This window comes from Bombella sp. ESL0380 (assembly GCF_009725805.1).
Classification (GTDB): Bacteria; Pseudomonadota; Alphaproteobacteria; order Acetobacterales; family Acetobacteraceae; genus Bombella; species Bombella apis.
In genome coordinates this window covers 114,072-217,720 of sequence record NZ_WNIH01000008.1, presented here as the reverse complement: position 1 = coordinate 217,720, position 103,649 = coordinate 114,072, and the positions used below count along the sequence as shown (strand labels likewise).

General features: G+C 59.5%; 103 protein-coding genes and 4 tRNA genes (1 of these 107 only partly in view). 51 read left to right on the top strand and 56 right to left on the bottom strand.

Features of this window, described 5'->3' with window-relative positions; genetic code table 11:
- Positions 1-304 precede the first annotated feature (304 nt).
- From GM608_RS08860 to GM608_RS08850, 3 genes are read right to left on the bottom strand one after another with little or no spacing between them, the layout of a single operon-like run.
- The gene (locus tag GM608_RS08860) at positions 305-1,285 is read right to left on the bottom strand and encodes an NAD-dependent epimerase/dehydratase family protein (protein WP_333645394.1); all 981 of its coding nucleotides are present in this window, start codon (positions 1,283-1,285) and stop codon (positions 305-307) included.
- Between the two features lie 2 nt (positions 1,286-1,287).
- On the bottom strand, positions 1,288-1,797 hold the full coding sequence (locus GM608_RS08855; protein ID WP_052348988.1) for a DUF192 domain-containing protein: 510 nt from the start codon (positions 1,795-1,797) through the stop codon (positions 1,288-1,290).
- A gap of 29 nt (positions 1,798-1,826) precedes the next feature.
- Positions 1,827-2,474, bottom strand: coding sequence for an MBL fold metallo-hydrolase (locus tag GM608_RS08850; protein WP_154980863.1), 648 nt, complete (start codon positions 2,472-2,474; stop codon positions 1,827-1,829).
- 521 nt (positions 2,475-2,995) lie between these two features.
- Here GM608_RS08850 and GM608_RS08845 point away from each other — a divergent pair.
- The gene (locus tag GM608_RS08845; protein ID WP_227449743.1) at positions 2,996-3,556 is read left to right on the top strand and encodes a CHAP domain-containing protein; all 561 of its coding nucleotides are present in this window, start codon (positions 2,996-2,998) and stop codon (positions 3,554-3,556) included.
- A gap of 45 nt (positions 3,557-3,601) precedes the next feature.
- Here the strand turns inward: GM608_RS08845 and GM608_RS08840 are convergent, their stop codons facing one another.
- The 9 genes from GM608_RS08840 to rfaD form a co-directional block, all read right to left on the bottom strand.
- Complete coding sequence (locus GM608_RS08840; RefSeq protein ID WP_192848650.1) at positions 3,602-4,057, bottom strand: 23S rRNA (pseudouridine(1915)-N(3))-methyltransferase RlmH; 456 nt, start codon at positions 4,055-4,057, stop codon at positions 3,602-3,604.
- 27 nt (positions 4,058-4,084) lie between these two features.
- Entirely contained in the window at positions 4,085-4,489 is a 405-nt protein-coding gene (gene rsfS / locus GM608_RS08835; protein ID WP_373364561.1) for a ribosome silencing factor, read from the bottom strand.
- Positions 4,490-4,494: 5 nt separating this feature from the next.
- A complete protein-coding gene (locus tag GM608_RS08830; protein ID WP_043559278.1) occupies positions 4,495-5,085 on the bottom strand; it encodes a nicotinate-nucleotide adenylyltransferase in 591 nt (196 codons plus the stop codon).
- Positions 5,086-5,172: 87 nt separating this feature from the next.
- The gene (gene ychF / locus GM608_RS08825; RefSeq protein ID WP_043559276.1) at positions 5,173-6,267 is read right to left on the bottom strand and encodes a redox-regulated ATPase YchF; all 1,095 of its coding nucleotides are present in this window, start codon (positions 6,265-6,267) and stop codon (positions 5,173-5,175) included.
- Positions 6,268-6,342: 75 nt separating this feature from the next.
- On the bottom strand, positions 6,343-6,912 hold the full coding sequence (pth, locus tag GM608_RS08820) for an aminoacyl-tRNA hydrolase (RefSeq protein ID WP_043559272.1): 570 nt from the start codon (positions 6,910-6,912) through the stop codon (positions 6,343-6,345).
- A 14-nt stretch (positions 6,913-6,926) separates the two neighbouring features.
- Positions 6,927-7,541: a 50S ribosomal protein L25/general stress protein Ctc gene (locus tag GM608_RS08815; RefSeq protein ID WP_043559269.1), complete on the bottom strand. Its 615-nt coding sequence runs from the start codon at positions 7,539-7,541 to the stop codon at positions 6,927-6,929.
- A 105-nt stretch (positions 7,542-7,646) separates the two neighbouring features.
- Positions 7,647-8,429 carry a peptidoglycan editing factor PgeF gene (gene pgeF / locus GM608_RS08810; RefSeq protein WP_333645393.1) on the bottom strand — a complete coding sequence of 261 codons (783 nt, stop codon included), beginning with the start codon at positions 8,427-8,429 and terminating at the stop codon, positions 7,647-7,649.
- Positions 8,426-9,253: a prolipoprotein diacylglyceryl transferase gene (lgt, locus tag GM608_RS08805; RefSeq protein WP_192848653.1), complete on the bottom strand. Its 828-nt coding sequence runs from the start codon at positions 9,251-9,253 to the stop codon at positions 8,426-8,428. Before lgt ends, pgeF begins: the two co-directional genes overlap by 4 nt.
- Complete coding sequence (gene rfaD, locus GM608_RS08800; RefSeq protein ID WP_081563337.1) at positions 9,250-10,230, bottom strand: ADP-glyceromanno-heptose 6-epimerase; 981 nt, start codon at positions 10,228-10,230, stop codon at positions 9,250-9,252. The genes lgt and rfaD overlap by 4 nt, the downstream gene beginning before the upstream one ends.
- A gap of 147 nt (positions 10,231-10,377) precedes the next feature.
- Here rfaD and GM608_RS08795 point away from each other — a divergent pair, with 147 nt between their 5' ends.
- From GM608_RS08795 to GM608_RS08780, 4 genes are all read left to right on the top strand, one after another.
- On the top strand, positions 10,378-10,662 hold the full coding sequence (locus tag GM608_RS08795) for an accessory factor UbiK family protein (RefSeq protein WP_086431625.1): 285 nt from the start codon (positions 10,378-10,380) through the stop codon (positions 10,660-10,662).
- A 33-nt stretch (positions 10,663-10,695) separates the two neighbouring features.
- Positions 10,696-11,508, top strand: coding sequence for a pyrroline-5-carboxylate reductase (gene proC, locus GM608_RS08790; protein WP_043559257.1), 813 nt, complete (start codon positions 10,696-10,698; stop codon positions 11,506-11,508).
- A gap of 65 nt (positions 11,509-11,573) precedes the next feature.
- The gene (locus GM608_RS08785) at positions 11,574-12,239 is read left to right on the top strand and encodes a TetR family transcriptional regulator (RefSeq protein ID WP_086431623.1); all 666 of its coding nucleotides are present in this window, start codon (positions 11,574-11,576) and stop codon (positions 12,237-12,239) included.
- Positions 12,240-12,309: 70 nt separating this feature from the next.
- Positions 12,310-12,384, top strand: a tRNA-Gln gene (locus GM608_RS08780).
- Between the two features lie 121 nt (positions 12,385-12,505).
- On the opposite strand, the gene GM608_RS08775 is transcribed toward GM608_RS08780, so the two are convergent.
- From GM608_RS08775 to mlaD, 6 genes are all read right to left on the bottom strand, one after another.
- A complete protein-coding gene (locus GM608_RS08775) occupies positions 12,506-13,351 on the bottom strand; it encodes a hypothetical protein (protein ID WP_052348986.1) in 846 nt (281 codons plus the stop codon).
- A gap of 391 nt (positions 13,352-13,742) precedes the next feature.
- Positions 13,743-15,773 (bottom strand): NAD(+) synthase, encoded by a 2,031-nt coding sequence (locus GM608_RS08770; protein ID WP_333645392.1) that lies wholly within the window; start codon positions 15,771-15,773, stop codon positions 13,743-13,745.
- 47 nt (positions 15,774-15,820) lie between these two features.
- Positions 15,821-16,354: a disulfide bond formation protein B gene (locus tag GM608_RS08765; protein ID WP_043559250.1), complete on the bottom strand. Its 534-nt coding sequence runs from the start codon at positions 16,352-16,354 to the stop codon at positions 15,821-15,823.
- Positions 16,355-16,387: 33 nt separating this feature from the next.
- Positions 16,388-17,044, bottom strand: coding sequence for a DUF2155 domain-containing protein (locus GM608_RS08760; RefSeq protein WP_333645391.1), 657 nt, complete (start codon positions 17,042-17,044; stop codon positions 16,388-16,390).
- A complete protein-coding gene (locus GM608_RS08755; protein WP_333645390.1) occupies positions 17,041-17,289 on the bottom strand; it encodes a hypothetical protein in 249 nt (82 codons plus the stop codon). The genes GM608_RS08760 and GM608_RS08755 overlap by 4 nt, the downstream gene beginning before the upstream one ends.
- Complete coding sequence (mlaD, locus tag GM608_RS08750) at positions 17,286-17,861, bottom strand: outer membrane lipid asymmetry maintenance protein MlaD (RefSeq protein WP_052349002.1); 576 nt, start codon at positions 17,859-17,861, stop codon at positions 17,286-17,288. Before mlaD ends, GM608_RS08755 begins: the two co-directional genes overlap by 4 nt.
- Positions 17,862-18,089: 228 nt before the next feature.
- Between mlaD and GM608_RS08745 the strand changes: the two genes are divergently transcribed.
- The 12 genes from GM608_RS08745 (at position 18,090) to GM608_RS08690 (ending at position 28,417) form a co-directional block, all read left to right on the top strand.
- Complete coding sequence (locus GM608_RS08745) at positions 18,090-19,622, top strand: vitamin B12-dependent ribonucleotide reductase (RefSeq protein ID WP_043559247.1); 1,533 nt, start codon at positions 18,090-18,092, stop codon at positions 19,620-19,622.
- A gap of 162 nt (positions 19,623-19,784) precedes the next feature.
- On the top strand, positions 19,785-20,144 hold the full coding sequence (locus tag GM608_RS08740) for an AtpZ/AtpI family protein (RefSeq protein ID WP_043559245.1): 360 nt from the start codon (positions 19,785-19,787) through the stop codon (positions 20,142-20,144).
- The gene (locus GM608_RS08735) at positions 20,122-20,871 is read left to right on the top strand and encodes a F0F1 ATP synthase subunit A (protein WP_043559242.1); all 750 of its coding nucleotides are present in this window, start codon (positions 20,122-20,124) and stop codon (positions 20,869-20,871) included. Before GM608_RS08740 ends, GM608_RS08735 begins: the two co-directional genes overlap by 23 nt.
- Before the next feature lie 54 nt (positions 20,872-20,925).
- Complete coding sequence (locus GM608_RS08730; protein ID WP_018979931.1) at positions 20,926-21,153, top strand: ATP synthase subunit C family protein; 228 nt, start codon at positions 20,926-20,928, stop codon at positions 21,151-21,153.
- 11 nt (positions 21,154-21,164) lie between these two features.
- On the top strand, positions 21,165-21,737 hold the full coding sequence (locus tag GM608_RS08725) for a hypothetical protein (protein WP_081562459.1): 573 nt from the start codon (positions 21,165-21,167) through the stop codon (positions 21,735-21,737).
- A gap of 2 nt (positions 21,738-21,739) precedes the next feature.
- Positions 21,740-22,240, top strand: coding sequence for a F0F1 ATP synthase subunit B (locus tag GM608_RS08720; RefSeq protein WP_282799947.1), 501 nt, complete (start codon positions 21,740-21,742; stop codon positions 22,238-22,240).
- Positions 22,241-22,261: 21 nt separating this feature from the next.
- Positions 22,262-22,996: a glycosyltransferase family 2 protein gene (locus tag GM608_RS08715; protein WP_408863047.1), complete on the top strand. Its 735-nt coding sequence runs from the start codon at positions 22,262-22,264 to the stop codon at positions 22,994-22,996.
- Between the two features lie 90 nt (positions 22,997-23,086).
- Positions 23,087-24,760 carry a glycosyltransferase family 39 protein gene (locus GM608_RS08710; RefSeq protein ID WP_043559226.1) on the top strand — a complete coding sequence of 558 codons (1,674 nt, stop codon included), beginning with the start codon at positions 23,087-23,089 and terminating at the stop codon, positions 24,758-24,760.
- Positions 24,761-24,920: 160 nt separating this feature from the next.
- On the top strand, positions 24,921-26,084 hold the full coding sequence (locus GM608_RS08705) for an ABC transporter permease (protein WP_333645389.1): 1,164 nt from the start codon (positions 24,921-24,923) through the stop codon (positions 26,082-26,084).
- A 2-nt stretch (positions 26,085-26,086) separates the two neighbouring features.
- The gene (locus GM608_RS08700; RefSeq protein ID WP_373364560.1) at positions 26,087-26,881 is read left to right on the top strand and encodes an ABC transporter ATP-binding protein; all 795 of its coding nucleotides are present in this window, start codon (positions 26,087-26,089) and stop codon (positions 26,879-26,881) included.
- Positions 26,874-27,830 (top strand): MlaD family protein, encoded by a 957-nt coding sequence (locus tag GM608_RS08695; RefSeq protein WP_043559217.1) that lies wholly within the window; start codon positions 26,874-26,876, stop codon positions 27,828-27,830. The genes GM608_RS08700 and GM608_RS08695 overlap by 8 nt, the downstream gene beginning before the upstream one ends.
- The gene (locus GM608_RS08690) at positions 27,827-28,417 is read left to right on the top strand and encodes a PqiC family protein (RefSeq protein ID WP_333645388.1); all 591 of its coding nucleotides are present in this window, start codon (positions 27,827-27,829) and stop codon (positions 28,415-28,417) included. Before GM608_RS08695 ends, GM608_RS08690 begins: the two co-directional genes overlap by 4 nt.
- A gap of 86 nt (positions 28,418-28,503) precedes the next feature.
- Here GM608_RS08690 and GM608_RS08685 read toward each other — a convergent pair.
- Positions 28,504-28,579: transfer RNA gene (locus tag GM608_RS08685), tRNA-Ala, on the bottom strand.
- A 140-nt stretch (positions 28,580-28,719) separates the two neighbouring features.
- Between GM608_RS08685 and GM608_RS08680 the strand changes: the two genes are divergently transcribed.
- Positions 28,720-29,043, top strand: a complete 324-nt coding sequence (locus GM608_RS08680) for a YggT family protein (RefSeq protein WP_227431471.1) — start codon at positions 28,720-28,722, stop codon at positions 29,041-29,043.
- Positions 29,044-29,103: 60 nt separating this feature from the next.
- Here the strand turns inward: GM608_RS08680 and GM608_RS08675 are convergent, their stop codons facing one another.
- Positions 29,104-30,243 (bottom strand): hypothetical protein, encoded by a 1,140-nt coding sequence (locus GM608_RS08675; RefSeq protein ID WP_052348983.1) that lies wholly within the window; start codon positions 30,241-30,243, stop codon positions 29,104-29,106.
- Between the two features lie 171 nt (positions 30,244-30,414).
- On the bottom strand, positions 30,415-31,902 hold the full coding sequence (gene tldD, locus GM608_RS08670) for a metalloprotease TldD (RefSeq protein WP_333645387.1): 1,488 nt from the start codon (positions 31,900-31,902) through the stop codon (positions 30,415-30,417).
- Positions 31,903-32,063: 161 nt separating this feature from the next.
- Between tldD and glnA the strand changes: the two genes are divergently transcribed.
- Positions 32,064-33,524: a type I glutamate--ammonia ligase gene (gene glnA / locus GM608_RS08665; protein WP_043559209.1), complete on the top strand. Its 1,461-nt coding sequence runs from the start codon at positions 32,064-32,066 to the stop codon at positions 33,522-33,524.
- Between the two features lie 181 nt (positions 33,525-33,705).
- Here glnA and GM608_RS08660 read toward each other — a convergent pair whose 3' ends face one another.
- From GM608_RS08660 to miaA, 9 genes are all read right to left on the bottom strand, one after another.
- Positions 33,706-34,665 carry an ROK family protein gene (locus tag GM608_RS08660; RefSeq protein WP_052348982.1) on the bottom strand — a complete coding sequence of 320 codons (960 nt, stop codon included), beginning with the start codon at positions 34,663-34,665 and terminating at the stop codon, positions 33,706-33,708.
- Between the two features lie 24 nt (positions 34,666-34,689).
- Entirely contained in the window at positions 34,690-34,992 is a 303-nt protein-coding gene (locus GM608_RS08655; RefSeq protein WP_043559206.1) for a putative quinol monooxygenase, read from the bottom strand.
- Between the two features lie 212 nt (positions 34,993-35,204).
- On the bottom strand, positions 35,205-36,347 hold the full coding sequence (locus GM608_RS08650) for a glycine cleavage T C-terminal barrel domain-containing protein (protein ID WP_043559203.1): 1,143 nt from the start codon (positions 36,345-36,347) through the stop codon (positions 35,205-35,207).
- Between the two features lie 112 nt (positions 36,348-36,459).
- Entirely contained in the window at positions 36,460-37,293 is an 834-nt protein-coding gene (gene panB / locus GM608_RS08645; RefSeq protein WP_043559201.1) for a 3-methyl-2-oxobutanoate hydroxymethyltransferase, read from the bottom strand.
- Positions 37,294-37,316: 23 nt separating this feature from the next.
- A complete protein-coding gene (gene speE, locus GM608_RS08640; protein ID WP_086441839.1) occupies positions 37,317-38,192 on the bottom strand; it encodes a polyamine aminopropyltransferase in 876 nt (291 codons plus the stop codon).
- 177 nt (positions 38,193-38,369) lie between these two features.
- Positions 38,370-38,849 (bottom strand): adenosylmethionine decarboxylase, encoded by a 480-nt coding sequence (speD, locus tag GM608_RS08635; RefSeq protein WP_043559194.1) that lies wholly within the window; start codon positions 38,847-38,849, stop codon positions 38,370-38,372.
- A 188-nt stretch (positions 38,850-39,037) separates the two neighbouring features.
- Positions 39,038-40,057 carry a ketol-acid reductoisomerase gene (gene ilvC, locus GM608_RS08630; protein ID WP_043559191.1) on the bottom strand — a complete coding sequence of 340 codons (1,020 nt, stop codon included), beginning with the start codon at positions 40,055-40,057 and terminating at the stop codon, positions 39,038-39,040.
- A 137-nt stretch (positions 40,058-40,194) separates the two neighbouring features.
- Complete coding sequence (ilvB, locus tag GM608_RS08625; protein WP_333645386.1) at positions 40,195-41,973, bottom strand: biosynthetic-type acetolactate synthase large subunit; 1,779 nt, start codon at positions 41,971-41,973, stop codon at positions 40,195-40,197.
- A 39-nt stretch (positions 41,974-42,012) separates the two neighbouring features.
- Positions 42,013-42,996 (bottom strand): tRNA (adenosine(37)-N6)-dimethylallyltransferase MiaA, encoded by a 984-nt coding sequence (gene miaA / locus GM608_RS08620; protein WP_333645385.1) that lies wholly within the window; start codon positions 42,994-42,996, stop codon positions 42,013-42,015.
- Positions 42,997-43,040: 44 nt separating this feature from the next.
- Between miaA and serB the strand changes: the two genes are divergently transcribed.
- Positions 43,041-43,934, top strand: coding sequence for a phosphoserine phosphatase SerB (gene serB, locus GM608_RS08615; protein ID WP_043559182.1), 894 nt, complete (start codon positions 43,041-43,043; stop codon positions 43,932-43,934).
- A 65-nt stretch (positions 43,935-43,999) separates the two neighbouring features.
- Here serB and GM608_RS08610 read toward each other — a convergent pair whose 3' ends face one another.
- Positions 44,000-44,536 (bottom strand): DUF721 domain-containing protein, encoded by a 537-nt coding sequence (locus tag GM608_RS08610; RefSeq protein WP_193599754.1) that lies wholly within the window; start codon positions 44,534-44,536, stop codon positions 44,000-44,002.
- Positions 44,537-44,673: 137 nt separating this feature from the next.
- Here GM608_RS08610 and GM608_RS08605 point away from each other — a divergent pair, with 137 nt between their 5' ends.
- Positions 44,674-45,759, top strand: a complete 1,086-nt coding sequence (locus GM608_RS08605; RefSeq protein WP_333645384.1) for an A/G-specific adenine glycosylase — start codon at positions 44,674-44,676, stop codon at positions 45,757-45,759.
- 97 nt (positions 45,760-45,856) lie between these two features.
- Here the strand turns inward: GM608_RS08605 and wrbA are convergent, their stop codons facing one another.
- Positions 45,857-46,453, bottom strand: a complete 597-nt coding sequence (gene wrbA, locus GM608_RS08600; protein WP_081562449.1) for an NAD(P)H:quinone oxidoreductase — start codon at positions 46,451-46,453, stop codon at positions 45,857-45,859.
- A 134-nt stretch (positions 46,454-46,587) separates the two neighbouring features.
- The gene (locus tag GM608_RS08595) at positions 46,588-47,505 is read right to left on the bottom strand and encodes a LysR family transcriptional regulator (protein WP_081562448.1); all 918 of its coding nucleotides are present in this window, start codon (positions 47,503-47,505) and stop codon (positions 46,588-46,590) included.
- Between the two features lie 143 nt (positions 47,506-47,648).
- Between GM608_RS08595 and GM608_RS08590 the strand changes: the two genes are divergently transcribed.
- Together GM608_RS08590 and GM608_RS08585 are read left to right on the top strand one after the other, a co-directional pair.
- Positions 47,649-48,350, top strand: coding sequence for a pirin family protein (locus tag GM608_RS08590; protein WP_081562447.1), 702 nt, complete (start codon positions 47,649-47,651; stop codon positions 48,348-48,350).
- Between the two features lie 98 nt (positions 48,351-48,448).
- Positions 48,449-49,084 carry a hypothetical protein gene (locus GM608_RS08585; protein WP_043559167.1) on the top strand — a complete coding sequence of 212 codons (636 nt, stop codon included), beginning with the start codon at positions 48,449-48,451 and terminating at the stop codon, positions 49,082-49,084.
- Between the two features lie 94 nt (positions 49,085-49,178).
- Here the strand turns inward: GM608_RS08585 and GM608_RS08580 are convergent, their stop codons facing one another.
- Positions 49,179-50,618: a catalase gene (locus GM608_RS08580; protein ID WP_043559164.1), complete on the bottom strand. Its 1,440-nt coding sequence runs from the start codon at positions 50,616-50,618 to the stop codon at positions 49,179-49,181.
- A gap of 292 nt (positions 50,619-50,910) precedes the next feature.
- Positions 50,911-51,924, bottom strand: a complete 1,014-nt coding sequence (locus GM608_RS08575; protein WP_154981076.1) for a CorA family divalent cation transporter — start codon at positions 51,922-51,924, stop codon at positions 50,911-50,913.
- A 358-nt stretch (positions 51,925-52,282) separates the two neighbouring features.
- Between GM608_RS08575 and ahcY the strand changes: the two genes are divergently transcribed.
- Both ahcY and GM608_RS08565 read left to right on the top strand, forming a co-directional pair.
- Complete coding sequence (ahcY, locus tag GM608_RS08570) at positions 52,283-53,581, top strand: adenosylhomocysteinase (protein ID WP_043559515.1); 1,299 nt, start codon at positions 52,283-52,285, stop codon at positions 53,579-53,581.
- An 87-nt stretch (positions 53,582-53,668) separates the two neighbouring features.
- Positions 53,669-54,049 carry a DUF3597 domain-containing protein gene (locus tag GM608_RS08565; protein WP_086431613.1) on the top strand — a complete coding sequence of 127 codons (381 nt, stop codon included), beginning with the start codon at positions 53,669-53,671 and terminating at the stop codon, positions 54,047-54,049.
- 93 nt (positions 54,050-54,142) lie between these two features.
- Here the strand turns inward: GM608_RS08565 and sucB are convergent, their stop codons facing one another.
- Positions 54,143-55,261: a dihydrolipoyllysine-residue succinyltransferase gene (sucB, locus tag GM608_RS08560; protein WP_333645383.1), complete on the bottom strand. Its 1,119-nt coding sequence runs from the start codon at positions 55,259-55,261 to the stop codon at positions 54,143-54,145.
- Between the two features lie 151 nt (positions 55,262-55,412).
- On the opposite strand from sucB, the gene GM608_RS08555 reads away from it, so the two are divergent.
- From GM608_RS08555 to rho, 3 genes are all read left to right on the top strand, one after another.
- Positions 55,413-56,039, top strand: coding sequence for a gluconate 2-dehydrogenase subunit 3 family protein (locus tag GM608_RS08555; protein ID WP_333645382.1), 627 nt, complete (start codon positions 55,413-55,415; stop codon positions 56,037-56,039).
- Positions 56,040-56,476: 437 nt separating this feature from the next.
- Positions 56,477-58,021 carry a GMC family oxidoreductase gene (locus GM608_RS08550; RefSeq protein ID WP_227431473.1) on the top strand — a complete coding sequence of 515 codons (1,545 nt, stop codon included), beginning with the start codon at positions 56,477-56,479 and terminating at the stop codon, positions 58,019-58,021.
- Between the two features lie 289 nt (positions 58,022-58,310).
- Positions 58,311-59,621 carry a transcription termination factor Rho gene (gene rho, locus GM608_RS08545; RefSeq protein ID WP_043559152.1) on the top strand — a complete coding sequence of 437 codons (1,311 nt, stop codon included), beginning with the start codon at positions 58,311-58,313 and terminating at the stop codon, positions 59,619-59,621.
- Between the two features lie 228 nt (positions 59,622-59,849).
- Here rho and cydB read toward each other — a convergent pair whose 3' ends face one another.
- From cydB to GM608_RS08530, 3 genes are all read right to left on the bottom strand, one after another.
- Positions 59,850-60,869 carry a cytochrome d ubiquinol oxidase subunit II gene (cydB, locus tag GM608_RS08540; protein ID WP_043559149.1) on the bottom strand — a complete coding sequence of 340 codons (1,020 nt, stop codon included), beginning with the start codon at positions 60,867-60,869 and terminating at the stop codon, positions 59,850-59,852.
- A gap of 1 nt (position 60,870) precedes the next feature.
- On the bottom strand, positions 60,871-62,286 hold the full coding sequence (locus tag GM608_RS08535) for a cytochrome ubiquinol oxidase subunit I (RefSeq protein ID WP_043559146.1): 1,416 nt from the start codon (positions 62,284-62,286) through the stop codon (positions 60,871-60,873).
- 239 nt (positions 62,287-62,525) lie between these two features.
- On the bottom strand, positions 62,526-62,987 hold the full coding sequence (locus GM608_RS08530; protein WP_081562444.1) for a methylated-DNA--[protein]-cysteine S-methyltransferase: 462 nt from the start codon (positions 62,985-62,987) through the stop codon (positions 62,526-62,528).
- An 88-nt stretch (positions 62,988-63,075) separates the two neighbouring features.
- Here GM608_RS08530 and mnmE point away from each other — a divergent pair, with 88 nt between their 5' ends.
- The 9 genes from mnmE (at position 63,076) to GM608_RS08490 (ending at position 71,354) form a co-directional block, all read left to right on the top strand.
- Positions 63,076-64,368 (top strand): tRNA uridine-5-carboxymethylaminomethyl(34) synthesis GTPase MnmE, encoded by a 1,293-nt coding sequence (gene mnmE, locus GM608_RS08525; RefSeq protein WP_333645399.1) that lies wholly within the window; start codon positions 63,076-63,078, stop codon positions 64,366-64,368.
- A gap of 10 nt (positions 64,369-64,378) precedes the next feature.
- Positions 64,379-66,250: a tRNA uridine-5-carboxymethylaminomethyl(34) synthesis enzyme MnmG gene (mnmG, locus tag GM608_RS08520; RefSeq protein WP_282803011.1), complete on the top strand. Its 1,872-nt coding sequence runs from the start codon at positions 64,379-64,381 to the stop codon at positions 66,248-66,250.
- Positions 66,250-66,828 carry a 16S rRNA (guanine(527)-N(7))-methyltransferase RsmG gene (gene rsmG / locus GM608_RS08515; protein WP_043559506.1) on the top strand — a complete coding sequence of 193 codons (579 nt, stop codon included), beginning with the start codon at positions 66,250-66,252 and terminating at the stop codon, positions 66,826-66,828. The genes mnmG and rsmG overlap by 1 nt, the downstream gene beginning before the upstream one ends.
- Positions 66,812-67,612 (top strand): ParA family protein, encoded by an 801-nt coding sequence (locus GM608_RS08510; protein WP_408863048.1) that lies wholly within the window; start codon positions 66,812-66,814, stop codon positions 67,610-67,612. The genes rsmG and GM608_RS08510 overlap by 17 nt, the downstream gene beginning before the upstream one ends.
- A gap of 5 nt (positions 67,613-67,617) precedes the next feature.
- The gene (locus tag GM608_RS08505) at positions 67,618-68,517 is read left to right on the top strand and encodes a ParB/RepB/Spo0J family partition protein (protein ID WP_081562441.1); all 900 of its coding nucleotides are present in this window, start codon (positions 67,618-67,620) and stop codon (positions 68,515-68,517) included.
- A gap of 80 nt (positions 68,518-68,597) precedes the next feature.
- Positions 68,598-68,673: transfer RNA gene (locus GM608_RS08500), tRNA-Lys, on the top strand.
- An 88-nt stretch (positions 68,674-68,761) separates the two neighbouring features.
- On the top strand, positions 68,762-69,112 hold the full coding sequence (locus GM608_RS08495) for a DUF3147 family protein (protein WP_283163488.1): 351 nt from the start codon (positions 68,762-68,764) through the stop codon (positions 69,110-69,112).
- Between the two features lie 164 nt (positions 69,113-69,276).
- A complete protein-coding gene (locus tag GM608_RS08910; RefSeq protein WP_408863046.1) occupies positions 69,277-69,681 on the top strand; it encodes a DUF805 domain-containing protein in 405 nt (134 codons plus the stop codon).
- Between the two features lie 245 nt (positions 69,682-69,926).
- On the top strand, positions 69,927-71,354 hold the full coding sequence (locus GM608_RS08490; RefSeq protein WP_333645381.1) for a hypothetical protein: 1,428 nt from the start codon (positions 69,927-69,929) through the stop codon (positions 71,352-71,354).
- Positions 71,355-71,408: 54 nt separating this feature from the next.
- Here the strand turns inward: GM608_RS08490 and GM608_RS08485 are convergent, their stop codons facing one another.
- The 3 genes from GM608_RS08485 to GM608_RS08475 are packed head-to-tail and all read right to left on the bottom strand — an operon-like array spanning position 71,409 to position 74,360.
- On the bottom strand, positions 71,409-72,353 hold the full coding sequence (locus GM608_RS08485; protein ID WP_143539955.1) for a hypothetical protein: 945 nt from the start codon (positions 72,351-72,353) through the stop codon (positions 71,409-71,411).
- Positions 72,301-73,668, bottom strand: coding sequence for a lipopolysaccharide biosynthesis protein (locus GM608_RS08480; protein WP_052348979.1), 1,368 nt, complete (start codon positions 73,666-73,668; stop codon positions 72,301-72,303). Before GM608_RS08480 ends, GM608_RS08485 begins: the two co-directional genes overlap by 53 nt.
- A complete protein-coding gene (locus GM608_RS08475; RefSeq protein WP_333645380.1) occupies positions 73,665-74,360 on the bottom strand; it encodes a histidine phosphatase family protein in 696 nt (231 codons plus the stop codon). Before GM608_RS08475 ends, GM608_RS08480 begins: the two co-directional genes overlap by 4 nt.
- A 254-nt stretch (positions 74,361-74,614) precedes the next feature.
- Between GM608_RS08475 and GM608_RS08470 the strand changes: the two genes are divergently transcribed.
- Entirely contained in the window at positions 74,615-74,800 is a 186-nt protein-coding gene (locus GM608_RS08470; RefSeq protein ID WP_043559129.1) for a hypothetical protein, read from the top strand.
- Here the strand turns inward: GM608_RS08470 and GM608_RS08465 are convergent.
- The 8 genes from GM608_RS08465 to GM608_RS08430 all read right to left on the bottom strand — a co-directional run bounded on the left by GM608_RS08465 (position 74,787) and on the right by GM608_RS08430 (position 81,387).
- Positions 74,787-75,623, bottom strand: coding sequence for a metal ABC transporter permease (locus GM608_RS08465; RefSeq protein ID WP_081562437.1), 837 nt, complete (start codon positions 75,621-75,623; stop codon positions 74,787-74,789). The two genes, GM608_RS08470 and GM608_RS08465, sit on opposite strands and share 14 nt — an antisense overlap.
- Complete coding sequence (locus GM608_RS08460; protein ID WP_086431606.1) at positions 75,616-76,275, bottom strand: metal ABC transporter ATP-binding protein; 660 nt, start codon at positions 76,273-76,275, stop codon at positions 75,616-75,618. Before GM608_RS08460 ends, GM608_RS08465 begins: the two co-directional genes overlap by 8 nt.
- Entirely contained in the window at positions 76,272-77,198 is a 927-nt protein-coding gene (locus GM608_RS08455; RefSeq protein ID WP_249109760.1) for a metal ABC transporter solute-binding protein, Zn/Mn family, read from the bottom strand. The genes GM608_RS08460 and GM608_RS08455 overlap by 4 nt, the downstream gene beginning before the upstream one ends.
- A gap of 89 nt (positions 77,199-77,287) precedes the next feature.
- The gene (locus GM608_RS08450) at positions 77,288-78,238 is read right to left on the bottom strand and encodes an HlyD family secretion protein (RefSeq protein ID WP_043559122.1); all 951 of its coding nucleotides are present in this window, start codon (positions 78,236-78,238) and stop codon (positions 77,288-77,290) included.
- Between the two features lie 8 nt (positions 78,239-78,246).
- On the bottom strand, positions 78,247-78,450 hold the full coding sequence (locus tag GM608_RS08445; RefSeq protein ID WP_043559119.1) for a DUF1656 domain-containing protein: 204 nt from the start codon (positions 78,448-78,450) through the stop codon (positions 78,247-78,249).
- The gene (locus tag GM608_RS08440) at positions 78,444-80,465 is read right to left on the bottom strand and encodes an FUSC family protein (RefSeq protein WP_198027174.1); all 2,022 of its coding nucleotides are present in this window, start codon (positions 80,463-80,465) and stop codon (positions 78,444-78,446) included. The genes GM608_RS08445 and GM608_RS08440 overlap by 7 nt, the downstream gene beginning before the upstream one ends.
- A 135-nt stretch (positions 80,466-80,600) precedes the next feature.
- Positions 80,601-80,676 (bottom strand) — tRNA-Ala (locus GM608_RS08435).
- A gap of 120 nt (positions 80,677-80,796) precedes the next feature.
- Positions 80,797-81,387: a nucleoside triphosphate pyrophosphatase gene (locus tag GM608_RS08430; protein ID WP_043559116.1), complete on the bottom strand. Its 591-nt coding sequence runs from the start codon at positions 81,385-81,387 to the stop codon at positions 80,797-80,799.
- Between the two features lie 222 nt (positions 81,388-81,609).
- Here GM608_RS08430 and hemE point away from each other — a divergent pair, with 222 nt between their 5' ends.
- From hemE to hemJ, 3 genes are all read left to right on the top strand, one after another.
- Positions 81,610-82,647 carry a uroporphyrinogen decarboxylase gene (gene hemE / locus GM608_RS08425; RefSeq protein WP_043559114.1) on the top strand — a complete coding sequence of 346 codons (1,038 nt, stop codon included), beginning with the start codon at positions 81,610-81,612 and terminating at the stop codon, positions 82,645-82,647.
- Entirely contained in the window at positions 82,644-83,333 is a 690-nt protein-coding gene (locus GM608_RS08420; protein ID WP_081562433.1) for an HAD family phosphatase, read from the top strand. Before hemE ends, GM608_RS08420 begins: the two co-directional genes overlap by 4 nt.
- 80 nt (positions 83,334-83,413) lie before the next feature.
- Positions 83,414-83,860, top strand: a complete 447-nt coding sequence (gene hemJ, locus GM608_RS08415; RefSeq protein ID WP_043559109.1) for a protoporphyrinogen oxidase HemJ — start codon at positions 83,414-83,416, stop codon at positions 83,858-83,860.
- Between the two features lie 148 nt (positions 83,861-84,008).
- On the opposite strand, the gene GM608_RS08410 is transcribed toward hemJ, so the two are convergent.
- The gene (locus tag GM608_RS08410) at positions 84,009-84,713 is read right to left on the bottom strand and encodes a DedA family protein (protein ID WP_227449746.1); all 705 of its coding nucleotides are present in this window, start codon (positions 84,711-84,713) and stop codon (positions 84,009-84,011) included.
- A gap of 112 nt (positions 84,714-84,825) precedes the next feature.
- Between GM608_RS08410 and GM608_RS08405 the strand changes: the two genes are divergently transcribed.
- On the top strand, positions 84,826-86,772 hold the full coding sequence (locus GM608_RS08405) for a prolyl oligopeptidase family serine peptidase (protein ID WP_333645379.1): 1,947 nt from the start codon (positions 84,826-84,828) through the stop codon (positions 86,770-86,772).
- On the opposite strand, the gene GM608_RS08400 is transcribed toward GM608_RS08405, so the two are convergent.
- Positions 86,769-88,205 carry an MATE family efflux transporter gene (locus GM608_RS08400; RefSeq protein WP_333645378.1) on the bottom strand — a complete coding sequence of 479 codons (1,437 nt, stop codon included), beginning with the start codon at positions 88,203-88,205 and terminating at the stop codon, positions 86,769-86,771. The genes GM608_RS08405 and GM608_RS08400 overlap by 4 nt on opposite strands.
- 87 nt (positions 88,206-88,292) lie before the next feature.
- Entirely contained in the window at positions 88,293-89,636 is a 1,344-nt protein-coding gene (locus GM608_RS08395; protein ID WP_043559475.1) for a TolC family outer membrane protein, read from the bottom strand.
- A 214-nt stretch (positions 89,637-89,850) separates the two neighbouring features.
- Between GM608_RS08395 and GM608_RS08390 the strand changes: the two genes are divergently transcribed.
- Entirely contained in the window at positions 89,851-91,251 is a 1,401-nt protein-coding gene (locus GM608_RS08390; RefSeq protein WP_081562429.1) for an HlyD family efflux transporter periplasmic adaptor subunit, read from the top strand.
- Positions 91,248-93,437: a peptidase domain-containing ABC transporter gene (locus GM608_RS08385; protein WP_192848679.1), complete on the top strand. Its 2,190-nt coding sequence runs from the start codon at positions 91,248-91,250 to the stop codon at positions 93,435-93,437. The genes GM608_RS08390 and GM608_RS08385 overlap by 4 nt, the downstream gene beginning before the upstream one ends.
- 341 nt (positions 93,438-93,778) lie before the next feature.
- On the opposite strand, the gene GM608_RS08380 is transcribed toward GM608_RS08385, so the two are convergent.
- Complete coding sequence (locus GM608_RS08380; RefSeq protein WP_193699497.1) at positions 93,779-94,189, bottom strand: hypothetical protein; 411 nt, start codon at positions 94,187-94,189, stop codon at positions 93,779-93,781.
- Between the two features lie 347 nt (positions 94,190-94,536).
- Here GM608_RS08380 and GM608_RS08375 point away from each other — a divergent pair, with 347 nt between their 5' ends.
- The gene (locus GM608_RS08375; RefSeq protein WP_152332652.1) at positions 94,537-94,839 is read left to right on the top strand and encodes a hypothetical protein; all 303 of its coding nucleotides are present in this window, start codon (positions 94,537-94,539) and stop codon (positions 94,837-94,839) included.
- A gap of 86 nt (positions 94,840-94,925) precedes the next feature.
- Here the strand turns inward: GM608_RS08375 and GM608_RS08370 are convergent, their stop codons facing one another.
- Entirely contained in the window at positions 94,926-95,135 is a 210-nt protein-coding gene (locus GM608_RS08370) for a heavy-metal-associated domain-containing protein (RefSeq protein ID WP_248461175.1), read from the bottom strand.
- 128 nt (positions 95,136-95,263) lie between these two features.
- On the opposite strand from GM608_RS08370, the gene GM608_RS08365 reads away from it, so the two are divergent.
- The 6 genes from GM608_RS08365 (at position 95,264) to htpG (ending at position 103,353) form a co-directional block, all read left to right on the top strand.
- On the top strand, positions 95,264-95,650 hold the full coding sequence (locus tag GM608_RS08365; RefSeq protein ID WP_276825521.1) for a hypothetical protein: 387 nt from the start codon (positions 95,264-95,266) through the stop codon (positions 95,648-95,650).
- Positions 95,651-95,713: 63 nt separating this feature from the next.
- Entirely contained in the window at positions 95,714-97,426 is a 1,713-nt protein-coding gene (locus GM608_RS08360) for a copper resistance system multicopper oxidase (RefSeq protein WP_154981066.1), read from the top strand.
- A 161-nt stretch (positions 97,427-97,587) separates the two neighbouring features.
- Positions 97,588-98,367 (top strand): copper resistance protein B, encoded by a 780-nt coding sequence (locus GM608_RS08355; RefSeq protein ID WP_408734682.1) that lies wholly within the window; start codon positions 97,588-97,590, stop codon positions 98,365-98,367.
- A 282-nt stretch (positions 98,368-98,649) separates the two neighbouring features.
- Positions 98,650-100,395, top strand: coding sequence for a Hint domain-containing protein (locus tag GM608_RS08350; protein ID WP_333645376.1), 1,746 nt, complete (start codon positions 98,650-98,652; stop codon positions 100,393-100,395).
- Between the two features lie 112 nt (positions 100,396-100,507).
- A complete protein-coding gene (locus GM608_RS08345) occupies positions 100,508-101,305 on the top strand; it encodes an SDR family NAD(P)-dependent oxidoreductase (RefSeq protein ID WP_043559094.1) in 798 nt (265 codons plus the stop codon).
- Positions 101,306-101,478: 173 nt separating this feature from the next.
- Positions 101,479-103,353: a molecular chaperone HtpG gene (gene htpG / locus GM608_RS08340; RefSeq protein WP_086431594.1), complete on the top strand. Its 1,875-nt coding sequence runs from the start codon at positions 101,479-101,481 to the stop codon at positions 103,351-103,353.
- A gap of 71 nt (positions 103,354-103,424) precedes the next feature.
- Here the strand turns inward: htpG and GM608_RS08335 are convergent, their stop codons facing one another.
- Positions 103,425-103,649, bottom strand: the 3' portion of a protein-coding gene (locus GM608_RS08335; RefSeq protein WP_248461169.1) for a DUF892 family protein. 273 nt of this gene lie beyond the right edge of the window; the window shows 225 of its 498 coding nt (coding positions 274-498); the start codon falls outside the window, past its right edge — the gene reads right to left on this strand; the stop codon is at positions 103,425-103,427.

Sequence of the window (103,649 nt, the reverse complement as noted above, 5' to 3'; positions counted from 1 at the left end):
AGCGTTCGCTCTGAGCCAGGATCAAACTCTCAGGTTCAATCCAGACCAACAGAATAAAACATCCAGCTTAATTCAACGCATCAAACTTAAAGTCAGATACATCAGCTTCCGTCTTCCATCAGCCTTCGCCAACGAAAACGCCGCCAACATATCCCTTCCAGTCTCTACTTTATAACCCATATTCTCTTGTCAATGACCACCCCAGCCGCCCCGAAACTCCCGCTCCAGCGCCGCCGGTGAATGGGCTTATACGCAGATCCCCCTCACCGCACAACCCCATCACACCAAAAAAATCAAAAAAACTTCAAAAAAAGTTAAAATACCCTGAATTTCCGCAGAGCCACGCCACAAACCGGCTGATTCCTTCCTCCAGAGACACCTGCGGTTCCCATGGAATCACTGCCTTCAGAGCGGTCGTATCAGCCCATGTCTCCAGTATATCCTCCGCAGGTCTGGGAGCTTTCTGGATAATGGCCTGTCGTTCCAGAGATGTTTCAAGACACCGGATCAGATCCCTCACAAGACGGGGCTGCCCATATCCCACGTTGAAGAGTCGGCTTTCTCCTGCACGCGGCGGCGCATCCATCAGATGCAGAATCGCCTCTACGACATCATCAATATACGTGAAATCCCTTGCCAGCCCTTCGGCATCCCAGAGGGTCAAAGGATGCCCCGCCTGAATCGCTCTGGCAAAACCATAACAGGCCATGTCCGGGCGCCCCATCGGGCCATATACCGTAAAGAAACGCAGACCGGTCTGGGCAAACCCGTAAAGATGACTGTAGGTCTGCGCCGTAAGCTCGTTCATCCTTTTGGTCGTGGCATAAAAAGATGCCTGCGCCCCAACAGGAACGGATTCGGAGAAAGGAAGGGCCGCCGAAGGCCCATACACGGCGGAGGACGAGGCATAGAGAATCTGCCGCAACCGGGACAGGGTCCGACAGGCTTCCAACAGACTGACCTGACCAGCAATGTTGTCCTCTATATAGGCATGGGGCTTGAGCCGGGACTGCCTGACCCCCGCCCGGGCAGCGAGATGCAGAACCGTATCAATGTCAGGATACTGTGCGAACAGACCTGCCAGGGCAGCCTGATCACGCACATTGGCCCTGACATAATGAAAGCCAGACTGCCCATGCAGTGCAGCAAGCCGCAAAGGCGCCATGGCCGGAGTGGACTGCTCACTATCAAGCCCGATGACACGCCATCCACGAGCCAGCAGGACACGGGCCACATGAGACCCGATGAACCCAGCAACCCCTGTTATGAAAACCGTGCGGGACACATTCAGTGTGCCCCACCAGGCAGAGCATCGGACACGATGCGGTTCCCCACCACCAGCCCCAGCCTTTCCGCCGTTCCGGCAGGAAGCTCCAGAACAGCCCGGACAGGCCCATGACTGCTGATGATTCCCTCACTCAGGGGTGTTGTATGTTCCTCAATGGCGTGAATGCGGTTCTGATCATCAATGAAGATCATGTCCAGCGAGATGAAGGTGTTGCGCATCCACATGGCGGATTCCTGCGGGGCAGGCCAGACAAACAGCATGCCATGATCCGGCTTTATCTCCTTGCGGAACATCTCACCCACTTCCTGCTGGCGTGGCGTGCTGGCCACTTCCACCCTGAAGGCATGGCTGCGCCCGGTCTGATCGGTAATGGTCAAGGCAACTTCGGGTAATGGTGGCTGTGCCTCCGTAACCGTTTCTTCAGCCCGAACCATGCCACCAGCAGCAGCCAGACCCGCCAGGACGAGTCCACCTGCCAAAAGACCCCACTGATAAACTCTTTTCATCATCCCTCTCCTTATCTGCACCACCATGCCGATCAGTGCTGAAATGCCGGATTATGCTGCCGCTCTTCCCCTATCGTGGTCGGCAGGCCATGACCCGGCAGGACGATGGTATCGGCCGGAAGAGTGAACAGTCTGCTGCGGATCCCCTCCAGCAGCTGTCTTTCATTGCCATAGGGGAAGTCTGTCCGCCCCACCGTACCACGGAACAGCGTATCACCGGCAATCACCAGCCCTGCCTGCCGCAGGATGAACACGACATGACCGGGCGTATGACCGGGAACATGAGCAACCTCAATGTCATGCCCAAGAAAGGACAGTATATCCCCGTCGCTGGAAAAACGGTCCGGTGTGACGCTTTTCATGCCATCCAGCCCGAAAGCAGCCGCCTGCTGCTCGATTCTCGACAGCAGAAACAGGTCCTCCCGCAACGGCCCGATGACAGGCACGTCACCCCCCTGCCGGTCCGTCAGCAGTTTCTTGAGGTCGGCAGCACCTCCGGCATGATCAAGATGACCATGTGTCAGCAGGATGGCCTCGACATGCAGCCCCTCGGCTTCCCGGGCCAGCCGCACACTTTCTCCGCCAGGGTCGACAACAATCGCCCGCCCCATCTGGTCCGACAGAATCGTGCAGTTCTGACGAATCGGTGTCACGGTCACTTTCCGCAAGGTTAATTTCATGACGGGCTTCCATTTCCGGGCATCAAACAAGAAATGATCTACAACGTCATACCCCTACCCGACAAGAAACCACCACTTCCCCACACTCCACACCCATGAAATAAAATACTGCGGCAAGAAAAGCAGAGTAGACGAATAGAAGATTCGGATCTAAATACAGTTTCTGGAGCCATTTCTCCTTTACCTTTCCGGAGGGCCATGCCTCTTGCGGGCTTTGCCTTGCCAAATGAGTATGATCAGCCTGAAACATATTTCTAATTGGTATATATTTCCTAATGTTAAATCTTATTCAGGTTTCTCTGCCCATTTCATGCCATTATTTGTCTTGTCATTCACAGGCTTCTTCTGATAGTTTCCCGGAACTACTGAAAGAATGAGGTCCACTTCGGTCAAACAGAACGGGAAGATGTATCATGCGCCGTGCCGGGAAACGGTTATTTTTATCATGTCTGGTATTATCTGCGGCAGCATTCTGCGCTCCCAAGGCCGAAGCGAGGCACCATGTCCGCCATTCAAGCCGTTTGATCAGAAGCAGCCACTTCCTGCACAGGCATTACCGCCACTATGGTCATGCCCATGTCATCCAGTGCGTTGCCTATGTGCACCAGAGCACGGACTTCCACATCCGTGGCAATGCACGGGACTGGTGGCGCAATGCTGAAGGCATGTACGCCCGTGGCCAGCAGCCCGAGCCCGGTGCTGTCCTCAGCTTCCGTCCCACACGCCGTATGCCACTTGGGCATGTTGCCGTTGTCCGTCGGCAGATCGACAGCCGGACCATCATGATCGACCAGGCACACTGGGCCTCCAACGGCATCAGCCACAACACGAAAGTGGTGGACGTGTCTCCTGAGAATGACTGGACAGCTGTCCGTGTGGCTCTCCCGGGCAATGGGGAACGTCTCGGCAGCATCTATCCGACGCATGGCTTCATCTACAACCGTCAGGACGGTTCTGCCCCTGTTTCCACACGGTACCGCAATGTCATTGCCAAAGGAACGGCCAGTGACATGGAAACAGCCTCCGTTCCGGCTGATGCCAGCTTCTTCGGAGACGAGGCTCCCAGCCGGTCTCTCCAGTAAGAACTGGACCTCACGACCGTAATCCCACAAAGCCGGACCGTTCCCTCAGGGACGTCCGGCTTTGTGGTATGGATGACCTGTCTGGATGGACTGTGCCCGGAAGAGCTGCTCCGCCAGCATGACCCGCACCAGCATGTGTGGCCATGTCAGCTTCCCCAGCGAAAAAACAGCATCCGCCCGCTGAAGAATGGCGGCATCAAACCCTTCGGCTCCCCCAATCATGAAACAGACAGGGCGGCCACTCTCCTGCCACGTCTGCAATCGGGACGAAAAGGCCGGGCTATCCAGCAGACGACCCCCTTCATCCATCGCCACAAGAAACGCATTGTCAGGACAGGCAGCCAGAAGGGAATCGGCCTCCCGCCGTTTCAGTTCGGCAGGAGCACCCCGGCCCTGGGCCACTTCCACAATCTCCAGCTTCGGGCGCAACCGGGCGCAGTACCGGTCGAGCAGCTCCCGTTCCGGGCCGGCCTTCAGCTTTCCTACGGCGATGAGCTTCATCAGAAAACCCTCTCGCCAGCCACCACCTCATTCAACGGCAATTTCTTCCGCAGCCGCATCAAAGTCACCACCCCACATGCGTTCCAGCGCATAAAGCTCACGGCTTTCCGGCATGAAGAGATGGACAACCACATCTCCTGCATCCATCAGAACCCAGTCACTGCCCTGGTCCCCTTCAATCTGCGGGCGGGCAAGATTTTCTTCCTTCAGGCGACGTTCCAGATGCTGGGCCATGGCAGAAATCTGACGCTCGGAAAGACCGGAAGCAATGACCATGCGCTCAGCGAATCCGGCACGACCTGTCAGGTCCAGCACGACAATGTTCTCGGCTTTGTCTTCATCCAGACTGTCCGTAATGACAGACAGAAGACGGGCCAGCCCTTCCTCATCACTATGAGGGGCGGAAGCGGGGGTTTCAGTCGCGTTGATGATGGTTCTCACTCCTGATCGACAGACGGGCAGAACAGCCCCTTTTGACGCAAAGCGGTCGAAGATATGTCATTCTGAGGTGCCGAAAGGAATGTCCAGCCCGGCCCACTTCCTTTTTCTAGCAGAAGAGACGCCGCCCTTCCATCACGACGATGATGCCGCAGGACGGAACTGGCCCGCCCCTTGAGGGCCGGTATGATGCTTCCGGGACGAGGCAGGACAGCAATCGGCACCATCTGCGCCAGCCGCCGCCATGACCGCCAGCGGGAAAACTGGGCCAGCCCGTCTGACCCCATGAGCCAGACAAAACGGCACTGTGGGAAACGCTGCCGGAGCATGGCCACGGTCCGGACCGTGTAACGCTGCCCCAGCTTCTGCTCTATGTCCGTGGCGATGATGCGCCGTCCATCTGCCAGAGCCTGTGCCGTTGCCAGCCGCCGGGAGAACGGCGCCATTCCCTTGCGGGGCTTGAGGGGATTCCCCGGAGACACCATCAGCCAGACCTGATCCAGCTTCAGACTTGCCAGAGCCTTGCGGGCCAGCTGGATGTGCCCCTCATGCGCCGGATTGAACGACCCTCCCAGCAGGCCGATGCGCATCCGGCGGCCATCCCCGAAACGGGATGCAGCAGCCCCCAGCGGAGTCGCCGGGAGCCTTTCGGGACGAGGCCCCTTCATGAGGCTGTCTTACACGTTGAAGCGGAACAGCAGGACATCACCATCCTGCACGACGTAATTCTTGCCCTCGACACGCAGCTTGCCGGCCTCACGGGCACCCGCCTCGCCCTTGTAGGTGACGTAATCATCATAGGCGATGGTTTCGCAGGCGATGAAGCCACGCTCAAAGTCATTATGAATGACGGCTGCCGCCTGCGGGGCCTTCGTACCTGCCGTGATCGTCCAGGCCCGGGTCTCCTTCGGCCCTACCGTGAAGTAAGTCTGAAGGCCCAGAAGGCGATAACCAGCAGCAATTACACGGTCCAGACCGCTGTCCTTCAGGCCGAGGCCATCCAGAAACTCGGTCCGTTCCTCAGCCTCAAGCTGGCTGACCTCCGCCTCGATGGCCGCAGAGACAATGACAGCCCCGGCACCTTCCGCCTCGGCCCTCTTCCGCACCTGCTCGGAATAGGCATTGCCGGTCGAAGCCGCCGATTCTTCCACGTTGCAGACATAAAGGACGGGCTTGGTCGTCATCAGCTGGAGGCGGGCAGCCTCTACTTCTTTCCCCTCAGGAACGGCCGTACGGGCCGGTTTGCCCTCACGCAGGGCGGCCAGCAGCGGCTCCATGAGTTCCAGCTGTTCCTTGGCCTCACGGTCATTGCCACGGGCACGCTTTTCCAGCCCGACCTTGCGGCGCTCCAGACTGTCCAGATCGGCCAGCATCAGTTCCGTCTCGATGATGTCCGCATCCCGCACGGGATCCACACCGCCCTCGACATGGGTGATGTCATCATCATCAAAGCAGCGCAGGACGTGAATGATGGCATCCACCTCACGGATGTTGGCGAGAAACTGGTTGCCCAGCCCTTCCCCCTTGGAAGCCCCACGGACCAGCCCGGCAATATCCACAAACTCGAGGCTTGTCGGCACGATGCGCTGGGAATTGCCAGCCTTGGCCAGAACCTCCAGCCGTTCATCCGGCACGGCCACCCGCCCCGTGTTCGGCTCGATGGTGCAGAACGGATAATTGGCAGACTGTGCCGACGCTGTCTGTGTCAACGCATTGAACAGGGTGGATTTGCCGACATTGGGGAGGCCGACGATCCCGCAGTTGAACCCCATTCGCTCTCTCCCCTTTCTGTGCCCTGCCGGTCTGGCTCATCTCTCGCCACCGCAGGCCTGTTAGATTCTCTGTTTTCAGTTCCGCCGCAAGGCTGTTTTCGTCATGAAGGCCTCATGCTCACCCTGCGCCAGAAGTGGCGTGGCATCGGCCATGTCATCCAGCCACAGCTCCAGCTCAGACCGTTCCGTGCTAGAGAAATCCCCCAGTACATGGCCATGCACCTTTTCCCGGCTGCCCGGATGGCCGATCCCCAGCCGCACACGCCAGTAATCAGGGCCGGGCAGGGCCTTGTCCATGGAGCGCAGGCCATTATGCCCGGCCGCTCCCCCGCCCCGTTTGACCCGCATCTTTCCGAAGGCCAGGTCCAGCTCATCGTGAAAGACGGTAATCTCATCCTGTGGGATTTTATAGAAACGCGCTGCCTGCTGCACGCTGTCACCAGACAGGTTCATGTAGGTCAGCGGCTTGAGCAGAAGAACCTTCTGCCGCCCGACCATGCCTTCCGCCGTTTCCCCACGGAAGCGCTTGCGCCACGGGCCGAACCCATGGCGCGCAGCGATCGCATCGACCGCCATGAAGCCGATATTGTGCCGGTTGCGGCTCATTGATGCGCCCGGATTACCGAGTCCGACCCAGAGCTTCACAACCGCAATACCCCTTACTTGGCTTCAGCTGCTTCCTCAGAAGCCTCTTCCGGCTCCTCGTCAACCGTCGGCGGAGCGATGGAGGCAATCACGAAGTTGGGGATATGCAGGGTCGGTGTGGAGTGCTCCGTCCCCTGGAGGTCGTCCCAACGCACGTTGTCGTTGATGTCCAGCTTGCTGAGGTCAACCGTGAAGTGCTCAGGGATGTTCTCGACCGGAACTTCCACGTCAACGGAGTGACGGGCAATGTTCAGCACGCCGCCACGCTTGATGCCCGGAGCCTCATCTTCACCCGTGAAGGTGATGCCCACCTGAACATGCACGCTCTGGCCAGGAACCAGACGCAGGAAGTCGATATGGATCGGCGCATCGGACACCGGATGGAACTGGATGTCACGGATCAGGGCATGGACCTGCTCACCACCGATGCTGAACTGGTACAGGCGGGACTGCCAGGCACCACGGTGCAGCTCTTTCATGATGATGCGGGGGTCGATGGAGACCAGAGCCGGCTCCTTCTTGCCACCGTACACCACGCCCGGGACCATGCCCTCACGACGTGTTGCGCGCGCTGCCCCCTTACCTGCTTTGGCGCGCTGGGAGATCTCCAGTGTCGTTACTTTCGCCACGTTATACGCTCCTGCGTTCTGAAATTGTCATGCCCAACCGGCCTCCAGGGGTGCCGGATGGTTGCCCCGCCCTAGCGGAAAAAAGCAAAAAAGACAATTTTTTTATCAGTCCAGCCCCGCACGGATGACAGCAATCTGGCGGCCCGTCCGCCCGTCACCATGCACTGTTGCCCGGCGATGGCTGAAAAAACGCTCCTCCGCCAGCGTATCATGGCCTGTCCATTCTGCCTGCACGCCCTCTTCTGCCAGACGGAACAGGCAGAAAGCGGGCAGATCAAACTGATGATGCCCAGCTCTTGCTGCCTGGCTGAAAAACCGCTCGCCCTCCGGGTGCCGTTCCAGAACGGCCCGGCGCATGTCCTCACCCACTTCATAGGAGACAGGGCCGATGCAGGGCCCCACCACGGCACGGAGTCCCTCCGCCCCCAGCAGGCGCATCTGCCGGACTGTCTCTTCCAGCACACCTCCCACAGCTCCACGCCAACCTGCATGGGCTGCACCAACAATCCGCCCATCGTCCGACGACAGCAGCACAGGGGCACAATCCGCCGTGGCTACGCCCAGAGCAAGCTCCGGGCAGTCCGTCACCAGCGCATCACCCGCCGGAAGGGCCTCGTGGCCCTGCGTATGAGACCAGACCTCATCAACCTGGCGCAGCACATGCACATCCGCTCCGTGAACCTGCCGGAGCGCAGCAAACTGCTCCAGCTCCACACCCACGACAGCCGCCATCCGCCGCCTGTTCTCCTGCACGTTGTCCAGCCGGTCCTGCGTCCCCAACCCGCCATTGAGGGTATCATGGGGAGCCACAGACACGCCCCCCTCCCGGGTAAAGAAGCCATGCCGGACAGGCAGAAGCGGCGACCGTAAGAAGACAGGCTGTGTCATTCTGCAATCCAGTCCGTCTGCCGGGCGGGACGGCTGAAGGCATGAGCCATCAGGCCAATCCCGGCCAGTGCCATGGGCAGGCACAGGAGCTGCCCCATCGTGATTCCCCCAGCCAGAAAGCCGATATTGTCATCCGGCTGGCGGAACAGCTCACAGAAGGCCCGGGCACAGGCATAGCCAAACAGGAACAGCCCGGACAGGAACCCGGCCCGTGCCCGCAAGGCTGGGCGGCTGACAGCCAGCAGCATCACGACCAGCAGCAGGACACCCTCCGTCAGGGCTTCATAAAGTTCGGACGGATGCCGTGGCTCCGGCCCGACAGCGGGAAAGATCATGGCCCACGGCACGGCACTCGCCACTGGCCGTCCCCAGAGTTCCCCGTTGATGAAATTGGCACACCGCCCCAGAGCCAGCCCGATGGGCACCACCACGACGATCCGGTCTGCAAAGGCCAGAAAGTTCAGGCCCCGCCGCCATGTGAACAGGGCCAGTGCAATGATGACCCCTGCCGCTCCCCCATGAAAGGACATGCCGCCCTTCCATGTGGCGAAGATTTCCAGAGGATGGGACAGAAAGAAAAGCGGCCGGTAGAACAGGACATAACCCAGCCGCCCCCCCAGCAGCACACCCAGCACCGCATAGGCAAGGAAATCATCCACGGCTACCTTCGTTGCCACCTTCGGCCCAAGCTGGACCAGCCTGCGGGCCAGGGGCAGGGCAATGATGAAAGCCAGAATATAAGCCAGAGCATACCAGCGCACCACCAGCGGCCCGATCTGGAAAGCAACGGGGTCCAGCCCCGGGAAGATAAGCGGATGTGTCACAGATACGGCCTTCCTGATGCCAGATACCCCTTGATGTAATGGCTGATCCCGTCCTCCGGTGTTGTGAAAGGAGCCGTATATCCAGCCGCCCGCAGTGCCCTCATGTCAGCCTGCGTGAAGGACTGGTACTGCCCCCTCAGGCTCTCTGGCATCGGAACATAATCGATCTCTGCTGCCCGTCCCGCCGCAGCACAGACAGCCCGGGCCAGAGCCTCGTATGTACAGGCCTGTCCTGTCCCGCAATTGAACAGCCCGCTGACGGCAGGGTGTTCCAACAGCCAGAGCAGGACATTCACCACGTCCCCGATCCAGATGAAATCACGCTTCTGCTGCCCATCCGCAATATCCGTCCGGTCGGACTGGAACAGACGGATGGGATTACCGGCCATCAACTCATCATATTTTACCTTGATGACCGAAATCATCCGCCCCTTGTGATACTCATTAGGGCCATAAACATTGAAGAACTTCAGACCGGCCCATTGTGGTGGGGTCGGTTCCCCAGCCTCTACCGTCCGCTTCACCCAGAGGTCGAACGCCTGTTTGGACCAGCCATAAAGATTGAGCGGCTGCAATCCCTCGATGCTGTCCAACCCGTCTGCAAACAGCTCTGGCCGGTCTGCCGCCCCATAGGTTGCTGCCGAAGAAGCATAAAGGAACGGCACCTCATGCTCCACACACCACCGCCAGAGCTGCTGGGACAGGGTGACATTGCTCTGCCAGACCAGGTCTCCATCCCGGGCCGTCGTTTCACTGATGGCCCCCAGGTGGATGACGGCCTCCACCCCTCTCACCGTTGCCAGAAAAGCGGAAAGTTCATGGGGGGGAATGATCTGGTGGGGAGGATGGCTGGCAAGATTGTGCCACTTCCCCTGATCATGCAGATAATCCACAATGACAGTCCGCCGCCCCTGCCGGAACAGGGCCTGCTGCACGCATGAACCAATAAATCCGGCTCCGCCGGTGACGATAATCATTCTTCCTGTATAGTCTGGCCAGATGCGGCTTCCAACAGAAAGAACGCAGAAACAGGGATGACGGTTGACAGACCGGCTTCCTGTTCTGAAAGAGTCGTGGCGGAAAAGACGGTCCGTTTTCAATGCTGAATGTCCAGGAGTAGCACCATGGTCTCTCGCCCCCGTTTCCTCGATGATCTGACCGGCCTTGCCGGAACGGCGTTTTCTGCCGCATCCGGCCTGCGGGAGGAGGTCCATACGCTGATCCGCAGCCAGATCAACGAGATGCTGTTCTCCCTCAACCTTGTCCGCCGGGACGAATTCGAGGCCGTGCAGGAAATGGCCAGCCGCGCCCGGGCCGAGCAGGAACGGACCGAACAGCGCCTCAGGGAGCTCGAAGCACGACTGGACGAGCTGGAACAGGCCCTGACAGCCCCACCCTCACAGCACTGATTTTTCACAGGACATGAACGGAGACTTCCCATCATGACAGCTCCCACCCTTCTTCTCGTCGGTTGCGGCAAAATGGGCGGCGCCCTCATGCGGGGCTGGGTCAACAGCCCGAACCCGCCACGCCTCTTCATCCTGGACAGGAAGCTCCAGGACGCCCCGGCAGGCAGCACCGTCTTCCGTACACCGGAAGAAATCACTACGGACGTGACACCGGACATCATCGTCCTGGCTGTCAAACCAGCCGGTGCGGAAACCGTGCTCAAAGCCCTGCGACAGAGCCTCGGTGCCCGCATGGACAAGGCCGCCCTGCTGTCCGTCATGGCAGGCAAGAACTGTGAAAAACTGGCTGAATGGTGTGGCCGGGCGGACATGCCCATCATCCGCACCATGCCCAACACACCTTCCAGCGTTGGAGCAGGCAGCACGGGGCTATACGCCTCACCGCATGTCAGCAGGGAACAGAAAGAGCTGGCCATCCGCCTGATGGAGCAGGTTGGTACGGTCGTCCCCGTTCCACATGAGGAAGACCTGCGGTCTGTCATCGCCATTGCCGGCTCTGCTCCCGCCTATGTCTTCCTGCTGGCCGAACTGCTGGAAAAAGCAGGGCAGGACCTGGGGCTGGAACAACAGGCCGCCCGTACGCTGGTCCGCAGCATGATCTACGGTGTGGGCAAGATGCTGCATGAACTGCCGGACGATGCCGAAACCCTGCGCAGGAACGTCACCAGCCCCAACGGGACAACGGCCGCAGCCCTGAATGTCTTCATGGCTGAAGAAAACTGGCCCCGCCTGATCCCGCTGGCAGCCGAAGCCGCCATCAAACGGTCCCGTGAGCTGGATGACTGACATCGGATGCAGGCAGACACCACTCTGCCTGCATCACCATAGCCGCACGGACAGGGAAAACCATCATGACTCTTGACCATCACGACCCGCTTTTCGACAGGACCATGATTGAGGCCACCCTCCAGCTCGCCCAGAGCCATGGCTGGCAGCGTGTCTCTCTTGTTGATGCTTCACGTGAAGCGGGGCTGCCCCTCCAGCAGGTCCGGCAGCGTTTCCCGTTCAAGTCCATGATTCTGATCCGGCTGAACAGCCAGATTGATGATGCCGCACTCTGCGGGGAAAGTTACGGTGCGACTGTTCGTGAACGGCTGTTTGATCTGCTCATGCGGCGTTTTGATGCCATGCAGGATTACCGCTCCGGCATCTGCGCCATCATGCACACCCTCCCCCGAGACCCTGCCCTGGCAGCGCTTCTCGCCGGAACCACGATGGAAAGCCTGCGCTGGGTCGCTGATGCCGCAGCACTGGACCGTCACGGCTTTGGTGGCATGATCCGCCTCAACAGCCTGCTGGCCATATGGTCCAGAACGCTGGCACGCTGGGAGAAAGACTCAACCCCAGACCTTGCCGATACGATGCAGGTGTTGGACAGCACGCTCGCCCGTGCCGAACGGATGGGCCTGTTGAAGGAATCTTCCGCCTCTGGGCAGGCTGACATGGTTGCAGAAGAGGGTGGACTGCCCGACCATGTTGCCCCTGAGGAAAACCGTAACAACAACGTGTTGGACTGATCCCTCCTACAAAAAATGGCGGCCCTCTCTTTACCCTTCTGGCCGTTCGGGATAAGAGAAGGGTCTGCGTTGGGGCGTAGCCAAGCGGTAAGGCAGCGGATTTTGATTCCGCCATGCGGAGGTTCGAATCCTCCCGCCCCAGCCAGTATTTCATCCCTGAAAATCAGAGCATAAAAAAAACGCCGCTCCCTCTTCGGAAACGGCGTTTCATCCGTAGCTGCACTCAGATGCTGTCTGCCCTCCCTGACGAAAGGGCAGACACCCCATCAGAACTTCTGGAAGTCCTTCGGGTGAAGCTGGTTCTGATCAAGGAAGGTGATCTGGCCCTGATCATTCGGCAGCTCGATGGTCGTGTTGCCACCCTTGACGGTCTGATGCTCAAGCATCTGGCCGATCTGCTCGTCCGTCGCCTTGAGGCCAACCTTGTTGCCCGCAGCCTTGCCAAAGTCGGTAATCGTGTAATGACCGCCCTTGTTGTTCAGGAACTGGAAGAGATTGGCAGACCCGCTGCCACCACTCAACGTAGCACCGGCATCAGTGCCACCACTGACCGTATTGTGCACGGTGATCGTGTCGGACGCCGTACCACCCTTGATGGTATCACCAATTCCGGCAAAAGCCTGAAGAGACTGATGGGACTTGGATGCATCAAACAGGATGTTGTCCGGATGCAGGGCATCACTCTGATGATCCGTCTTGAAGACGCTCTGACCAGCACTTCCCTGGCGGGCATAGTGATAGACACTATTGGCCGTCCCGAAGATGGTCGCATTGTTACCAACAGAGTGGGTACCGGACCCCACACCACCAAGGAAGCTCAGCGTTCCACCAAGGGAAAGCCGCGTCCCATCCCCGGCAGCGGAGATAGTATCCTGACCACCCAGCACAGTTGCCTGCGGCAGACTGGTCGCATCATTCCCCATGCGGAAATCAATTGAACCATTACCCACGACATCAGACGGGGCCAGCGGCGTGCCATCACCAGAGCCTGAAGAAGACACCAGAGATGCAAAGGAGGTTGAAAACAGTCTGTTCAGGTCCTCTGCCCCCTGCGTGGGGATGCTTACAGGATACTGATGCTGCTGCCCTCCCGGGACGGTTACAATAGCCACGAAACTTCACCTCAATGCAGCGTTGTCACACTCAACTGGGCCAACAGGAAGAACTGCCGCCACAAACGGAACGACCGGCCCTTCTCACCTCCCCCTTGAGCTCTGAGGGTCAACATTTTTCATGGCCTCCTCGGGTCTAAATTGAGGAATATCTGTGACACCCCCCTCAAAACCCTACGCTTCAGCACGAATTCAGGAGCTGCCTGACAAGGACTCTCTTTTCACTCATAAGTAGTAAACATCTGGCTTCTGAATTACAACAGATTTATTTATTTTTGATTAAACAAATCGCCCATCAGGTGCAAACCGCACGACGCCTTCCATGAGAATCGCATGGAAGGCGTCCATCGACTGCCGAGACTACGAATCTGGATTTGCGGAACAGCCCGCCTTACTGCAACCGGGACTCGAGCCGCTCCAGAGCAGCCAGCCAGAGCGTGGCTGTCCCATCAGATGGCGCCCGCCAGTCCCCACGGGGGGAAAGACTTCCCCCAGCCACCACTTTCGGCCCATTGGGCATGGCCGACCTCTTGAACTGGCTGGTTGCAAAAAAACGCCGCATGAACAGGCGCATCCAGTGAATGATGGCCGGCAGGTCATAGGCGACCCGGTCCTGCTGCGGATAGTTCAGGGGCCAATCGCCCCTTCCCGCATCCCGCCATGCATGAAACTGGAGAAACGCTATCTTTTCAGGCGGGAAGCCATACCGCAGCACATGATAGAGAGTGAAATCCTGCAAGGGATACGGGCCTATCATCTGTTGGGTACTCTGCACCCCCTGCCCCTGATCGGGCACCAGCTCCGGTGAAATCTCTGCCGAGACAATCTTCTCCAGAACAGTACGGACCGATGCCGAAAAGCTCCCATCATGCCCCACGGCCCAGCGTATGACATGCTGGATGAGTGTCTTTGGCAACCCGGCATTGACATTGTAATGCGCCATCTGGTCTCCGACGCCATAGGTGCACCAGCCCAGCGCCAGCTCGGACATGTCTCCCGTACCGATCACCAGCCCCTGATGATGGTTGGCCAGACGGAAAAGGAAATCCGTCCGCAAACCTGCCTGCACATTCTCAAAGGTCACATCATGGACAGGCTCCCCACGCCCATAGGGATGGTCGATGGCCACCAGCATGGCTTTCGCCGTGGGGCGGATGTCCAGCTCCCCGGCGCTGACACCAAGGCTCTCCATCAACCCATGGGCCATGGCAAGGGATGCACTGCCCGTCGCAAAGCCCGGCATGGTTCTGGCCAGAATGCGGCTCCGCTCCCAGCCAAGGCAATCCGCCGCCTTGACCGCCACCAGAAGGGCCAAAGCACTGTCCAGTCCGCCCGACACGCCAATGACCATGGTCCGGGCATGAGCTGCCTTCAGCCGCTGGCACAGCGCCTGAACCTGAATGTTCCACGCTTCCCGGCAATCCTGCTCGCACTGCTCCGGGCGGGAGGGCACGAAAGGAAAACGGGGCACATCCCTCATCAGCCCACGGTCCTTCACCTCCGGTGCCAGAGTGAAACGGACATGACGGAGGCCATCATCATCGGCCGGGACGAAATAGCCCATCTGAAGCCGTTCCTGCCGCAACCTGTCGAGATCGATATCCGCCATGATCATGGCACCCTGCCGGAGGAAACGCTCCGACCGGGCCAGGCAGTCCCCGGCCTCATGGATGAGAAGCTGGCCATCCCAGGCCAGATCAGTCGTGGATTCGCCCTCGCTGGCTGCTGCATAAAGATAGGCGCTGACGGTCCGCATGGACTGTGCCCGGCAGAGCAGGGTTCTGTGCTCTGCCCGTCCAACCGTCACCGGCGAGGCTGAAAGATTGGCCAGCACCGTGGCCCCGGCCACAGCCAGGGCTCCGCTGGGAGGCTGGGGAGCCCAAAGGTCCTCACATATTTCCACCCCCAGCACCAGACCGGAAACATCCTCTGCTTCAAACAGGATGTCCGTCCCAAATGGCACGGCACGCCCTCCCAGCATGATGGTTCCGGAGCAGCCCTGACCACTGGTGAAATGCCGGGGTTCATAAAACTCCCGGTACCGGGGCAGCATCGTTTTGGGGACAATGCCGAGAATCCGTCCCCGGTGGAAAATGGCCGCACAGTTGTACAGGGCATCTCCCCGCCGAACGGGCAGACCAACGATGCCAACCGTCATGCATCCTGCCGTCGCCTCAACCAGAGCCAGCAGAGCTTCCAGCGCCCCATCCAGCACCACCTGCTGGAAGAAAAGGTCCTCCAGCGTATAGCCTGTCAGCCCCAGCTCCGGGAAAACCGCCACGGCAACACCCTGCTCATGGCAGCGCTCCAGCCACTCCTGCACGATCCTCCCATTCTGCCGGGGGTCGCCCAGAGTGATGGGCGTGGTACAGGCCGCAACACGGGCAAAGCCCTGCCGGTAAAGACACAGAAAATCAGCCATGGTCATGGCGGCTTCCTCCCGTTGGAGACTCCTCTCAGCCTGACGGCTCACACATCCAGCCGACCATTCCGCACAAAACGGAACAGACGGTGCGTCTCCATGACAGCCAGACCAAAGACCAGCACGGCATACAGGGCGGAAAGCGTTGTCATGGAAACAGGCAGACCGAAAGGATAATCTGGCAGGTCACAGGGTTTCGTGGGCCGTGCAGGAAGATGGGCCATCCAGTCCGCAAAATCATGCCCTTCCACAAGGCCAACGTGACATTCCGCCGCAGGGCTCGGCCACAACCCATGCTCCACCCCGACATGAAGAACCCCCAGACCGACGCTGACCGCCAGGCAGACCAGCCCGGCCACGGCCGCCCAGCGGGCATAACGGGGGGACAGGACCAGAGCCAGCACACCCAGCCCCAGCAGCACGCGCCAAGGTCCCCGCTCCCAAAGGCACAGCTCACACGGCACCATGTGCAGGAATGTTTCCGCCACGAAAACGATCAGGAACACGAGCAGGGCGGCCAGGACATACAGCCCACCAATATGCCAGACGGCCCTGATCTGCCGCTTGTCAGTAAACAGCATTCCCCTCATCCTCCCAGTCTCATCCATCCAGCCTCAATGCTGGGTGCCCACACCCTGCGCCGGTTGCGGCGGTAGCAATGGAGCCGCCGGTGGCAACAGTGATGTCGGCCCGGATGGGGCAGCTCCCTGCCCACCACTACCACCAGAAGAAGGCGGTGCCAGCACGGTCGGCCCCCGTCCTTCATCCGCCTCCACATGCGGGGCAATGGCCATGGGCAGCTGCGGCTGCACAGGCGCTGGCAACGGCCCAACCATGGGGTCTACCCTGTCCCCATCACAGGACACGACCTGCACATCATACAGGGCACCTGCATACGCTCCCAGGGCCGGATCGTCCGTGAACATCCATCCCTCGAAGGGCGGACTGCCGGATTCCTGTTTCTCTTCAATCTTCAGCAGGATGGCCGTCTGCGCCGGGAGACCATCCGGCCTCTGAAGGCACCGCTCCAGCCGGAGGGACAGAGGCCCATAAACAGCATCATCCCCCACATGCAGCGGCACGAGTTCCACATGGGAATCCAGGCGCCGCATGATCCGCAGCACGGCTCCATTGCGCCCCTGCCACGCCGTGGCCGGATAAACAGCCGGAGCGGCCACGCCCCGGACTCCTTCCGCCCGCAGGTTCTCCGGCACCGCGGCCAGCAGCCCCGCCAGACAGGACAGGGCCAGAACTGTCTTCCTGATCCTCACTCCGCACCTTCCTTTTCCACCACCTCGACGACACCACTTTCCACCATCACATCGGCCAGAAGCCGCTCCATGCGGTGCCGCAGAAAGACAGGCCCGACCTCCATGAGCAAAGCATCGGCGCAGGCATCGCTCAGCACCTGCCTCAGTTCCACTTCATTGTCCCGCAGGACACGCAGCTTTCCCGTGCAGCTTATGGGCTGCCCCTCCCTGTCCAGCCAGGTCTGCTCATCAGAGGCGTGGCTCACGGTGATGTCTGCCCTGCACCAGGCGCCGGCTCCGGAACGGCCGCAGAAGCGGCGGCCGGCTGCGCTGCCGGAGCAGCCTTCTTCTGAAGGGAGTCCGTGACCGAAAAAATGAACTTGCTCAGCAGCTGCTCAAGGCTGATGGCCCCCTGCGTTTCACCAATGGTCCCGTCAGGCGCCAGCATGGCCGTATCGCCACCCGGCGTCAGCGCCACATATTTCCCGCCAAGAAGGGAATCCGACGTGATGATGGCCCCGCTATCCACTGGCAGGTGTATGTCAGAAGCAACGGAAAAAACGACATTGGCCTGGAAGGTGTGTGGGTCCACCTGCATGCTCCGCACATGCCCGACAGTTACGCCTGCCAGCCGGACATCCGAGCCCACACTCAGCCCGTCAACATGGCCAAAGGCCGCATGAAGGGGATAGCCACTGTCCTGCGGATGCTGCCGCCCGACAAGAGCCAGCACGACAAGCACCACCAGTGCAGCAGCGGCCACCAGCCCGACCAGCAATTCCATCCGCTCCCGGCCAGCCCGCCTTGCTGCGATATATCCGGCATTGTCCGAAGCCATGAACACATCCTCATTCAAGCATTGTTGACCCATCATGCAGTCACGCCGTACCGCTCTAGCGGACTCAGCCCTTCACGTCCAACATCCTGCATGATGGACGCCATTTTTTCTTTTTCCTCCCAAGGCTGGCAGTTATCCCCCATATCCCCATTTTTCTGCCCGCTTATGCCCGTTTTCCCCCTGTGGTCATGGTTTCATCATTCCCCCTTCAGTACTAGACTCGTCAGCATGAAAGCGCATCTTCACTGGAATGGCGTTCACATGAGAACGCTTCAGACGAGCATCGACCCCGACAGCACAGCCCTGCGTGCGGTCACCCTTCCTTCTGTCTGGAGTGATGACGCCGCCCAGGCGCTTGTCCAGCTGGCCCCGGCAGAAGGTGGGCCTGTCCGCCTTGCCAGTGAATCCGCCCGCTGGGTGGAGATGATCGACACCACCCCCCACCTGCCACACAGCCCACAGGATGCTCCGCCGGTCGGCCGTGGCCTGTCCTGCCTGCTGCTGATGCAGCAGATGGCACCCAACGCGGCTCTCTGGCGCAATGAGCCGGACGGGCAGCCCGGCTTCATCATCCGGCTTTCCGGTTTCGTGCAGGATGGCATTTTCGCCACGGAACATTTCGCAGCCTGCCTGAAGCTGGCCTGCGACAGCCTGCGTCGGCTGGATGCCGCACGGCGCCCCTACCGCAGCGGCGACCTTCCGCTTTTTGATGACCCTGCCCCCCGTGGCGACAGTGACGGTCCCGCCGGCATTGTCCTGCTGACAGACCTGGACGCCTGCCTGGCGGGCCTCGGGCTGGATTATGACAGTGACGAAGGCCGGGCCATTGCCACAGCCATCACCCGTTTCACACGGCTTGTTGCCCACGCCGGTACTGCAACGCCGGAAAAAGCCTTCTCCTGCCCGCAGGCACCAGACCTGGAGCAGGCCAGCATTGCCATCAGCGCCGCCACACAGTCCCTGTCCGGCCTTGCCACGATCGAGACCGGGTTCTCCTCCCCCGGGCCGGTCGATGCCCTGCTGGATGTGGAATCCTGCGGGCTCGGCCCAATTTTCTCGCTGGTCAACAGTCAGGGTGGGCTGCGTCCTTCCACTCTGGAGCGTCTGGCCCACAAGGGCCTCTCACCGGAAGCCGCCCTCGCCCTGACACTGGACGGACAAACACCCCTCCAGCCAGCTGGTGCCAAGGCCCACGCCCTGATGCATGACGCTGTCCTGCCCTTCTGCGACCATCTGCCAGCCCTGCCCGAGCCGGAAACGGACGACCTCAAGGAGAAGCTGGGCCGTGGCGTCCGTCGTCCCCTGCCCATGCGTCAGGGGGGCTTCAGCCAGCGGACCTCCATTGGCGGGCACCGTCTCTTCATGCGGACCGGTGAATTTGAAGATGGCAGTCTGGCATCCCTGTCCCTCACCCCTCCTCGGGAAAGCCCCATGGCCCGTGGGCTGATGGAATGTTTCAGCCAGGCCGTCAGCATCGGCCTCCAGTTCGGCGTGCCGCTGGAGGTGTTTGTCGAGCAGTTCGCCTATTCCCGCTTCGGAGCCTGCGGCACGGTGGAAGGGGACGAAATGGCCAGCTATGCGACATCCATGCTGGATTATGCCTTCCGCGCCCTTTCGGAGGCCTATCTGGGCCAGCGCATGCCTGATGCCCCTGCCGAGTCCGGCGAAAAACAGCATGAAGCCCCCATGCTGCCCTTTGGGCCGGAGCAGGACGGTCCATCCTCCCGCCCCCGGAACAGGAAGCTGCGCCTCGTCGGCTGAGGCGCCATGCCAGAAATGCAGGGCGGGAAATCATTGACAGTGACGGAACAGCCTGTCTAGCTAGACCTGTCCAGCACGGGCTTCCTTTCCGATGGCGCTACGCCACGAAAGGAACGGAGCGCTGCCCCGCCAGATACGGCGGGGAGTTATGGGGGATCGCACATGATCGATCACGATACAGCCAGACGTGAGCCGTTCGATGACCGTCTCGCCCGGCTGGAGCAGAAGGTGGCTCCCCGGACCGGGAAAGCGAAGCCGTCAGCCCTCTCAGAACAGTCCTCCCTCGGCATGGCCTTCCGCATCGCCAGTGACATGATTGCCGGTATTGCTGTTGGTCTGGGCATTGGCTATGAGCTTGACCGATGGACAGGATACAGGCCTGTGTTTATAATTGTGTTCGCCATGCTTGGCATGGGAGCCGGCCTGCGGAATGTCTGGCGTGTTGTGAATGTGATGGATGTCCCCGAAAGTGGGACGCAGAAAAACGGGAGAAGCCAGCGTGGCCAGCGGATCGACGATTGACGCGCTCGGGCAGTTTGAGCTGCATCCGATTTTTGGTTCTTTTGGTGAGGCCCTGTGCCTCTCCCAGGCCCCGCTGTACATGGTCATCAGTGTGGCTGTCGTGCTGGCGTTCCTCTATCTCGGCATGAAGCCGAAGGCTGTTGTGCCCGGTCGTCTCCAGGCTGCGGCGGAGGTCAGTTACGAGTTCGTGCACGGCTTGGCTGTCGATACCATCGGTGAGAAGGGCACGGCCTTCTTTCCCTTCGTCTTTGCCCTGTTTTTCTTCATCCTGGCCGGCAACTATATCGGTCTGCTGCCATTCTCCTATACATTTACCAGCCACATCGCCGTGACCTTCGCCCTGGCGATCACGGTATTCATTCTCTGCATCCTGACCTCGCTGCGGTTCCAGGGCATTGCCTTCCTGAAACATTTCATGCCGGAGGGGGCTCCGGTGGCCCTGTGCCCCATCCTGATCCCCATCGAGATTCTTTCCTACATCTCCCGCCCCATCAGCCTGTCCATCCGTCTGTTTGCCAACATGGTGGCCGGGCATGTGCTGCTGGAAGTCTTCGCAAGTTTCACGATCATGCTTGCCGGTCTCGGAGTTGTCGGCGATGTGCTGGCTGTCACTCCGCTTGTGCTCAACATCGCACTGACGGCACTTGAGCTGCTGGTAGGGCTGCTACAGGCCTATGTCTTTGCCATCCTTACCTGCATTTACCTGCGTGAGGCTGTCGATCACTGAGTGACCGATACCTCCACGTGTTTTCCTTCGCCCTGTCTTAAAGGAACCTGAACCATGGATCTTCTTCATCCCGCCCGTGAGATTGGTGCTGGTCTTGCCGTGATTGCTCTCGCCGGTGTCGGTGCTGGTATCGGCAACATCTTTGCCGCCCTGGTGAACTCCATCGCCCGCAACCCGGCTTCCCGCCCGCATGTGTTCGGTCTGGGCATGCTTGGCTTCGCCCTGACGGAGGCCATTGCCCTCTTCGCCCTGCTGATTGCCTTCCTTATTCTCTTCGTCTGAGGGCAGGACCCATGCGCCTTACGCCTCGTTTCCTCCTGTCTGCCGCCGCCCCCCTTGCGGCCTTACCGGGCCGGGCCGTGGCGGAAGGCATGCCCCAGCTCCACTTCAAGGATCCCCTGTTGCAGGGGCAGGTGGTCTGGGGTGCCATCATTTTCATCGTCTTCTACCTGCTTCTGAGCCGTTCCGCCCTGCCTAAGGTGGCGGATGTGATCAAGGCCCGTGAAGTCCGCGTCCGGAACGATCTGGACGTTGCCCGCCGCGCCCGCAAGGATGCCGACCAGGCCCAGAAGGAACTCTGCGAGGCCCGCGAGAAAGCCATGGAAGAGGCCCGCGCCACCATCCAGGGCATCCGCGATACGGCCAAGGAGAAAATCCGGGTTCAGGCAGAAGAAACAGCAGCCCGCCTGGAAGCAGAGATCAAGAAGGCTGAAGCGCAGATTGCTCTATCCCGCAGCAATGCGCTGGGCAGCATCAATGAGATCGCATCCAGCACTGCTACGGTTCTGACAGAGCGCCTTGTTGGCACAGCCGACCAGCAGGCCATTGCCGCTGCTGTTGAACACGCCCATGCTGCGAGGAGCTAAGCATGTTTCATGAACCCCGCTTCTGGACAGCACTTGCTTTTGTCCTGTTCTTCGTCATCTTCGGTCGCAAGATATGGGCTATTGTCACATCCAAGCTGGATGACCGGGCTGATGAGGTCCGCAAAAATCTGGATGAGGCCACACGTCTCCGCCGTGAGGCCGAGCAGATGCTCGAAGATTCCAGACGTGACCACAAGCAGGCTCAGGAAGAGGCTCAGGCACTGATTGCCAAGTCCAATGCTGAGGCCCAGCAGCTGCGTGCCCAGGCCGAAAGTGATGCGGCAGAGATTGTTGCCCGCCACGAAAAAATGGCCCGTGAGCGTATTGAAGCTGCCGAAAAAATCGCCCTGCGCGACATCCGCCGTGAGGCGGCCGCCTTGGCCCTGGCAGCTACAAAGGACGTTCTTGGTAAAAAGCTGGCTGAAGACCCCGACCTTGCCAACAGGCTCATCAATGATGGCCTGAAAGCACTCCCGCAAGCCTTTGGTGACAAAGCTGCGTAAGACATCATGACAGCCAGTGAGATGACCAGTCCCTTGCTGGCTGTCGTGATTACCGTCCTCAATGAGGGCGAGAATATCCTTCCCGTCTGTGCAGAAATCCGCACGGCTCTTGAGAGCCTGCCACCGGCAGAGATCATCTTCGTGGATGATGGCAGTACGGACGACACCCTCCAGAAATTGCAGGAAGCCCGCAGCACTATCCTGCCCGGGTTGCGTATTCTGTCCCATCCCTCCTGTCTGGGTAAATCTACGGCCCTGCGCACGGCCATCAGGGCCGCCCGTGCCCCATGGATCGCCACAATGGATGGAGACGGACAGGACGACCCTGCATTCATCAAAACAATGGTCGAAGCCGCATGGGACCATGGTGAAGGGGCTGTCGGCCCTCTGGTTGTTGGCGTCCGCCGCAAGCGTCAGGACAGGCTCTCCCGCAGGTTTGCCACCCGTTTCGCCAATGGTCTGCGCCAGCATCTGCTCAAGGATGACTGCCCTGATACGGGTGGGCCGCTCAAGCTCTTCCCACGCGACCTGTTCCTCTCCCTGCCCCAGTTTGAAGGGCTGCACCGTTTCATCCCCGCCTTGATGAAAAGCTACGGCGCCCCCCTCATCTGCATCGAGACACGACACAGGGCCAGGCTTCATGGCCATTCCAAATATACCAATCTGCACCGGGCTCTCGTGGGGGTGCGTGACATGCTGGGGGTTCTCTGGCTACAGAACCGCACCCGTCGGCCACCACCACTGAACGAACTGTAAGACAGCAGCCTCTCTCCCCGCCCGGCACCGGACGACCCTTCTGACGATCCGGGCATCATGCCCGTTCATCCAGTGCGAACCGGAGTTTTCATGCCTCCAAAATTCCGTCATTACGCTCTGCTTGCCGTTCTGGCGTTTCTGGCTGCCTTGCCGGGGCGCATGAGCCTGCCCCCGCTGGACAGGGATGAACCACGCTACATGCAGGCCACAGCCCAGATGCTCTCTTCCGGCAATTTCCTGGACATACGCTTCCAGGACCAACCCCGCTATCTGCAACCAGCAGGCATCTACTGGCTGGAAGCCGGAGCGGTAAAGGCCTCCGAGATCATCACACAGGATGAAACACTACGCCATGAAAGCTGGCCCTACCGTATCCCCAGCCTTCTGGCATCAATCTGCAGCATCCTCCTGACAGCCTGGATCGGAACCCGTCTGTTCGGATTTTCTACAGGCCTGCTGGCGGCAGGCCTGCTCATGGTGGCACCGCTATTTGCCGCAGAGAGCCGGATGGCCACCATCGACAGCACCCTGCTGCTGGATATTCTGTGCCTTCAGGCCCTGCTGCTCTGCCATTTCACCGACATGCAGAAGGGCAGAACGACACCATGCCGTTCCAGCATCCTCTACTGGAGCGCTCTCGGGGTAGGGATGATGCTGAAAGGCCCCATTGTTCTCATCCCCGCCCTGGGCACCCTGATCTCACTCTCCATCTGTCTGCGCAGTACGGCACTCATCCGACAGTTGCGGGCCGGGTGGGGCTGGCTGCTCAGCGTACTCATCGTCCTTCCCTGGTGTCTTGGCATTGCTCTGGTCAGTCATGGTGAGTTCTTCCGCCGTGCCGTAGGCCACAATCTGCTTGGCAAAATTGCCCACCCGCAGGAAACACACGGCTTCCCCCCCGGCTATTATCTCCTCCTGTTCCTGCTCGCTTTCTGGCCAGGGGCTCTGGCAGCCATACGCTCTCTCCCAGCCCTCTGGCAGCGACGTGCCAAACCAGAGACCCTGTTTCTTCTCTGCTGGATCATCCCACACTGGCTCATCTTTGAGTGTCTGGCCACCAAGCTCCCTCATTATGTCCTGCCAACCTACCCGGCCATTGCCATTCTGGTGGCTGCCAGCCTGACGGTCTGGCCCCTCGTACCGCTACGTTCTCTCTGGACGAAACTGGGGGTGTCCCTCTACGCCCTCGCCTGGGGATTGGCCGGACTCCTCTTCTGCCTGGCCGGGCCAGTCCTGCTCTACAGGATGGAAGGCCACCTCTTTGCGGATGCGCTCATACCTGCCCTGGGCAGCCTGCCACTCCTTCTGGCAGGCCTCCGGCTCATCTGGAAACAGAACTGGTCCGGCGGGGCACTCTGCGCCATGGGTGCCGCCCTGCTGACCGAAACGGGCATCTTCCTCTGCGTCATTCCCCATCTGACCAGCATCCAGCTTGCTCCCCGCATTGCCGAGAGCTTCCGGGAGCTCCGCCCCTGTCCCGACAGCGCCCTGATTTCCCCCTCCTACAGGGAACCCAGCCTTGTCTTCCTTACCGGGGGCCGGGCCAGACTGCTGCCACCATCGCAAGCAGCCCATGAACTGCATGACCACGCACGCTGCGATCTGGCTCTCCTGGACAGGAAGGATGACCCAGCCTTCCAGCAGGAACTGGCCCGCCTTGGCACGGAGAGCATTCTGTATGACCAGTTTGACGGACTGAATTACTCCAACGGTCACAGGCTTCATCTGCGGCTCTATGCCAGCAGTGAAAAACCCACCCGCTGAAAAGGAAACTCATGCCTTGACCTGATGGCAGCCCTGAAGAGAAGCGGCTCGCTTTCATTAAAAAACTGACATAGAATGAACGGACAGAATATTTTGTGGGCAGGGCCATGTTGCAGAATTTCACTTCCCCCGTGCCTGTGGCAGGGCATACCGTCTCCTCATGACACAACAGGCTATTCCCTCCCCCACCAAAGACAGCACCCCGCCTTCATGGTCCATTGACGATACGGCCAACGGGCTGTCCCTGACCATCCGGGGGGACTGGAAGGCCCTGCAGGATGATGTGGTGCAGTTCCCGGCAACTGCTCTCACCTCCTCCCACCCAGGGAGCGGGAAGACATTGTCCATCAACCCGGACGGACTGGGCAGCTGGGATTCCTGCTTCATCATGTTCCTGTGGACCGTCAAGCAGGCCGCCTGCCAGGCCTCCCTGACATTTGATGATCACGCCCTGCCGTCTTCCGCCCAGCGCCTTCTGGCTCTTCTGCCAGAAAAAGTGGAACAACCCGCCCCCCACCAGCAGGACCGGGAAAGCTTCTTTGCCCGTGTTGGCGGAAAGACGCTGGACATCCTGCATGAGACAGCCACATCCAGCGCCCTGCTGCTGGAAGTCATGCGGGGAGCTGTCGGGACGTTGCGTGGCAAAAACTCCATGCGTCTCAAGGACCTGCTTGTGGATGTCTGGAATGCTGGCCCCTCGGCACTGCTCATCGTCAGCATTGTCAATTTTCTGATCGGGGCCATCCTGGCCTTCGTGGGGCTGCTGGAATTACGCAAATTCGCAGCTGAAATCTATGTGACCAATCTGGTGGGCATTGCCTCCGCCCGTGAAATCTCCGCCATCATGACAGCCATCATCATGGCCGGACGTACGGGCGGAGCCTATGCAGCCCGCATCTCCACCATGCAGGGCAATGAAGAGATTGACGCTCTTCAGGTGACTGGCATCTCCGTGGCGGGCTATATCCTGCTCCCCTCCATTCTCTCGCTGATCCTCATGATGCCGCTGCTGTATCTCTATGGCACGCTGGTCTCGATTTTCGGCGGTTTTGTCGTCTCCATGACCATGATGGACATTTCTCCCACCGGATACTGGCTCTCCACCTTCAACGGCGTGGAACTGAGCCAGTTTGCCTTCGGGTTCATCAAGGCACTCTTTTTTGCTGGCTTCATCGCTCTGGCTGCCTGCCGGATCGGCCTGAAAGCCGGCCGCAGTGCTGCGGATGTCGGCATTGCCGCCACACGGGCTGTCGTCATCGGGATTGTCGGGGTCATCGCTCTGGATGCCGTTTTTGCCGTCCTCGCCAACGCCGCTGGAATCTGATGATGTCTGATAGAGAAACTCTCATTTCCGTCCGTGATCTGCAACTCTCTTTCGGGCCCAAGATCATCCAGCAGAATGTGTCATTCGACCTGAAAAAAGGCTCCATCTTTGCTGTCATGGGGGGCTCCGGCTGCGGCAAAAGCACCCTGCTGAGGAGCATGATCGGTCTTCTGCGCCCCACGGCAGGGCACATCATGGTGGGTGGGGAGAATTACTGGGAGCAGGATGACGCCCACCGCACGGCCATCAACCGCCGTTATGGCGTTCTCTTCCAGAGTGGTGCGCTGTGGAGCTCCATGACCGTGGGCGAGAATGTCGCCCTGCCGCTGGAGATGTTCACGGACCTCAAGCCTGATGCCATAGACCATCTCGTCCGCCTGAAACTGGGGCTGGTGGGGATGGAGCATGCCATCGATCTCTTCCCCTACGAGATTTCCGGCGGCATGAAAAAACGGGCTGGACTGGCCCGGGCCATTGCGCTGGAGCCGGACATCCTCTTTTTTGACGAACCCTCCGCCGGGCTGGACCCGATCACCTCCGCCCGGCTGGATGACCTCATCCTCACCCTGCGTGACGGACTTGGGGCTACGATCGTCATTGTCAGCCACGAACTGCCCAGCCTTTTCACCATTGCTGATGATGGCATCTTTCTGGATGCTGTCACGCACAGGCCCATTGCCAGTGGCTCACCCCGTGCCCTGCATGACAGCTGTACCCTCCCGGAGGTGACGGCCTTCATGCACCGCTCTGCTTCCATCCCTTCCCAGACAGAACAGAAGGCCGAACAGCATGTCTGAAACCACCAACAGAAAAACCCAGATCGGCATCTTTGTCGTCCTTGGGGGCGTGCTGCTACTGTTCATCATCATGACATTCGGGCATCTCCGCCTCTTCTCCAAAACACGGGACGTTGCCGTGGTGTTCCAGAACTCCATTGCTGGCCTGTCTGTCGGGGCCCCAGTCAATTTCCGTGGTGTGAAGGTCGGATCCGTCCAGAGCATCACCCTGCATTTCGACCCACAGGACCACAAAGCCTATATCCCGGTCATCATTACTCTGGAGACCGGGCAGATGCATGTTGTCCAGGACGATGCGGGGGGCAAGCAGGTCAATTTCCAGACAATGATTGACAATGGCCTGCGCGCCGGGCTGAACCTGCAGAGCCTCGTGACGGGACAATCCAACATCGAACTGGACTTCGACAAATCCGTTCCCGCCACGCTGCATCCCCGCATCACAAAACTGCCGGAGATTCCTGTCCGGCTCTCCACCATGGAGAAGCTGAAAAACACACTGGAGCAGATTCCCATCAAGGATATCAGCCAGCATGCTGATTCCGCCCTGCTATCCGTCACGGAGCTGAGCGAGGGCCTGCGCCAGGACCTGCCCGGCCTCATTGCCAGCCTGAAGAGAACATCCGACCAGTCGCAGGAAACCATGCAGGTTGCTACTGCCACCATCAGGGACCTGCATACCCAGCTGGATGGGTCACTGGCAAAACTGGACCGACTGTTTGATACAGGTACCAACCAGCTTGAAATGCGTGGAAAGGATATCCACAGGACACTCCTCTCCGCCACAGCCACACTGGAGGCCCTGCAGGACATTCTCTCCGCCCGTTCCGTGGACCGAGCCAATCTGGATGCTGCGCTGCGGGATATTGCCGCAACGGCTTCCTCTCTCCGTGGGTTCGCCAACGATGTGGAACGCAATCCGCAACTTCTGCTTATGGGACGCCACCCATGATGTTTCCATCACGCCATACTGTTCTTGCCCTTCTGGGAAGCTGCACCCTGCTTGCAGGCTGTGCATCTCCCCAGCTGCACATCTATACGCTCGGCATTCCTGTCCATACCGATACGAAATCCCTCCAGGTGTCTCCGCAAACAACCATCGTGCAGATCAGTCGGATCATCATGCCGGACTATCTGGACAGCCAGGAGATCATCACCCGTCAAGGGGAGGAAATCCGCCGCAGCCCCAACTCCCGCTGGGCATCCCGCCTGTCCCTTGGCATTACGGACCTGATCACCAACGAAGTGGCTGCCTCCCAGCATGACATCCTGGTGACGGACCAGCCCTTGGCCCAGGCAGCCGACATGCAGATCATGGTTGCCATTTCCGAATTCGATGTGGATGTGAGTGGTCATGCCATACTGAACGCCCATTGGGCCATTGTTCCGCATGATCGCCACAAACCGATGGTCCGCAACATTGCGCATCTCGCTGCCAACGGGCCTGTCAGGACAGATGCCGATACGGCCGCACTGATGCGGAAACTCGTAATACAGCTGGCGGAGCATATCTCCAGATCCATCCCAGCAACACCGTAAAGCAAGACGGCCCCCGGGACTGAAACAGTGAACCAGTCCCAGCCCTCTTCCCCGATGCCATCCCAAACTGTTTTTCAGGAAAATCGTGGTGGAGCTAAGGGGAGTCGAACCCCTGGCCTCCTCATTGCGAACGAGGCGCTCTCCCAACTGAGCTATAGCCCCACAATCTGCCGTTCAAGACACCATGCACGCCATGAACTGTCAAGTCGTGACTGCCCAGCAATTGGTCTCGCCAGCCATGCAGAAGATTGTTACATGTGTGGGTCTGCATCTCCTCACGCCATCAGGAAGGATATCCGCCTGTGCATGCTGCCATCATCTATCTCCAGGTCATCAATCTCCTCATGGTGGTGTTGGATGTTTATACATGGATCATCCTTGCCTACTGCCTTGCCTCCATGGCTATCGGTTTTGGCGTCATAAACCCTCAGACCAACCGCTTCGTGAGTAGCCTTCTTGAGATACTGGCAAGGCTTGTGGAGCCCGTTCTGCAACCCATCCGCAATATTCTACCAGACACAGGCATGATGGACTTCTCCCCCCTCATCCTGCTCCTGGCCATTCAGTATGGCATTCCCTTCATCCTGAAGAGCATTTTCAGAATCTTCTTCCTCCCACAGGGCTGAAACAAAAAAACCCCCGCCTGAAAATCAGGTGGGGGTTTTTCCTGTCCGATGAAGAGCTGATCAGAACACGGCAAACACAGCGGCTTCCGGTGAGATGGACCGGGACGTATTGTGCCCGGCCACCGGCAGGATCACACCGACAATCCCACCAACACTCGACGTCCAGTTATATTCAATCCCCGGCCCGACATTGAAGGCACCAGACCAACCCGTCCGAGAGTTGATGTATTTCTTTGAATAAACATTGTACCCATTGACCGAACTGGATGTAGCCCAGGTATGGTACAGGTCCAGCGCAAACACCCACTTCTTGGTGATACCCAGCTCGACTGAACCACCCTCATTCCCATAGGGACCGGCATGACCACGCCCAGTGAAACCTTTCTCTGTCCCATAACTGGTGATGTTGCGCAGTTTCGTACTGGCCACCGGATGGCGGACCTGCGCCCAAAGACGCACACGCATTGCATGGTCAAAAAACGGCAGGGCAAACTGACTGTGCACACCATAGCGAAGTGCCCAGACACCCTGGCCAACCCCCTCTGACGCATTGGAAAGGTTCTTGTAATCACCTGTCGGGGTATTCACGCCAAAATAAAGCGTGATGGACGGCGTATAATGCGGTGTCAGACGGTACTGGAACTCCACCGGCAGATCATTAAACTTCAGGCCGGAATGTTTGGTATGATTCCCCCAGCTATAGCTGTATGTCGGCAGCAGATAGATGGACAGATGGTCCGTAATACCATATTTCGCCAGCGAAAACTGGGAAATGGAATGCTGCCCCCCGGCTCCCTTCCGGGTATTGAGATGCCCGTTGGAATCAAACGCACCGGCAGGCAGGCCAGCCGCTACATAAGGCTCCACAGCAATCATGCCCGGGACAGGCAGAGCTGGTGAGGGAGAATAGAGGGACCCCGTATACCACTGCTCTGGCAACGGCTTGGAGGCTGGTTTCTCCGCAATGGACACGACCGGCTTCTGGGCAGCAGCCTCATGGGAAGAAGCCGCAACAGCCGTCCCCGCAGCTGCGCTGGCCGGCTGGGTAGCTTTGCCCGTTTTCTGGGCCGAGCTGTCACCTGCTCCGTTACCGTTACTGGCCGCCACAGCCGTCTCCGCAGCATGCACATCTGCACAGGCACCGAAAGTACCTGCAAAGAGACTGGACAGAAGGGCTGCGTAACGCACGGACGTCTTCATCACGATAAACCATCATCCCATTGTTGTGATGAGAAAACATTACGACAGCAAAAAGATAGTTTGCAATAGAGAAATGAAAAATTATTTATATCTGAAACATATTCCATTTGTTTTATCTATCCGGGACAGCCCCGGGGAAAACCAGACCAATGGTCTGTTTCCAGATAGTCATCAGGACGCTGTCCCTCCAACTGTCAGGCCACTCACCTTCAGCATGGGCTGCCCCACACCAACAGGCACACCCTGCCCGGCCTTGCCACATGTCCCTATGCCCGGGTCCAGCTCCATGGCGGGGCCGATCATGCTGATCTGCTCCATCACCGCTGCTCCACTGCCAATCAGCGTCGCCCCACGCACTGGTGCCGTAACCCGGCCATCTTCAATCAGATAGGCTTCCGAAGCAGCAAACACGAATTTGCCAGAGGTGATATCAACCTGCCCGCCACCAAAATTGCGGGCATACAGGCCCTTCTTCGTGGAGCGGATCATCTCCTCCTCCGAGGCCTGTCCCCCCGCCATGATGGTATTGGTCATGCGCGGCATCGGCGCATGGGCATAGGACTGACGGCGGCCATTCCCTGTTGGCGTTACTGATGTCAGGCGGGCATTCAGCCGGTCCTGCATGTATCCCTGCAATATCCCGTCTTCAATCAGCACGGTCCGGCTGGTGGGAGTTCCCTCATCATCCATGTTCAGGGAGCCACGCCGCTCCGGCAAGGTGCCGTCATCCAGAACAGTCACCCCCGGGGCAGCAATACGCTGGCCCACGCACCCGGAAAAAACGGACGTACCCTTGCGGTTGAAATCACCCTCAAGCCCGTGCCCGACAGCCTCATGCAACAGAATCCCGGGCCAGCCGGCCCCCAGCACAACCGGCATGTCCCCTGCCGGAGCCGCCACGGCCTCCAGCGTCACCAGGGCCTGCCGCAGGGCCTCTTGTGTCATGGCCTGCCAGCAGGACGGCTCCATAAGGCGGGACAGAGCATACCGCCCTCCCTGTCCGGCACGGCCACTCTCCCGCCGTCCGCCCTGCTCCACCACCACGGAAACATCGAGCCGGACCAGCGGACGGACATCCACCAGCGGCCCTGCATGCCCCTCCTGAAGAAACGCAGGACGCATGATCCGCACGACCTGCCACTGCGTGTTGAGGGTCACATTCACCTGCACGACACGGTGGTCCAACCCTCGCCCATAGGCCTCAATCTCTCCCAGCAACGCCGCACGCTGTGAGAAATCCCCCCCCTCAAGCGGATGTGCTGTACCATAAAGAGAGGCCCGTCCATCTGCCGCCGCAGCCTCCTGCAGGCGGGAAGGGGCCTGCTGGTCCGGTCGGAGAGCCATGCGCTCTACACTGCCCAGCCCTTCGGCGGCACGCCGCAACGCCCCCATCCCCAGAAGATCCGAGTGGGCAAAGATGGTCTGGCTGCCCGTGACACCCCGCAGGCCAAACCCTGAAGAGCGGTTGAAACCAGCCGTCCGCAGCAGGCCATTTTCCAGCCCCAGCGTCTCTTCTTCCCGATATTCCAGAAACAGCTCCCCGTCATCCATGCCAGCAAGACTGCTGGCAAGCTGACGGTTCACGTCATCAGGCGTCCATGGCAGGGTCTCATGAAAAAAAAGGGCGTCGGATATTTTTACAGGGGAAGGCGCAGACATGACCACCAGATGGATTTTCCATACGGCACAGATGCCGGGGATTATAAAAAACTGAGGCAGCACTGTCTCATAAAATGAAGTTTATGAGCAAGCACTCGACAGATGGCCAATTGTCCCCTAATCGTTTTGGTATCAGTCCAAAAATTGCGAGGCACGCAGCCATGGCGAAAAAAGCAGTTTCCTCTCCTTCCGCACAACGCCCTTCCCCTCAGAAAGCCGCCATCCAGCGCGTTTTTGAGCTGATCGAAGAGCACGGCATCGAGTTCGTTGATCTCCGCTTCACCGACACGAAGGGCAAATGGCAGCACACCACGCAGACGGTCCGCACCATTGAAGAGGACACCTTCACGGAAGGCTTCATGTTTGACGGCTCCTCCATCCAGGGGTGGAAGGCCATCAACGAGTCCGACATGGTCCTGCTGCCGGACCCGGAAACAGCCGTGGTCGACCCCTTCTCCGCCCGCCCGCAGCTCATCCTGATCTGCGACATCATCGACCCCAGAACGGGCGGCTATTACAATCGTGACCCCCGTGCGACAGCCAAACAGGCCGAAGCCTACCTGAAGAAGAGTGGCCTGGGTGATACGGCGTTCTTCGGCCCGGAAGCCGAGTTCTTCATTTTCGACAGTGTCCGCTTCGGCACGGGTGAGAATTACGGCACCTACCACCTCGACAGCATCGAAGGGCCGGAAGCTGCCCTGAAGGACTACCCGGAAGGCAACATGGGCCATCGCCCGGCCCGCAAGGGCGGGTATTTCCCTGTTCCGCCGGTGGACAGCGAACATGACCTGCGCGCCGAGATGCTGGCTACCATGGGCGAGATGGGTCTGCCGATCGAGAAGCATCACCATGAAGTGGCCCGCAGCCAGCACGAGCTGGGCACGGCCTTCGCCACACTGGTGAAGTCAGCCGACTTCATGCAGATCTACAAATACTGCGTGCACAATGTCGCCCATTCCTACGGCAAGACGGCCACCTTCATGCCGAAGCCCATCTATGGCGACAACGGCACCGGCATGCATGTACATCAGTCCGTCTGGAAGGACGGCAAGCCGCTCTTTGCTGGCAAGCGCTATGCTGACCTTTCCGATGAGGCCCTGTACTACATTGGCGGGATCATCAAACACGCCAAGGCACTGAATGCCTTCACCAATCCCTCCACCAACTCCTACAAGCGGCTGATTCCGGGGTTTGAAGCCCCTGTGCTGCTGGCTTATTCCTCCGCCAACCGCTCTGCATCCTGTCGTATCCCCTACGCTACAAGCCCGAAGGCAAAGCGTGTCGAGGTCCGCTTCCCCGACCCGACAGCCAACCCCTACCTTGCCTTCAGTGCCATGCTGATGGCTGGTCTGGACGGCATCCGCAACAAGATCCACCCGGGCGAAGCCATGGACAAGGACCTGTACGAGCTGCCGCAGGAAGAGCTGAACATGATTCCGACCGTCTGCGGCTCCCTGCGTGAAGCTCTGGAGGCCCTGAAGACCGATCATGCCTTCCTTCTGGAAGGTGATGTCTTCACCAAGGACCAGATCGAAAGCTACATCACGCTGAAGATGCAGGACGTATACCGCTTTGAGCACACACCGCATCCGGTTGAGTTTGAGATGTACTACTCCGTCTGAGCCACCCCGTTCTTCCTGCTCCTAGCCGGGGCAGGAAGGGCTGGCCAGCGCACCATCGGAACAGACCGTCTGCCTTTCCATGAGGGGCAGGCGGTTTTTTTTTCATGATGGCCGCCCCATGAAAAAAGGGCCTGCCCCCTGAAGGAGCAGGCCCTTGCCTCATGCGGCTGGCAATGCCGGATCAGGCATTTTTCTTGGAAATGCCATTTTCGGCTACATCCCACAGCCAGGCAGCCCCACGCACACCAGAACTGTCACCATGACGATTCTGCACGATCGGTGTCGTGCAAGGCGATGTAATTACATAACGGGGCAGCAGCTTGGGCACACGCTCGTAGATGCTGGGAAGATTGGACACGCCACCACCCAGCACGATCACATCAGGATCGAGGAAATTGACAGCCTGCGCACAGGCCCGGGCGAAACGGTCCATGTAGAGGTCCAGCGCACGGATGGCAGCTTCATCCCCATTACGGGCCGCCTCTTCAATTCCGTTCGGGGAGCGGTTGCCTTCACCCTTCCATTCCGCAGCCAGTGCCGGGCCACAGAGATAGCGCTCCTGACAGCCCTCATTGCCACAGAAACACTTCCGCATGGGCATGTCTTCCGGCTTTGCCCACGGCAGAGGGATATGACCCCATTCACCGGCGATGTGATGATGACCGGAGAGCACCCGAGCATTGGCCACAATGCCACCGCCCATGCCTGTCCCGATGATCACGCCCAAAACGACGGAATAACCGGCACCAGCGCCATCAGCAGCTTCGGACAAAGCGAAGCAGTTGGCATCATTTTCAACACGCACGGGACGGCCAAGACTCTCCTCCACATCACGCTTGAAGGCATTGTTGTTCAGCCATGTAGCGTTGGAGTTGCGGACCAGGCCTGTCTCGGGGGACAGGGACCCGGGGATGCCGATGCCCAGAGTGGATGTCAGCTGAGTCCCCGTGATGCGATGGGCAGGCACACAGCCGATCTGGTCCTCAGCCTTCAGCACCAGGTCCCGGATGGCCTCGATGGCCTTGTCATAAACCCCGGGGTTGGGAATACGCTCGCGCAGCACTTCCTTGCCACTGCGGTCCAGAGCAAGAATTTCGATTTTCGTGCCGCCAAAATCAATTCCAAGACGATAATCAGCCATGTGATGATTCTCCCTTAATCCAGCTTACGATGCGGGATGCAGAGGCTGCTGTCGGATGACCTCCAGCTCGGCTCCATGCTCCTTGATGAAACCGGCCAGAGCGCCAAAATGCTTGCTGGCAAGGTGGGTTTCGAACCCGTCCTTGCTGGCCCAGATCTCGCTGACCATGAAACGCCCCTTCTTCTCAGCATCACGGGAAATTTCGTAACGCTGGCAGGCTTCTTCCTTCAGCGAATGACCAGCACAGACCTGCACGGCTTTCTCAAGCTGGGCGGCTTTCTCTTCAGCAATGGTGACCAGTGCCAGAATATGGATGCTCTCGCTCATTTCGACTCTCCCTGAGTTGCCCCGCCCAGCTGCCGATGGAACCACGCTGAGCAAAAAAAATGGCCGGAGGCAACACACATTCCTGTCAGTCCTCTCCCACTGTGGGAGAAGGCGGACAAGGCCTGCCTCAAGCCCTGCATGAATGCGAGCCTCACCAAAAAACAGGGCCGTGTAAAGCCCTGTTCACAAACTTTCACTCAGGTGTCTTCTGCTCAGCGGGCCGTCTGCGGGACGAAGGGCAAAGCCGTGACAGAAACCTTGTGGAGCTGCCCGTCCGCATCGGCGGCGTAAAGCACCGTACCCTCTGCTGCATGGGATGGTGTGACATACGCCATGGCAATCATGGCCCGCAGGGTCGGACTGAAACAGCCAGACGTAATGCGCCCGACCCGGTCTGTCCTTCCTTCATCCGAGAAGAGTTCCACACCGCCACCCAGCAGCACGTCCCCTTCCGGACGCAGACCAACGCGCTGGCGGTATACGCCATGTTCCATCTGCCCTTCGATCGTCCCGGCACCAGGGTACCCCCCCGCCCGTGCTCCGCCGGCCCGGCGACAGGCAGCTATGCTGCTGACCAGAGCGGCCTCCACCGGAGATGTGGTTTTGTCGATGTCCGCCCCATACAGACACAGCCCGGCTTCCATCCGCAGGCTGTTCCGTGTCTCCAGCCCGGCCGGAGCCACATCGGGATCGTCCAGCAGACGGCGGGCAAAGGCTTCAGCCTGACTGGCCTCCAGAGAAAGATCGAACCCTTCCATACCCGTATAACCGAAACGGGATACAATGAGGCTGCCACCCTCCCACTGCATGGCCAGACTGTCCCGATACCGCATCCCCATGATGGTCGTCTGGTCCAGCACACGGGCCAGAACCTCGGCCGACAGAGGGCCCTGAAGGGACAGCATGGCCCGGTCAAATTCCCGGATCAGCCTGCAATCATTGCCAATGGCATTTTCGAGATAATCAGCATTGTCTTCCCTGTTCTGGCCATTGAGTGTCAGGATGAACTCTTCTTCCTGACGGGAAATGGCCAGATCATCCCGGATGCCACCCTGATCGGTCGTCAACAGGCCATAACGGACCCGGTTCTTCTCAAGCCCCATGATGTCCAGAGGCATCAGGGCTTCGAGCGCCTCAGCAACAACAGCGGCATTATCCTCTTTTGCACGGATACGGACCTGCCCCAGAAAGGAGATGTCAAACAGCCCCGCCTGCTTGCGGGTATGAAGATGCTCCACCTCCATGCCGAGAGGGTAATGCTCGGGCAGGGCATAGCCTGCATAGCATCCCATCGTGGCCTTCAGCTCTTCATGCAGCGCCTGAAGGGGGCTGGACTTCAATGTTTCATCCGTCATTCTGTTTTATCCTGTAAATACAGGGGAAGTTCACCACTCTGCCAGCTTCATCCCCGTCTGACAATCCGGGCCCGGGCAAGGCTTCACCACGTTCCCCACCTGGGGGAGCTGGTCATTCCCCCGCCTTCAGGCTGGCCAGTACATCCGACTTCATGCTCACGCTCTGTGCCTGTGTCGGGAAAGAGCCTTCCTCAACCTGCCGGACATAATGGGACAAGGCTCCAACCATCTGCTCTCCGATTTCAGCAAACCGATGGGCATGACGAGGGGATTTGCCTTCGAAAAGACCCAGCACGTCATGCCAGACCTGGACCTGCCCATCACAACCCGGCCCGGCTCCGATCCCGATGGTCGGAATGGTCAGGGTTCTGGAAACCAGCTCGGCCAGCTCGGCGGGAATGACCTCCAGCACAATACCGAAAGCTCCGGCCTCCTCCAGCGCACGGGCATCATCCAGAAGTTTACGGGCGGCCTCGACCTGCTTTGCCTGCGCCCGCAGGCCGATCTGATGCTGGGACTGCGGTGTCAGACCCAGATGCCCCATGACGGGCACACCCATTTCCGTCAGCCGACGCACGACCGGGGCAATCTCCCGGCCGCCTTCCAGCTTCAGGGCCTGTCCACCACCCTCCTGCATCACACGGCGGGCCGCATCCACGGCATCCTGCTCGGTAGCATAGGAAAGGAAGGGCAGGTCGACCACAATAAGGGCTTTATGGCTGCCCTGGCGGACCATCCGTGCATGATAGATCATGTCCTCCACACGCACGGGCAGGGTCGTATCCCGCCCCTGCATGACCATGCCCAGAGAATCCCCCACCAGAATGACCGGCACGCCCGCCTGCTCGGCAATCAGGGCCGAAGCGTAATCATAGACCGTGAGCATGGCGATCCGCCGACCCTCATCCTTCATGGTCTGGAAGTCTGCGATTGTAGTCCGGCGCATGGTGGGGATCCTTCTCTATGGCCTCATGAACGAGGGAGGTTCTGGGCGATATAGGGGGGCAGGCTGAAAGAGGCAACATGCACCTCTGGCGTCCAGTACTGGCAGCCTTCCGCAATGCCCTGTGCACGACGGGCCAGCTCGACCACGTCCGGACGGTGCGGCGGAGCCCCCTTCTTGGCCATGCCCAGTGTCATGAACCCACCAACATAGGTTGGCACGGCAGCCAGATAGGCCGTGACATGCGGGAAGAATTTCGCACGACGGGCCGTTGTTTCCCGCAGCTCATCTGCCTGCTGGAACGGCACGCCACACTGATTGACGATGATCCCTTCATCCGAAAGGATGCGGGCGCAGTTCTCATAGAAATCATCCGTGAAAAGCACATCACCCACGCCGATCGGGTCCGTGCTGTCCACGATGATGACATCAAAGGCTGCATCACCAGATTTCTTGACGTAATCGATCCCGTCCCCAACGATGACCTCAGCCCTTGGGTCATTCCACGCATCCTTGCCAAACATCGGCAGGTGTTGCTTGGAGAGTTCGATCACGTCACCATCAATTTCCACCATGACGGCTTTCTCGACCGTCCTGTGCTGGAGAACACGACGCAGCACACCACCATCACCGGCCCCGATGATGAGAACACGTTTTGGGTTCGGATGCATGAAGAGCGGCACATGAGCCAGCATCTCCTGATAGATGAACTCATCCCGCTCAGTGATCTGCACGATACCGTCCAGCACCAGCACACGGCCATGGCTGCTGCTCTCGAAAATGCGGATGTCCTGAAACGGGGACTTCCTGTGGGCCAGTTCTTTCACAACCCTGAAACGCTGGCCCCAATCGGGATAGAGGGCCTCGTTGAACCAGGTCCCGGAAGACGTGCCAGATGTCATGGCGGCATCCTTTCTTCAATCAACGACGCCTGCCGCCCTCCATCACGGGGAGGCCGCACAGACGCCGCTCCTTACCCCTGCTCCCCCTCCAGCATGGACGCTGGCCAGCGAACAGGAACACTCCATGGAATCCATTGGAAATTGAGGGAAAAACCCCCTGGCCTTTCCCTATCCGGCTTACCGGCCCGTATGCCGTGTCGAGCTGACACGTCCACGCCTGAAAGCATCAATCTCCACACGTCCTGCCTGGAACAGCTCCTGCATGACAGGGACGGACATGTTGGGATCGCACACACCGCACATGAAAATGTCGACAGCGGCGAAATGACGCTCGGGCCATGTATGGATGGAAATGTGGCTTTCGGCCAGTACCAGCACACCAGATACACCGCCATTGGGTGTGAAATGGTGGAAATGACCATGCAGAATGGTCGCCCCGGCTGCCTCGGCAGCACGCCTCAGAGTGGCGTCAATCTGATCGGGGTCATCCAGATTTCTGGCATTCCAGAAATCGATGAGGAGATGGTTCCCTGCGTAGGTGATCCCATCACGCTTGATGAAAAAGTCCTTACAATCAGCGATTGTATCGATTGCCTCAGTATTCTGGATATCTCTCGGAAGGTCCGATTCCATCCCCAGTCGAGCAAGTGCGTCCATAACGTACCCCTGAACCAGCAGATTGCCGCATCCTCCCCCAATGAAGGAGCGGAAGGGTTGACCTCTAGGGGAATATAACCCTCAACGCAACTCTATTCTTTCTTTCTGAACAGAAAATGCCCAAATGAAGCCACAATAAAAAATGGGGAGGAAAATCCTCCCCATTCGTAAATACCGGTCATCGGACCTCAGTTGCGGGTCTTGTCAACCAGCTTGTTCTTGGCGATCCACGGCATCATCTCACGCAGTTTTGCGCCAACCTGCTCAATCTGATGCTGTTCATCACGGGCACGGGACGCCTTGAAGCCCACATTACCGGACTGGTTCTCCAGAATGAAGTTGCGCACGAAGGTTCCATTCTGGATGTCCTTCAGCACCTCACGCATGGCCTCCTTGGCGGCCGGGGTCACAACGCGCGGCCCGCTGACATACTCACCATACTCCGCCGTATTGGAGATGGAGTAGTTGACGTTGGAAATGCCGCCCTCATACAGCAGGTCCACGATCAGCTTCATCTCATGCAGACACTCGAAATAGGCCATCTCCGGTGCGTAGCCTGCTTCCACCAGTGTCTCAAACCCGGCCTTGATCAGCTCGATCGTACCACCACACAGCACAGCCTGCTCACCAAACAGGTCTGTTTCCACTTCCTCACGGAAGCTGGTCTCGATCACGCCAGCACGGCCGCCGCCAACAGCGGAAGCGTAAGCCAGAGCTACATCCTTGGCCTGGCCGGAAGCATCCTGATGCACGGCCACCAGGCAGGGCACACCACCGCCACGCTGGTATTCAGAACGCACAGTGTGGCCAGGGCCCTTCGGAGCGATCAGGAACACGTCCATCTCGGGGCTCGGCTCGATCAGACGGAAATGGATGGCCAGACCATGAGCAAACACCAGAGCCGTGCCGGGCTTCAGGTTCGGGGCCAGCTGTTCCTTGTACAGGGCGGCCTGACCTTCATCCGGTGTCAGGATCATCACGACATCAGCCCAGGCTGCGGCTTCGGCCGGGGTAACGACACGGAAACCCGCTGCCTCCGCCTTGGCCTTTGCCTTGGATTCCGGGCGCAGCGCCACAACGATATCCTTCACACCGCTGTCACGCAGGTTGTTGGCATGGGCATGACCCTGGCTGCCATACCCGATGATGGCGACCTTCTTTTCACAGATCAGATTGATGTCCGCATCACGATCATAATAAACACGCATGACTTTTTTCCTTCCTCACAACGGGTGCAGGCCCCTCAATCATCCTGCCCCAGATGGGGAGACACTCCCCGGACATGAAACACTCCATCCAGCCTTCCCGCCCCGGAACAGGAGCAGGATGACCGGCAAAACTTCATTCAGACGAGGCGTTTGCCTTCTTCTGTCAGCTCGGCCCCACCAAAAACACGCCCCGGCCCCAGAAGCATCTGGTCATGGCTGGCCCCGGACGGGATCATCGGGAAGCAGCATTCTTCCTGCTCCACATGCACATCCACCAGCACCGGTCCCTCATGGGTCAGCATGGTCTCGATGGCCTCATCCAGCCCGCCCAGCGTCTCGACCCGCAGACCACGGATGCCGAACGATTCCGCCAGCTTCACGAAATCCGGCAGGGCTGCACTGTAGGACTGGGAATAACGGGAATCATGCACCAGCTCCTGCCACTGCCGCACCATGCCCATATACTGGTTGTTCAGGATGAATATCTTCACCGGCAGGCGGTACTGGGCAATGGTTCCCAGCTCCTGAATATTCATCAGGGTGGATGCCTCGCCGGCAATATCAATCACCAGCCCGTCAGGGTGGGCGATCTGTGCCCCCACGGCAGCAGGCAGACCGTAACCCATCGTGCCCAGACCACCGGATGTCAACCAGTGATTGGGCTCATCAAACCCGAAATGCTGGGCGGCCCACATCTGATGCTGCCCCACCTCGGTGGAAACGAAGCAGTCCCGCCCGCTGGCCTTCACCTGCTCATACAGGCGGCTGATGGCATATTGCGGCTTGATGGTGGCCGTGGCGGCCCTGTCCTGCTCGAACCCGAAACCGTCAACAGCCCGCCACTGGTCGATCTCCTGCCACCAGCCGGACAGGTCCGGGGCTGCACTGTCTCCCCAGCCTTCCAGAAGAGCGTGCAGCGTGGCCTTCAGGTCCCCCTTCAGAGCCACATCAACCTTGATGATCTTGCCGAATTCCCGGGGATCAATGTCCGCCTGTATCTTGAAGGAATGGGGAGAGAACCCGTCAACACGGCCCGTCACCCGGTCATCAAACCGGGCACCCAAGGCGACCAGCACGTCGCAGTCATGGGCCGCCATGTTGGCTTCCACGGCACCATGCATGCCCAGCATCCCCAGAAAATGATCACTGGAAGACGGATAGGCACCCAACCCCATCAGGGTGGATGTCACGGGGAAACCGGTCTTCTCTGCCAGCTGGCGCAGCAGCTTTGCCGCCTCCGGCCCGGCATTGATGACACCACCACCAACATAAAGCAGAGGCTTGCGGGCCTTCTTCATGGCCTCGACGGCCTGGCTGACCGCCTGAGCATCCAGAGCCGGAGTCGCCTTTCCCTCTGCTGCTTCCGCCGGACGGGGCGGCAGGGGTGCTTCGGACACCGTGATGTTCTTGGGCAGGTCCACCAGAACCGGGCCGGGACGGCCGGAACGGGCCAGAGCAAAAGCCTCCCGGATTGTTGGGGCCAGAGCCTCGGCCTCCCGCACCTGAACACTCTTCTTGGTCGCAGGCCGGGTGATGCCCACCATGTCCGCTTCCTGAAACGCATCCTTGCCGATCAGCGGCACGGGCACCTGTCCGGCCAGACAGACCAGCGGGATGGAATCCATCTTCGCATCCATCAGGCCGGTCACGGCATTGGTCGCACCAGGGCCGGATGTCACCAGCACCACACCGACCTTGCCGGTGGAACGGGCATAGGCCTCGGCCGCATGGGTTGCCGCCTGCTCGTGCCGGACCAGAATGTGCCGGATCTTCTTCTGTTTGAAGAGAGCATCGTAAATGGGAAGGACCGCACCGCCGGGATAACCGAAAATGACATCCACGCCTTCTTCCTCAAGAACACGCAGAATGACTTCAGCACCTGTTGCCATCATGGGAGCTGTCTCGCTGGCAGGCATGGCGTCTGTCCTTTCGCCGTTTAACGCAACGCTTCTGCTCTATCGTTCCGGAGCGGGTCCGTCAATTCTGGATGATATAAAATATTCAATTTCGCGCATTTTTTTACTCGAAAAGAACTCTCTGCCACTGGTTCTTTGAAATATTATTTCGCCATCTCCCTCCCGGCTCAGCCTATGGTGCCGGAACCATGTAGCCTGCCGGCGGGTATAGCGGCCAATGGCACGGGTAGCAGCCAGCCGGGCGTCCTCCAGGCTGCACTGCCCCTCCAGCACCTGTCCCAGCTCCGGCACACCATGGGCACGCATGGCGGGCAGGCTGGCGGGCAGATTCTGCTCCCGCAAGGCCGCCACCTCCTCCAGTGCTCCCGCTTCCACCATGTCATCGAAACGCTGGACAATGGAAGACCTCAGCTCATCCCGGGGCGGGTCAAGCCGCAGGGATATGAAACGGTATGGAGCTGCCGGAAGCGCCCTGTCCTCCTGCCATGAGGCCAGCCCTCGCCCGGTTCCTGCCAGAACCTCCCAGGCCCGGCTGATACGCTGGGAATCCTGTGGATGAAGACGGGAGGCCGTCTGCGGATCAGCCTGCATCAACTTTTCGTGCAGGGCCTCCGGGCCAATCGCCTCCAGCAGGGTCCGGGCCTCCTGCCGGGCTGCTTCTCCGGGGTCGGGGACCTCCACGAGGCCATCCGTCAGGGCACGGAGATACATGCCCGTGCCACCACAGAGGATGGGCAGCCGCCCGGCGCTACGGCAGGCGGCGATTTCTGCCAGAGCCTGCTCCCGCCACCAGGCCACACTGCCGGGTGTGGCTGCGGGCAATACCCCATAAAGACGATGGGGAATGGCTGCTTCCTCTTCCTCCCCGGGGCGGGCAGTGAGGATGCGCAGCTCCCTGTAAACCTGCATGGAATCTGCATTGATGACCGTACCACAATACAGGTCTGCCAAATGAAAGGCCAAAGCCGACTTGCCCGAACAGGTCGGTCCCGCCACAATGAGGGCGTTTTCAGAAGAGTTCATACACCTATCCTGCCATATCTTCTGATCTTTTAGCGAGAGATGTCATGTCCCTTCCCTGTGTTCTGACTCTTGTTGCCAATCGCCGCCATGGGACCCTTCCCAAAGAGGCGATCGACATTGCCCGCAATCTTGTCAAAGGTGAGCCACCGGTCGTTCTGTCCGAAGGCGAGGCCGTTGACATTTTCTGCCCGACACCCGGGCCCGGCGATGCCACGCCTGCAACAATCCGTGCCGCCCTGGCTCCCTACAAGGTTGATGCCATTCTCACCAAGACCCGTGGCCGCCGCAAAGCCGTGCTGGTGTCCGACATGGACAGCACCATCTTCGATGGCGAAACGCTGGATGATCTGGCCAAGGCAACAGGCACGGGCGACTATGTAGCCGAAATCACCAAGCGTGCCATGAATGGCGAGATGGAGTTTGATGAATCCCTCCGCAAGCGCACCATCGGCCTGAAGGGCCATCCTGAATCCCTGCTGAAGGATGTTCTGGAACATCTGCCTTTCACTGATGGTATCAGGGAGCTGGTGCAGACCATGAAGGCCAATGGCGCACGCACGGCCCTCATCTCCGGTGGGTTCGACTGGTTCACCGAGCGGGCTGCCAGGAAGCTCGGCTTTGATGAACATTACGGCAACCAGCTTGAGATCAGGGACGGCATCATCACCGGCCAGCTGATCGGCAAAATCCTCGGCCCGGATGCCAAGAAAGAACATCTGGAGACCATCTGTGCCGAGCGGGGCGTCAAGCTCTCTGCCAGCCTGACAACAGGTGATGGTGCCAACGACATCCCCATGCTCAAGGCAGCAGGTCTTGGCATTGCCTATCACGCCAAGCCGAATGTCCGGCAGGTGATTGAACAGCAGGTCAACTTTACCGGGATGCGGACGCACCTCTTTGCGCAGGGCTACACGGCTGCCGATATCGTGACCGACTGACATATCCTCCCATTGTCCCCGTGTCTTCGGCCTCGGGCCAATGACACGGGCATGGCCTGCCGCCCTCAAAAGCGGCGGGCTTTTTTTGTCCCCTGTTTTTTGGCCCGGATATGCCCACCAAGACGCTCCAGCGTTTCTTTCAACCCGGCATCCTCGATACCATTTACGGGAACTGGCGCCGCATCCTTCCATTTCTTCTGGGGCCTGTGGGACGGCTTACGCTGGACAGGCCGATCCTGTAACAGCTTGATCTGTTTCAGCGCTTCATCTCCATAAAGACCACAGGCTGTATTGATGTTGGCCAGAAGACGGGGCGCTGCGTACTGCATCTCCACCGCTGCCGGACCACAGCAGCGTATGGTCAACACGCCGGGCCGCAGGCGGCAGGGTTCGCTCACCTCCGCCAGCGCTGGACCGACCAGCGTCTCCCACTCCATGAGCAGACGCACGAACAGCGGTGATTTCTTGCGGAAAATGGGTTTTGTCAGGGGGGGCAGCAGGGCCCCGATCATCCGGCCCTTGCCTCGACGGTAATCGCTCCAGCCCTTGCCATCCGCTTTCCGGTCCTGCCCCGATGCTGATGAACGGGCAGTTTTTTTCATTCCTGTTTCATCTGCCATCCGACCCATCCCAGTATGCTGCGTACGGACTCTCCATACCATCATCACGGGAGCAGACGGAAACGTTTCAGCAAGGCCAGCCCTTGCCCCGATGCTGTTTCTTCGTCATAGACACCGGCGTGACACCTGATGCTTCCCTCCTTCTCCATTGGTATGACCATCATCGCCGTACCCTGCCCTGGCGTGCCGCACCTGGCCAGCAGGCGGACCCGTACCATGTCTGGCTGAGCGAGATCATGCTCCAGCAGACAGTCGTGCAGACGGTCATTCCCTATTACCAGCGGTTTCTGGCCCGCTTTCCGACAGTTGATGCTCTGGCGGAAGCGCCGCAGGAAGAGGTGCTCCAGCTCTGGGCCGGGCTGGGCTATTACGCACGGGCACGAAATCTTCATGCCTGTGCTCAGGCCGTTCATAAGCTGGGAGCCTTTCCCCGTACGGTCGAAGGATTGCAGACACTCCCCGGAATCGGGGCCTATACATCCCGGGCCATTGCCGCCATTGCCTTCAATATTCCGACCGTTCCGGTTGATGGCAATGTGGAGCGCATCACGGCCCGCCTCAATGCCGTGGAAGACCCGCTACCCGCTGCCCGCCCCCTGCTGGCCCGTCTTGCCAGCCATCTGAATGACGATCCGACAGCACAGGCCCGCCCTTCCGATTTTGCTCAGGCCCTGTTCGACCTTGGGGCGAGCCTCTGCTCGCCCCGCTCACCCTCCTGTCTGACGTGCCCATGGCAGGACGGCTGCCTCGCCCGAGCCCGCAACATGGCTGAAGCTCTCCCTGCCCGACAGAAGAAGAAAGCCCGCCCGACCCGTCATGCCATTCTTTTCCGTGTCATCGATCCGGAAGGCCGTGTCCTGCTCCGCTCACGACCGCCGGAAGGTCTGCTGGGAGGAACGGACGACCTTCCCGGCACACCATGGTCCGAAAGCCAAAGCACGCCTTCGCCTGCACGGCTGGCCGAAACGGCCTTTACCCGCTACGCCCCCTTGCAGGCACAGTGGGAAGATTGTGGAGAGGTCAAACACATCTTCAGCCATTTTACGCTGCTTGTCCGCATCTATGGCTGCACGATACCAGCACAGAGCAATTATCCGATTCCTCCGAAGCATGGCCGGTTCCGTTTCCTGAAGGAGGCAGTTCTCTCCAGCGTGATGAAGAAATGCCTGCTGGTTGGCGACCGGCACAGGCCTGTCCCGGGCTGATCATGTTTCACATGAAACACTGAAAACAGACATGGGGACCGCAGCCCGGCCCCCATGTCCGTCTCTTCTGTGCGTGAATAAAGACTTTCGGAAAAACTCAGGACAGCTTCCTGACCAGTCCGGCCACATGCCTGCCAAGGAAACGGGCCCCCTCCAGGTCTGTCTCGCTCGGCTGGCGGGAGCCGTCACCATTGGCAATGGTTGTGGCCCCATAAGGAGCGCCACCTACGATCTCGTCATTACGCATCTGCCCCTGGAAACTGTAGGGCAGACCGCTGATGACCATGCCATGATGCAGCAGGTTGGACATCAGGGAATAGAGTGTCGTTTCCTGCCCACCATGCTGGGTTGCCGTGGAGGTGAAGACAGCCCCCACCTTGCCGATCAGCTCCCCTTTGGCCCAGAGACCACCGGTCTGATCCCAGAAATTGGCCATCTGTGCCGGCAGACGCCCGAAACGGGTCGGAGCCCCGATGATGATACCATCATACTCGACCAGCTCAGCCGGCGTTGCAACAGGTGCGTCCTGTTCCAGCTTGAAGTGATGCGCTCTGGCAGCCTCCTCCGGCACCAGCTCTGGCACACGCTTCACAACGGCCTCTACGCCCGTTGCACGTACACCTTCGGCAATGCTGTGGGCCATGGTCTCCACGTGACCGTAAGATGAATAATAAAGCACGAGCACTTTTGACATGACGATACATCCTTGATCTGTCGGTCTTTCCCGCTACCGGGAACACTGAAACCTTCACAAGAGGTAACGCCACCTTTCCAGACTGGATATAGAAAATCGGGAAAGGATGCTTTTCGGATTTCATCAGTCCGCTTTCAGTCGGACAGCCGCCATGGCGGTGTGCTGAACTGGCGGATGAGATGCTCCATGAGCAGGCTCACCCTCTGAGGCCGCAGCTTTGTGGCGGATGTGACGAGATAAAGGGCAATGTCGTCCGCCTTCCAGCCCGGCATCATTTCCTGCAACCGACCCTCCTGCATGGCTTCACTCACCATGAAATCCGGCATCAGTCCGAAGCCAAGCCCAGCCTCCAGCGCTGGCAGGAATCCTTCCGCATTGTCGGACTGGAGTCGTGCCGTCTGAGACAATGTATGGACTGCCCCTGTCGCTTTTTCCATCAGCCGGATGGCCCCGCATGATGACCCGTTGACATAGACAAAGCTCTTCCTCCCCTCCAGTTCCCGCGGATGGGCAGGCTCACCCTGCTGGGCCAGATAGTCCGGGGAGGCCACAAGCAGGCGTCGTACCGTACATACCCTGCGGGCCCTGAGCGCCGAATCCTCCAGAGCCGCAATGCGGATCGCCACATCATAACCTTCTGAAACGAGGTCCACGAAACTGTCCGTAAACGTGATGGCAATATCAATCTCCGGGTAAGCCCTCAGGAAAGATGGCAGAGCTGCGGAAACATACCGAAGCCCGAAGGTAGTTGGAGCCGTCATCCGGATCAGACCGGAAGGACGGATACGGCCACCCCGCACCTCATTCTCTGCCGCTTCCGCCTCCATGAACATGCGATTGGCCCGCTCCAGCGCAAGCTGCCCTGTCTGTGTAAGGGACATATGCCGGGAATTGCGGCTGAACAGGGCGACACCAAGAGACTGCTCCAACCGACTGATCGCTTTTGAGACAGTGGGGGGTGAAAGATGAAGTTCCCTGGCAGCCTGCGAGAAAGACCCATGCTCGGCCACCCTGGCAAAAATGGCCCACGCCTCGAAATCCGGCAATTTCATAATTCCGTCCCCTCCTGCCAGCCTCTGGCTGCTGACAGGTCATGATGCAAAATATGGAAAGAATGTCTTTCTTTCATGCCTGTGTGATCCGCTCTCTTCACGCCTTACATGGTGGGTGAGCTGAACCAGCAAGGAATGACACCATGATTGATATTCGCCCCTTTGACCAGCTCGGCCATGCCTCACATGGGTGGCTGGATGCCCGGCACCATTTCTCTTTCGCCCATTATCTGGATCATGACCGCATGGGCTGGGGGCGCCTGCGTGTCTGGAATGATGATACCATCGCCCCCGGCACCGGGTTTGACACCCATCCCCACCGGGACATGGAGATCATCACCTATGTCCGCCAGGGCGCCATCACGCACCGGGACAGTCTCGGCAACACGGGGCGGACCGAGGCTGGAGATGTGCAGGTCATGTCCGCTGGAACGGGCATTTTCCACAGCGAATACAACAATGAACCCATCCCCACACAGATATTCCAGATATGGATCATCCCGACAGACAAAGGGCACGGACCATCCTGGGCGACACGGCGTTTCCCCAAAGGAGAGCAGACAGGCCAGTTCACCGTTCTGGCGTCTGGTCATGCCGATGACAAAGATGCCCTGCCCATCCATACTGATGCCCGTGTTCTGGGGCTTTCCCTCCAGAAAGGACAGCAGGCCAGTTACGCATTCACACCTGGCCGACTGGGTTATCTTGTTCCTGCAAAAGGCACCCTGCTGCTGAATGGGCAGACCATCACGGCACGCAGTGGAGCGGCCATTGCAGGGGAAGACACCATCACGCTTGAAGCGCTGGAAGATTCGGAAATAATTCTGGTAGATACGACATCATGATCTGACAGCTCCCTGCCCGGAAAGAAGGATGTTCCATCTGGCATGTTTCCCGTGAAACATATAAGCCTGTAGGGAATCCGGGCAGGGAGCCACATTGCATGAACACTGATCACACGGACCAGACCACCTCTCCGCCCCTGTGGCTGCTGGATGCAACAGGGCAGATGCTGGGCCATGATACCCTCAATGACAGGATCATCCGGCAGCTTTTTGATACCCGGGCCGTACCAGGGTTGAGCCTCCATCTACAGTCCCCCCTGACACGGCGCAATTATGCTTCCTCCCCCATCCGGGCCCGTTTCAGGAAACAGGCGTCCCTGCCCTTTCCCCTGCCGGAAATTGACGTTTTCTCCACATTGCAGGACAGCATCGCCCTGCGTTGCGTAGACGGCAACCAGGGTTGGATCAGCATTGGCACCGATCTCCATGAGATTCATTTCGATGCACCGAAAATGACCCCACTGGGGTATTTCCTGCCTCTGACAGGTGAGGCCCTGCTCGGACTTGCCATGCTCTTTGACCGGGGCCTGGCCAGCGTCCGGACAGCTGATGGCACGATGATCGGCCCAGCCTCCTTCCTTTCGGAAAAACCTCACGGGCTGGCACTCGGCCCCATCACGACATGTCTGGCTGACCATCTGGAGACGCTCATCCAGCTTGGCAGGCTTCCGCCAGGGCAGGAACTCTCCCATTCCTTCGGGCAGGACCATCTCACCTTCCGCCGGGCAGACTGATCCGACATGAAAAAAGGCTCTCCGGCATGATATCCGGAGAGCCTTTTAACTGTTCCCCTTCCGGTCATACCGGAAGGGGAAGCGAAAAGCGGTTTCAGCCCTTCAGTGCCTTGCGGACACCTTCAGCATAGGCCGGGTCAACCTTTTCGAAGAGACCCAGCTGACGCTCGACGATGTTCTGCGGCACGCCAGCCATGGCACCGGCAATGTTGTTGTACAGGCGCTGTTTCTGGGCATCATCGAAGAGATGATACAGAGCACGCGGCTGTGCAAAGTCATCACCATCGCTACGGTGATCGTAGTAGGTGGCGTCCCCGCTCACGCGCAGCGGCGGCTCCATCGCAGCCTTGTCTTCAACCGGACCACCGAAGGAGTTCGGCTCGTAGAAGTCGCCATCGCCACGCTTCGGCTCATCAAAGCGCATGGCACCATCAAGATGATAGTTCTTCACCTTGAACTTCGGACGGTTGATCGGCAGGGACTCGTAATGTGTGCCGACACGGTAGCGGTGAGCATCCGCATAGGCGAAGATACGGCCCTGAAGCATCTTGTCCGGAGAGAAACCGATGCCCGGCACGATGTTGGACGGGGAGAAGGAAGCCTGCTCAACCTCGGAGAAATAATCATCCGGGTTGCGGTTCAGTTCCAGCTCACCGACTTCGATCAGCGGATAGTCCTTGTGGGACCAGACCTTGGTCACGTCAAACGGGTTGAAGTTGACGCGCTCGGCCTCTTCCTCTTCCATCACCTGGATGTAGAACGTCCATTTGGGGAAGTTCCCCTTCTCGATGTTCTCGTACAGGTCTTCCTGGGTGGACTCACGGGTCTTGGCCACGACCTCAGCAGCTTCCTCGGTCGTATAGAACTCATGGCCCTGCTGGGTCTTGAAGTGGAACTTCACCCAGAAGCGCTCACCCTTGGCATTCCACAGTGAATAGGTGTGGCTGCCATACCCGTTCATGTTGCGGATGCCCTTGGGGATGCCACGATCGGACATCAGGATCGTCACCTGATGCAGGCTCTCCGGGCTGAGGGACCAGAAGTCCCAGGCTGCCGTGGCAGAACGCAGGTTTGTGCGGGGATGACGCTTCTGCGTATGGATGAAGTCCGGGAACTTGATGGGATCACGGATGAAGAAGACCGGGGTGTTGTTGCCCACCAGGTCCCAGTTGCCGTCATCCGTGTAGAATTTCAGGGCCCAGCCACGCACGTCACGCTCGGCATCGGCAGCACCACGCTCACCGGCCACGGTGGATGCACGCAGGAACATGTCCGTCTTCTTGCCGACCTCGGAGAAGATGGATGCGCAGCTGTACTTCGTGATGTCCTTGGTGATGGTCAGCGTTCCATGAGCACCAACGCCCTTGGCGTGCACGGTACGCTCCGGGATGCGCTCACGGTTCTGATGAGCGAGCTTCTCGATCAGCTGATAGTTTTCCAGCAGAAGCGGTCCGCGAGGACCGGCAGACTTGCTGTCCTGGTTGCTGACCCAAGGGGCACCAGCGGTCGTGCGAATGATATTCTTATCAGACATTCAAGGACTCCTACCTTTTATCTGACCATGGAAAATAGGTAACATCCGGAGGAAAAGGAAAATGATTGATCCTGTTTCACTAATAAACAGTCCTGATCCAGTCCGATATCAACCCTCAATTAGGGAAGGTAGGCAGGTTTTCGGACAGTGTCCATCCCCTCTTTCTTCAAAAATAATGTGAAGTTCTATTTGATCAATGTCACTGAACAGAGACATCACCTCAGTTTATGAGAATGATATGCAATAACGTATTCCTGTTTATTTCAGTCATCAGCAGGACCAGTCAGCTTCCTCAGAACAGTCGGGCCATTTTCATGAAAATGAAGGTCACGGCCATGGCAACCACACACAGCCCACCAGCAAAAATGGTCCCCAACCCACCAGAGGCCAGAAACATGCCCCCCGTATTCATGCCGAAGAACCCCGTGACCAGCGTGGCCGGCAGCATGAGGGTCGTCACGATGGACACGATGCACAGACGGCGGTTTGTTTCTTCCGCCTGGCTGGAAGCCAGCTCATCCTGTAGGGAACGGGCCCGATCCTGCAAGGCAATGAGATCATCAAGGGCTGCGTGAATCTGCCGTTCAGCCCGGTCCCGCAGGTCATCCTCGGCCCATTCCGGCAACTCGAGGTCTTCATCCCGCAGGACACGGTCGATCGGCATGACAACACGCCGCAGCTCTGTCGAACGGCGCCTCACCTTACCCACGATACCACCAAGATGCCCAAGATCGGACCCGTGGACAATGGCCAGCAGAACATCTTCCGCCCTATCCAGCTCGTCATCAAGCTGGGCCAGCTGGCGGCGGACCGTCCCGGTAAAATCCCGCAGGACACGGTCTATCACCCCAGCCGGATTGCGGGGTACCCCCTGTGTCTGGAGAGACCGGTAGGCCGACCCCAGTACGGGAATGGGCGTGCGCCGTGTCGTGATCAGGATATTCTGCCGCATGGCAAAGCGCCAGGCGCAAATCTCCCGGTCCTCCTCCGCCAGGGCATCGTCAAAGGCGGGCAAAGCCCCCCAGACCGTATCATCGGCAGCTTCAAGGGCAATGCCGTAATCCGTTTCCGCCAGCATGGTCCCCACATCTTCCGGCATCCCCGGCAGCCGCCCCACATGGGTACGGGCAGAACTGTGAACCGTATCGAAATGCAGCCAGCACCAGCCATTCTCTCCGGACGCCGCCTCATAGCCTTCTTCCCCGGGAGACTGGAGGATACGCTGCACGTCCTCGGCATCCAGCGGCATGATCCCCTGCCCCGGCACGGCACGGACAGCCCAGACAAGGCCCTTGATCCGGGCCATGGGGTGGGCCTCCTTCAGGGACGGGTCAAGCACTGTAAAAGGAAAATTCGGAACAGTATTGTCGGGCACAGCCACCCCCCATTACAGTTTTCCTGCCCGGACTGAAGGCGGCAGGACATCCCTTTGCACCGGGAAGAGCCAAGGCTCCAGACACATGAATACCGCCCGTTCTCTGACACGTTGCCCGATGGGACGCAATATGGATGACACCATTTTGTAACGGAAAACTGTTGGTCCGTTCTTCTTTCCAGCCTTACGGCAAGGCTCTATAGTTTCCCGGTGCAGGAACCGCATGGAGGCCTCGCCTGCCTGCTGTTCCATCCATGATCATCAACTGCCAAAAACCAAGGAAACACATATGGCTACGCAGGACTACAAGGTTCGTGACATGTCCCTGGCCGACTGGGGCCGCAAGGAAATCTCCATTGCCGAGGGCGAAATGCCGGGCTTGATGGCCCTCCGCGAGGAATATGGCGCCAGCCAGCCGCTGAAGGGTGCCCGGATTGCCGGCTGCCTGCACATGACCATCCAGACCGCCGTGCTGATCGAGACGCTGATCGCCCTCGGTGCCACAGTCCGCTGGTCCTCCTGCAACGTATTCTCCACCCAGGACCAGGCAGCTGCCGCCATTGCCGCCGCCAACATTCCCGTTTTCGCCTGGAAGGGCATGAACGAGGAAGAATTCATCTGGTGCATCGAGCAGACCATCAAGGGGCCGGATGGCTGGACCCCCAACATGATCCTTGATGATGGTGGTGACCTGACAACCCTCATGCATGAGAAATACCCCGAGCTCCTCAAGGAGGTCCGTGGCATTTCCGAGGAAACCACGACGGGCGTGCATCGCCTCTGGGACATGGAGCGCAAGGGGCTGCTCAAGGTTCCGGCCATCAATGTCAATGACAGCGTGACCAAGTCCAAGTTCGACAACCTCTATGGCTGCCGTGAGAGCCTCGTGGATGCCATCCGCCGTGGCACCGATGTCATGATGGCCGGCAAGGTGGCTGTTGTGGCCGGTTATGGTGACGTGGGCAAAGGCTCTGCCGCTTCCCTCCGCAGCGCAGGCTGCCGCGTGCTGGTGACGGAAGTTGACCCGATCTGCGCCCTTCAGGCTGCCATGGAAGGTTATGAGGTCGTCACGATGGAAAATGCCGCTCCCCGTGGCGACATCTTCGTGACCTGTACCGGCAACGAGGACATCATCACCATCGAACATATGCGTGAGATGAAGGACCGGGCCATTGTCTGCAATATCGGGCATTTTGACAGCGAGATTCAGGTCTCCGCCCTGCGCAATCACAAATGGACCAACATCAAGCCGCAGGTTGATGAGATCGAGCTGGCCCCGAACCGCCGCCTCATCCTTCTCTCCGAAGGCCGTCTGGTCAATCTGGGCAACGCCACAGGCCATCCGTCCTTCGTGATGTCCGCCTCCTTCACCAACCAGACACTGGCACAGATCGAACTCTGGAATGCAAAACCGGGCCAGTATGAGGCAGGAAAAGTTTATACTCTGCCAAAAATCCTTGATGAAAAGGTTGCCGCTCTCCATCTTGCAAAGGTGGGCGCCACGCTCTCCAGAATGACACAGGCTCAGGCGGATTATATCGGGGTGTCCCCCAACGGGCCGTTCAAGCACGACCTGTACCGTTACTGATCCTTTCTGTCACTGTTCCCTGCCATCATTTCCGATGGCAGGGTCATAACCGACCAGTCATTCCTGCTTTCAGGGAAGGAACATATCATGGGTCTTTTCAACGACATCGTTTCCAAGGTTTCCAGCTTCGCCACGAGCCTGTTCGGCTCTTCTGCCAAGGCGGCGGATACGGCACAGCCAGCTGCCGGTGCTGCGGCTCCGTCCATCGCACAGGTGGATGTGGATGCCGTTCTGAAGGAACTGGCCGCCAAGGCTGGCCAGCCTCTGAACTACAAGGAATCCATCGTCGATCTGCTCAAGCTCCTGGGCCTCGACAGCTCCCTGCAGGCCCGTCAGAGTCTTGCTGACGATCTGCACTATACCGGGGACAAGAACGACACGGCCACGATGAATGTCTGGCTCATCAAGCAGGTCTATACCGAGCTTGCCAACAATGGCGGCAAAATCCCTGCTGGCTGGGGCCACTGAGTCCATATCTGGTCGGTATCCCTGTAACTGACCAGATGAAAAACCCCTCCGTCCAAATCATGGGCGGAGGGGTTTTTTCGTACCTGATGCCTGTCAGATATCCAGCAGCAGGCGACGGGGGTCCTCGATCAGCTCCTTGAGCCTCACAAGAAAACTGACCGCTTCCCGTCCATCCACCAGACGATGATCATAGGACAGGGCCACATACATCATGGGCCGGATGACAACCTGCCCATTCCGGGCCACGGGCCGGTCCTGGATGGCGTGCATCCCCAGCACACCGGACTGCGGTGCATTGAGAATGGGCGTGGACAGCAGGGACCCGAAAATCCCGCCATTGGTGATGGTAAAGCTGCCACCTTCCAGTTCTTTCAGGGCAAGGCCACCCTTACGAGCCCGTTTGCCATAATCGGCAATGCGGCGCTCCAGCTCGGCAAAACCAAGTGTCTCGGCCTTCCGCAGCACGGGCACGACCAGCCCCCGTTCCGTCCCCACGGCAATGCCCAGATTGACATGATCCTGATAAACGATCTCATGTCCTTCAATCCGGGCATTCAGCACCGGAAAATCCTTCAGGGCCCCTACGACAGCACGGGCAAAGAACGACATGAACCCCAGACGGGCCCCCTCATGCTTCTTCTCGAACAGCTCCCGATACTGGCTCCGCAGCGCCTTGACGGCACTCATGTCAATTTCATTGAACGTTGTCAGAATGGCGGCACTATTCTGGGCTGCCTTGAGATTCCGGGCAATGGTCTGACGCAGGCGGCTCATCGGCACACGCCGCTCCCCCGTTCCCCTGTCTTCGGGAAGGGAGGCCACCGGTTCAGCCACAGCAGGAGCCGGATGAGTGACAGCTCCTCCCGTCACCACGGGCTGCTCTCCCTCTGCTGAAGCAGCTGGACCATGGTCCGTCACATCCTGCACCACGTCCTGGCTGTCCTGCTGCCTGTTTTCCTCAACCGCAGGGGCTGCTGCCTGATCATCCACGAATGCAATGACCTGCCCGACCTCAACATCCGTTCCTTCCGGCAGATCATGGCTCAGTGCCCCGGCTGCCGGAGCCGGCACATCCAGCGTGACCTTGTCCGTTTCCAGCTCAAGAACCGTCTCACCAGCCTTCACGTAATCGCCAGACTGTCTGAGCCAACGCATCACGGTTGCCTGTTTCAGGCTTTCACCAAGCACAGGGACTTTAATCTCAACCGTCATCGTGACTCCTGTCCTTCCAGAACTTGAAACATGGTCCCGGCCTCCCACCTCCCGGAAGAGACCCGGCCTCTCATTAGCCTTATATCTCCCTATGAGGCTATAGGGTAAAGCCTTCTCTTTGTCTTTTCACTTTTCCAGCAGGAAACCTTTCATGACCAGAACCCTGCCCGCTTTTCTTCAGTCAGACCACATATCCTCTCGGACACGCACTGCCCTGCTCGAAAGAATGGAACAGGAACAGGGCCAGAGGAACCATCTTTCCCCAGAGGCTTTTCAGCTTCTTGAGCTGGTCTGTGATGACATTCTGCCACAGGCACCACTTCTGGGTGAGCTGCATCTCAATCTGGCAGTCATGATCGATCAGGCTCTCGCCGGGCCTGGAGATGGATGGCGTTTTGCCGATCTGCCGACAGATATGGCCGCCTGGGAAGATGGTCTTGCCTCTCTGGAACTGTATGCCCGGGGCCTTTTTGGACAGGATTATGCCTCTCTTGACACGGATCAGCGTGGTACGCTGCTGGACAGGGCTTTTGATGGCTCCCTGCCGGTCAATGCTCAGGCGCCTTTTTCAGCCTCACAGATGAAGTTGTGGAGTGGTGATCTCCGCAACCAGATCGTTGCAGCGTTTCTGGCGCATCCGATTGCACAGGAACGGCTTGGAATTTCCTCCAGCCTGACTGGTGGAGACAAGGAAATTCAAGGGTTTTCGGCTGAATCACTGACAAAAAAAGAGGCTTTTGAGCCGGAAAATGAGCGCCGTTTTTCAAAAATGGGATGAAGGAGAATTTCAGGGCTTTTCCGCCTCTGGAAGAAACAGGAAAAAGGGATCGTAGGGACATGAACCAAGGTCTTTCTTCATGGCGGCAAGCCAGTCTGGAGCTGGAATGGAAGAAAGGACAGCCAGACAACACAACATATGAATTTACAAATCTTAGATTTAGATGTTGTTGAAAGACCTTGTGGAAACCGGGGTACCCGGCTTTCGAAAAATGTACCCCAGCTTACTCACAGTGTGTACAACCTCTGAAGGCAAGTTAGAGCAAGGGGTGCAGAACGTTATCCCTCTTTTTCCACAATGAGGCTGTGTACAATCCCCGTTTCATAAGGGGGTACAGTACCGTCCCCGGTACTCGGTACCTCTCCCGCTTCGGGCCGTACTGTCCCCATGTACCCCAGTACGAACATCTTTGATCCATAAGTGATGGAAACAGTTGCATGATGCAGAAAACGCATAATGATTTTTCACAGGAAACTGCCGATGTTGTCGTCATCGGGACGGGCGCGGGCGGCGCACCGCTCATTGCGCGGCTTGCCATGGCAGGGCGGAAGGTCGTGGCGCTGGAAGCCGGCCCTTCTTTCAAGGCCAGGTCCCACACGCCGGATGAGCCGACAGCACAGGAACTGTACTGGCTGCATGAGCGTCTGTCTGGTGGGGGAACACCGCAGGCCTTTGGGGGTAATAACAGTGGAACAGGGATTGGGGGGTCCCTGCTTCATTACGGGGCTTTCCTGCCGCGCATGGATCCCCGGGATTACCGCCTGTACAGTGAGAGCGGGAAAGGGGTGGACTGGCCTTTCGGAGCCGAAGAGCTTCAGCCTTACGTGGAAGAGGTAGAGCGCTTCATAGGTGTGAGTGGCCCAGCGTCTTATCCCTGGGATGAGAGCCGCCATTATGCCTATCCGCCCGCAGCACCCAACAATGCCGCCCTGAAGATGCGTCAGGCCTGTGACAATGTAGGGCTGCGTCATGCAGATGGTCCTCTGGCTGTCATCACGAAAGCTCATGACCAGCCTCATTTTGGCCGACGTGAAGCCTGCGTGAATTGCGGTGCCTGTCATCAGGGTTGCCGGAACGGGGCGAAATCGGGCGTGGACAACACCTATCTGCCACTGGCCTGTGCCCATGGGGCTGAACTGCGTCCTGGCTGCATGGCGACGGGATTTGAGCGGGACAGCCAGGGGCGGATCACGGCGGTCATCTATGTCCGTGACGGACGGGAGGAACGGCAGAAATGCCGGGCTGTTGTCCTGTCTGCCGGAGCGGTGGAAACGGCCCGCCTGCTGCTGAACAACGGTCTGGCGAACAGTTCCGGGCAGGTGGGACGCAATTACATGACGCATGTATCCACGCAGGTCTGGGGTGTGTTTGATGAAGAAACCCGGCCCAACAAGGGTTACCCATCCCTGACCATTTCCGAAGACATGCTGCGGCCAAAGGATGCCGACTTTGCGGGAGGGTATCTGCTCCAGTCCCTGGGCATGATGCCGCTCACATGGGCTGCCAATCTGGTCCGGGCGGATGGGCGCCGTGGTGAGGCCCTCAGCCGCACGCTGGCAGCCTACAATTACAGTGCGGGTATCGGGATGCACGGGGAAAGCCTGCCACGGGATGAAAACCGTGTGACCCTGTCTGATGAAAAAGACGCTTTCGGTCTGCCCAAACCACGGATCGACCATACATACGGCCCCAATGAGGACGCCATGCATCGCCATGCATCCCGCCTGATGGTGAAGATGTGGGAGTCCATCGGGGCGAAGGACATCCGTGTCATCAGCCGGGCCGCACACATGATCGGCACCTGCCGGATGGGAACCGATGCAGGAGCGGCCGTGGTCAATCCATATGGGCGCAGTTTCGACATCGACAATCTGTGGATCAGCGACCACTCCACCTTCCCGAGTTCTGGTGCGGCCAATCCGGCCCTGACAATCATGGCCCTTGCCCTGCGCACGGCGGATGCCATGCTGAAAGTGGTCTGAAAGGCTGGCCCTGCCCCGCAAGGAGGGCCCGCTTGACAGTGCGGCCCTCTTTCACCTAGGAAGAAAGCCGACCTGATGGTGGCGGCGTCCTGCTTTGCCTTCCGGGTCATCTCCTTCGCACCGGAAGGCAGTTTTGCCAGTTCCCTGTGGGGCGGCAGCCCTGACTGTCCCTGAGGTCCGGCATGCCCCGTGGCGCATGGTCCTGCCGTGCGGGTACCCGGCCTGTATTCTGGTTTTTCGTCTATTCCGATTAGTTACCCCACCGGGGCATATCAAGGCGCATCATTTCATGCATCTCGCCGAACTGAAGAAGAAATCCCCTGCTGATCTGCTGGCTTTTGCTGAAGAGCTGGAGGTCGAAAATGCATCATCCCTGCGCAAGCAGGACATGATGTTTGCCATCCTCAAGACTCTCGCCGAGCGTGAGCAGGCCATTTATGGCGAAGGAACGCTCGAGATCCTGCCGGATGGTTTCGGCTTTCTGCGCAGCCCGGAAGCCAATTATCTGCCTGGCCCGGATGATATCTATGTGTCTCCAGCCCAGGTGCGCCGCTTTGCCCTGCGGCCTGGTGATACGGTGGAGGGTGAGATCCGGGCGCCCCGGGATGGAGAGCGCTATTTTGCCCTCCAGAAGGTCAATACCATCAATTTTGAGGCACCGGAGCAGGTCCGTGCCCGTATCAATTTCGACAACCTGACCCCCCTCTTCCCCGAGCGCCGTCTCCGCATGGAAACCGAGCCGACAGGGGAAGCTTGCGCTGCTCCGGCCCCTGCCAAGGGCAAGGGGCGTGATCGCAAGGACCAGAAGGATTACACCTCCCGTGTGATTGATCTGGTCTCTCCCATCGGCATGGGGCAGCGTGCCCTGATCGTTGCACCGCCGAGAACGGGTAAGACGGTGATGCTTCAGAGCATTGCTGCTTCCATTTCTGCCAATCACCCGGATGTGTTCCTTATCGTTCTGCTGATTGATGAACGGCCTGAGGAAGTGACGGACATGGCCCGGTCTGTTCGTGGTGAGGTCGTTTCCTCCACCTTTGATGAACCGGCCCACCGCCATGTGCAGGTGACGGAAATGGTGCTGGAAAAGGCGAAACGCCTTGTCGAGCACAAGCGTGATGTGGTCATCCTGCTGGATTCCATTACCCGTCTGGCCCGGGCCTATAACACGGTCGTTCCCTCATCCGGCAAGGTGCTGACCGGTGGTGTGGATGCCAACGCCCTCCAGCGGCCGAAGCGTTTCTTCGGTGCGGCCCGTAACATCGAGGAAGGTGGCTCCCTGACCATCATTGCCACGGCCCTGATTGATACAGGGTCCCGCATGGATGAGGTCATCTTTGAAGAGTTCAAGGGCACGGGCAACTCCGAGCTGATGCTGGACCGCAAGCTGGCAGACAAGCGCACCTTCCCGGCCATCGACATCACCAAGTCCGGCACCCGCAAGGAAGAGCTGCTGGTGGACCGGGCGTCCCTCTCCAAGATGTGGGTCCTGCGCCGTATCCTTGCTCCGATGGGCACGATGGATGCCATGGACTTCCTGCTGGACAAGCTGCGTTACAGCAAGACCAATCAGGACTTCTTCGATGCGATGAACAACTGATTAACAGCCTGGTCTGTTGTCCATGAAAGAAAAGGCAGGGCCATGCATATGGCCCTGCCTTTTCTGTAGGTGAAGTCCATGTCAGACCATCAGCCATGGGGGATCAGAAGGTGAAGGAAGCTTGCCATCAAGATGATGGCAAGAGTGCCTATTCCCCAGAGGGCCAAGAACCACGCTAGACGTTTGGAGAAGGAGGCTGGCACCTTTTTCTCATCGTATGTGGTGAACTTAGTGATATCCATCGGCTTTTGTGACCTTTCCACGGAAAAGATAGTAGGAATAGATCGAATATCCCGTGATGATGGGGAGTAGGATGACGGTCCCGACGAGCTGGAAAAGCTGGCTGGGAACTGGAGATGCTACATCCCACAGGGTCAGGGTTGGTGGGACAGCGTAGGGCCAGATGGTAATGGCCAGGCCAACCAGGCTGAGCAGGAACCATCCAATGGCGCACAGGAAAGGCGTGATGGCGTGTTCCTTGTCTAGGGTCCGCCACATCAGGAAACCGGCCAGTGCCACCAGTAGAGGAACAGGCAGGCCGAACAGAATGTTCGGAAAGGCAATCCAGTGATGGAGATAGGGCGCATGGAGAAACGGCGTCCAGCAGCTAACAGCAATGATGCAGAGAATCATCAGAATGGATAATCTCTTGGACCAGCGGCGGCATCGTGCTTCCAGTTCATCGGATGTGCGCCAAACGAGCCAGGTCGTACCAAGAAGAGCATAACCTGTAACAACGGACAGGCCACAAAGAACGCTGAACGGTGTCAGCCAGTCCATGGCTCCTCCGGCAAAGGCACCGTGGCTTGTATGCACCCCCTGAACGTACCCGCCAAGAATGCAGCCCTGACAGAAAGCGGCAAGTGTGGACCCTGCCATGAAGCCCGTATTCCAGAAGGCCCGATGGTTGGGTGAGTGCGCCATGATGCGGAACTCGAATGCAACACCACGGAAGATCAAAGCCCCCAGCATGATGATGATGGGGATATAGAAGGCAGGCAGCAGCGTGCTGTAAGCACCGGGGAAAACACCGAACAGGGTTGCTCCACCCAGAACCATCCATGTTTCATTACCATCCCAGACGGGGGCAATCGTGTTGATCATGATGTCACGATGCTCCGGTTTTTTCTCGAAAGCAAAGAGCATGCCAATTCCCAAGTCAAAGCCATCAAGGATGACGTAGACCGAAATGGCCAGAATGACGATGAACGCCCAGATGAAGGGAAGATAGAATGCAAGGCCGGACATGTTATGACGCATCCTTGTTCTGAGAGATCGTATGATGATGGCTACCTAGGATCATGATGTCATCGCTGGTGTTGTCAGCAGCTTCTGGGGTGGCCCGTAGCAGGCGGATGAGCATCAGGAGGCCTGAGCCGAAAACAAAGAGATAGACCGCAACAAAAAACAGCATGGAGAAAGACAGGCTGGAGAGTGCCAGCGGTGAGGCGCTGTCTTTCGTGCGAAGCAGGCCATAGACCGTCCATGGTTGCCGCCCGACTTCTGTCGTAACCCAGCCACAGAGCAGAGCCAGAAACCCAGCTGGTGCCATGGTGAGTATCACCCGCAGAAAAAGAGGATGGTCGAACAAACGCTGTCGGCGCCGCAGCCAGAGTGACCAGAGGCCGCAGAGCAGCATAAGCCCCCCTAGGGCAATCATGATGCGGAAAGAAAAGAACACGATTGGCGCCGGGGCCCGCTGGTCTGCCGGATAATCTTTCAGGCCGGGCACCTTGCCGTTGATATCATGGGTCAGGATGAAGGAGCCCAGTAGCGGAATCCCTATGGCGTAATCCGTACGTTCTGTCTTCATGTTCGGGATGCCGAACAACAGTTCAGGGGCTCGTGTTTCGCTTGTCCAGTCGCCTTCCATGGCGGCAATCTTGGCGGGCTGATATTTCAGGGTGTTCAGCCCATGCATGTCGCCCGCTATGATCTGGAGAGGGGCTGTGATGACAATCATCCAGAGGGACAGGGAGAACATGAGGCGGATCGTACTGTCTGCCTGTGTACCTCCCTTTTTGGCCTTGAGCAGATGCCATGCACCTGCGGCAGCTACCGTGAAGGCCACTGAAAGCATGGCAGCCAGCCCCATATGGGTGATCCGGTAGGGAAAGGATGGATTGAAGATGATGGCCAGCCAGTCATGGGGCAGGAAATGGCCTGTCTTTTGGTCAATGACATAGCCTTGTGGGGTTTGCATCCATGAGTTGGATGCAAGGATCCATGTCATGGAGATCAGCGTTCCTGTAGTGACGGCACAGGTTGCAAAGAAATGCATTCTGCGGCCGACACGGTTCAGCCCGAACAGCATGACACCAAGGAAACCAGCCTCCATAAAGAAGGCCGTCATGACTTCGTAAGAGAGAAGCACGCCTGTGATGGGCCCTGCCTTGGCAGAGAAGCCTGCCCAGTTGGTACCGAACTCGTAGGCCATCACGATGCCAGAGACGACCCCCATGCCGAAGACGATGGAGAAGATTTTCAACCAGTATTTAAAGAGATTCAAATAACGGTTATCATTCGTTTTTAACCACATGCCTTCAAGAAAGGTGAGGAATACAGATAGACCGATCGAAAATGCTGGGAATATTATATGTACGCCAACGGTAAAGGCGAATTGTATTCGTGCGATTGTGAGAGGTAACTCATGGTCATTAACCATATATAATCATTCCTTTTCGTTGGAATGGGAGGAATTTGACATTTTTTCATTATTGATTTTGGCGAGTTTTCAACAATTGATTTTATTTTTCTTCTTATAAATATTTTTTAAATAAAAAATTCCCGTCATTTTTTGCGGGGTCAGGCCGATGGCAGGTGATGAAAATTTGCCATCATATTTTTGTAAGATCATGTGATGATCAGCTTTGGCAATAAGGTAAGGCTGGATGATCCCGTGTTTCAGGAACTGGATGCTTCTTGTTCCAACCCCAGCAGGAAGGCCTTGCTCTCTGCGCCTTCAAACCCGCTATAGTCACCATGGCCCCTGCCGTGGGAGGGCAGGACACGGTGGCAGGGGATGAGAATGAGCAGCGGGTTGCGGGCCACGGCCTGACCGATGGACTGCGGGCTTCCACCGACAGTTTTGGCCAGGTCGCCATAGGTCCGGGTCTGCCCGTGCGGAATGGCACGCAGGGCCGCCCAGACACGTTTCTGATAGGCCGTGCCATCAAGCATCAGTGGAATGGACTGGAAATCCACCGGCTCTCCATCAAAATAATCCTGCATCATGTCCCGCACTTTCAGCAGGAGGGGCGTCTCACTCTGGTCCCGGCCCCAGCCTTCATCAAGGGAGACGATCTGCCCCTCTTCTTCGCTGAGGGTCAGGGCACCGAGGGGAGAATGGAAAGAAAGCTGTGGCATGGCTGTCAGGCTGCCCCTTTTGCGGGAGAGCGTCAATTCTTTCTTTGGCCCGCTGCTTTTCGGGCATGAGTGCTGTATGAAAGGCGGCATGACATCATCCAGCATTTCCACCCAGACGGTTTTTGCGTTGGCGACAGGCCCGGTGCAGGGGGCGATTGCGGTCATGCGGGTCAGCGGGCCGGAGAGTGCGGCCCTGCTGGCGGCTCTCTGTGGTGCCCTGCCAGCTCCCCGTCATGCCAGCCTGCGGGCCTTGCGGCATGAAGGTGACGTGCTGGATCACGCTCTCGTCCTCTGGCTGCCGGGGCCTCGGTCCTATACGGGGGAAGACAGCTTCGAGCTGCATCTTCATGCCGGTCCGGCCATCGTGGAGGCAGTGGCGCAGGCCCTTGTTTCCCTTGGTGCCCGCCCTGCCGAACCGGGAGAGTTCACCCGTCGGGCCGTGCAGGCAGGACGGATGGACCTGTTGCAGGCCGAGGCCATAGCCGATCTGATTGAAGCCGATACGCAGGCCCAGCGGCATCAGGCCCTGAAACAGGCTGATGGTGCCCTGAGCCAGCTTTACACCGGATGGGCGTCCCGCCTGCGGCAGGTTCTGGCCCAGCAGGAAGCTCTGATCGATTTCCCGGATGAGGAACTCCCCCCGGAGGTGGAAGACGCCCTGCTGGGTGACTGCCGGACCCTGGCGGAAGAGATGCAGGCCCATCTGGCCGATGAACGGGGCGAGATCGTCCGTGATGGTCTGAAGATCGTTCTGGCGGGGGCGCCGAATGTGGGAAAATCCAGCCTGCTGAATGCGTTGAGTGGTCAGGATGCTGCCATCGTCACGCAGAAGGCGGGTACGACACGGGATGCCATCGCCGTGGACTGGATGATAGAGGGCATCCGTGTCCGGCTGATTGATACGGCAGGCGTGCGGGAGACGGAGGATGAGATCGAGGCGGAAGGCATCCGCCGGACCATGCGGCACGTGAAAGAGGCCGATCTGCTCTTTCATCTTGTCGGGCCGGGGGATGAGACGCCCCTGCTGGCGGATCACGCCATAAGGCTGCGGACGAAGACGGACCTCGCCCCGGCACGGGAGGATGAGCTTGGCATCCATACGAAGGATGAAGCCGGTCTGGCCCCTCTGAAGGCATGGCTGAAAGCCCATCTGGCCCGTCTCATGGCTCAGCGTGGCACCCCGCCCCTGACCCGTGCCCGCCATCGGGCAGGGCTGAAGGAGGCACAGGAACATATGACCCGTGCGCTGGAAGCCCCATGGCCGGAGGTGCGAGGAGAGGAGCTGCGTCTGGCCATGCAGGCCCTTGGCCGACTGACGGGCCATGTGGATGTGGAAGCCCTGCTTGATACGATTTTTGGCCAGTTCTGTATAGGAAAGTGACGTTACCTCAATGAGCACATCACCTGCGCAAACCTATGATGTCATCGTGGTGGGGGGCGGTCATGCCGGGACGGAAGCCGCCGCTGCCGCTGCCCGCTTCGGGGCCCGGACATTGCTGCTGACGCACAGGCTGGACACCGTAGGCAGCATGTCCTGCAATCCGGCCATCGGAGGCATCGGCAAGGGCCATCTCGTGCGGGAGATTGATGCCTTTGATGGTCTCATGGGCAAGGCGGCAGACCGGGCGGGAATTCATTTCAAGCTGCTGAACCGTTCCAAAGGGCCAGCGGTACATGGGCCACGGGCGCAGGCGGACCGCTCGCTTTACCGGGCCGCCATACAGGACCTTCTGGCGGCCACACCAAACCTGACCATGCTGGCCGGGGCCGTGGGCGACCTGATTGTCGAGAAGGGCCATGTCCGGGGTGTGATCTGTGAGGATGGCCGCCGTTTTTCCGCCGGGGCGGTCGTGCTGACAAGCGGCACCTTCCTGCGGGGCGTGATCCATACGGGGCGGGTCAGCCAGCCAGCCGGACGCATTGGCGATGCGCCCGCCACGCAGCTTGGGGAACGGCTGGAAGCCCTGGGGCTGAAAATGGGCCGCCTGAAAACAGGCACCCCACCCCGTCTGGCCCGTGACAGCATCGACTGGGAGGCCCTGCCTGCCGATGAGGGCGATGCCGAGCCGGAGGCCTTCAGTACGCTGACAGCCTCCCTGCCCAATAGACAGATCGTCTGCCGCATCACGCAGACAACCCCGCAGACACACAGGATCATTGAGGACAACCTGCATCTTTCGGCCATGTATGGCGGTGAGATCACCGGGCGGGGTCCCCGCTACTGCCCGTCCATCGAGGACAAGATCGTCCGTTTCGCAGGGCGGGACAGTCATCAGGTGTTTCTGGAGCCGGAGGCCCTGCCGGGCAATCCGGGTGGGGAGCTGGTCTACCCCAACGGCATCAGCACCTCCCTGCCTGCCGAGGTGCAGGCGCAGATGATCGCTTCCATGCCGGGGCTGGAGACGGCCCGCATCGTCACCCCCGGCTACGCTGTGGAATATGATTATGTTGACCCACGGGAGCTGCGTCCGTCTCTGGAGCTGCGGGCCTTGCCCGGCCTGTATCTCGCCGGGCAGATCAATGGCACGACAGGGTATGAGGAAGCGGGCGCACAGGGTCTTCTGGCCGGTCTGAACGCTGCCCGGGCCGTGGCAGGCAGGGAGCCCCTGACGCTGGGACGGGAGGAATCCTACCTTGGCGTGCTGATTGATGACCTGACTCTGCATGGTATCAGCGAACCCTATCGCATGTTCACCTCACGGGCGGAATATCGCCTTCTTCTGCGGGCGGACAATGCGGACCTGCGCCTGACACCAAAGGCCATCGAGGCCGGATGTGTTGGCACAGAACGTGAGGCGGCCTTCCGTGAGACGGTGCGCCAGATTGATGAAGCGATGGAGGAAGCCCGGAAACCGGCCTTCCTGCCCCAGCACCTGCGGGAGCATGGCATCGAGGTCTCGCAGGATGGACGGCGGCGCAGCCTGCTGGACGTACTGGCGACACAGGCCGATGAGACACGGATTGCCAGTCTCTCTCCATGGTTTGCCGCTCTGCCGGTCCGTATCGGGCGGCATGTACAGACAGAGGCCCGCTATGGTGGCTATCTGCGCAGGCAGGAGCGGGAAATCCAGCAGCTGAAGAGTGAGGCGGCCCTGCGCCTGCCGGATGATCTGGATTACGGGGCGATCGGGGGGCTGAGCCAGGAAATGCAGGAGCGGCTGGGGGCTGCCCGTCCGGCCGATTTCGCCGCTGCGGGGCGTGTCCGGGGTGTGACGCCCGCTGCCCTCATTGCCCTGCTTGCCCATGTCAGGAGCCGTACATGATGACGCATGTTTCACATGAAACAGAAAAGAAGCTCGCCCATTTTGCCAGCCTGCTGACCCGCTGGAATGAGAAGATCAATCTTGTCAGCCCGAAGGATATCGCCCACCTCCGCCAGCGTCACATTGAGGACAGTCTCCAGCTCGTCCCGCATGTTGCGGCTGGTGTGCGGATAACGGACCTTGGTTCTGGCGGTGGTTTCCCCGGGCTGATCGTGGCGATTGCAACAGGAAACCCGGTCACGCTGATTGAGTCCGACCAGCGGAAATGCGCCTTCCTGCGGGAAGCGGCACGGGAATGTGGTGCCCGTGTCACCGTGCTGGCAAAACGGATCGAGCAGGCAGAGGTGGAACCGGCGGACATCGTGACAGCCCGTGCGCTGGCCCCCCTGCCCCAGTTGCTCGACTGGGCACGGCCTCTGCTGAAGGAGGAAGGTTACTGTCTTTTCCTCAAGGGAAGAAAAGCGTCAGATGAGTTGACCAGTGCCCGTTCTGACTGGCACATGAGATATGAAAGTCTCCCAAGCCGAACAGACCCAGACGGGGTCCTTCTCAGGATCAGTGATTTCAGACGTGTCTAAAGCTGCTTCACATACACCGCACATCATCGCCATTGCCAACCAGAAGGGGGGTGTCGGCAAAACGACGACCAGCCTGAATCTGGCGGCAGCTCTGGCGCAGCGCAAGCGTGTCCTGCTGGTGGACCTTGACCCGCAGGGCAATGCGTCAACAGGCCTCGGGCTGGATTATGATGAGCGTGGCCGTGGCACCTATGGCGCCTTGCTGGAGGATGCCCCGGCGGAGACGCTTCTCCGTTCCAGCGTGGTGCCGAAGCTGGATGTCATGCCTGCCAATGGCGACCTGGCCGGAGCCGAGCTGGAGATGATCGACCAGGACCGGCGGGAATACCGGCTGCGGGATGCCCTGGAACCATTGCTTAACCGGTATGACATCATTCTGATCGACTGCCCGCCCAGCCTGGGGCTGTTGACCCTCAATGCGCTTGTCGTGGCCCAGAGCGTTCTGGTGCCGTTGCAGTGCGAGTTCTTCGCTCTGGAGGGGATCAGCCAGCTGGTCCGTTCCATCGAGCGGGTGCGTCTTGCCTTCAATGCGGACCTGCATCTGGAAGGGATCGTGCTGACAATGTTCGATACCCGCAACAATCTCTCTGCTCTGGTGGCGGAGGATGCCCGTGGCTTCTTTGGTGATCAGGTCTTCAAAACGATGATTCCCCGTAATATCCGTATTTCCGAAGCACAGAGTCATGGGCGGCCTGTCATGGATTATGCCCGCAGTTCCACCGGGGCACTGGCCTATGAGGATCTGGGGGCCGAGCTGCTGAAACGGCTGAAGAAGAAAGGCTGAGCACCATGGCAAAGAAGGCATCCCCCTCCTCCCGCAAACTTGGCCGGGGTCTGGCCGCTCTTCTGGGGGATCAGGCGCCCAATCTGGCCCGTGTTGGGGCCCCGCAGGGTGAGGTTCAGGCTCCGTCCCAGCCAGGAAGTCTGGGGGTGGATCTGCTCGCTCCCAGTCCGTTCCAGCCGCGTCGGGACATGAATGAAGACCGGCTGGCCGAGCTTGCGGATTCCATCCGCTCCCGCGGGGTGATCCAGCCCATTCTTGTGAGACCGGACCCCGAGCAGAAGGGGCGGTATCAGATCATTGCTGGTGAACGCCGCTGGCGGGCTTCGCAGAAGGCGGGCCTGCATGAGGTGCCCGTCTATATCCGTCAGCTTGATGATACGGATGCCATGGCGGCGGCCATGGTCGAGAATCTCCAGCGGTCGGATCTCAACCCTGTTGAGGAAGCAATGGGGCTGCAACGGCTGCTGCAGGATTATAGCCTGACGCAGGAGGAACTGGCCGGGGCGATTGGCAAGTCCCGTTCCCACATCACCAATACCATGCGCCTGCTGAACCTGCCGGAGGCTGTTCTGGTCCAGCTGCGGGATGGTGGGTTGAGTGCCGGTCACGCCCGTGCCCTGCTGGGCCATCCCGACCCGGTGGCCGGTATGGCTGAGGTGCTGGCAAAGGGACTGAATGTCCGCCAGACGGAAGACCTCGTGGCCCGGCTGAACAAGGCGGCCAGTGAGGAGAAGACCAAGGCTGCCCCAGCCCCGGAGATCACCCGGCTGGAGGAAGACCTCTCAGCCCGTTTCGGGCTGAAGACGCAGATACGCTTCAATGGGAAAAGTGGATCGCTGAAGATCAACTATTCCTCTCTGGAGCAGTTTGAGGCCCTCATGGCCCGTCTGACCGGACAGAGCTGATTTTTTTGAGAAAATATTTAAAATCCCCTTGTCAGCCTTCATGAAGGCTGATAGATAACCATCCATCGGTTACCGATTGTGGGCACATAGCTCAGTTGGTAGAGCAGCTGACTCTTAATCAGCGGGTCCTAGGTTCGAGCCCTAGTGTGCCCACCACAATCGGCCGGTTCCCCTGAAAAGATGTCGAAAACTTTCCGGATGCCAGCGGCAGGACACCCGCTCTGCGTTTTCTGCTGGAAAGAAGATGATCCCCTTTCTCCTAAAAACCGCTCTGTCCGCCGTGCTCGTGGCCTCCATTGCCACGGTGGCCCGTCGCCTTCCTGCTTTGGGTGCGCTCATTGCGTCCCTGCCGCTTGTGTCTGTTCTGGGGATGATTTTTCTCTGGGCTGAGAAACCGGACCGTGAGCTGATGGCCACTCATAGTGAGGCGACTTTCTGGTACGTTCTGCCATCCCTGCCCATGTTTCTGCTCATTCCCGCCCTCCTGCGGCGAGGCTGGCCTTTCTGGGGCAGTCTGGCGGTTGGCTGTGTATTGACGGTTCTGCTTTATCTTGTCGTGGTCTGGTGCGCCCGACGTTATGGTATGGCTCTGTAAATGGTCAGACAGGACATGCTCATGATTATTCTGCGTCTTGACTGACGTTACTCTGCGTTGACTTTTCATTTATTTTTTTTGAAAAATTACTCTTTCTTTCTGGAGGATGAAACGTGAAGAGTGCCAATCCGTTCGGCTATTTCATAAAAGGTATAAAAAATTAGGTGACATTCAGCGGACGGGCAACTTGTCCTGAATACTGGTATTTTAGGCTTTTTGAATGTATTTTTTATTTTGTTATTGAAATAATTTATTCTATATCTGGTAGTATATTTCCATTGATTGTTTTTTCTATTTTAATGTTTTTACCGGGTATAGCTGTTGGGATGCGACGGTTACATGATACTGGTCGGTCCGGTTGGTGGGTATGGCTGCCGTCAGCATCCTTCTCAGTGATCGTTTACTATGTTGCGTTCCTGTATAAATTAAATCCGTCAGGGGGACATCTGTCCCCACTCGTTTTCCTTCCCATTATCCCATTCCTGCTTTGCCCGATCGCTACTCTCATTTTTTTGTGTCAGCCGGGGAACAACAGGTTTGGTCCTCCGCCTGGTAACGGCAGAGGCTGAGAGTAAAGTCTGTTTCATGTCCTGAGAAAGGCATAAGCGATATTCAGCAAGTTTCGATGGCTGGCATCCTCATGGAGGTTGCCAGCCATTTTTTATGGGCAGACTGTTTCATGATGATGACGTGTTTCCTCATGTTAAGGATATATGGCTGGATCAGGGCACTTTATGCGGGCAGGCCGGCCATAAGTCTGTTATGGACAGGCAGGACAGGATAGGATGGCAGCGTCAGAGAAGATGAGAGTGCTATGCGTGTAAGCGATTTCAAGCCTCGGCCAGTCGCAGGGCGGCATCAGCCGGTGATAGCCCTGGTCGGGTGTGATGGAAGTGGGAAGTCCACCGTGGGGACGGCCCTGCTGGCGCTGTTGCAGGCCGAGCGGCCGACGGCTTTCTGCCATCTCGGCAAGCAGGCAGGTAATCTGGAGCGTACGCTTGCCCCCCTGCCCTTCATTGGCCCGTATGTGACAGGCAAGGCCAGGAAAGAAAACAGCCGGATACAGACCGGCAAAAAAGCAGGCGTGCTGGCGGCCATGTCGGGTTTCGTTCTGTCCATGCGGCGTGTGTTTCGTTTCGCACTCATGCGGTGCAAACATGAACGGGGCATGGCCGTGCTGACGGATCGTTATCCGCAGAACAGTGTGCCCGGCCCCATGGATGGCCCCACTCTGGCCAATCTGAACCGGGATGGCGTCCTGCTGCGGATTTTCAGCCGGGTGGAGCGGGCGCTCTATGCACGGATGGCCCGTTTCCGGCCAGATGTCGTCATACGGCTGAATGTTGACCTGGAGACGGCCCTGCAACGCAAGCCGGATCATGTTTCTTTCAAGCTGGCCCGCAAGATTGAAGACCTTGCCCGGCTGGATTTTTCTGGTGCTCCCATCGTTGATATCGATGCCACCGAGCCGCTGGCGCAGGTGCTGGCACAGGCAGAAGAAACAGTCCGCAAGGTGCTGGCACTCTATCCCCGTTCCGGCCAGGGATTGGCTGCGCAGCCCCGGGCAGGCTGTCTGGTTTCGCTGGTTGGGTGTGATGGGTCTGGCAAGTCCAGTATCAGCCAGTCTCTGGTCCAGCATTTTTCTGAAACACGTCCAACCGTTTATGGGTATCTTGGTCTTGGTTCGGGTGATCTTGGGCGGCGGATCGGGGCTCTGCCCCTTATTGGTCCAGCGTTGGAGAAGAAGCTGAACGGCAAGGCCAAGAAGGCCCGGACCAAGGGTGAAAAAATGCCGGGCCTGATGACGGGTCTTGTTCTGTTTGTCTTTTCTCTGGTGCGGCTGAAGCGCTTTCTACGGGTCAGGCGGGCGGTCGAGAAGGGATTTCTGGTGGTGACGGACCGTTACCCGCAAATGGAAATTCCTGGCCAGTGTGATGGTCCTGGTCTTTCAGCGGCTTATAGCAGCAATCCGCTGATCCGGTTTCTGGCCTGGCTGGAACGTGGCATCTATCGCCGGATCGTGGCCTTCCGGCCTGATCTGGTCATCCGGCTGAATGTGGATGCGGAAACAGCCCATGGCCGCAAACCGGACCATGACCTCGAGGCCCTGCGGATCAAGGCGGAGCTGATGCCGCAGCTGAATTTCAATCATGCTCCGCTGGTTGAGGTCGATGCCCGCCAGCCTTACGAAGCTGTGCGGCAGGACGTGCTGGATATTCTGGCACGGCACGGGCTTGTCTGAAGCAGGAAGGCCCATCCTTTTTTCTGGATGGGCCTTGCCGCAAGGGGCGGGCGTTCAGTGTGGGCTGCGTTCCAGGAAGGCCCGGATGCGCTGGGGAATTCCCTCCGGGGATTGGAAGCGGTCCCGCCGGTAATCCTGTGTTCCCTCCAGTTTTTTCTCGATCAGTCCGTCATGGAAATCGCCCATCATGCCGTTGATCGTGGCGAGATATTCTGAAAGCTGGTCCAGCGCTCTGGAGGGGCGGATCGTGCGCAGTGTGTCATTGAAGGCCACCCGGCGGCTGATGATCTTGCGCATGACATGGAATTCATGGCCGGTTGTGGCATCCAGCGTGCGTATCAGTTTTGCCAGTCTGGCATTTTCTTTCTTCTGGTAAGCGATGATGCCTGCCGTACTGTCTTCTTTCCAGAGGGCGATGGGGGCGGCGATCAGCCAGTAATAGACCGGTGAGAGCACGACCCAGAGGATGAGGCCGTTGATCAGCGTAGCCCGCCGCTGGTGATTTTTGAAGGCATCCTGCATGTTGCCCATGATGATGGTGACAACATGCAGCAGGAGCGGATAACGGTGCTGCCTGGTGAAATTGGCACAGGCAAAGCGCATGTGCTTGAATTTGGCCCGTGCGTATTTGAAGGCCAGCTGTTCGTCCTTGCTGGCTGTGCCAGAGAGGGCAATCTTCAGGATCAGGCGACGGAAGGCCTTGCGGTCCACGCCATGTTCGAGAAGCTGCCAGCAGAGATTGTAGCCATCCCGGATTTCAGTCTTCTCACAGGCGGGCAGGACATCCTCGGGCAGGGGGGTGTCAGGGTGGGGAACGTCATCAAGGAGAACATGCTCAAAGACGGTATCCAGCATCTTCTGAGGGAAAGCCGGTGTGCTGCGGCGGCTGGCAGAAGGGCGGAAAGGGAAAATGGGCATGGCTGGGCTGGCATCTCCTGGCAAGGTATCAGCTGCCGGGCGAGGCGGGCAGGCTGTCGGTCTGGCGGATCTCCCTTTCATGAGGGAGGATGATCCTGTTGCGGCGCAGATAGGTTATACCCATTATGGCGAACGTGGTCATGGTAGCAAAGAACATGCCCAGGGCATAGGCAAGCCCGGCGCCGTTCAGGCCGTAGTGATGGCCCATGTAGACAAGCAGCGGGACGTAAAGAATCACGGAAACGAGCTGGGCCAGCATGATGTAATGGGAGCGTCCCGCCGTGTAGAGCACGCCTTCCATTGGCAGCCCGGCGGTGAAGAAGACCAGAGCCGGAGACATCCACATCATCAGGGTTGCGGCATCGCCAAAGCGGTGACCGAACATGCTGATGACGGGTTTCCCCCCGATATAGACAACCAGCATGGCCAGCATGCCCAGTGCGCCGGAAAGGACGCTGGTCCGCAGGGCCAGCTTCCATGGGGCGGAGGTCCGTGGATCCATGAGAACGACTTCGGGGTAGTAGCTTTTCTCCAGCAGTTTTGCAGGCCGCTGGACAGCATCCAGAAACTCCATGGCGAGGGAATAGAGGCCGGCTGCCGATGTGCTGACGATCTTGCCGACCAGCAGTTTGCTGATCGGCTCCCAGACCGTTTCCAGCAGGGTGGTGATGTTGGCGGTCCAGACGAAGCCCCACATGCCCTTTGGCATCTGCCGGGCTGCCTTCAGGATGCTGGGGCGCAGCCCTTTCAGCAGGTCATGGCGTTTCAGTTCCAGCAGGGCTGTGGCCCAGAGATATATCTGGCCAGCCAGAAGAGCCAGGTACCAGGCGATGACGAAACCGGCCAGCTTCATGCCACTGCCCCATGCCAGCAGGCAGCAGACAGCCCGGACAGCTGGTGTGATGAGCTGCTGCCGGGAGACGAGGTCTATGCGGTCGAAAAGGCGGAGGATGCCGTAGGCGGCCGTGCTGCCCATGCCGGGGATCAGTGTGCAGTAGAGTAGGATCAGCAGGGTTGGCTTGTCATGGACACCCAGCACTTTGCCCAGACAGAGGAAGGCCACCATGCCGAACACCATGGAGAGAAGCCCCGCACAGATATCCAGCCCCATGGCCAGGCTGATGCTGGTCTGGACAGTCTTGCGCTCTCCCTTCTGCCAGGGAACAGCAGCATAATGCAGGACAATCTGCCAGCTCTGGAACTGGCCGATGGCGGCAATCGTCTCGATGTAGGAGGCTATCAGTGTCAGAACGCCGAAATCATGCGGGCGCAGTGTTCGCCCGGTCACGACCAGTGCGACGAGGCCCATGACAGCCCCGATGAGTTTGGTCGATCCCAGCTTTCCCGCATTTTTCAGAACAACGCGGAAAAGATCATCCTTGAACCACCCTTTCATTCTGCGGGCTCGTGGAAGGCAGGAAGTTCATTGATGGCGACAACCCGCCAATGCCCGGCAATATGTTCGATGATGCTCAGGGAAAGATTCTGGATGCAGAAGCGCAGGGCCGTTTCCACGGGGATGTCCAGACAGTGGGCAAGAGCCATGCGAATGGCGCCGCCATGGCTAAGAATGACCATGTCTTTTCCGGCATTCTGTCGGGCATGGCTTTCCAGCGCCAGGCCGATGCGCTGGCGGACATCCACCATGCTTTCACCCTCTGGTGGACGTTCATCTGCTGCGATGGACCAGAAAGGGGGAGCCGGTTTTCTGAGCAGGGATGGAAACGTGTCGTGGGGGGTACCGTTCCATTGCCCGATGGACTGTTCAATGAAGGCGGGGTCAATCCTCATGGGAGTGGAGAAATTGCCGGCTTTCTGAATGGTCAGGCCGGTGTCGCGGGCCCGCTGGAGGGGGGAGGAAAACCATGTCGCCTTGCGGGGCAGGCGCCGGGCCAAGGCCTCGTAGGCGGGCTTCTGGCTGCGGAGATGCTGGGGACAGAGGGGCACGTCCAGCGTGCCGTACATGGTCTGTCGTGCTGCTTCTTCCACGATGGCATGACGCACCAGCCAGAAACGTGTCACACCGGCGGGGAGGTCCGGTCCATCCAGAAAATGCTCCTGAGGGTCTGGCATGGCGGGCTGCGTCACAAAAAAACCTCTCGAATGGGTCAGACAGCTGTGTCGGTTTGCCGGGGGAGGGCTGACAGGCTGATCACAGATTCATGATAAGGCGCATAGCGGGGAAAGAAACAGCTCTCAAGGAGAAGTTTCATAATTTGTGAAAACTGTTGCGGTCCTGGATGCGGTTTTTCATTCCGTTCTGACGCCGGGACAGCTATCTGATAAGCATGGCCCCGTCAGGTGGGGAACAGGCCAGAAAGCCACGAAGGAGAGAGACGGACATGAAACTTTCAGCAGGGCCGGTCATGGCTCCGGGTTTCTGGGTCAGGCTGTTCCGCACGGTCTGGCCGAAGAGCGACAATGAAGTATTCGTGCTGGATGGCAAATGGGTGATCCTGTTTCATGTCGTCATTGTTGCCATCCTTATCGGCGTCCATCTGATTCTGATGAACCTCAAGGATTTCTGACAGGACGCAAGGCTTTCCGGGTCATGACGGTTCCAGCCAGCAGGTAGAGGCCGACACCGCCCAGACTGATCCAGAATGGCAGGGGAATGTCGCTGTACCAGGCGAGGAGCAGCCCGCCCCATGAGAGCAGAAGCGCCCCCAGAACGGAGCAGACCATGCCCCGGAAGGGGGAGAGCTCCAGCTTCAGGGCAGCGGCAGCAGGGCCGACCATCAGGCTGAAACAGAGCAGTGCTCCGGCGATTTCCGCACAGGCCGCCGCAGCGAGGGCGGCAAGCAGGAGGAAGAGCTGGCCCAGCCGGGTTGGCGAGAGGCCCTGTGCCTCTGCCAGGCTGGGGCAAAGGCTGCTGAAAAGCAGGGGGCGCCAGAGGATGGCCACTCCTCCAAGACAGACAGAGACCAGCCCTGCCAGCATGCCAAGGGTTGGGCCATCCAGCCCCAGAACATCGCCAAAAAGCAGGGTCGTTGTCTGGGAAGACGCTTCATTCGCTTCATGAAGACACCAGACACCAATCCCCAGGCTGGCGGCCAGAATGAGGCCGGTCATCGTGTCCCGCTGGGTGGGATGCTGTCTGCCCCGCTGTTCCTGCCCCATGAAGAGACCGCCCACCATGCTGGCGGCCATCATGCCTGCCAGTGGGGGGAGATGCAGCCACACGGCCGCTGCTGCTCCACTGAAGCCGATATGCGGCAGGGCATGGGCTGCAAAAGCCTGTCGCCGCAGCAGCATGAGCCAGCCCAGCGTGCCAGCCAGCAGCGAAACGAGAAAACAGCCCAGAAAGGCATGCTGCATGAAGGGGAAAGAAAAGGGATTGGTCTCAGACATGCAGCGCTCCCTTTGACAGAGTGATCTCTCTCATGGGCAGGTCAAGGCCAGTGGTCTGTAGCGGCCCATGAACCGTGATGAACAGACTGACCTTTTTCTGCTGGTGAAGCTGGCTGAAAAGCTGGAGCAACGCTTCATGGCTGGCACGATCCAGGGCGGCAAAGGGTTCGTCAAGAATGAGCAACCTCGGGGAGCCGGCAAGGGCCTGTGCAAGGGCAACACGCTGTCTTTCGCCGCCAGAAAGCGCTCCGAGCGGGCGTGAGGCCAGAGGCAGGGCCCCGACTTCAGCCAGAAGGGCCCTGGCTTTCCTGCGGGTTTTGCGAGGGGCAGGAAAGCCCCAGTGCGTGCCATCCAGACAGGCCATGACATGGCTGATGACTGGCAGCATGGGCGCCGTGTCGTCAGCCTTCTGCGGCATGTACCCACAATGGCGGCGGGCTCTGGCGGGTGGGTGGCCATTGATGAGAAGCTCTCCCCCCTGTAGGGGAAGCAGCCCCATGAGGGCTCGGAGAAAACAGGTTTTTCCGGCTCCATTCTGTCCACGCAGGATGGTCAGGCCCTCCAGGGGAACATCAAGAGTGGCATGATGCAGGACAGGATGGCCCCCTACCTGGAGGCTGACATCCCGGCAGGTAAGGCGGGCTTCCTTCATGGATGGGGGGGTAGCGGGGTGTTGCGGGGCGCTGTCTGGTACAGGGCCTGTTCGAGCGATGTGAGGATGCCGTTCAGCCAGTCCTGCCAGTGTTGCCCGGTGGGCAGGCTTTCCCCGATGGCAAGGACTGGAATGCCGGACTGACGGGCCATGTCCTCCATTCTGCTCGCCTGTGGGGCGCTGATGGCCGGATTGCTGACCAGAAAGCGGATGGTCTTCTCGTGCAGGGCTGTTTCCAGCATGGCGGTGTCACGGGGGGACAGACCGGATTCGTTCATCAGGGCACGGGCCCAGCTCTGGTCTGTCATGACCAGCCCAGCCGCCAGCAGGAGACGTTCCCCGGCTGGTTCGGTCATGGCGAAGGGGGCGCCATGGTCTCTCTGCTGGATGGCCTGCTGGCGGGTGGCGATCTGGTCGATCTGCTGTTCGAACAGGGCGAGGCGCCTGTCGATGTCCTGCTGGGCCTGGGGGCGAAGCCCGGCAAGCCAGACGGCGATCTGTCGGGCCGTATTCCGGACCGTGGGGAGATCAAAAAAGAGATGCGGGTCTTCTCCGGTCTGCCAGCCCCCCTGACTGGCAGCAAGGAAGAGCTTCACAGAGGCGGGAAGCAGCTTCATGGCCCAGTCATCATAGGTGGCTCCATTGAGCAGCACGGCATCACTGGCTGCCAGCTTGCGGGCCATGAGGGGTGAAGGCTGGAGATGGTGCGGGTCCAGCCCCTCGCTGGTGATGAGCGAGCGTGTCCGTAGCGCTGGGCCACCAATCTGCTGGGCGATATCGCACCAGACGGGTTCCACGCAGCTCAGCAGGGGGGCTGGCCGGTCCGGTCCCGTTTCCGTGCTGGCCCGGGAAGGAAGGGGCAGCAGGCCTGTCAGCAATGTCAGAAAAAGCGGCAGGCAGGGGAGAAAACGCACCGTGAACATGGAAGCCTTTCAGGGCCATCAGCAGACGTGGATGTTATATAATAACATTTCGTTTGTCTGAAAAGGCACGGTCCTCCCCTCCCCTTCTCTCATTTGTGCCCGAACAGATGGCGGAGATCGTCACTGAGATGCTGGAAGGCATCCTCGTTGCTGCGCCGCCGCCTGTTCCCTTTCTCGGAAATGGCTGTAACGGTGACGGTCATGCCGGCAGCGAGGTTGAGGTCCGGCGGGATGGAATCCAGGCTGATGCGGACGGGAATACGCTGGGCCAGCCGCACCCATGTATAAACAGGGTCCACGGTGGGCAGGCCGAGGGCATTGGTCAGGGCGTTCCTGCTTGCAATGCCACGGGTGATGCTGTGGACATGCCCATAAAGCGGGGTGTGATAGCCCATCAGATCCATGCGGACAGGGTCTCCCACGCTGAGGTCATGGACCTTCACTTCCTCGAAATACCCATCCACCCAGAATGAATTCGTGTCGATGACATGAATGTTCACCTGCCCGGCGGAGGCATAGTCCCCCGGCCTCATGGTCAGGTTTGTGATGATGCCGTCTATGGAGCTGCGGACGGTCGTGCGGTCCAGATTGATCTGGGCCTGTCTGCGCTGGGCAAGGGCTGTGCTGTAGATGGCCCGGGCCTGCTGTGCCAGAGCCTCATACTGCGTCTTTTCTTCCTGCGAGACGGCCGCTCCCGGGATGGCATGGCGCCACCGGGCCTGATTCAGGCGGAACTCCAGGTCTGCCTTGGCCTTGTTCACATCGGCATCGGCTTTTTCGAGGGCGACCTGATAGTCGAACGGGTCGATGACATACAGCACGTCTCCAGCATGGACCTGCTGGTTGTCATGGACAGGAACGGTGATGATCTGCCCGGAGACACGGGGAGCAATATTGGCCACCTGTACACGCACCTGCCCGTTACGGGTCCACGGGGCGGCGGTGTAATAGTCCCAGAGGACAACAGCCACGAACCCGGCCACGCAGAGGATGGAAGCTGTGACAGCAAAACGGATGAGGCGGTAGGCACGGGTAAACACTGGCAGCCTTATAGCAGGATGGTGAACAGGCCGAGCAGGCAGATCATGATGGCAAACTGTGCCAGAGGCGGGTTGGCGAAGAAACGCCAGAGCCTCATCCACTGGAGCATGAGGCGGAGCAGGAAGGTCCCCAGCAGGGCCAGGGCCAGGTCGATGATGAAGGAGGACACGAACAGCCCATCCAGATTGATGACAAGGTGGCGTGTTACCATCGCCTGCGCCCTATTCCGTAATGGCGGAGCGCGGATCCGTTCTGCTGGAGGAGGAAGCGGACTTCCTCCAGCCCTGCAGCACATAGAACCGCTGCAACATGGGCAGGCCCGCTGGAGGCTGGCGCCCGGGAGAGCATCTTCTCTGCCATGAGGGGCAGATGGTCTGCCAGTGAAAAGAGCTTCATGCGGGTCAGGCTCCTCTGCATGGTGTCCGCCAGTGGTGCCAGTTCCGTGTACTGGCGGGCCGTCTTGAGGTCCAGCTCCAGCCGGGCCAGGGCTGTGGTGAGGTCTGCCAGACTGATGAAACGCTGGCAGACCCTCCAGGCTGCCTTGCCTTTCTTCTCCTGGCTGATGGTCTGGCTCAGCATGTAGAGCTGGTGGAGCCGGTCATATTTGCGGCTCAGCAGGGCTGGTGTGAAGGATGGTGACCGGGCGGCAAACTGGCGTTCCAGCTCCCTGGCGATGGAGAGAGTGATGCGGAAGCGGGTCCGCCGTGGCCGTGGCGGCAGGAACAGGATGAGGAAGAAGGCGGTGATGCCAGCCGCACAGAGATAGAAGGTGTTGCGGTCCACAAAGGCAAGAAGGTTGTAGTCATGGTGATTGTTCAGCCCCAGAAAGACGAAGAAAAAGGCGCCGTAATGTGAGCCTGCGGCCGCCGTTGCGGGATTGATGATGAGCAGGCAGCTGAACATGACCTGGAAGAGCATGACAATGGCCATGCCCATCATGGTGTTGACATGCGGCAGGATGAAGAACGAGGTCAGCCCCGCCGTCAGGATGCCCAGCGGTGTTCCGATCAGGATACCCCGGCCGAAAGCGGCACTGTTGGGCTGGGTGATGCCCAGGCAGAGCAGCATGGCGCATTGAGAGAGTGCCGTGGCGGCATTGGGCAGGCCGCTGCCGATGAAGAGGGCCGCTGCCGCACTGAAACAGAGCAGCACCCTGATGGCATTGACGAGAGCTGCGATCCTGTCCGGGTGGAAGGCGAACCGGCTCATGGTTTTTACCTGGCCCAGTGGGGCTGCCTTCAGCAGCGTGTTGAGACCTTTGCGGCTGATGTGGCGGCTGGCAATCAGGCTGGCCGTGCGTTCCAGACGCCAGGCATCGGCCAGGGTCAGCCGGGGGGCCTCTGGCGGCAGGCGGCCGAGCAAGTCTGCCAGGATGGTTTCTCTGTCCGTGCCAGAAGGGGCGTGTATGTCGAAGCGTGTCAGGGCCAGCACGGCGGGGGCGATGGTGGCCTGGCGCATGAGAGCCAGCAGGCTGCGGCAGCAGGACAGGGCCGTCACCATGCCAATGAGACAGACCTGTGCCCCTTTTGCGCGCAGCCGACCTCGGGTCAGTTCCGTGCGTGTATCATGCACCTGGTGGGTCAGGGCAAAGACCGTGCTGGAAAGCGCTATGGTTTCCAGTGGGGAAAGGGTTGGCACGGTGTCATCAAGGGCGAGACGGGTTTCATGGCGTACTTCGGCTGCCGTTTTCTGCAGACTGCGCACGAGTCTTTGCCAGACATGCGGTGTACCGGAAAGCAGGGCGACCGTGGCAATGGCGGCAACGCCGATCATCACGGTGGAGACACGGGCCACCGTGACATCAAAGGCATTCTGGGGGGCATCAATGTGGGAAATGGCGATCAGGGCCACGACATAGCCTGAAAGGACGGCCCCATAGGCCCGGAATCCTCGGCGCAACGTGCCAGCATAGGCGCATATGGCCATCCAGACAGCACAACCACCCAGCAGAAGCTGGCGTTCCTGCCCGAACATGGAGACAAGGCAGAGGGCCACGACACCACCAACCAGAGTGCCGACCACCCGGTAGAAGGCTTTGCTCAGGGCCTGCCCCCGCAGGGGTTGTGCCAGCAGCATGACGGTCACGGCAGCACTGGCGGGAGAATCAATCTGCGCCCAGAAGGCAACCAGCAGGGCCAGCACGAGCGCTGCCCAGATGCGCAGGGTGAAGCTCCACCAGCCCGGTGGAAAGATGCTGCCTGCGGCCACCCGGAGACGGGACATCATGGCAAGGGGTGCCTGCATCAGGAAAAACGCACGACCGGGCATGAAACAGCAGAGCAGCCAAGGCCGGGACAGGCACTGTCATCAGGCAGGTAAGCCGGCTGATGTTTCACATGGAACAATTTGTAAGAGGATATCTGGTGGAGCCAATCGGGATCGAACCGACGACCTCTTGAATGCCATTCAAGCGCTCTCCCAACTGAGCTATGGCCCCACTTTTGCGGTGTGTCGATGACGCACCGTGTGGGGAGCATATATCCCCACATGGGAGGAAAAGGCAAGGGGGAAGATGCAATTTTTTCCATAAATTATTGCACGGGCTTCCTGCTGCCTGTCAGCCAGGCAGGATACCATGCTGTCGCAGGGCAGCCAGCAGCGGGATGAGCGGCAGCCCGGCAATGGCATCACTGCTCCCGGTTACAGTGTCAAAAAGCTGGATGCCCAGCCCTTCGATCCGGTAGCACCCTACGCAGGAGAGCAGAACGTTCCCTTCCTTCTGGAGATAATCGTCCAGAAACACCTCCGAAAAGGAGCGCATGGTCAGGGTCGGGCTGCTGATGTGGGACCAGAGGGGCTGACCGTCCCTCCAGAGGGTCACGGCGGCATGGAGGGCATGGGTCCGGCCCCGCAGGGCCAGAAGATGGGTGCGGGCCTCGGTCAGGTCAGCCGGTTTGGCGAAGGCCCGGCCTTCCAGCTCCAGAATCTGGTCCGCAGCGATGATGAACCGTCCGGGGTGCTGGCCGGAGGCTGCTTCTGCCTTGGCCTGGGCCAGGGCAAGGGCCGTGTCCCGCAGGGAGAGACCTTGCGCTTCGGCCTGCCGACGCAGGGCGTCTTCATCCACATCAACCGGGCTGGCCGTGACAGGGACTCCGGCGGCATGAAGAAGCTGAAGCCGGATGGCAGAACCGCTGGCAAGAACAGGCATGGGGACCCTCCGTGTAAATGATCGGGCAGCCGCTATCATATCATGCCATCGCATGACAGAGCTTCATTCCACAGTTGACGCCTTCCGCCCCAGCGGGGCAAGGATAGCCGTATGGATGCCATCATGGCTATGGCCGTGGGGGGGGTATCTTCCCTCCCCTTTTTTCGGGATGTTGGACAAGGCGCAGGCATGACACAGCAGGACAGAGCAGTTCCTTCAGGGATGGACAAACAGGGCAAGCCGCTTCTGCGGGCCTTGCGGGGCGAGGCCGTCTGGCCGCCGCCTGTCTGGCTGATGCGACAGGCAGGGCGTTACCTGCCGGAGTTCCGGGCCATGCGGGAGCAGGCGGACTTCATCACACGCTGCATGACGCCCGATATCGCTGTGGAGCTGACCCTGCAACCCATCCGTCGCTATGGCATGGATGGAGCGATCCTGTTTTCGGACATCCTCATCCTCCCCTGGGCCATGGGGCAGGACCTGCGCTTTGAGGAAGGGCGTGGCCCGGTGATGACGCCCATCCGCAGCGAGTCTGACCTTGCCCGGCTGGATGAAGGCCGGATGATGGAAGCGGTGGCCCCCGTGCGGGAGGCCCTGCGCCGCCTGCGTGTGGAACTGCCGGAGGAGACGACCCTGCTCGGCTTTGCGGGCAGCCCCTTCACGGTGGCCTGCTACATGGTCGAAGGAGGCAGCTCCCGTGATTTCGCCCATATCCGGGCGATGATGCAGAAGAACCCGGCCCTGTTCGACAGGCTGATGGAGAGTCTGACCCGCAATACGGCAGAGATGCTGTGCGGCCAGATCGAGGCCGGAGCGGAAGCAGTCATGCTGTTCGATTCCTGGGGGGGTATCCTGCCGCCGGAGGCTTTCCGCCGTCATGTGATCGAGCCGACACGGCAGATCGTCGCCCATATCCGTGCCCGCCATCCTGACGTGCCGCTGATCGGCTTCCCTCGGCTGGGTGGTGTCATGGTGGCGGAATATGCCGGGAAGACCGGCATCAATGCCCTGGCCCTCGATACGGTGGCGGACATGGCCAAGGTGGCTGAAATGGTGCCCGAGACAGTGACCCTCCAGGGCAATCTCGACCCGATGATCCTGCTGAATGGTGGCGAGGCCCTGAAGGCAGAAGCCCGCCGCATCCGGGACAGCCTCAGGGGGCGGCCACATGTGTTCAATCTGGGACATGGTGTCATCAAGACCACGCCGCCGGAACATGTGGCCACGCTGGTTGAGACGATCAGGGACATCCAGTCATGAAAAACGCATTACGGCCAGGGCTGAAGCTGGTCATTTTTGATTGTGATGGCGTGCTGATTGACAGTGAAGGGCCATCCTGCCGGGCGACGGCGGGGTTTGCCCGCTCGCTGGGCCTGAACATTTCCGATGAGGAAGGGCTGGCCCGCTTTGCGGGCAAGGCCCTGCCGCAGGTAGTGAAGGAGCTGGAGGCGGAGCTGGGCCATCCCCTGCCCCCGGGCACCCACACGAAAATGCGGGACAATCTTGTCAGGCTCATGAAGGAAGGTACGGAACCCGTGGCTGGGGCCGTTCCCCTGCTGGAGGCTCTGGCGGCACGGCATGTTCCTGTCCGTGTCGGCTCCAACTCATCCATGGCGGAGATGGAGGCAAAATTCGGTTTTACCGGGATGGATCGCCTCCTGCCGGAGGCCCGCATCCATTCGGCTGCCGATATGGGGCATCCCAAACCGGACCCGGCCGTCTATCTGCATGGGGCCGAGGTGGAAGGTGTCCGGCCGGAGGAAACGGTGGTGATCGAGGACAGTGACACGGGGGCGGAAGCAGCCCGCCGGGCCGGCATGTCCTGCATCCTGCTGCGTCCGGCATCCCATCCCCTGCCGGGCTTCTGGCCTGTGGAGGGATTCGTGCGGGTGGAGCATCTCGATGAGGTCATGCCCCTTCTTGAGGCGGCTCTGGCCCGGAAATGACATGACAGCCGGAGAGGCTGTCTGATGTGCGGGAAGACCGCCCCATGATGGAGGCGGGAAGAACGGAAGGTAACGGGATTATGGCACTGTTTCTGCTGAAGCATCTGAACTGGTTTGTCTCACTGCACATCATGGCTTTCGTGTCATGGATGGCAGGACTGTTCTATCTGCCTCGGCTGTTCGTCTATCATACGCAGATAAAAGCAGGCTCTGAGGAAAGTACCCGTTTCAGCCTGATGGAGCGTCGCCTTCAGAAGCAGATCATGGCACCGGCCATGATTGTGACCTTTTTTACCGGTGCTCTGATGGCCTCTCTCCCGGGGGTGGTGAGCTGGTCCTCCGGCTGGTGGTGGGTCAAGGTTTTCTGCCTGTTGGGCATGTTCATGTTCCACGGGGCCTGCTCTGTCTGGCGCCGTGATTTTGCTGCCGGGCGTAACCGGCATGGTGAGCGTTTCTATCGCATTGCCAATGAGATTCCGACCATCCTGATGGTCCTCATCGTCATCATGATCGTGGTGCGCCCATAAAGGGAGGGGGATTCCCCTCCCTCAGGCTTCAGTGGGAATGAGGGCAGAAGCCGTATCTGTTCTCTTCCGGCTGGCTCTTCAGGCAGAAGACAGTGCAAAGCGGCAGGAGACCCACGATGGTCACGGGCAGGAAACGTCTCCTGCCCGATCAGTGCTGATGCGCCCGTTTCTTTCTGGCCTCACGCCGTTTCTCATCGGCAAGGGCTTTCCTGATGAGGGCATGTTCGTGGTGGCGGAGAAAAAGGAACGACCCGCCCAGCACTGCCAGCATGACAACGGCAAGCCCGATGCCGAGAGGCCCCGTAAAGCTGTCGATCTGGCTGCCCAGTTCGTAGGGAACGAGAACATAGCATGTTCCCCAGAGCAGCCCGCCAAGGGCATTGTAAATTGAGAAGGGCAGCCAGGGCATCCGGGAGGCCCCGGCGAGGAGGGCGATGAGAATGCGCAGGAAAGCGATGAAACGGCCCAGCAGCACGCCTGCTCCGCCAAACCGGCGGAAGAGATAGCGGCCAAGGGTGAGGCGGTCCTTGTGCAGGCCGATTTTGCGCCCGTGTTTTTCCAGCAGATGATAACCGAGCTGATGGCCGATGAGGTATCCGACATTGTCCCCGATGATGGCCCCGCTGACAGCGGCGATGATCAGCCCCTCCGGTGTGAAGTGGTGCGTGTGGGAGGCATAGAGGGAGGCGAAGATGAGCAGGCTCTCGGCTGGCAGGGGAATCCCCGTGCTTTCCAGCAGAATGATAAACCCTAGTGTCAGATAGGCATAAAGCGGGGGGAGATGCTCAAGAAAGGCGGAGAGATGCTGTATCAGGGGATGGGCTTCCTCTAGAAAGGGGGCACTGCGCCGCACCAAGTCCAGTCAGAAGAAACCCGGTCCAGCAACGGCCTGCCAGTGCTTTCTCCTGTCAGAATACTGGGGTAGGCAGAAATAAGGCAAGAACGTTTTTTGCAGGAGAGACATCATGACAGCAGCCCCTTCCCTGCCCTGGGTCACGCCGGAGCTGATGACACGCCGGACACGCAGCCTGTCGGAGATCAGGGCCGTGGCGGGATGGGTGCTCTGGCTGGAGCGGCGGCCGGATGAACAGGGCCGGAGTGTCGTGGTCGGGCGTGCGCCGGATGGCACCCTGCACGATCTCACCCCACCAGAGGCCCAGGTGGGTACGGACATGCATGTCTATGGTGGTGGGGCCTGGGCTGCGGAACGTCATGGGTCGGACATGGTCGTGCTGTTCAGCGACAGCAGGCAGGGTGGCCTCTGGCGGAGCCGCAACGGTCAGGCCGCCCAACCGCTCTGCCCGGCTGCCGGTGATGATGGCGTGACATGCCGTTATGCGGACCTGTCCCTTCAGGACGGACGGCTCGTCTGCGTGCGGGAAGTGGAAACGCCCTCCGGGGAGGAAAAGGCCGACCTTGTGGAGGTTGATGCACAGGGGCGGCTCCATTCCCTCCAGAGTGGGGCGGATTTTTACATGTCGCCCCGGCTTTCACCTGATGGGCGGTTTCTGGCCTTCATCGCATGGCAGAATCCGCATATGCCGTGGACGGAAACGGGCCTGTATGTGACGGACCTGTCCGGTGCGGGCGGGACGGTCTGCCTGACTGGTGGAACGGGGCAGGACTGTAGCGTCATGGGGCCGTTCTGGGATGGGCGGCGGCTTCATGCGCTGTCCGATGCCGCTCCGGCTGGTGCCTCGCCTGAGTCTGACCGGCACTGGACGCCGGTTGCTTTTGAGCCGGAAGACATCACCGGGGGCGGCACGGCATGGCGGGCCTGTCCCCTGCCCCCGGCTCCGGCCGAGGTGGGGCTGCCTGCCTGGGTGTTCGGGCAGTCCTGCTGTGCGGCCCTGCCGGGGGGGCGGCTGCTGGCCCGTGGTGTGCGGCAGGGCGTGCCGGTAACCCTGCTGCATGAACCGGCTTCAGGCTGGCGGGACGTGCTGGCAGGGGCCGTGCCGGATGATGTTCCCGTGCCGCTGGAGGGAGGCTCACGCTTTGCATGGCTGAACAGCCCGCCGGATGGTCCCCCTGCCCTGATGCTCGGCACGCTGGACGGAGCTGCGGAAGACCGGGAGGTCATCCGCAGGGCCTGGGAGATGCCGCCTCATGTGGTCGCGGCGGACATCGCCCTGCCGGAGACGCTGTCCTTTCCCGTGGAGAACGGGCCGGGGCCGCTCCATGCCCAGTTCTACCCTCCCGCCCGGGGGCCGCACTGTGAAAAGGTGGCGGGAAAGCCCCCTCTTGTGGTGATCGTTCATGGAGGGCCGACCGGGCAGGCCCGGACGGACCTGTCCTTCAAGGTCCAGTGGTGGACATCCCGGGGCTTTGCGGTGCTGGATGTCAATTATCGTGGGTCCACCGGTTTTGGCCGGGCCTATCGAGCGGCACTGGATGGCCAGTGGGGCGTGCTGGACGTGCAGGACTGCTGCCGGGCCGTTCAGGGGGTGATCGAGCAGGGGCTGGTGGACCCGCAACGCTGTGTCATCCGGGGCAGCAGTGCCGGGGGGCTGACGGTCCTTTCCGCTCTGGCCCGGTCCGACCTGTTCGTGGCGGGCACATCGCTCTATGGCGTGACGGACCTTCGGGCACTGGCCGAGGAGACGCACCGTTTCGAGGCCCGGTATCTGGATGGTCTCGTGGCGCCGTGGCCGGAGGAGGAGGCCGTGTATCTGGCCCGGTCTCCCCTGTCATGGCCGGAGAAGATCACGGCTCCCGTCCTGTTCCTTCATGGGGATGCAGACCGTGTCGTGCCGCTGTCTCAGGGGCAGGCTTTGCAGAAGCAGCTTCCGGCCTCGTCGCTGCATGTCTATCCGGGTGAAGGGCACGGCTTCCGGGATGCCGGGGTGATTGCGGATTCCCTTGCCCGGGAGCTGGCTTTCTACCGGGACGTGTTCGCTGGCAGGAGAGGCTAGCGCCTTTTCCCCTTCCGCTGGGGCAGCGTCTGGCCGAGGCGGTGGATGACGGTGAGGGCAGCGACAAGGGCCAGTGAGCCGATAAGCGTGACGCCCAGGGCCTGACCGATCATCACCCCTTTGGGCCCGTAATGGATGCCGATGGCTATGAAGGGAATGGTCCCCACTGTGGCCCTGCTCCAGTTGAAAGCTGTGGAGTAGAGGGGGTGCCCCAGATTGTTGAAAGCCGTGTTGGAGACGAAGAGCAGCCCGACAAACATGTAGCTGGCCACGGCCCAGTGGCAGAAGAGCCGTACCAGCTCCACCCCCGTGCCCTGGACATGGAATATCTGGAGGATCAGCGGCTCGCCAAGGGCAAAGACCAGCCAGTCCAGCCCGACACAGAGGGCCGTGAGCTTGAGGGCGCAGAGAAAGGTCTCTTTCACCCGGTCCGGCTGCCGTGCTCCCAGATTCTGGGCCATGATGGGGCCGACGGAGCCTGTCAGGGCAAAGACGAAGGCAAAGGCGACCGGCACCATGCGGTCCACCACGGCCTGCCCGGAGACGGCCTCCAGCCCGAAACGGGACATGGCGTGCGTGACGATGAGATTTCCGATAGGGGTGGCCATGTTGGTGCCGATGGCGGGCAGGGCAATGGCCCCTATGGCCCGGCTGGCATTGGGGATCGTCCTCAGGCGGGGACGCTCCAGCATGTCATGCCCCCGGAGATTGAGGAACCCGCTGAGAGAGATGACACAGCGGGACAGGACCGTGCTGATGGCCGCCCCTTCCAGCCCCAGATGCAGGCCAAAGATCAGGATGGGGTCCACGATGACCGTGCAGGCGGCCCCTGTCAGGGTGACCCGCATGGCACTTCTGGCATCCCCCACGGCCCGCAGCAGGGAGGAGAGAGCCATGCCGAGGCAGACCAGCGGCAGGGCGGGGGAGGTGATGTAGAGAAAATGCGTGGCGTGTTCCAGCGCTGCACCATGGGCGCCGAGCAGGGCCAGCAGGGGGCGGGCCAGAAAGGCCGTGATCAATCCCAGCGTGCTGGTGACAGCGAGCATGAGTACCAGAAAGGCGGAAGCCTGCCGTCTGGCCCGGAAATGGCGGCAGGCCCCGATAAGCCGGCCGGTGCTGGCTCCCAGCCCGATGGACATGCCCAGAGAGACGGCCACCTGCACGAACCCCAGAGAGGTGGCGAAGGCGATGGCTGCTGTCAGCGTCGGGTCATGCAGGTGTGAGATGTAGAAGAAATTGAGCAGGTCCACGAAAAAGACGGCCATCAGCCCGATGGCGCCTGTCCCGGCCATGGTGACGACATGGCGCATGATGCTGCCATGTACGAATCTGGCCCGTCTGGCTCTCTGCCGGGCGCAGGGGGACTCCTTGCCCCCGGCAGGAGTGACGGGGGAAGAAACCGGGGTGAGGGTAGGATCAGGCTTCGGCTGCATGGCTCTTCATTCTGCCCTGTTTGCCGGGGCAGGGCCAGTGCAGAATGAAAGGAAAGCAGCGTGTCTGCCATGTCTGGGGGAGGAGACTTACTCCATTCCGATGAGTTTCCATTTCACCTGATGGTAATGGGCGCGCGGGTCATACAGGGAGACGTGCAGGTTGAGCTCTTTGGCTGTCAGATGGCCTGTCGCAGCGGCCAGATGGTAGGAATCCTCAATCAGGTTGGCCGCATTCTGGACGAGGGTTTTCTGCTGGTCGAAGAGCAGTTCCTGCTGCTGGAGAACTTCAAAGGTGGTCCGTACGCCCAGCAGTTCCTGCTGCTGGATGGCATGGAGGGCCTCCACACCGGTGGCGACGGCTTTCTGGTTGCGGGCGAGCTGGTCGCTGTCGGCTGTCAGTTTCTGCCAGGCGCTCATGGCATTCTCGCGGGCCTCACGCCGCTGTTCGGCCAGATTGTGGAGAGCTGCATCAACGGCCTGCTTGGCGGCACGGATACGGGCATATTCCGCACCGCCCTGATAGAGCGGAAGAGAGGCCTGAAGCATCACGGCTGTGGCGTCTTCCGAGAATTTGCCGTTCCCCTGGTTCACCTGCCTCTGGTAGGAGGCCTGGGCGGATATCTGGGGCAGCAGGTCGGCGATGGCCAGCCGGACATCATGTTTTGCTGATTCCAGCTGGTACTGGGCCTGCATGACCTGGGGAAGGTCATTGATGGCCAGCTGGTTTATTTGCGCCTCCGAAACGAAAGGGGACGGAAGCCGCTCCGCTGGAGACAGTTTCTCTGGCGGAATGATACCTATGACACGCTGGAACGTTGCCTCTGCCACGCGGACCTGTCCCTCGGCCTGACGGGTGGAGGCCTGTGCTGCCTCAAACTGTGATTCCGCCTGGAGGGCATCGGTGCGGGTGGCCTGGTTCAGGGCAAGCTGTCGTGTAGTCAGCTGGACCTGCCCTTCCAGCGTGTGTTCATTTTCCCGTGTCAGGGTCAGCAGGGCCCGGGCCTGTGTGACGGCAACATAGGCGGAAACAACATTGACGAAGAGCTGCTGCTCGATGTCCACAAGGTGTGCCCGTTCCCCGAGGATGGAGCTGCGGGCCTTGTGCATGGAAGCCCACGTCTTGCCTCCGCGGAAGATGGGCTCGGTGATGGTCACGCCCGCTGCATAGCCGGGGGCCCTGAATTTCTGATTGTACCGGAAGCTCCCGCCATACGGGAAGGTGACGTAGTTGGACTCGTTGTAGTTGGCGGTCGCACTTCCGCTCACGGTGGGCCGCCATCCGGACAGGGCCTCCGGCATGGATTCATCAGTCTGCCGCAATATGGCCTGCTCACGGAGTATCTGCGGGTTGGAGCGATAGGCAATGGCCATGGCTTCCGGCAGGGAGAGATGCGTGACGGGCGCAGGAGCAGGGTCCGGGTCTGCCGCCATGGCAGGAAGCGGCGAAAAGAGCCCGATGGACGCTATCAGACGAAAGGCGTGTCTTTTCTCTGGCAAGCAAAAGAAAAGATACATAAGTCATTAACCCTAAATTAATAAAGCATTAGCCATTTAACGACTTGCTTGTTTTGTGGACCACTATAGTATTATTCCTGAAAATTATTAATATTTCCTTATCGTTTTGTTTAACTGTACTGTGTGGTGTATGGCGGAAGACTCAGCAAGCCCGCTTTTCAGGGGGGAGGCCCTGAAATGGCGGCAGGAGGCGTGGATCGGCTCCGTCCAGTTGATCGAGCCTCTCTCGGGTAAAATTGCAGCGCTCTGTACGGTGGCGCTCGTTATCTGTGTGGGGATTTACGTTTTTTTCGGGTCTTATACGCGGCGCATCCATGCCAATGGTGTCATGCTGCCACCAGAGGGACTGGTCGTTGCGGAGGCAGATCAGGGTGGTGTCGTTGCGGCCATCCACATTCATGAGGGCGATCATGTTGCGGCGGGGGAACGGCTCTTCAGCGTGGATGTTTCCAGCTGGTCGGAGGATGGGGCCACCGGGCAGCAGCTTGTCGAAGGGCTGCGCCGACAGAAGGACCTGCTGGAACATCGCCAGAATCTGCTCGCTGCTGATGCGCCCGTGGAGCTCTCCTCCCTGAAGGATGAGCTGGAGTCCCTGCGTCAGCAGTATGGCATGTTGCAGGAGCAGTCAGGACGGGACAAGAAGTCCCTGCCGTTGATCGAGCGGGCCATGAATGAGATGCGGACAGCCATGGACCGCCACCTCGTGACGGAAACGCAGTTTCAGAGTCAGCTGTTCAGCTATGTGCAGTTCATGGACACGCAGTCCCAGACATTGCGGACGCTGGTTGAGATGAACGGGCATATGGCGGATCTTCAGTACCGGATCAACCGGCACCAGTACAAGGTGGCTGAGGACATGAATGATCTCGCTGTCCGCCTTTCGGACGTGCAGAGGCAGCTCATCCAGGCGCATGGGCAGAGCATGGGGGTCATCAATGCCCGTGTGAGCGGTACGGTTGATGGTATCCGCACGGTTGTAGGCCAGCGTGTCAATCCGGGGCAGTCCCTGCTGAGCATCCTGCCCGACAGGGCGACCCTGCAGGCAGAACTTTACGTGAACAGCCAGGCCATAGGGTTTGTTCGACCCGGGCAGCATGTTCTGCTGAAATATGCTGCCTATCCGTACCAGCGTTTTGGTCTTTATGAGGGCGAAGTGGTGGAGGTTACCAAGGCGCCTCTGCCGGAGCGGAGCAACTACGCTGCCCGGACAGGGCAGCAGGGTGGCAGTGCTTCTGCGCCCCAGCCGGGGGCGGATGTGTACCGTATCCGTGTCCGTCCGAACCAGGAATTCGTCATTGCTTATGGCAAGCATGAAAAACTGAAGCCCGGCATGGCCGTGGATGCCGAAATCGCCATCGACCAGCGTAAACTCTACCAGTGGCTGCTCGACCCGGTCGTATCCATGGTGGATACGGTCCGCTCCATATCGGGTGGTGGTGCACCGGCACGGTCCCTGGCCGATAGCGCCGCCCAGCCGGATACGCCCTCACCTGCTCCATCCAGACAGAATGACACGAAGGGGACGCCGTGAATCTCCATACTATCCATACTGGTTTCCGGCGTAAGGTTCCCGTCATCCTTCAGACAGAAATTGCAGAGTGCGGACTGGCCTGTCTGGCCATGGTGCTGTGCCATTATGGGCGGCTGGTTGACCTTGTTTCCATCAGGCGGGAGACGTCTGTCTCCGGTACGGGGCTCAACCTGCGGGCCCTGATGACAATTGCCGGACGTTACGGGCTGCACTGCCGGCCTGTCCGGCTGGAGCTGGACGACCTTGGCAAGCTGGCCCGTCCCTGCATTCTGCACTGGGACTTCAATCATTTCGTTGTCATGACGAAGGTGACGGATACCGGTATCGTCATCAATGACCCGGCCCGTGGTGAACGGAAGATATCCCTTGAGGAAGTGTCCCGCCACTTTACGGGTGTGGCGCTGGAGCTGACGCCTGAGACGAAGTTCGAGAAGAAGGATGACCGCCGCCTGTTGAAGGTGGGGGACATGTTCCGCCACATCGTGGGGCTGAAGACGGTCCTCTGGACCCTTGGAGGGCTGTCCCTGGGGCTGGAAGTCCTGGCCCTGATCAACCCCATGCTGGGGCAGGTCGTCATTGATGAAGTGCTGACAACGGGGGACAAGTCCCTTCTCTGGACCATCGCTGCCGGGATGCTCATTCTCGTCATCGTGCAGGGTGTGATCTCTACCTTCCGCACATGGCTGGTGATGATTTTCTCCACCCGCATTTCCCTGCAGTGGAATGTCAGCTTGTTCACCCACCTGCTCAGCCTTCCGCAGGACTTTTTTGCCAAGCGTGGGGCCGGTGACATCATGTCCCGCTTTGGCAGTCTCGGGGCCATCCAGCATACCTTCACGACGGATCTGGTGCAGAGCATTCTGGATGGCATCATGGCTATCGGTATGCTGGTGATGATCATCATGTACGGCAAATGGCTGGCAGCGCTGGTGACCATCACCGTGCTGGTGGATCTGGTCGTGCGGTTCATCCAGTATGGTCCGTACAAGGAAATGACCGAGGAATCGCTGGTTCATTCGGCTGCACAGCAGGGGCATTTCATCGAAACCCTGCGGGGTATCCGCAGCATCAAGCTGATGGGGTTGCAGCGGCGCCGGACGGTTGTCTGGACCAACCGGATGATTGACAACATCAATGCCGGGCTGCGTATCCAGCGGTATGATCTCATTTTTGCCCGTGCACAGGAATTCCTGGTCGCTCTGGACAAGGTGGCAACCCTTGTGCTGGGGGCCAGGATGGTGATGTCCGGTGCCATGTCCATCGGTATGCTCATGGCCTTCATGAGCTATCGTGACCAGTTCTGTGGCCGGGTGGGCAATCTGATCAGCGTCGTGTTCAAGATCAAGAACCTCAAGGTCCAGTGTGACCGTCTGTCCGACATTGCTCTGGCCGAGGCTGAAGGAACCGAGGCAGACAGTCCGCTGGGCGAAACGGCGGGTGTTTCCGATGATGACGGCATGGAGAATCCGGAAATTCCCATGCTGGAATGTCGCAATCTTGGCTACCGGTATGGCAAGGAAGATGCGTGGGTTTTCCGCAACCTGAATCTCAAGGTCCATCCCGGAGAGAGCCTGGCGATCATCGGTCCGTCCGGCTGTGGCAAATCCACCCTCCTGGGGCTGCTGATGGGGCTCATCCAGCCGGAAGAGGGCCAGATATTCTGGAAAGGCATGGAGCTGAAGGCCGCCAACAGGGACGCTTACCGCGCCCGGATTGCCGGTGTTCTGCAGGATGACATTCTTTTCTCTGGCAGCATTGCGGAAAATATTTCCGGCTTTGACGATGAGATGGATATGGAATGGGTGGCCGACTGTGCAAGGAATGCACAGATATATGAGGACATCCAGCGAATGCCGATGACCTTTGAAACCATTGTGGGCGAGATGGGCAGCACGCTTTCTGGTGGGCAGAGGCAGCGCCTGATTCTGGCCCGGGCGCTGTATCAGGCCCCTCGCATCCTTTTCCTTGATGAAGCGACCAGCAACCTTGATCCTGCTTCCGAGCAGGCTGTGGAAGCGGTTCTGAATGAACTGCCCATCACGAGGGTGATCGTGACGCATCGCCCTGGCACGGCAGAGAGGGCAGACAGGATTTTTGCCATGGGGTTGCCGCAGGAGATCGTGGACACTCTGGCGAAAGAAACGTCGGCCATCGTGACCGGTCTGCCAAGCCCCAGCCCGGACTGATGCTGGTTCCGGGGGAAGCAGGAGGGGGGGATGGATGATTGGACATGATCACATGTCGGCAGGCGCTTTTTATTATTGCGGATAAAGTTATTTGTGTTTTTGGTCTTTGGTGAGGGGAGGTGCGATCAATTGCAAAATATGGCCGCGTTCTTTTAGGAATCTGCGTCCGGAGTGTCTGCAGATCATCAGAACGATCTAATAAGAACCTTGGATATGGAGAGAGGAGTGTGAGTTACTTTTGCAGACATAATGTGGCGGGCGTCATAAAAAACACCCGTCAGGCCCGGGAGGCTTGACGGGTGTTCCTCAGACTTCAAGGATACATTGATGAAGACTTGGTATCAGATCCGGATTGCTGCTGCATTCGGACCCTGGCCAATTGTACCATTGGCCGTGCCCTGGATAAGCTGGTTGATCCATGTCTGGCCATTGCTGAAGCCATAGATCGCACCAAGGATACCACCGTCGATAGCCCCCATGATCGTCGGAATGACCAGACCAACAGCCTGACCGATAGATCCAATGCCCAGAACGCCACCGCCGTCACCACCATGGATACCGCCGATGATCATACCGCTGTTTGCGCCAATGGCAGCCCCGGCAATAGCACCGATGATGGAGTCACCGAGACCGGAAGATGTACCGCGGCCAGCTGCCTGATTGGCAGCCTGATTGTTGCCAAAACCAAGAAGGTTACCCAGGAAGCCGCCACCAGAAACGGAATCCAGTTCCGCAACGCTCAATTCACGCATTGTGTACCTCAAAAAGAAAGAATGTGGTTCATTGTGATATGAACCGGGAGTATTCTTGTACTATTTTTTTGAAAAAAACGTGAATAAAGAAGAAAAATAGTATGAAAAGCGGTAAAATTGTATAAAAAAAAATTATCACAGTGTTAGACCATAATTATAACATAATTTAATTGCTTTTAAGTATCGCTCGCATCTGCTGTTGGGTGCGGGTTATTTCGATAAGGTTCTGGATGATGCGTGAACTTTCTTTTAACGAGCTTGGCGCGGTATCTGGTGGTGGTCTTTTCGGCTACCGCGACGGGACGGCTTCTTCAGGAAGCAGCAATAGCAGCACTGGTCTTTTTCCTGTGCGCGCTTCGCTTGGTTTTGCGGACAGCCTCGTTGGCGGCGTCGTGGATGGTATCGTCGGCGCAGCCGTTGGTGGTCTCACGGGTGGTGCCAATGGTGGTGCCAACGGTACGGGCGGTGTCATCGGTGTCGGCGTGATCGCCGAGGCTGTCGGCGTGATCCTGGGACTGACGGTTGGTGGCCTGACGGGCGCAATGCTGGGTCTGTCCGGTGGTTATGTCGGGACGCAGGGCTACCGCGACGGTGCGGTGCAGGCCTTCCTGACAGGCAGCCTGTTGCCCAAGGGCGGCGGACTTTTCTGATCCGCCATGACATGACCGCCTGTCCAGGGCGGTGACATGGATATTGAAGAACCACCGGGGGGCCATGGACCCCGGTGGTTTTTTCTTCAGACCGTCCCGAAACCGGCCTTCTGGATGAGGAGCGCACAGTCTTCCCTGGAGAGGGCGGGGCCAGTGAAAATGATGTGTGCCTGTGGCGGGTCGAGCGTGACAGCGGCCGTCTCGATGGCCGGAGAGGCTTCAAGGGCACGGGTCAGAGAGCGGACACAGCCATCACATTTCAGGCCGGTGAGAGGGAGGACGAGGGTTTCGCTCATAAAAAATTCCGTTTCATGATAAGGGATGGCAGGGGGGACTGTCTTCCCACAGGGGAGGAACCTTCCTGATCTGGTGTCCGTTCCGGAGCGAGAAAAGGCATTTCATGTCTGTTGGGCGGTTTTTTTGCATGATGATGGGAGTGGTGCTGTACCTGATGATGCAGCTGCCGTCTCTTGTCATGCCCATGGCCATGGTGGACGGCATGATGATGTCCGCGCCTGCGCATCAGCTTCTGCCTGCCCGTGACATCGCTTCTCCTGATGCCGTGATGGTTCCGCCGGGGGGGGGCATGGTGATGGAGGCGGCTGTTTCTTCCCGGCCGGATGCGGAAGAGGATATCGCTCCCTGCTGCCAGAGTCACCATGCTGTCTGCGAAGCCGGCCTGTTGCCGGAGGGGCAGAGGCTGGAACCGGCCGGTCTCTGGCAGAGGGCGGTCCCGTTTCACGATGTCAGGCTGCTGCTGCGTTCTGCTGTCGTGCTTCCCTGGCGCCCTCCAGCAATCCTGCCTGTCTGACCTGTCTCTGTGCTGCCTGTTTCCGGGCGGCATTTCTGTGTCACGTTTTTCAGGTAGTTTGTCATGTCACGTCATGTTTTGCTGCGCCGCCAGTTTCTGGGCGGGCTGGGCGCAGCTGGTCCGCTCATGGCTCTTCCAGGGCTGGGCCGGGCTGCGGCCGCCACGGCCGGGGCAGTGCCCCCGCTGGAGATGGACCTGCACATCACCCGCCGCAATGTCCGTATCGCAGGCCGCACCGGGGTAGGATATTGCGTCAATGGCCAGATGCCCGGCCCGGTTCTGCGTTGGCAGGAAGGGCGGGACGTCCGCATCCACGTTCATAATCACATGGATGAGCCAACATCCCTGCACTGGCATGGTGTCCGCCTGCCAAGTGATCAGGATGGTGTTCCGGGGTTGAGTTTTGCCGGGATTCCGGCAGGCGGACGGTTCACCTATTCCTTTCCGGTCCTTCAGAGTGGGACATACTGGTATCACAGCCATATGGGGCACCAGGAATCATCCGGTCTCTATGGTGCCCTGATTATCGAGCCAGCTGGTGCTTCGTTGCTGCCGAGGGCGGACAGGGATCATACGGTCCTGCTGTCGGATTGGTCGGATGTGTCTGCCAGCCAGATCATCAACAATCTCAAGATGCAGGATGATTACTACAATTTCCGGCAGCGCAGCCTTGCGGCCCTGCCGGAGGAAAGCCGCCGGGCTGGAGGGCTGATACCCGCTCTGAAGAGTCGCCTGCAATGGTCCCGCATGAGGATGAGTGCAACGGACATCTCGGATGTCAGCGGTGCCATCTATACCTATCTCATGAATGGTGAGGCCCCGGCACAGGGATGGAGCGGCCTGTTCCGGCCGGGAGAGCGGGTCTGCCTGCGGGTCATCAATGCGGCGGCCATGACGCTGTTTGATGTCCGCATCCCGGGGCTGGAGATGCAGGTTGTGGAGGCGGACGGGAATCCTGTCGTGCCCGTGCCGGTGGATGAGTTCCGCATTGCTCCAGGGGAAACATATGTCGTGATGGTGACGCCGTTGCAGGCACAGCCTTACACGATCTTTGCCCAGAGCGAGGACCGCACCGGCCATGCCCGTGGCACGCTGACACCTCGCCCTGGCCTGTTGGGGCCTGTCCCTCCCATGGACCCCCGGCCCGTGCGGGGGATGGTGGACATGGGCATGGCCATGCCCATGATGAAGGGCATGAAGGCGATGGTGGACATGCCCATGTCCCCTCCCGTGGAGCGGACTCCGGCGGATGAAATTGATGATCCCGGCCCGCCCCCCCTGAATGTGGAAAACCAGAACATCGCCACCCATCCGGTGGAGCGTGTCGGCAGTCCGGGAGATGGGCTGGAGGGAACGGGCCGCCGGGTTCTGGCCTACAGTGATCTGGTGGCGTTGCGTCCGCCGCCAGACCAGCGACCGCCTTCACGAGAAATCATCCTGCACCTCACAGGCAACATGGAACGGTACATATGGGGGTTCAATGGCCGGAAATATTCCGAATCCGGGCCGATCCATCTGGCCCGTGGTGAGCGGGTCCGGTTCACGGTCATCAATGACACGATGATGGAACATCCCCTTCACCTTCATGGCCTGTGGAGTGAGCTGGAAAATGGGGCGGATGACCAGCACCGTCCCCTGAAACATACCGTCATTTCACAGCCGGGGTCCCGCATGAGTGTTCTGGTCACGGCGGATGCGCCGGGTGTGTGGGCTTATCACTGCCATCTCATGTATCACATGCAGACAGGCATGTTCCGGGAGGTGGTCATCTCATGATGGGAAAAGACATGCTGCCCCTGGGGCTTGTCGCCTGCTTTCTGGCCCTGCCAGCCCAGGCCATGGATGATATGGCTGGATCGGCCCGACCGGGCCAGACGATGGCTCATGACATGTCCGGAATGGCCATGGATGATATGGCTATGTCGGACATGGCAGACATGGAGATGCCGACCACGGCGCCTCCGGCTGTGCAGAAAGCCCCGCCAGCGCCTCACCAGGTGCGGAAGAAAACACCGCATGTCGTTTACAGGGCTGTTGATGCCCCCGGCCCTGTCGTGGATATTGGCCATCATATGCAGGCCATGGACATGGGCCGCTGGTTCCATGGTGTGCTGGATGAGTTTGAGGGGCGCTACCAGGCGGGTGGCCGGTCTTCACTCCGTTGGGATGGGGAGGCCTGGTATGGTGGCGACTACAACCGCCTCTGGCTGAAGAGTGAAGGCACCATGACGAAAGGCAGGGTCCGTGACGGAGACCAGGAACTGCTCTACAGCCGGGCCATATCCACCTATTTCAACCTTCAGGGGGGGCTCCGGCTGGACCTGGACAGTGGTCCGACCCGTGCCTGGGGAGCGGTTGGTGTGGAGGGACTGGCCCTGTACCAGTTTGAGGTGCAGGCGACCGGTTATTTCAGTGACCGTGGCGTGGCGGGACGGTTTGAAGGGTCTTACGACATCCTGCTGACCAACAGGCTGATTCTCCAGCCACAGGTGGAGCTGAATCTGTATAGCCGGGCCGATCCCCGGCGACAGGTCGGATCAGGCCTGTCGGACATCGATACCGGGTTGCGCCTGCGGTATGAGGTCTGGCGCAAGATGGCCCCCTATGTGGCTGTTACATATGATTCCCCCCTCACCCAGGGACGCCACATGGCCCGGAAGCGAGGCGAGCGGGCAAGTGAGGCCCGTTTCACGTTCGGAATCAGGAGCTGGTTCTGAAATAATGGTAACAGCCTGCCCTGCCGGCTCTGGCTTGGCCGGCGGGCTGTTCCCTCCCCTTTTTTAAAGAAAAACAGGTTACTGTGACAGATTCTTTCCCAGATTAAGTTCTTTCTGGGGTGTTTCAGGAAAAGGTTGCTGTAAATATTCCGTTAATATGAGAGCGGAAAATGGTTTATCTCAACATTATGTGATCAGCAGGAGCTTACCTGTAATCTTTTTTTAACCCCTGTTGCCTTAAGGCGGCCTTGTCGTCGAACATGATGAAGGTCAGGTTATCTTATGGCAACGGCGTTGGTCAGGGTGTCAGCCGGAACGGCTACCGTTTACAGCAGCGGGTCTCTTTCCAGCCTGGTGGGCTTGGGGGCCATTTCTTCCATTGTCGTAACCCGAACAGATCAGACACCGCCCAATGACCCGGTGAAGGTTGATCTGTCGTCGATCCTGGGTCAGTTGCGGGGAGACTGTACCATTACCGTCCAGGGCGGGGCCACGGCCTATGTCGGGGGTGGCCTGGTCAATGTCGGGGTGGTGAACGGGCTGACCCTGAATGGGGGGCGGCTGGTTATCCAGTCCACCCTGCTCAGTGCTTCGCTGGGCTCGACCATCACGGTAGGCCCCAATGCTGGCGAGCTGCGGATAGAGCCACAGGGCTTTGGCGTGAGTGTCGATTTCCCCGTGAAATTCGTGGATGCGCAGGGCAATCCCACAACCAGAATTCCGCCCAATTTTGTCATGGATTTCCCCAACACCCAGTCGGTGGGAGCTGTCTATAAGCCTTCGACGAACCAGACCGTGATTGGTGATGGCGTGAGCGCACTGGGCCTCATCAACGTCGGACGGACGACCACGCTGGAAGGGGACCCGTTCAATCTGAGGGTCAATGGCAAACCGCAGACGGATTTTTTGGGTGGGCTCACGGGGTATGGCTATACGTTCAGCCGCAACAACGGTCATGATGATGGCAGGAATGGTGTCATCACCTGCTATCTGGCTGGCAGCCTGATCCGGACCGAGACGGGTGACGTGCCCGTGGAGGTGCTGACGGTGGGGGATGCCGTGGCCGTTTTTGCACCGGATGGCCAGCCGCAGGGCTTTAGGCGGGTAAAGTGGGTAGGCCAGGGCCGTGTGACTGTTCAGCCAGCTCTGCCAGATGATGAAGCTGGCTGGCCAGTGCGCATCCGTCGTGGCGCCCTGGGGGCCAATATCCCCCACAAGGACATGCTGGTGACGTCGGAGCACTGCCTCCTGCTGGAAGGGCACTTCGTGCCGGTCCGCATGTTGGTCAACGGCAGTTCCATTGTCTATGACCGGAGTCTTGAGGAGTACGAGTACTGGCATTTCGCCGTAGAGCCGCACGCCATTGTCGAGGCGGATGGAGCCTTGACAGAAAGTTACCTGGATACGGGCAACCGGCAGGGATTTGTCTCCCAGGCGGGGCAGTGGGCGGAAGGGGCCCGGGGCTGTTGGGAGACGGATGCCGCCGCTCCGCTGGGGGTCAGCCGGACATTTGTGGAGCCCCTGCATGAGGCGATCCGGCGGCGGTCTGGAGGCCGGATGGAGAAGCCGGGCGAGCTGGTGGATGGGCCGGATCTGATCGCCCTGACTCCTTCCGGTCAGACCCTGCCGCTGGTGCGGCAGGCGGGGCAGCGTTACCTGTTCCGCCTTTCCGAAGGATGCAACGAGATATTGCTTGTCTCCCGTGTCAGTCGCCCCTGTGATGTCATCGGTCCGTTTGTGGATGACAGACGCTGGCTCGGGGTGCTTGTCAGCCAGATACAGCTCTTCTGGGAGGATGGAGAACGGAAAAACGTGACGGAATTCCTCTCTGCACCCCGGCAGGATGGCTGGGATGTACAGGAGGCTGCCCCCTGCCGCTGGACAAACGGGGCGGCCCGTCTTGTGCTGCCGGTGCATCCGGGCAGGAAACAGCCGCTGTTCGTGTCGGTCGAGGTCCTGGCAGGAGGGCCGTATCTTGCCAAAGCCCGTCCGACCGAAGGAATCCGTCTGGGGGGAGGGATGTTCTGACAGGACCGGCTCCGGGGCGGCATGGTGGACAAGCCATGCCGACCTGCCCATTATCTGGGTGCGATGGCCATTCAGGGCCATGCGTGATGAGATATAGGGGAGGAGCTGGATCATGGCACAGGGCAGAACCGTACTGGTAACCGGGGGAACGTCCGGTATCGGGCTGGCAATTGCGGAGACGTTCGCCCGGGCGGGGGACAGCCTCATCCTGCTGGGCAGCAGCCCGGAGCGTGACTATACCAAGGCCGTGCAGGCGGTGCAGGCTGCCGGGCGTGAGGCCGGGCACGACGTGCAGGTCTGTGCTCATGGGGTGAACATCACGGATTTTGATGCCGTGAAGGCCCTGCTGAAGACCATCAGCGACAGGGTGGGCCTGCTGGACGTGCTGGTCCATTCCGCAGGTGTTTTCTTCAACACGCCCATCACGGATGAAACACCCGATGCGTTCGACAGGGTGATGCGCATCAACGTCAATGGCATGTGGCACATCGTGCAGGCCGCCCTGCCTTTCATCCGGCGGAAAGAGGGTGACGTGCCGGGCGGGAAGGTCGTGGCCATTTCGTCCATCTGCGGATTTTACAGTTTTGCCGGCTATGCGGGCTATGCCGCCAGCAAGGCGGCGGCCACGGCTCTGGTCCGCAGTCTGGCCCTCGAGCTCGGCCCGCTGGGCATCAACATCAATGCCGTGGAACCGGGCCGCGTGAAGACCTCCATGCATGATGCACTGATCAACGATCCCTCACAGGCGGATGCCCTCAGGGCCGTGGCGGAGGCCAATCCCAGCAAGCGGACCTTCTCCTCGCCGGAGGACATCGCTGCCGTGGTGCAGTTCCTTGCCAGCCCGGGGGCGGTGGCCCTGCACGGCTCGGCCATCGTGGTTGATGAAGGCACATCGCTCGGTCTCGTCTAGGCCATACATCCCGTCATCATGATGCTGGAGCTTGAGGTCTCCCCCGGTGCGGGGATGCTTGAAAGCCGGGGAGGCCTCTCCCATATCTGCTCCATCTTTCAGCGGCGGGGCAGGCTGGCCGCCGAAGATGGAGCACATACGGAGCCTGCCATTTTGGAGGAGAGCAACGCATCATGAGTGATGGCAAAAACGCAGCGGAGATGCAGCAGCACAGTTTCAGTGCCGAGGTCGGGCAGCTGCTCGATCTGGTTGTCCATTCCCTTTATTCCGATCGGGAAATCTTTCTGCGTGAGCTGGTCGCCAATGCGGCTGATGCCATGGACAAGCGGCGGTTCGAGGCCCTGACCAACCCGGCCCTGTCCCTGCCGGAAGTCCCGTCCATCCATATTTCCACCGACAAGGACGCAAAGACCATCACGCTGTCCGATGACGGACTGGGGATGAGCCCGGAAGAGCTGACCCAGAATCTTGGCACCATTGCCCGTTCCGGCACCAAGGCGTTTGGTGAGAAGCTGAGCAATGCCAAGCCGGAGGAGCGTCCGAACCTGATCGGTCAGTTCGGTGTGGGTTTCTATTCCGCCTTCATGGTGGCGGACAAGGTGGATGTCGTCTCCCGCCGTGCCGGTGAGGATGTGGCCGCCCGCTGGGTGTCCGAAGGCAAGGGCTCCTACAGCCTTGGCCCTGCCGAGCGTGACCGTCCGGGCACGGACATCGTCCTGCACATGAAGGATGATGCTGAGGAATTCATTGATCCGTGGCGTCTGCGTGGCATCATCCGCAAATGGGCCGATCACATCGCCTGGCCAGTCGTGCTGCACGAGCCGGACGAGGATGGCAAGGAGAAGGAAGAGACCATCAACGAGGGCAAGGCCCTCTGGCTGCGTCCGAAATCCGAGATCACGTCCGAGGAATATACCGAGTTCTACCGCCATGTGGCCCGTGCGTTTGATGAGCCGTACGCCACGCTGCACTGGAAGGCCGAAGGCACGGTCGAGTTCGCTTCCCTGCTGTTCCTCCCCGGTGCCCGTCCGTTCGACTTCATGGAGCAGAGCAGCCGTGAAAGCCGCCTGCACCTGCATGTGAAGCGCATGTTCATCACGGATGAAGCCAGTCTGGTGCCGAACTGGCTGCGTTTCGTGCAGGGTGTGGTCGATACGGATGACCTGCCGCTGAACGTCTCCCGCGAGATGCTCCAGTCCACTCCGGTTCTGGCCCGCATCCGCAAGGCCGTGACCAAGCGTGTCATCAGCGAGATCAAGAAACGGGCGCAGGAAGGTGGCGAGTCCTTCACCGGTTTCTGGAACAATTTCGGCCTCGTCATCAAGGAAGGGCTGTGGGAGGATTCCGAGCACCGGCAGGAAATTGCCGAGTTCTCCCGCTTCCACTCCACACATGATGATGAGCTGACGACGCTGGACGACTATATCAGCCGCATGAAGCCGGAGCAGGAGACCATCTATTATCTGGTCGGGGACAATCTGAAGGCCCTCAGGGCCTCCGCCCAGCTGGAAGGGTTCCGTGCCCGTGGGCTGGAAGTCCTGCTGCTGTCTGATGCCGTGGACAGCTTCTGGCCGGACCGTCTCCATTCCTACAAGGACAAGACCTTCCGTTCCGTGGCCCAGGCGCATGGTGATCTCGAGAAGTTTGCACCGGAAGCCGAGGAGCAGGGCGAAGCAGCCAATGTCGAAAAGCTGACCCCCGCCCTGAAGGACGCTCTTGGTGAGGCCGTGAAGGATGTCCGCAGCACCGTGCGTCTGACAGGCAGTGCCGTGGTGATGACAAGCGAGGGGGGGCCGGACCTGGCCATGCAGCGTCTCATGCGCCGTTCCGGTCAGGAGATGCCTGCCCTGCCGCCGGTGCTGGAGATCAACCCCCGCCATCCGCTCATCCGTGCGCTGGCCGAACGTGTGGAGAAGGGCGAGAGCGTCGCAGAACATGCCCGCATCCTTCTGGACCTCGCCCGTGTTCAGGAAGGCGAGGCCCTGCCCGACCCCAGCGGCTTTGCCCGCACGCTCGCAGGCCTGCTTGCCGGGACTGTCGAAAAGTAATCTCAGGCAGATCGTCTGATGAAAAGGAAGGGGCTGCACGCCGGGTCGTGCAGCCCCTTTTCTGTTGAGCCTCAGTCTTCGTCCGTCAGCAGCGCAGGCAGGACTTCCTTGAGGCTGCGGGACGCATTCCGGCTGTTCTGGCGCAGCTCCGTGAGGATGGCGGCATCCTCTGTCAGGGAGAGTTTTTCTGCCAGCAGCAGGAGCAGGGCAAGGGAGGTACGCAGCCGGGCGATGCAGCCCGCAATGTCCAGCATCACGCCCAGAAGATGGACGGGAACATCCCCCGAGGGAAAGCA

Coding starts and splice junctions, on each gene's coding strand:
- GM608_RS08855 (WP_052348988.1), bottom strand. CDS start 1,797: ATGATGAAAAGAGTTTATCAGTGGGGTCTTTTGGCAGGTGGACTCGTC.
- GM608_RS08850 (WP_154980863.1), bottom strand. CDS start 2,474: ATGAAATTAACCTTGCGGAAAGTGACCGTGACACCGATTCGTCAGAAC.
- GM608_RS08840 (WP_192848650.1), bottom strand. CDS start 4,057: ATGAAGCTCATCGCCGTAGGAAAGCTGAAGGCCGGCCCGGAACGGGAG.
- GM608_RS08830 (WP_043559278.1), bottom strand. CDS start 5,085: ATGCGCATCGGCCTGCTGGGAGGGTCGTTCAATCCGGCGCATGAGGGG.
- ychF (WP_043559276.1), bottom strand. CDS start 6,267: ATGGGGTTCAACTGCGGGATCGTCGGCCTCCCCAATGTCGGCAAATCC.
- pgeF (WP_333645393.1), bottom strand. CDS start 8,429: ATGACACAGCCTGTCTTCTTACGGTCGCCGCTTCTGCCTGTCCGGCAT.
- rfaD (WP_081563337.1), bottom strand. CDS start 10,230: ATGATTATCGTCACCGGCGGAGCCGGATTTATTGGTTCATGCGTGCAG.
- GM608_RS08795 (WP_086431625.1), top strand. CDS start 10,378: ATGGTCTCTCGCCCCCGTTTCCTCGATGATCTGACCGGCCTTGCCGGA.
- proC (WP_043559257.1), top strand. CDS start 10,696: ATGACAGCTCCCACCCTTCTTCTCGTCGGTTGCGGCAAAATGGGCGGC.
- GM608_RS08785 (WP_086431623.1), top strand. CDS start 11,574: ATGACTCTTGACCATCACGACCCGCTTTTCGACAGGACCATGATTGAG.
- GM608_RS08770 (WP_333645392.1), bottom strand. CDS start 15,773: ATGGCTGATTTTCTGTGTCTTTACCGGCAGGGCTTTGCCCGTGTTGCG.
- GM608_RS08765 (WP_043559250.1), bottom strand. CDS start 16,354: ATGCTGTTTACTGACAAGCGGCAGATCAGGGCCGTCTGGCATATTGGT.
- mlaD (WP_052349002.1), bottom strand. CDS start 17,861: ATGGCTTCGGACAATGCCGGATATATCGCAGCAAGGCGGGCTGGCCGG.
- GM608_RS08745 (WP_043559247.1), top strand. CDS start 18,090: ATGAAAGCGCATCTTCACTGGAATGGCGTTCACATGAGAACGCTTCAG.
- GM608_RS08740 (WP_043559245.1), top strand. CDS start 19,785: ATGATCGATCACGATACAGCCAGACGTGAGCCGTTCGATGACCGTCTC.
- GM608_RS08730 (WP_018979931.1), top strand. CDS start 20,926: ATGGATCTTCTTCATCCCGCCCGTGAGATTGGTGCTGGTCTTGCCGTG.
- GM608_RS08725 (WP_081562459.1), top strand. CDS start 21,165: ATGCGCCTTACGCCTCGTTTCCTCCTGTCTGCCGCCGCCCCCCTTGCG.
- GM608_RS08720 (WP_282799947.1), top strand. CDS start 21,740: ATGTTTCATGAACCCCGCTTCTGGACAGCACTTGCTTTTGTCCTGTTC.
- GM608_RS08715 (WP_408863047.1), top strand. CDS start 22,262: ATGACCAGTCCCTTGCTGGCTGTCGTGATTACCGTCCTCAATGAGGGC.
- GM608_RS08710 (WP_043559226.1), top strand. CDS start 23,087: ATGCCTCCAAAATTCCGTCATTACGCTCTGCTTGCCGTTCTGGCGTTT.
- GM608_RS08705 (WP_333645389.1), top strand. CDS start 24,921: ATGACACAACAGGCTATTCCCTCCCCCACCAAAGACAGCACCCCGCCT.
- GM608_RS08700 (WP_373364560.1), top strand. CDS start 26,087: ATGTCTGATAGAGAAACTCTCATTTCCGTCCGTGATCTGCAACTCTCT.
- GM608_RS08695 (WP_043559217.1), top strand. CDS start 26,874: ATGTCTGAAACCACCAACAGAAAAACCCAGATCGGCATCTTTGTCGTC.
- GM608_RS08690 (WP_333645388.1), top strand. CDS start 27,827: ATGATGTTTCCATCACGCCATACTGTTCTTGCCCTTCTGGGAAGCTGC.
- GM608_RS08675 (WP_052348983.1), bottom strand. CDS start 30,243: ATGAAGACGTCCGTGCGTTACGCAGCCCTTCTGTCCAGTCTCTTTGCA.
- tldD (WP_333645387.1), bottom strand. CDS start 31,902: ATGTCTGCGCCTTCCCCTGTAAAAATATCCGACGCCCTTTTTTTTCAT.
- glnA (WP_043559209.1), top strand. CDS start 32,064: ATGGCGAAAAAAGCAGTTTCCTCTCCTTCCGCACAACGCCCTTCCCCT.
- GM608_RS08660 (WP_052348982.1), bottom strand. CDS start 34,665: ATGGCTGATTATCGTCTTGGAATTGATTTTGGCGGCACGAAAATCGAA.
- GM608_RS08655 (WP_043559206.1), bottom strand. CDS start 34,992: ATGAGCGAGAGCATCCATATTCTGGCACTGGTCACCATTGCTGAAGAG.
- GM608_RS08650 (WP_043559203.1), bottom strand. CDS start 36,347: ATGACGGATGAAACATTGAAGTCCAGCCCCCTTCAGGCGCTGCATGAA.
- panB (WP_043559201.1), bottom strand. CDS start 37,293: ATGCGCCGGACTACAATCGCAGACTTCCAGACCATGAAGGATGAGGGT.
- speE (WP_086441839.1), bottom strand. CDS start 38,192: ATGACATCTGGCACGTCTTCCGGGACCTGGTTCAACGAGGCCCTCTAT.
- speD (WP_043559194.1), bottom strand. CDS start 38,849: ATGGACGCACTTGCTCGACTGGGGATGGAATCGGACCTTCCGAGAGAT.
- ilvC (WP_043559191.1), bottom strand. CDS start 40,057: ATGCGTGTTTATTATGATCGTGATGCGGACATCAATCTGATCTGTGAA.
- ilvB (WP_333645386.1), bottom strand. CDS start 41,973: ATGCCTGCCAGCGAGACAGCTCCCATGATGGCAACAGGTGCTGAAGTC.
- miaA (WP_333645385.1), bottom strand. CDS start 42,996: ATGAACTCTTCTGAAAACGCCCTCATTGTGGCGGGACCGACCTGTTCG.
- serB (WP_043559182.1), top strand. CDS start 43,041: ATGTCCCTTCCCTGTGTTCTGACTCTTGTTGCCAATCGCCGCCATGGG.
- GM608_RS08610 (WP_193599754.1), bottom strand. CDS start 44,536: ATGAAAAAAACTGCCCGTTCATCAGCATCGGGGCAGGACCGGAAAGCG.
- wrbA (WP_081562449.1), bottom strand. CDS start 46,453: ATGTCAAAAGTGCTCGTGCTTTATTATTCATCTTACGGTCACGTGGAG.
- GM608_RS08595 (WP_081562448.1), bottom strand. CDS start 47,505: ATGAAATTGCCGGATTTCGAGGCGTGGGCCATTTTTGCCAGGGTGGCC.
- GM608_RS08590 (WP_081562447.1), top strand. CDS start 47,649: ATGATTGATATTCGCCCCTTTGACCAGCTCGGCCATGCCTCACATGGG.
- GM608_RS08585 (WP_043559167.1), top strand. CDS start 48,449: ATGAACACTGATCACACGGACCAGACCACCTCTCCGCCCCTGTGGCTG.
- GM608_RS08580 (WP_043559164.1), bottom strand. CDS start 50,618: ATGTCTGATAAGAATATCATTCGCACGACCGCTGGTGCCCCTTGGGTC.
- GM608_RS08575 (WP_154981076.1), bottom strand. CDS start 51,924: ATGGCCCGGATCAAGGGCCTTGTCTGGGCTGTCCGTGCCGTGCCGGGG.
- ahcY (WP_043559515.1), top strand. CDS start 52,283: ATGGCTACGCAGGACTACAAGGTTCGTGACATGTCCCTGGCCGACTGG.
- GM608_RS08565 (WP_086431613.1), top strand. CDS start 53,669: ATGGGTCTTTTCAACGACATCGTTTCCAAGGTTTCCAGCTTCGCCACG.
- sucB (WP_333645383.1), bottom strand. CDS start 55,261: ATGACGGTTGAGATTAAAGTCCCTGTGCTTGGTGAAAGCCTGAAACAG.
- GM608_RS08555 (WP_333645382.1), top strand. CDS start 55,413: ATGACCAGAACCCTGCCCGCTTTTCTTCAGTCAGACCACATATCCTCT.
- GM608_RS08550 (WP_227431473.1), top strand. CDS start 56,477: ATGATGCAGAAAACGCATAATGATTTTTCACAGGAAACTGCCGATGTT.
- rho (WP_043559152.1), top strand. CDS start 58,311: ATGCATCTCGCCGAACTGAAGAAGAAATCCCCTGCTGATCTGCTGGCT.
- cydB (WP_043559149.1), bottom strand. CDS start 60,869: ATGTCCGGCCTTGCATTCTATCTTCCCTTCATCTGGGCGTTCATCGTC.
- GM608_RS08535 (WP_043559146.1), bottom strand. CDS start 62,286: ATGGTTAATGACCATGAGTTACCTCTCACAATCGCACGAATACAATTC.
- GM608_RS08530 (WP_081562444.1), bottom strand. CDS start 62,987: ATGCCACAGCTTTCTTTCCATTCTCCCCTCGGTGCCCTGACCCTCAGC.
- mnmE (WP_333645399.1), top strand. CDS start 63,076: ATGACATCATCCAGCATTTCCACCCAGACGGTTTTTGCGTTGGCGACA.
- mnmG (WP_282803011.1), top strand. CDS start 64,379: ATGAGCACATCACCTGCGCAAACCTATGATGTCATCGTGGTGGGGGGC.
- rsmG (WP_043559506.1), top strand. CDS start 66,250: ATGACGCATGTTTCACATGAAACAGAAAAGAAGCTCGCCCATTTTGCC.
- GM608_RS08505 (WP_081562441.1), top strand. CDS start 67,618: ATGGCAAAGAAGGCATCCCCCTCCTCCCGCAAACTTGGCCGGGGTCTG.
- GM608_RS08495 (WP_283163488.1), top strand. CDS start 68,762: ATGATCCCCTTTCTCCTAAAAACCGCTCTGTCCGCCGTGCTCGTGGCC.
- GM608_RS08490 (WP_333645381.1), top strand. CDS start 69,927: ATGCGTGTAAGCGATTTCAAGCCTCGGCCAGTCGCAGGGCGGCATCAG.
- GM608_RS08485 (WP_143539955.1), bottom strand. CDS start 72,353: ATGAAAGGGAGATCCGCCAGACCGACAGCCTGCCCGCCTCGCCCGGCA.
- GM608_RS08480 (WP_052348979.1), bottom strand. CDS start 73,668: ATGAAAGGGTGGTTCAAGGATGATCTTTTCCGCGTTGTTCTGAAAAAT.
- GM608_RS08470 (WP_043559129.1), top strand. CDS start 74,615: ATGAAACTTTCAGCAGGGCCGGTCATGGCTCCGGGTTTCTGGGTCAGG.
- GM608_RS08465 (WP_081562437.1), bottom strand. CDS start 75,623: ATGTCTGAGACCAATCCCTTTTCTTTCCCCTTCATGCAGCATGCCTTT.
- GM608_RS08460 (WP_086431606.1), bottom strand. CDS start 76,275: ATGAAGGAAGCCCGCCTTACCTGCCGGGATGTCAGCCTCCAGGTAGGG.
- GM608_RS08455 (WP_249109760.1), bottom strand. CDS start 77,198: ATGTTCACGGTGCGTTTTCTCCCCTGCCTGCCGCTTTTTCTGACATTG.
- GM608_RS08445 (WP_043559119.1), bottom strand. CDS start 78,450: ATGGTAACACGCCACCTTGTCATCAATCTGGATGGGCTGTTCGTGTCC.
- GM608_RS08440 (WP_198027174.1), bottom strand. CDS start 80,465: ATGATGTCCCGTCTCCGGGTGGCCGCAGGCAGCATCTTTCCACCGGGC.
- GM608_RS08430 (WP_043559116.1), bottom strand. CDS start 81,387: ATGCCTGTTCTTGCCAGCGGTTCTGCCATCCGGCTTCAGCTTCTTCAT.
- hemE (WP_043559114.1), top strand. CDS start 81,610: ATGGACAAACAGGGCAAGCCGCTTCTGCGGGCCTTGCGGGGCGAGGCC.
- GM608_RS08420 (WP_081562433.1), top strand. CDS start 82,644: ATGAAAAACGCATTACGGCCAGGGCTGAAGCTGGTCATTTTTGATTGT.
- hemJ (WP_043559109.1), top strand. CDS start 83,414: ATGGCACTGTTTCTGCTGAAGCATCTGAACTGGTTTGTCTCACTGCAC.
- GM608_RS08405 (WP_333645379.1), top strand. CDS start 84,826: ATGACAGCAGCCCCTTCCCTGCCCTGGGTCACGCCGGAGCTGATGACA.
- GM608_RS08400 (WP_333645378.1), bottom strand. CDS start 88,205: ATGCAGCCGAAGCCTGATCCTACCCTCACCCCGGTTTCTTCCCCCGTC.
- GM608_RS08395 (WP_043559475.1), bottom strand. CDS start 89,636: ATGGCGGCAGACCCGGACCCTGCTCCTGCGCCCGTCACGCATCTCTCC.
- GM608_RS08390 (WP_081562429.1), top strand. CDS start 89,851: ATGGCGGAAGACTCAGCAAGCCCGCTTTTCAGGGGGGAGGCCCTGAAA.
- GM608_RS08380 (WP_193699497.1), bottom strand. CDS start 94,189: ATGCGTGAATTGAGCGTTGCGGAACTGGATTCCGTTTCTGGTGGCGGC.
- GM608_RS08370 (WP_248461175.1), bottom strand. CDS start 95,135: ATGAGCGAAACCCTCGTCCTCCCTCTCACCGGCCTGAAATGTGATGGC.
- GM608_RS08365 (WP_276825521.1), top strand. CDS start 95,264: ATGATGATGGGAGTGGTGCTGTACCTGATGATGCAGCTGCCGTCTCTT.
- GM608_RS08360 (WP_154981066.1), top strand. CDS start 95,714: ATGTCACGTCATGTTTTGCTGCGCCGCCAGTTTCTGGGCGGGCTGGGC.
- GM608_RS08355 (WP_408734682.1), top strand. CDS start 97,588: ATGGAGATGCCGACCACGGCGCCTCCGGCTGTGCAGAAAGCCCCGCCA.
- GM608_RS08350 (WP_333645376.1), top strand. CDS start 98,650: ATGGCAACGGCGTTGGTCAGGGTGTCAGCCGGAACGGCTACCGTTTAC.
- GM608_RS08345 (WP_043559094.1), top strand. CDS start 100,508: ATGGCACAGGGCAGAACCGTACTGGTAACCGGGGGAACGTCCGGTATC.
- htpG (WP_086431594.1), top strand. CDS start 101,479: ATGAGTGATGGCAAAAACGCAGCGGAGATGCAGCAGCACAGTTTCAGT.